The 115,343-nt window shown below is 41.3% G+C and carries 109 protein-coding genes and 3 tRNA genes (2 of these 112 running past the window's edge); 77 read left to right on the forward strand and 35 right to left on the reverse strand.

All coding sequences use genetic code 11. The features are described 5' to 3' along the window. The 6 genes in view from LEPBI_RS06440 to LEPBI_RS06465 are tightly spaced (at most 50 nt apart) and all read left to right on the forward strand, a layout consistent with a single transcriptional unit that may run on beyond the window. Positions 1 to 45, forward strand: the end of a protein-coding gene (locus LEPBI_RS06440; RefSeq protein ID WP_012388306.1) for an efflux RND transporter periplasmic adaptor subunit. Its footprint begins 1,137 nt before the window's first position; 45 of the gene's 1,182 nt are visible here — the last part of the coding sequence; its start codon lies off the left edge, out of view; it ends in the stop codon at positions 43 to 45. Positions 46 to 95: 50 nt separating this feature from the next. Beyond that, positions 96 to 704, forward strand: coding sequence for a transcriptional repressor LexA (gene lexA, locus LEPBI_RS06445; RefSeq protein WP_012388307.1), 609 nt, complete (start codon positions 96 to 98; stop codon positions 702 to 704). Positions 705 to 740: 36 nt separating this feature from the next. Further along, a complete protein-coding gene (locus LEPBI_RS06450) occupies positions 741 to 1,031 on the forward strand; it encodes an LA_1448 family UV-C exposure upregulated protein (protein WP_012388308.1) in 291 nt (96 codons plus the stop codon). After that, a complete protein-coding gene (locus LEPBI_RS06455) occupies positions 1,024 to 2,394 on the forward strand; it encodes a S41 family peptidase (RefSeq protein ID WP_012388309.1) in 1,371 nt (456 codons plus the stop codon). The genes LEPBI_RS06450 and LEPBI_RS06455 overlap by 8 nt, the downstream gene beginning before the upstream one ends. Further along, positions 2,395 to 3,420 carry a tRNA (adenosine(37)-N6)-threonylcarbamoyltransferase complex transferase subunit TsaD gene (gene tsaD, locus LEPBI_RS06460; RefSeq protein ID WP_012388310.1) on the forward strand — a complete coding sequence of 342 codons (1,026 nt, stop codon included), beginning with the start codon at positions 2,395 to 2,397 and terminating at the stop codon, positions 3,418 to 3,420. After that, on the forward strand, positions 3,417 to 4,172 hold the full coding sequence (locus tag LEPBI_RS06465) for a CDP-alcohol phosphatidyltransferase family protein (protein ID WP_012388311.1): 756 nt from the start codon (positions 3,417 to 3,419) through the stop codon (positions 4,170 to 4,172). The genes tsaD and LEPBI_RS06465 overlap by 4 nt, the downstream gene beginning before the upstream one ends. A gap of 1 nt (position 4,173) precedes the next feature. Here LEPBI_RS06465 and LEPBI_RS06470 read toward each other — a convergent pair whose 3' ends face one another. After that, on the reverse strand, positions 4,174 to 4,482 hold the full coding sequence (locus tag LEPBI_RS06470; RefSeq protein WP_012388312.1) for an STAS domain-containing protein: 309 nt from the start codon (positions 4,480 to 4,482) through the stop codon (positions 4,174 to 4,176). A gap of 85 nt (positions 4,483 to 4,567) precedes the next feature. On the opposite strand from LEPBI_RS06470, the gene LEPBI_RS06475 reads away from it, so the two are divergent. Together LEPBI_RS06475 and glpK are read left to right on the forward strand one after the other, a co-directional pair. After that, complete coding sequence (locus LEPBI_RS06475; RefSeq protein ID WP_012388313.1) at positions 4,568 to 5,524, forward strand: MBL fold metallo-hydrolase; 957 nt, start codon at positions 4,568 to 4,570, stop codon at positions 5,522 to 5,524. A gap of 1 nt (position 5,525) precedes the next feature. Then, a complete protein-coding gene (gene glpK / locus LEPBI_RS06480; RefSeq protein ID WP_012388314.1) occupies positions 5,526 to 7,022 on the forward strand; it encodes a glycerol kinase GlpK in 1,497 nt (498 codons plus the stop codon). Positions 7,023 to 7,032: 10 nt separating this feature from the next. Here the strand turns inward: glpK and LEPBI_RS06485 are convergent, their stop codons facing one another. The 6 genes from LEPBI_RS06485 to LEPBI_RS06510 all read right to left on the reverse strand — a co-directional run bounded on the left by LEPBI_RS06485 (position 7,033) and on the right by LEPBI_RS06510 (position 11,510). Then, on the reverse strand, positions 7,033 to 8,211 hold the full coding sequence (locus LEPBI_RS06485; protein WP_012388315.1) for a hypothetical protein: 1,179 nt from the start codon (positions 8,209 to 8,211) through the stop codon (positions 7,033 to 7,035). Further along, a complete protein-coding gene (locus LEPBI_RS06490) occupies positions 8,208 to 8,453 on the reverse strand; it encodes a hypothetical protein (protein WP_012388316.1) in 246 nt (81 codons plus the stop codon). The genes LEPBI_RS06485 and LEPBI_RS06490 overlap by 4 nt, the downstream gene beginning before the upstream one ends. A gap of 7 nt (positions 8,454 to 8,460) precedes the next feature. Then, the gene (locus tag LEPBI_RS06495) at positions 8,461 to 9,627 is read right to left on the reverse strand and encodes an iron-containing alcohol dehydrogenase (RefSeq protein ID WP_012388317.1); all 1,167 of its coding nucleotides are present in this window, start codon (positions 9,625 to 9,627) and stop codon (positions 8,461 to 8,463) included. 83 nt (positions 9,628 to 9,710) lie between these two features. Beyond that, entirely contained in the window at positions 9,711 to 10,037 is a 327-nt protein-coding gene (locus LEPBI_RS06500; protein ID WP_012388318.1) for a flagellar biosynthesis anti-sigma factor FlgM, read from the reverse strand. Positions 10,038 to 10,057: 20 nt separating this feature from the next. Beyond that, on the reverse strand, positions 10,058 to 10,780 hold the full coding sequence (gene rsmI / locus LEPBI_RS06505; RefSeq protein WP_012388319.1) for a 16S rRNA (cytidine(1402)-2'-O)-methyltransferase: 723 nt from the start codon (positions 10,778 to 10,780) through the stop codon (positions 10,058 to 10,060). After that, positions 10,770 to 11,510 carry an LIC11073 family putative lipoprotein gene (locus LEPBI_RS06510; protein ID WP_012388320.1) on the reverse strand — a complete coding sequence of 247 codons (741 nt, stop codon included), beginning with the start codon at positions 11,508 to 11,510 and terminating at the stop codon, positions 10,770 to 10,772. The genes rsmI and LEPBI_RS06510 overlap by 11 nt, the downstream gene beginning before the upstream one ends. Before the next feature lie 42 nt (positions 11,511 to 11,552). Between LEPBI_RS06510 and LEPBI_RS06515 the strand changes: the two genes are divergently transcribed. Next, entirely contained in the window at positions 11,553 to 12,248 is a 696-nt protein-coding gene (locus LEPBI_RS06515; protein WP_012388321.1) for an LIC_20245 family lipoprotein, read from the forward strand. Here LEPBI_RS06515 and nadE read toward each other — a convergent pair. From nadE to LEPBI_RS06530, 3 genes are read right to left on the reverse strand one after another with little or no spacing between them, the layout of a single operon-like run. Beyond that, a complete protein-coding gene (nadE, locus tag LEPBI_RS06520) occupies positions 12,245 to 14,185 on the reverse strand; it encodes an NAD(+) synthase (RefSeq protein WP_012388322.1) in 1,941 nt (646 codons plus the stop codon). The two genes, LEPBI_RS06515 and nadE, sit on opposite strands and share 4 nt — an antisense overlap. Further along, the gene (locus LEPBI_RS06525; protein WP_012388323.1) at positions 14,172 to 15,449 is read right to left on the reverse strand and encodes a 3-deoxy-D-manno-octulosonic acid transferase; all 1,278 of its coding nucleotides are present in this window, start codon (positions 15,447 to 15,449) and stop codon (positions 14,172 to 14,174) included. Before LEPBI_RS06525 ends, nadE begins: the two co-directional genes overlap by 14 nt. Continuing rightward, positions 15,450 to 16,199: a flagellar filament outer layer protein FlaA gene (locus LEPBI_RS06530; RefSeq protein ID WP_187148085.1), complete on the reverse strand. Its 750-nt coding sequence runs from the start codon at positions 16,197 to 16,199 to the stop codon at positions 15,450 to 15,452. A gap of 69 nt (positions 16,200 to 16,268) precedes the next feature. Here LEPBI_RS06530 and LEPBI_RS06535 point away from each other — a divergent pair, with 69 nt between their 5' ends. The 3 genes from LEPBI_RS06535 to proC are packed head-to-tail and all read left to right on the forward strand — an operon-like array spanning position 16,269 to position 18,554. Next, positions 16,269 to 17,081: a hypothetical protein gene (locus LEPBI_RS06535; RefSeq protein ID WP_012388325.1), complete on the forward strand. Its 813-nt coding sequence runs from the start codon at positions 16,269 to 16,271 to the stop codon at positions 17,079 to 17,081. Positions 17,082 to 17,083: 2 nt separating this feature from the next. Further along, positions 17,084 to 17,782, forward strand: coding sequence for a YggS family pyridoxal phosphate-dependent enzyme (locus LEPBI_RS06540; RefSeq protein ID WP_012388326.1), 699 nt, complete (start codon positions 17,084 to 17,086; stop codon positions 17,780 to 17,782). Then, positions 17,763 to 18,554: a pyrroline-5-carboxylate reductase gene (proC, locus tag LEPBI_RS06545; RefSeq protein ID WP_012476228.1), complete on the forward strand. Its 792-nt coding sequence runs from the start codon at positions 17,763 to 17,765 to the stop codon at positions 18,552 to 18,554. The genes LEPBI_RS06540 and proC overlap by 20 nt, the downstream gene beginning before the upstream one ends. A gap of 6 nt (positions 18,555 to 18,560) precedes the next feature. Here the strand turns inward: proC and LEPBI_RS06550 are convergent. After that, a tRNA-Met gene (locus tag LEPBI_RS06550) sits at positions 18,561 to 18,633 on the reverse strand. A 167-nt stretch (positions 18,634 to 18,800) separates the two neighbouring features. On the opposite strand from LEPBI_RS06550, the gene LEPBI_RS06555 reads away from it, so the two are divergent. From LEPBI_RS06555 to mpl17, 9 genes are all read left to right on the forward strand, one after another. Continuing rightward, a complete protein-coding gene (locus LEPBI_RS06555) occupies positions 18,801 to 19,862 on the forward strand; it encodes a sensor domain-containing diguanylate cyclase (protein WP_012388328.1) in 1,062 nt (353 codons plus the stop codon). A gap of 22 nt (positions 19,863 to 19,884) precedes the next feature. After that, on the forward strand, positions 19,885 to 20,112 hold the full coding sequence (locus LEPBI_RS06560; RefSeq protein WP_012388329.1) for a hypothetical protein: 228 nt from the start codon (positions 19,885 to 19,887) through the stop codon (positions 20,110 to 20,112). After that, the gene (locus tag LEPBI_RS06565) at positions 20,076 to 20,987 is read left to right on the forward strand and encodes a hypothetical protein (protein WP_041769750.1); all 912 of its coding nucleotides are present in this window, start codon (positions 20,076 to 20,078) and stop codon (positions 20,985 to 20,987) included. Before LEPBI_RS06560 ends, LEPBI_RS06565 begins: the two co-directional genes overlap by 37 nt. A gap of 1 nt (position 20,988) precedes the next feature. Beyond that, the gene (gene mnmA / locus LEPBI_RS06570; RefSeq protein ID WP_012388331.1) at positions 20,989 to 22,131 is read left to right on the forward strand and encodes a tRNA 2-thiouridine(34) synthase MnmA; all 1,143 of its coding nucleotides are present in this window, start codon (positions 20,989 to 20,991) and stop codon (positions 22,129 to 22,131) included. Continuing rightward, complete coding sequence (locus LEPBI_RS06575; RefSeq protein WP_012388332.1) at positions 22,128 to 24,380, forward strand: alpha-hydroxy-acid oxidizing protein; 2,253 nt, start codon at positions 22,128 to 22,130, stop codon at positions 24,378 to 24,380. The genes mnmA and LEPBI_RS06575 overlap by 4 nt, the downstream gene beginning before the upstream one ends. 2 nt (positions 24,381 to 24,382) lie before the next feature. Next, positions 24,383 to 25,645 (forward strand): PilZ domain-containing protein, encoded by a 1,263-nt coding sequence (locus LEPBI_RS06580; RefSeq protein WP_012476230.1) that lies wholly within the window; start codon positions 24,383 to 24,385, stop codon positions 25,643 to 25,645. Then, on the forward strand, positions 25,646 to 26,608 hold the full coding sequence (locus tag LEPBI_RS06585) for an RluA family pseudouridine synthase (RefSeq protein WP_012388334.1): 963 nt from the start codon (positions 25,646 to 25,648) through the stop codon (positions 26,606 to 26,608). Positions 26,609 to 26,684: 76 nt separating this feature from the next. Continuing rightward, positions 26,685 to 27,842, forward strand: coding sequence for a DNA methyltransferase (locus tag LEPBI_RS06590; RefSeq protein ID WP_012388335.1), 1,158 nt, complete (start codon positions 26,685 to 26,687; stop codon positions 27,840 to 27,842). Positions 27,843 to 27,853: 11 nt separating this feature from the next. Then, complete coding sequence (gene mpl17, locus LEPBI_RS06595) at positions 27,854 to 28,282, forward strand: cell surface protein MPL17 (protein WP_012388336.1); 429 nt, start codon at positions 27,854 to 27,856, stop codon at positions 28,280 to 28,282. A 4-nt stretch (positions 28,283 to 28,286) separates the two neighbouring features. Here the strand turns inward: mpl17 and LEPBI_RS06600 are convergent, their stop codons facing one another. Beyond that, a complete protein-coding gene (locus LEPBI_RS06600) occupies positions 28,287 to 28,733 on the reverse strand; it encodes a lipoprotein (protein WP_012388337.1) in 447 nt (148 codons plus the stop codon). Next, positions 28,734 to 29,408, reverse strand: coding sequence for a hypothetical protein (locus tag LEPBI_RS06605; RefSeq protein ID WP_012476231.1), 675 nt, complete (start codon positions 29,406 to 29,408; stop codon positions 28,734 to 28,736). Between the two features lie 21 nt (positions 29,409 to 29,429). Between LEPBI_RS06605 and LEPBI_RS06610 the strand changes: the two genes are divergently transcribed. The 7 genes from LEPBI_RS06610 (at position 29,430) to LEPBI_RS06640 (ending at position 36,861) form a co-directional block, all read left to right on the forward strand. Then, complete coding sequence (locus tag LEPBI_RS06610) at positions 29,430 to 30,974, forward strand: M16 family metallopeptidase (RefSeq protein ID WP_012388339.1); 1,545 nt, start codon at positions 29,430 to 29,432, stop codon at positions 30,972 to 30,974. Positions 30,975 to 30,976: 2 nt separating this feature from the next. Further along, positions 30,977 to 32,374 carry a M16 family metallopeptidase gene (locus LEPBI_RS06615; RefSeq protein WP_012388340.1) on the forward strand — a complete coding sequence of 466 codons (1,398 nt, stop codon included), beginning with the start codon at positions 30,977 to 30,979 and terminating at the stop codon, positions 32,372 to 32,374. Then, the gene (locus LEPBI_RS06620; protein ID WP_012388341.1) at positions 32,374 to 33,213 is read left to right on the forward strand and encodes an MBL fold metallo-hydrolase; all 840 of its coding nucleotides are present in this window, start codon (positions 32,374 to 32,376) and stop codon (positions 33,211 to 33,213) included. Before LEPBI_RS06615 ends, LEPBI_RS06620 begins: the two co-directional genes overlap by 1 nt. Further along, positions 33,210 to 33,857, forward strand: coding sequence for an O-methyltransferase (locus LEPBI_RS06625; protein ID WP_012388342.1), 648 nt, complete (start codon positions 33,210 to 33,212; stop codon positions 33,855 to 33,857). The genes LEPBI_RS06620 and LEPBI_RS06625 overlap by 4 nt, the downstream gene beginning before the upstream one ends. Before the next feature lie 66 nt (positions 33,858 to 33,923). Beyond that, positions 33,924 to 34,676 carry a hypothetical protein gene (locus tag LEPBI_RS06630; protein WP_012476232.1) on the forward strand — a complete coding sequence of 251 codons (753 nt, stop codon included), beginning with the start codon at positions 33,924 to 33,926 and terminating at the stop codon, positions 34,674 to 34,676. 54 nt (positions 34,677 to 34,730) lie between these two features. Further along, positions 34,731 to 36,074 carry an N-acetylmuramoyl-L-alanine amidase CwlD gene (locus LEPBI_RS06635; protein WP_012476233.1) on the forward strand — a complete coding sequence of 448 codons (1,344 nt, stop codon included), beginning with the start codon at positions 34,731 to 34,733 and terminating at the stop codon, positions 36,072 to 36,074. Between the two features lie 10 nt (positions 36,075 to 36,084). After that, positions 36,085 to 36,861 carry a hypothetical protein gene (locus LEPBI_RS06640; RefSeq protein ID WP_012388345.1) on the forward strand — a complete coding sequence of 259 codons (777 nt, stop codon included), beginning with the start codon at positions 36,085 to 36,087 and terminating at the stop codon, positions 36,859 to 36,861. 4 nt (positions 36,862 to 36,865) lie between these two features. On the opposite strand, the gene LEPBI_RS06645 is transcribed toward LEPBI_RS06640, so the two are convergent. After that, positions 36,866 to 36,952, reverse strand: a tRNA-Leu gene (locus LEPBI_RS06645). A 4-nt stretch (positions 36,953 to 36,956) separates the two neighbouring features. Next, the gene (locus LEPBI_RS06650; protein WP_002973585.1) at positions 36,957 to 37,361 is read right to left on the reverse strand and encodes a PaaI family thioesterase; all 405 of its coding nucleotides are present in this window, start codon (positions 37,359 to 37,361) and stop codon (positions 36,957 to 36,959) included. A gap of 162 nt (positions 37,362 to 37,523) precedes the next feature. Between LEPBI_RS06650 and LEPBI_RS06655 the strand changes: the two genes are divergently transcribed. The 4 genes from LEPBI_RS06655 to sufB all read left to right on the forward strand — a co-directional run bounded on the left by LEPBI_RS06655 (position 37,524) and on the right by sufB (position 43,832). Next, entirely contained in the window at positions 37,524 to 40,019 is a 2,496-nt protein-coding gene (locus tag LEPBI_RS06655; protein WP_012388346.1) for a hypothetical protein, read from the forward strand. A 244-nt stretch (positions 40,020 to 40,263) separates the two neighbouring features. After that, on the forward strand, positions 40,264 to 41,772 hold the full coding sequence (locus tag LEPBI_RS06660; protein WP_012388347.1) for an ATP-binding cassette domain-containing protein: 1,509 nt from the start codon (positions 40,264 to 40,266) through the stop codon (positions 41,770 to 41,772). A 35-nt stretch (positions 41,773 to 41,807) separates the two neighbouring features. Further along, positions 41,808 to 42,401, forward strand: coding sequence for a peroxiredoxin (locus LEPBI_RS06665; RefSeq protein ID WP_012388348.1), 594 nt, complete (start codon positions 41,808 to 41,810; stop codon positions 42,399 to 42,401). A gap of 36 nt (positions 42,402 to 42,437) precedes the next feature. Then, a complete protein-coding gene (gene sufB / locus LEPBI_RS06670; RefSeq protein ID WP_012388349.1) occupies positions 42,438 to 43,832 on the forward strand; it encodes a Fe-S cluster assembly protein SufB in 1,395 nt (464 codons plus the stop codon). A 17-nt stretch (positions 43,833 to 43,849) separates the two neighbouring features. Here sufB and LEPBI_RS06675 read toward each other — a convergent pair whose 3' ends face one another. After that, complete coding sequence (locus tag LEPBI_RS06675) at positions 43,850 to 44,152, reverse strand: transmembrane 220 family protein (protein WP_012476234.1); 303 nt, start codon at positions 44,150 to 44,152, stop codon at positions 43,850 to 43,852. Between the two features lie 70 nt (positions 44,153 to 44,222). Between LEPBI_RS06675 and LEPBI_RS06680 the strand changes: the two genes are divergently transcribed. Together LEPBI_RS06680 and LEPBI_RS06685 are read left to right on the forward strand one after the other, a co-directional pair. Further along, entirely contained in the window at positions 44,223 to 45,473 is a 1,251-nt protein-coding gene (locus LEPBI_RS06680; protein ID WP_012476235.1) for a PQQ-dependent sugar dehydrogenase, read from the forward strand. Positions 45,474 to 45,541: 68 nt separating this feature from the next. Next, positions 45,542 to 47,536, forward strand: a complete 1,995-nt coding sequence (locus LEPBI_RS06685) for an LTA synthase family protein (protein WP_012388352.1) — start codon at positions 45,542 to 45,544, stop codon at positions 47,534 to 47,536. A 92-nt stretch (positions 47,537 to 47,628) separates the two neighbouring features. On the opposite strand, the gene LEPBI_RS06690 is transcribed toward LEPBI_RS06685, so the two are convergent. Beyond that, complete coding sequence (locus LEPBI_RS06690; RefSeq protein ID WP_012388353.1) at positions 47,629 to 48,840, reverse strand: sterol desaturase family protein; 1,212 nt, start codon at positions 48,838 to 48,840, stop codon at positions 47,629 to 47,631. A 213-nt stretch (positions 48,841 to 49,053) separates the two neighbouring features. Between LEPBI_RS06690 and rlmN the strand changes: the two genes are divergently transcribed. The 10 genes from rlmN (at position 49,054) to LEPBI_RS06740 (ending at position 60,416) form a co-directional block, all read left to right on the forward strand. Beyond that, positions 49,054 to 50,115, forward strand: coding sequence for a 23S rRNA (adenine(2503)-C(2))-methyltransferase RlmN (gene rlmN / locus LEPBI_RS06695; RefSeq protein ID WP_012388354.1), 1,062 nt, complete (start codon positions 49,054 to 49,056; stop codon positions 50,113 to 50,115). Further along, positions 50,099 to 50,386 (forward strand): Cys-rich protein, encoded by a 288-nt coding sequence (locus tag LEPBI_RS06700; protein ID WP_012476236.1) that lies wholly within the window; start codon positions 50,099 to 50,101, stop codon positions 50,384 to 50,386. Before rlmN ends, LEPBI_RS06700 begins: the two co-directional genes overlap by 17 nt. Beyond that, entirely contained in the window at positions 50,383 to 52,089 is a 1,707-nt protein-coding gene (locus LEPBI_RS06705) for an ArnT family glycosyltransferase (protein ID WP_012388356.1), read from the forward strand. The genes LEPBI_RS06700 and LEPBI_RS06705 overlap by 4 nt, the downstream gene beginning before the upstream one ends. A gap of 334 nt (positions 52,090 to 52,423) precedes the next feature. After that, a complete protein-coding gene (locus LEPBI_RS06710; RefSeq protein WP_012388357.1) occupies positions 52,424 to 52,936 on the forward strand; it encodes a cytochrome c3 family protein in 513 nt (170 codons plus the stop codon). A gap of 24 nt (positions 52,937 to 52,960) precedes the next feature. After that, on the forward strand, positions 52,961 to 56,086 hold the full coding sequence (locus LEPBI_RS06715; RefSeq protein WP_041769987.1) for a TAT-variant-translocated molybdopterin oxidoreductase: 3,126 nt from the start codon (positions 52,961 to 52,963) through the stop codon (positions 56,084 to 56,086). Positions 56,087 to 56,105: 19 nt separating this feature from the next. Next, positions 56,106 to 57,479 (forward strand): NrfD/PsrC family molybdoenzyme membrane anchor subunit, encoded by a 1,374-nt coding sequence (gene nrfD / locus LEPBI_RS06720; RefSeq protein ID WP_012388359.1) that lies wholly within the window; start codon positions 56,106 to 56,108, stop codon positions 57,477 to 57,479. 1 nt (position 57,480) lies between these two features. Beyond that, a complete protein-coding gene (locus tag LEPBI_RS06725; RefSeq protein WP_012388360.1) occupies positions 57,481 to 58,047 on the forward strand; it encodes a DUF3341 domain-containing protein in 567 nt (188 codons plus the stop codon). Then, positions 58,044 to 58,631: a c-type cytochrome gene (locus tag LEPBI_RS06730; RefSeq protein WP_012388361.1), complete on the forward strand. Its 588-nt coding sequence runs from the start codon at positions 58,044 to 58,046 to the stop codon at positions 58,629 to 58,631. Before LEPBI_RS06725 ends, LEPBI_RS06730 begins: the two co-directional genes overlap by 4 nt. 8 nt (positions 58,632 to 58,639) lie before the next feature. Continuing rightward, the gene (locus LEPBI_RS06735; protein ID WP_012388362.1) at positions 58,640 to 59,890 is read left to right on the forward strand and encodes a hypothetical protein; all 1,251 of its coding nucleotides are present in this window, start codon (positions 58,640 to 58,642) and stop codon (positions 59,888 to 59,890) included. Between the two features lie 10 nt (positions 59,891 to 59,900). Continuing rightward, positions 59,901 to 60,416 carry an Lsa16 family lipoprotein adhesin gene (locus LEPBI_RS06740; protein ID WP_012388363.1) on the forward strand — a complete coding sequence of 172 codons (516 nt, stop codon included), beginning with the start codon at positions 59,901 to 59,903 and terminating at the stop codon, positions 60,414 to 60,416. A 127-nt stretch (positions 60,417 to 60,543) separates the two neighbouring features. On the opposite strand, the gene LEPBI_RS06745 is transcribed toward LEPBI_RS06740, so the two are convergent. Next, the gene (locus LEPBI_RS06745) at positions 60,544 to 60,954 is read right to left on the reverse strand and encodes a hypothetical protein (protein ID WP_226992899.1); all 411 of its coding nucleotides are present in this window, start codon (positions 60,952 to 60,954) and stop codon (positions 60,544 to 60,546) included. A 369-nt stretch (positions 60,955 to 61,323) separates the two neighbouring features. Here LEPBI_RS06745 and LEPBI_RS06750 point away from each other — a divergent pair, with 369 nt between their 5' ends. The 3 genes from LEPBI_RS06750 to LEPBI_RS06760 all read left to right on the forward strand — a co-directional run bounded on the left by LEPBI_RS06750 (position 61,324) and on the right by LEPBI_RS06760 (position 63,173). After that, entirely contained in the window at positions 61,324 to 61,779 is a 456-nt protein-coding gene (locus LEPBI_RS06750; protein WP_226992900.1) for a MarR family winged helix-turn-helix transcriptional regulator, read from the forward strand. Next, positions 61,776 to 62,345 carry a hypothetical protein gene (locus LEPBI_RS06755; protein WP_012388366.1) on the forward strand — a complete coding sequence of 190 codons (570 nt, stop codon included), beginning with the start codon at positions 61,776 to 61,778 and terminating at the stop codon, positions 62,343 to 62,345. The genes LEPBI_RS06750 and LEPBI_RS06755 overlap by 4 nt, the downstream gene beginning before the upstream one ends. 174 nt (positions 62,346 to 62,519) lie before the next feature. Then, positions 62,520 to 63,173, forward strand: a complete 654-nt coding sequence (locus LEPBI_RS06760; RefSeq protein ID WP_041769988.1) for an adenylate/guanylate cyclase domain-containing protein — start codon at positions 62,520 to 62,522, stop codon at positions 63,171 to 63,173. Between the two features lie 48 nt (positions 63,174 to 63,221). Here the strand turns inward: LEPBI_RS06760 and LEPBI_RS06765 are convergent, their stop codons facing one another. Together LEPBI_RS06765 and LEPBI_RS06770 are read right to left on the reverse strand one after the other, a co-directional pair. Further along, positions 63,222 to 65,048, reverse strand: coding sequence for an AAA domain-containing protein (locus LEPBI_RS06765; protein WP_012476237.1), 1,827 nt, complete (start codon positions 65,046 to 65,048; stop codon positions 63,222 to 63,224). Continuing rightward, complete coding sequence (locus LEPBI_RS06770) at positions 65,033 to 65,884, reverse strand: tetratricopeptide repeat protein (protein WP_012388369.1); 852 nt, start codon at positions 65,882 to 65,884, stop codon at positions 65,033 to 65,035. Before LEPBI_RS06770 ends, LEPBI_RS06765 begins: the two co-directional genes overlap by 16 nt. Before the next feature lie 79 nt (positions 65,885 to 65,963). Here LEPBI_RS06770 and LEPBI_RS19120 point away from each other — a divergent pair, with 79 nt between their 5' ends. Beyond that, positions 65,964 to 66,119: a hypothetical protein gene (locus LEPBI_RS19120; RefSeq protein ID WP_012388370.1), complete on the forward strand. Its 156-nt coding sequence runs from the start codon at positions 65,964 to 65,966 to the stop codon at positions 66,117 to 66,119. 11 nt (positions 66,120 to 66,130) lie between these two features. Here the strand turns inward: LEPBI_RS19120 and LEPBI_RS06775 are convergent, their stop codons facing one another. Together LEPBI_RS06775 and LEPBI_RS06780 are read right to left on the reverse strand one after the other, a co-directional pair. Continuing rightward, a complete protein-coding gene (locus tag LEPBI_RS06775) occupies positions 66,131 to 66,964 on the reverse strand; it encodes a crotonase/enoyl-CoA hydratase family protein (protein ID WP_012388371.1) in 834 nt (277 codons plus the stop codon). Next, entirely contained in the window at positions 66,961 to 67,887 is a 927-nt protein-coding gene (locus LEPBI_RS06780; RefSeq protein WP_012388372.1) for a prolipoprotein diacylglyceryl transferase, read from the reverse strand. Before LEPBI_RS06780 ends, LEPBI_RS06775 begins: the two co-directional genes overlap by 4 nt. 150 nt (positions 67,888 to 68,037) lie before the next feature. Between LEPBI_RS06780 and LEPBI_RS06785 the strand changes: the two genes are divergently transcribed. Continuing rightward, the gene (locus LEPBI_RS06785) at positions 68,038 to 68,484 is read left to right on the forward strand and encodes a DoxX family protein (protein WP_012388373.1); all 447 of its coding nucleotides are present in this window, start codon (positions 68,038 to 68,040) and stop codon (positions 68,482 to 68,484) included. Between the two features lie 185 nt (positions 68,485 to 68,669). Here LEPBI_RS06785 and LEPBI_RS06790 read toward each other — a convergent pair whose 3' ends face one another. Further along, a complete protein-coding gene (locus tag LEPBI_RS06790; protein ID WP_012388374.1) occupies positions 68,670 to 69,671 on the reverse strand; it encodes a M23 family metallopeptidase in 1,002 nt (333 codons plus the stop codon). 67 nt (positions 69,672 to 69,738) lie between these two features. Between LEPBI_RS06790 and pcnB the strand changes: the two genes are divergently transcribed. Continuing rightward, on the forward strand, positions 69,739 to 71,217 hold the full coding sequence (gene pcnB / locus LEPBI_RS06795; protein WP_012476238.1) for a polynucleotide adenylyltransferase PcnB: 1,479 nt from the start codon (positions 69,739 to 69,741) through the stop codon (positions 71,215 to 71,217). Positions 71,218 to 71,371: 154 nt separating this feature from the next. Here the strand turns inward: pcnB and thiL are convergent, their stop codons facing one another. Then, complete coding sequence (gene thiL, locus LEPBI_RS06800; protein WP_012388376.1) at positions 71,372 to 72,280, reverse strand: thiamine-phosphate kinase; 909 nt, start codon at positions 72,278 to 72,280, stop codon at positions 71,372 to 71,374. 78 nt (positions 72,281 to 72,358) lie between these two features. Here thiL and rplM point away from each other — a divergent pair, with 78 nt between their 5' ends. The 17 genes from rplM (at position 72,359) to LEPBI_RS06885 (ending at position 91,623) form a co-directional block, all read left to right on the forward strand. Then, on the forward strand, positions 72,359 to 72,811 hold the full coding sequence (rplM, locus tag LEPBI_RS06805; RefSeq protein WP_012388377.1) for a 50S ribosomal protein L13: 453 nt from the start codon (positions 72,359 to 72,361) through the stop codon (positions 72,809 to 72,811). 1 nt (position 72,812) lies between these two features. Continuing rightward, positions 72,813 to 73,208, forward strand: coding sequence for a 30S ribosomal protein S9 (gene rpsI / locus LEPBI_RS06810; protein WP_012388378.1), 396 nt, complete (start codon positions 72,813 to 72,815; stop codon positions 73,206 to 73,208). A gap of 82 nt (positions 73,209 to 73,290) precedes the next feature. Continuing rightward, the gene (locus tag LEPBI_RS06815; RefSeq protein ID WP_012388379.1) at positions 73,291 to 74,478 is read left to right on the forward strand and encodes an MFS transporter; all 1,188 of its coding nucleotides are present in this window, start codon (positions 73,291 to 73,293) and stop codon (positions 74,476 to 74,478) included. A 49-nt stretch (positions 74,479 to 74,527) separates the two neighbouring features. After that, on the forward strand, positions 74,528 to 77,287 hold the full coding sequence (gene alaS, locus LEPBI_RS06820) for an alanine--tRNA ligase (RefSeq protein ID WP_012388380.1): 2,760 nt from the start codon (positions 74,528 to 74,530) through the stop codon (positions 77,285 to 77,287). Positions 77,288 to 77,323: 36 nt separating this feature from the next. Beyond that, positions 77,324 to 77,821: a YajQ family cyclic di-GMP-binding protein gene (locus LEPBI_RS06825; protein ID WP_012388381.1), complete on the forward strand. Its 498-nt coding sequence runs from the start codon at positions 77,324 to 77,326 to the stop codon at positions 77,819 to 77,821. A 77-nt stretch (positions 77,822 to 77,898) separates the two neighbouring features. Further along, positions 77,899 to 80,883, forward strand: coding sequence for a DNA translocase FtsK (locus LEPBI_RS06830; RefSeq protein ID WP_012388382.1), 2,985 nt, complete (start codon positions 77,899 to 77,901; stop codon positions 80,881 to 80,883). 40 nt (positions 80,884 to 80,923) lie between these two features. Next, on the forward strand, positions 80,924 to 81,625 hold the full coding sequence (locus LEPBI_RS06835) for a LolA family protein (protein WP_012388383.1): 702 nt from the start codon (positions 80,924 to 80,926) through the stop codon (positions 81,623 to 81,625). Positions 81,626 to 81,644: 19 nt separating this feature from the next. After that, positions 81,645 to 82,745 carry a helix-turn-helix domain-containing protein gene (locus tag LEPBI_RS06840; RefSeq protein ID WP_012388384.1) on the forward strand — a complete coding sequence of 367 codons (1,101 nt, stop codon included), beginning with the start codon at positions 81,645 to 81,647 and terminating at the stop codon, positions 82,743 to 82,745. Continuing rightward, positions 82,745 to 84,091, forward strand: a complete 1,347-nt coding sequence (locus LEPBI_RS06845) for a MiaB/RimO family radical SAM methylthiotransferase (protein ID WP_012388385.1) — start codon at positions 82,745 to 82,747, stop codon at positions 84,089 to 84,091. The genes LEPBI_RS06840 and LEPBI_RS06845 overlap by 1 nt, the downstream gene beginning before the upstream one ends. Beyond that, positions 84,091 to 84,837, forward strand: a complete 747-nt coding sequence (gene pgsA / locus LEPBI_RS06850; protein ID WP_012388386.1) for a CDP-diacylglycerol--glycerol-3-phosphate 3-phosphatidyltransferase — start codon at positions 84,091 to 84,093, stop codon at positions 84,835 to 84,837. Before LEPBI_RS06845 ends, pgsA begins: the two co-directional genes overlap by 1 nt. Continuing rightward, positions 84,818 to 85,846 (forward strand): anthranilate phosphoribosyltransferase, encoded by a 1,029-nt coding sequence (gene trpD / locus LEPBI_RS06855; protein WP_012476239.1) that lies wholly within the window; start codon positions 84,818 to 84,820, stop codon positions 85,844 to 85,846. Before pgsA ends, trpD begins: the two co-directional genes overlap by 20 nt. A 26-nt stretch (positions 85,847 to 85,872) precedes the next feature. Further along, entirely contained in the window at positions 85,873 to 86,196 is a 324-nt protein-coding gene (gene yajC / locus LEPBI_RS06860) for a preprotein translocase subunit YajC (RefSeq protein WP_012388388.1), read from the forward strand. A 1-nt stretch (position 86,197) separates the two neighbouring features. After that, positions 86,198 to 86,827 (forward strand): SRP-less Sec system protein, encoded by a 630-nt coding sequence (locus LEPBI_RS06865; RefSeq protein ID WP_012388389.1) that lies wholly within the window; start codon positions 86,198 to 86,200, stop codon positions 86,825 to 86,827. Between the two features lie 21 nt (positions 86,828 to 86,848). Continuing rightward, positions 86,849 to 88,783 (forward strand): protein translocase subunit SecD, encoded by a 1,935-nt coding sequence (gene secD / locus LEPBI_RS06870; RefSeq protein WP_012388390.1) that lies wholly within the window; start codon positions 86,849 to 86,851, stop codon positions 88,781 to 88,783. Then, on the forward strand, positions 88,776 to 89,714 hold the full coding sequence (gene secF, locus LEPBI_RS06875) for a protein translocase subunit SecF (protein WP_012388391.1): 939 nt from the start codon (positions 88,776 to 88,778) through the stop codon (positions 89,712 to 89,714). The genes secD and secF overlap by 8 nt, the downstream gene beginning before the upstream one ends. A gap of 10 nt (positions 89,715 to 89,724) precedes the next feature. Next, positions 89,725 to 91,017, forward strand: coding sequence for a bifunctional diaminohydroxyphosphoribosylaminopyrimidine deaminase/5-amino-6-(5-phosphoribosylamino)uracil reductase RibD (locus tag LEPBI_RS06880; protein WP_012388392.1), 1,293 nt, complete (start codon positions 89,725 to 89,727; stop codon positions 91,015 to 91,017). A gap of 3 nt (positions 91,018 to 91,020) precedes the next feature. Then, positions 91,021 to 91,623, forward strand: coding sequence for a riboflavin synthase (locus LEPBI_RS06885; RefSeq protein WP_012388393.1), 603 nt, complete (start codon positions 91,021 to 91,023; stop codon positions 91,621 to 91,623). Positions 91,624 to 91,635: 12 nt separating this feature from the next. On the opposite strand, the gene LEPBI_RS06890 is transcribed toward LEPBI_RS06885, so the two are convergent. Beyond that, entirely contained in the window at positions 91,636 to 92,013 is a 378-nt protein-coding gene (locus LEPBI_RS06890; protein WP_012388394.1) for an STAS domain-containing protein, read from the reverse strand. Positions 92,014 to 92,131: 118 nt separating this feature from the next. Here LEPBI_RS06890 and LEPBI_RS06895 point away from each other — a divergent pair, with 118 nt between their 5' ends. Further along, positions 92,132 to 93,340 (forward strand): bifunctional 3,4-dihydroxy-2-butanone-4-phosphate synthase/GTP cyclohydrolase II, encoded by a 1,209-nt coding sequence (locus LEPBI_RS06895; protein WP_012388395.1) that lies wholly within the window; start codon positions 92,132 to 92,134, stop codon positions 93,338 to 93,340. A gap of 64 nt (positions 93,341 to 93,404) precedes the next feature. On the opposite strand, the gene pdxH is transcribed toward LEPBI_RS06895, so the two are convergent. From pdxH to LEPBI_RS06910, 3 genes are read right to left on the reverse strand one after another with little or no spacing between them, the layout of a single operon-like run. Then, the gene (pdxH, locus tag LEPBI_RS06900) at positions 93,405 to 94,043 is read right to left on the reverse strand and encodes a pyridoxamine 5'-phosphate oxidase (RefSeq protein WP_012388396.1); all 639 of its coding nucleotides are present in this window, start codon (positions 94,041 to 94,043) and stop codon (positions 93,405 to 93,407) included. Further along, on the reverse strand, positions 94,036 to 94,893 hold the full coding sequence (locus tag LEPBI_RS06905; RefSeq protein WP_012388397.1) for a prepilin peptidase: 858 nt from the start codon (positions 94,891 to 94,893) through the stop codon (positions 94,036 to 94,038). Before LEPBI_RS06905 ends, pdxH begins: the two co-directional genes overlap by 8 nt. A gap of 18 nt (positions 94,894 to 94,911) precedes the next feature. Further along, positions 94,912 to 96,018, reverse strand: coding sequence for a pyridoxal phosphate-dependent aminotransferase (locus tag LEPBI_RS06910; protein WP_187148086.1), 1,107 nt, complete (start codon positions 96,016 to 96,018; stop codon positions 94,912 to 94,914). Positions 96,019 to 96,099: 81 nt separating this feature from the next. Between LEPBI_RS06910 and LEPBI_RS06915 the strand changes: the two genes are divergently transcribed. The 5 genes from LEPBI_RS06915 to LEPBI_RS06935 are packed head-to-tail and all read left to right on the forward strand — an operon-like array spanning position 96,100 to position 102,196. After that, positions 96,100 to 99,117, forward strand: a complete 3,018-nt coding sequence (locus tag LEPBI_RS06915) for an AAA family ATPase (protein ID WP_012388399.1) — start codon at positions 96,100 to 96,102, stop codon at positions 99,115 to 99,117. A 5-nt stretch (positions 99,118 to 99,122) separates the two neighbouring features. Then, positions 99,123 to 99,611 carry an SsrA-binding protein SmpB gene (gene smpB, locus LEPBI_RS06920; protein ID WP_002974168.1) on the forward strand — a complete coding sequence of 163 codons (489 nt, stop codon included), beginning with the start codon at positions 99,123 to 99,125 and terminating at the stop codon, positions 99,609 to 99,611. Beyond that, positions 99,608 to 100,960, forward strand: coding sequence for a ribosome biogenesis GTPase Der (gene der, locus LEPBI_RS06925; RefSeq protein ID WP_012388400.1), 1,353 nt, complete (start codon positions 99,608 to 99,610; stop codon positions 100,958 to 100,960). Before smpB ends, der begins: the two co-directional genes overlap by 4 nt. Then, positions 100,957 to 101,577 carry a glycerol-3-phosphate 1-O-acyltransferase PlsY gene (gene plsY / locus LEPBI_RS06930; RefSeq protein ID WP_012388401.1) on the forward strand — a complete coding sequence of 207 codons (621 nt, stop codon included), beginning with the start codon at positions 100,957 to 100,959 and terminating at the stop codon, positions 101,575 to 101,577. The genes der and plsY overlap by 4 nt, the downstream gene beginning before the upstream one ends. After that, positions 101,567 to 102,196, forward strand: a complete 630-nt coding sequence (locus tag LEPBI_RS06935) for a hypothetical protein (protein WP_012388402.1) — start codon at positions 101,567 to 101,569, stop codon at positions 102,194 to 102,196. The genes plsY and LEPBI_RS06935 overlap by 11 nt, the downstream gene beginning before the upstream one ends. Here LEPBI_RS06935 and LEPBI_RS06940 read toward each other — a convergent pair. Beyond that, positions 102,160 to 104,061, reverse strand: a complete 1,902-nt coding sequence (locus LEPBI_RS06940) for a motility associated factor glycosyltransferase family protein (protein WP_012388403.1) — start codon at positions 104,059 to 104,061, stop codon at positions 102,160 to 102,162. The genes LEPBI_RS06935 and LEPBI_RS06940 overlap by 37 nt on opposite strands. 78 nt (positions 104,062 to 104,139) lie before the next feature. Here LEPBI_RS06940 and LEPBI_RS06945 point away from each other — a divergent pair, with 78 nt between their 5' ends. Beyond that, complete coding sequence (locus LEPBI_RS06945; RefSeq protein WP_012388404.1) at positions 104,140 to 106,923, forward strand: chromosome segregation SMC family protein; 2,784 nt, start codon at positions 104,140 to 104,142, stop codon at positions 106,921 to 106,923. Between the two features lie 132 nt (positions 106,924 to 107,055). On the opposite strand, the gene LEPBI_RS06950 is transcribed toward LEPBI_RS06945, so the two are convergent. The 3 genes from LEPBI_RS06950 to glnA all read right to left on the reverse strand — a co-directional run bounded on the left by LEPBI_RS06950 (position 107,056) and on the right by glnA (position 109,016). Next, the gene (locus LEPBI_RS06950; RefSeq protein ID WP_012388405.1) at positions 107,056 to 107,346 is read right to left on the reverse strand and encodes a Cys-rich protein; all 291 of its coding nucleotides are present in this window, start codon (positions 107,344 to 107,346) and stop codon (positions 107,056 to 107,058) included. A 19-nt stretch (positions 107,347 to 107,365) separates the two neighbouring features. After that, positions 107,366 to 107,442, reverse strand: a tRNA-Met gene (locus LEPBI_RS06955). Between the two features lie 113 nt (positions 107,443 to 107,555). Beyond that, positions 107,556 to 109,016, reverse strand: a complete 1,461-nt coding sequence (gene glnA / locus LEPBI_RS06960; protein WP_012388406.1) for a type I glutamate--ammonia ligase — start codon at positions 109,014 to 109,016, stop codon at positions 107,556 to 107,558. Between the two features lie 361 nt (positions 109,017 to 109,377). Between glnA and LEPBI_RS06965 the strand changes: the two genes are divergently transcribed. Beyond that, complete coding sequence (locus LEPBI_RS06965) at positions 109,378 to 111,114, forward strand: GAF domain-containing SpoIIE family protein phosphatase (protein WP_012388407.1); 1,737 nt, start codon at positions 109,378 to 109,380, stop codon at positions 111,112 to 111,114. 52 nt (positions 111,115 to 111,166) lie between these two features. Here the strand turns inward: LEPBI_RS06965 and LEPBI_RS06970 are convergent, their stop codons facing one another. Genes LEPBI_RS06970 through LEPBI_RS06980 form a run of 3 tightly spaced genes read right to left on the reverse strand, consistent with a single transcriptional unit; the run spans position 111,167 to position 113,484 of the window. Next, entirely contained in the window at positions 111,167 to 111,892 is a 726-nt protein-coding gene (locus LEPBI_RS06970) for a hypothetical protein (RefSeq protein WP_012388408.1), read from the reverse strand. Positions 111,893 to 111,940: 48 nt separating this feature from the next. Continuing rightward, positions 111,941 to 112,624 (reverse strand): response regulator transcription factor, encoded by a 684-nt coding sequence (locus LEPBI_RS06975; RefSeq protein ID WP_012388409.1) that lies wholly within the window; start codon positions 112,622 to 112,624, stop codon positions 111,941 to 111,943. Further along, positions 112,621 to 113,484: a sensor histidine kinase gene (locus LEPBI_RS06980; protein ID WP_041769990.1), complete on the reverse strand. Its 864-nt coding sequence runs from the start codon at positions 113,482 to 113,484 to the stop codon at positions 112,621 to 112,623. Before LEPBI_RS06980 ends, LEPBI_RS06975 begins: the two co-directional genes overlap by 4 nt. Positions 113,485 to 113,612: 128 nt before the next feature. On the opposite strand from LEPBI_RS06980, the gene LEPBI_RS06985 reads away from it, so the two are divergent. After that, positions 113,613 to 114,677, forward strand: coding sequence for a class I fructose-bisphosphate aldolase (locus tag LEPBI_RS06985; protein ID WP_012388411.1), 1,065 nt, complete (start codon positions 113,613 to 113,615; stop codon positions 114,675 to 114,677). 9 nt (positions 114,678 to 114,686) lie between these two features. After that, on the forward strand, positions 114,687 to 115,343 hold the 5' portion of the coding sequence (locus tag LEPBI_RS06990) for a 4-alpha-glucanotransferase (protein WP_012388412.1). It continues 1,065 nt past the right edge of the window; 657 of the gene's 1,722 nt are visible here — the first part of the coding sequence; it begins with the start codon at positions 114,687 to 114,689; the stop codon falls past the right edge of the window.

Here is a 115,343-nt window from a genome sequence, read left to right on the forward strand (position 1 = left end):
GAAGAAGGAAGTTTTGTCTTAAAAAGTGAATATTTAAAACTATAACAACTAGTTTTTTGTTGACATAACGCCCATTTCCTATTTATCTGTTTAGTATGAAAGACCTCACGGAAAAACAAGAATTTGTTTTACAATACATCTCGGACACAGTACGAGAAAAGGGATTTCCACCCACGATCCGTGAGATTGGAGACCAATTTGGGATCACTGCCAAAGGGGCCTATGACCACCTCAAGGCCATCGAAAAAAAAGGATACATCCGCACCTCTAAAAACCAGAGCCGTGCCATCGAACTCCTGAAAGGGAATGCCGATGAGGCACTCCTGGTTCGTGCTTCCGGGATTCCTCTCCTCGGACAGGTGGCAGCGGGAGCTCCCATCTTGGCAGAAGAAAATATTGAAGAATACATCGCCGTTCCTGATGATCTGGCAACAAAACCGGGAACCTTTGCCCTCCGCGTCAAAGGGGATTCCATGGTGGAAGCCGGGATCAGTGATGGAGACATTGCCATCATCCAAAAGAAAGATACTGCTCGTAATGGTGAAATTGTAGTGGCGCTGATTGAAAATGAAGCCACCCTCAAGGTTTTTTTTAAGGAACCAGACATGATCCGTTTGGAACCAAGAAATGCAAAACTCAAACCCATTCGCACAAAGAAAGCGACGATTATCGGAAAACTGATCGGTCTCTATCGCATTTACTGATTGACCAAGAGTAGGTTTCCTTCGATCTTAGAAGGGATGTCGAAACATCTCTTCCTTTCAGTCTGTCTCGGATTCACTATTTTCCTCGTTAGTTGTGCTCCCAAAAAACAAGAAATCAATGCCTATGATTTGAAGCGCGTCCTGGAACGGTTTGCACAAAACCGAATCCAAACAGGTCTTATGGCTGACACAAAAAGGCCCACACCTTCCGATATCCAACTCTTCGAAGAGGCTTGTGACGTTTACCGTCTGTCGATCCCTGAAGCAAAAGAAATGTTAAAAAAAGACAACAAAGCATTGTTTGAGTCAATATATGGAAATGAATAAAGTCAAATTCTCCGAACGCTTCCTTTGGATCAGCGTCACCTTATCTTTGCTTGGTTTGGTTTTTGTTCTAAGCATTGAAAAAGTAAAAGCAATCTCTTCCGATGGAGAAAAATACCTTCAAATTTTACATGAAGTGGTCGCTTATATTGAAAACGACTTTGTCGAACCACAAGAAGAAAAAAAGATTTATATCGGAGCGATCCAAGGTGCCTTACAAAGTTTAGGTGATCCGCATACTCGTTTCATTGATGTTGATGAATACAAAGAACTACAAAATGAAACGAAAGGTAGTTTTGGTGGCATTGGAGTAGAACTCAATTACCAAGAAAATGCATTTGTCATCGTTGCTCCCATTGAAGGGACTCCCGCCTGGAAAGCAGGCCTTTTGCCTCAGGACAAAATCATTGAAATCAATGGAAAACCAGTCAAATCACTATCGCAAGCAGAATCGTTTGCGATGATGCGCGGTGATGTGGGAACATCCATTTCGATGAAAATCGAACGAAAGGGCACAAAAGAACCTTTTATTGTCAACTTAGTCAGAGAACTCATTCAAATTCGGTTCCTCCGATCGTTTTACCTTTCTGAAAAAGAAACCGGATATATCAAACTGGTTCAGTTTATGGGAAAGGATACGGGCAAAGAATTTGCCACTGCGGTCAAAAACCTAAAAGACTCTGGAGCAAAAAAGCTCATTATCGATTTAAGAATGAATCCAGGTGGTTTACTTGATTTAGCCATTGAACTTGCTGATTTATTTCTCCCACCTAACTCAGACATTGTGTCTGTTAAGGGGAGAGGGGGAGTTCTCATCAAAAGTTTTAAATCAGAATCAAAAGAGCTTAAGTATTTGGATTTACCTGTGGCGATTTTAGTCAATGGAGGTTCTGCAAGTGCTTCTGAAATTTTAGCTGGTGCCCTAAAAGATCACAAACGAGCGATAATCGTCGGTACACAAAGTTTTGGAAAAGGTAGTGTACAATCGATCATTCCACTTTCGTTTGGAGCAGGTGTTGCCATCACAATTCAAAAGTATTACACTCCTTCAGGAATTTCTATTCATGGGAAAGGAATCACTCCGGATCATGTGATTAATCCCGTATCTGCAAATGAAGATGAGAAATATGCATTGGAAAAACTATTTAAGAAAAATTTGATTCGTCCGTTTTTAGAATCACACTCGGAATTTGATGAAGATTCGATTTCTGATTTTAAAACTTTACTCAAAAAAGAAAACTTAAAGATATCCGATTCTGTCGTGAAGATTTTTTTATTCAATGAAATGAGAATGGGTACTTCCCAAACCAAACCTAGACTAGATTTGGACATCCAGTTATCCGAGGCTATCAACCTCTTAAAATAAATGGTCTACGGATTAGGCATTGAATCCAGTTGCGATGAAACATCCATTGCCATTGTTAGAGATGGCAATGAAGTTGTATCATTAAAAGTGTATAGCCAAATTGAAACCCATTCCCCTTACAGGGGGGTGGTTCCAGAAATTGCCTCACGTGCCCATTTGGAAAAAATCAATTCTCTTCTTGCTGTTTGTATGGAAGAAGCAAAGATCCAATTTTTGGAACTCAAATACATTGCAGTTACGGGATACCCAGGGCTTGTAGGTTCACTGATGATTGGTGCACAATTGGCTAGATGTATCTCACTTGTACACTCCATTCCCATTGTTCTCGTGAACCACTTGGAAGCGCACCTAACTGTGATAGGACTCGAAAATGAATTGCCCGCATTTCCTTGGTTAGGCGTTCTTTTGTCTGGGGGAAACTCTTCGATTTATATTTACAAAGGATTTGGAGATTTGCAGTTACTTGCAGACACAAATGATGATTCTTTAGGGGAAGCATTTGATAAAGTCAGCGCTGTCCTAGGTTTACCGTATCCGGGAGGTCCCTACATTGAAAAAGAAGCTTTGGAGTACAAACGACCAAAGGGAGAGAAAAACCCATTTCCCAAATTACTCAAAGAGGATGGGCCAGAAAAAATCCGATTTTCGTATAGTGGTTTAAAAACTGCCGTTCTTTATTACTTAAAATCCCTAACAGAACCACCTCCCATTCAGAAAATCTCCTTTTACTTTCAACAAACTGCCTTTGAGCTCGTTGTCCGAAATATCAAAAAGGCGATTCAAAAAACCAATATCAAAACAGTCGTGGCCGCTGGGGGAGTGCTTGCCAACGAAACACTTCGATCTGTACTTTTGGCTGAATCGAAAACTGCTCCTTTCCAACTGTATTACCCGCAAAAAAAAATTTACTGCACAGATAACGGAGCGATGGTGGCATGTCTTGGATACCATCTTTGGAAAGAAAAAAAATTTGTAGGACTCGATTTTAAAGTGAGTCCGAAACGAAACTTTGAACAAATAATATGAAACTAAAATTAACTTGGATCCCGAACACATTAACACTTGGAAACCTCACTTTAGGGTTTGTTTCCATGCTCCTTGTTGCAGAAACAAATCCTTCCCAACCCAATTCGCACGAGTTGTATTCGCTTGCAGGAGTGTTTATCATCTTGGCTGCGTTATTCGATGGTTTTGATGGAATGGCCGCGCGTGCTCTCAATTGTACAAGTGAATTGGGAGCCGATTTGGACAGTTTAGCCGACCTAACTACTTTCGGGATCGCACCTGGTTTTTTATCATACAAAATGTTCTTTTTTGATATCAAATTGGATCTATTAGACAAACCAGATTATTTCCCTTTAGGTATGTTCATTGCAGCCTTGTATCCAATTTGTGCCGCTTACCGATTGGCTCGATTTAATGTGGCACATGATCCCAAATCCTTCAATGGCCTTCCATCTCCGGTTGCGGGTGTGGTGATTGGAATTTTCCCTTTGGTTTTTTCTGTATCCCAAGTTCCCTTATGGACTGCGGTTACATTTTTTGTGATCACGGCATTACTGATGGTTTCCACCCTTCGGTATAGCAAACCGCAAGTGGCAATGCGTGGACTTTTTTCTTGGAAAAAATTGGGATTCAGCCTTCTTGGTTTGGGACTGATTTTATTTGCGATCGGATTCTATCGATGGCCGTATGTGATGTATGGAGCAGTTGGATTTTATGTGTTTTCCGGGATCGTTTCTTTTCTCATCCAAACCATCCAGGACTACCGAGTTTAGTTCACTCTATTTCAAACATTTCTAAAAGGTTTGCGACACTAAAAATGGTTTTGATCTCATTTGAGACATGAACCATTTTTACTTTTTTGTTTTTCTCTTTTGTCCAACTATATGTATGCAGAAGGATTCCAATCCCCGAGGAATCCAAATATGATAAGTATTTGAAGTCTAAAACCAATTCCTTGATCGAATCAGAATCGATGAGTTCCTTGATTTCGGTTTTTAATTTGGGAGTGTCCCGAAGTGACAGGGAACCATTCAAAATGATGATAACCTTTTCATTCTCTCGTTTGACTTCGTACTGAAACATAACTTTAGTTATGACAACATCTGAAAGAGGTAAATACAATCAAAAAACGTTTGATTTTTCTGAAAATGACTCTAGAAAAAGAGCAATGAAAATTAAGTTTTGGGGTGTACGAGGATCCATTGGTTCACCCATTCGGCCAGAAAATGTAAAACATAAAATCGAAAAAATCCTCACTTTGGCAAGTCCTACAGACATCCAAAACGAACAAAGTATTATCAGTTTTTTAAATTCCTTAAGTTTCTCATCTTCCTCAACTTACGGAGGTAATACGACCTGTGTTGAGATTCGTGATAAAGAAGGAAATTTGATCATCATCGATGGTGGGACGGGACTTCGGGAGTTAGGGAACCAAATCATGGCAACTGATTTTGGAAAAGGGGCGGGACACGCGTATTGGATCCTCACTCACACGCATTGGGACCATATCCAAGGGATTCCTTTTTTCATTCCATTGTTTTTACCTGGCAATCATTTTGAGTTCATCTCGTCCATGAGTGACGCAGAAAAAAGACTCGAGCACCAATTTGTGTTTACTCATTTCCCTGTTTCCTTTGACCATTATGCGGCCAAAAAAACCTTCCAATTCATAGAAGAAGGGGAAGTGGTATCCCTCGGTCCTCATATCCAAGCATTCAGCAAAGCAGTGCGCCACCCAGGTGGAAGTTTTTCGTATCGATTCACAGAAGAAGGGAAATCCATTATCTTTGCCTCCGATGCGGAATTCAATTTAGAAGAGATGGAAAATATTGATACCTATATTGATTACTTTCGAGATGCAGATGTTCTGGTCTTTGATACTCAATATACATTTGAAGAATCTTTGCAAAAAATTGATTGGGGCCATAGTTCTGCTTCTATTGCCACAGACATTGCACTTCGGGCAAAGGTCAAAAAACTTGTCATGTTCCACCATGACCCATCTTACGATGACGAAAAATTAGATTTGGTATACTTACGAGCGTTAAAGTACAAAGAGATGTTTGATCCTCATGGAAAATTAGAAATCATTATGGCGTATGAAGGTTTGGAAATAGAGGTATAATATGGCAAAAAAAAATTACATCATTGGAATTGATGCAGGTACAACTGGGATTCGTACATTTTGTTTTAATGACAAAGGGAAAGTGATCTCCTCGGCTTACCAAGAGTTCAAACAATACTATCCAAAACCAGGTTGGGTGGAACATGACCCAGAAGAGATTTGGGTAAAAACACAAAAGCTCATCACACTTGCCATTAAAAATGGAAAGTTAAATCCCAAAGATGCCGTGGCCATTGGGATCACAAACCAAAGGGAAACTTCGGTTGTTTGGGATAAAAAAACAGGAAAACCTGTTTATAATGCCATCGTTTGGCAATGCCGACGTACTTCTGATATTTGTAAGGACTTAAAAAAACAAAGCCTAGATTCCAATTTTCGAAATAAAACAGGGCTAGTCCTAGATGCTTATTTTTCAGGTACCAAAATCCAATGGATCTTAGACAATGTGAAAGGGGCAAGGGATCGGGCAGAACGTGGTGACCTTCTTTTTGGAACCATTGATACCTGGTTATTGTACAAACTCACAGGCCATAAAGAACATAAAACCGATCATACCAATGCATCTCGAACCTTACTTTTTAATATCCAAACCAAAGAATGGGATGAAGAACTATGTAAGATTTTAAGAGTTCCCATGTCCATGTTACCGAAGGCATTTAACTCCAAAAATCTCTTTGGGTTTACTTCTAATGTCAAATCCATCCCAGATGGAATCCCAATTTCTTCGTTAGTTGGTGACCAACAAGGGGCACTCTTTGGACAACTTTGTACAGAACCAGGGGAAGCCAAAAATACCTATGGAACGGGTTGTTTTTTACTATTCAATGTGGGGGATGAATTCCGGATTTCGAACCAAGGTCTCATCACCACATTGGCCCTCGGTCCAGAAGGGAAAACTGTGTACTGTTTGGAAGGATCTGTTTTTATCGGGGGTGCTGTGGTCCAATTCCTCCGAGACAATTTGGAATTTTTTAAATACTCAAAAGACTCGGAAAAACTCGTGAAGTCGATCAAAACAAAAGATGATATTGTGTTTGTTCCTGCCTTTGCAGGTCTTGGTGCCCCGCATTGGGACCAAGAAGCACGTGGTGCCATCTTTGGACTCTCTCGTGACACAACGCCTGCCCAAATCACAAGAGCCGCTCTCAAAGCCATTGCCTTACAATCCTATGAACTTGCCAATGCAATGGAAAAGGAAACGGGAAAACCATTGAAATTTTTACGAGTGGATGGTGGTGCCACTTCCAACGCATGGCTCATGCAATTCCAAGCTGACATCTTAGGAACAAAAGTGATCCGACCACAAAACGTGGATACGACGGTGCTGGGTGCGGCATACTTGGCAGGACTCGAACGTGGATTTTTTAAATCAGTGGCTCACCTTCGAAAAGAAGAAACCAAAACCACACAATTCACACCGAAGATGAAAGAATCCGAACGGAAAGAAGAAATTGATAAGTGGAATTTAGCCATTTCTCGTGTGAAAACGGAAACCTAATCCATTCCCTTCAATAGTCGAACCATAGGAGAGACGATTCAAAGGTTTGTTTTTGTTTGGTAATCCCTCCACCAACAAGAAACAAACCAGTTTCATAAAAGGGAATTTCCAAAATCAGATCTTTGGGAAGCCGATGGAATTCACTGGTTTCCAGTTCTTTCCGAGTGAGAAACAAATCAAAACGAACTGTATCCATCCATTCATTGGTCTTAAAAAAAAGTTTCGTTTTGGTTTTCCCGTAAAAGCTTAAGGACTCACCACTCACACAAAAATCAAATTTTTCTGAATTTTCAAACGGTATGGTTTCTATTTGGCTCTCGTCACCCTCATCACGGTAAGAAAAAATACTACCTTCTTCATAATAGAGATTCCGTGCAAACCGTCTGTAGAGCTCGGCTTCAATGAGTGATACTAAATCTTCTCCAGCGGGTGGTTTTAGGGCAGGGGCCAATTCAATTTGTTTCATTTTGTTTTTCGAGATGGATTTACGAATCACTTGTAAAACGGGAGGGGAAAGTTTTGGCAAAATATAATGAAAATACCTTTCATCATGGCTACGTAAGATCTCTTGTAAAAAGATTCCATGGATGAGGGGGATGAGTTCCACCGTGAACATTTGTTGGCTTAAGAATTGTGCAAACTCTGTTTCAAATCGAAAGAGATTGGTTATGATTTTAATTTCTTCTTCCTTTGTCCCAGAGTATAAAATTGCCACCAAACGATTGAGATAAAGTTTACTTTTGGTATCCACATACAACGAGTCTATTTTCTCTAACACCATCCTTTCATTGAACTCAGGATTCACGATGTCTCTTAGAGATAGATACCTAGTTTGTTTGAACTTGTCCCGTTTGCTTCGGTATAATTCAGATGGTGATTGTTTGAGTCCACCAATCGTTCGTTTGGTGTTTGAAAAACCTGGTTTTGGATTTTGGAACCAATCTGTTTTTTGGTCGGGACTACGGTAGTAAGGAGGATTGGTAATCGGTTTTGGTTGAAAACTTTGGCGGTTGTACTGGAGTGAATATAAAAACTGTGGGAATAAAATGGGATCTGTAGAAACGGAAGGCAAATCGGGAATCTTTTTGATTGGAATCGGGTAAAAGGGATCGGGAGCCGAGACAAAACGGGCGACCGAATCCATATCGGCCAAAAAAAAATGGTAATTGTATCCTTGTCTGTAAATCAAACGGGTGGGGATTTTTTTAATTTCTTTTGGATGCGGATACGAAAGTGTTCCCAGTTATAATCTTGTTTCAAAATCTCCAATTCATGGTCCACACCAAACCTCATAAAGTCGAAGATCTCTTCGTGATCCATACCCACAATGATGGATAAATCTTGGATCACTCGTTGCAATCGTCTGGCATCCCTGTCACTTAAGGAAAATGTTTCTAAGAGTTTTTGTTCAAATTCGGTGAGTTGGATCAAGTTTATCCTAAAACGCAGCCACTAAGATGGTTTCGATTTCATTTTTCGGTAGTTCTCTTGGAAGACAATCAAGAAATGAATACGTAGCTGCAAGAGTTGCAATTCCAGGTAGGTCGATTTTTTTCACTTCATACTCGGAGAGGCGTTGTGGGATACGTAGTTCTAAGTAAATTTTACGAATCCCTTCCACGGCTTTGATCGCCGCTTCAATGACGGAGATATTGGTTACGTCCTCATCAAGGGCTCTTGCTATCATTACATACTTACCGGCAGAGGAAGTGAGATTGTATTCCATCACGTGAGGGAGAAGGATCGACATACTTTGGAAAATATCTAAGTTGGTAACCGTTGTTACAGCAAGGGACAATGCATAACAAAGCCCTAGGCTACTTGTGGATTGGGCAATGCCTGCCAGTAAACTTGCCGCATAAATGGAGTTTTTTGGTCCTAAGTTACGTGGTTCTCGGATGGCAGGAACAATGTTTTTAGAAATAAGTTCAATGGAACGTAATGCAGTAGAAGAAGTGATCTCGTTGGCATATTTGGAAAGAATACTATCCACTGCTGCTGATAATATAGAAATACCTGTTTTTGCTGTTTCAGAGCTCGACATACCAGCTCCAATTTTTGGATCGGATACGATGAGTTCCGGAAATGCCCATTCATGAGCGAAATACTTTCTATTTTTGTCTTTGTCATCGACGATGGAAAAAAATGGAGAACATTCATTGCCGAGTAGAGGTTTTGTCGGAACAACCACAAGCGGTAATCCCTTTTTTTTCGGTTGTTTCCTTCCAACGAGGAGTTCTTCCGCAAACATATCATTGGTGGCGAGAAGGGAAGCCGCCTTACCTGCGTTCATTGATTCAAAAGAACCATATGCCACAACACAGTCAGCATTCGAAATTCGTAAAAAATGAGCACAAGTATCCAAATCTTTGAAATGCACACGGTCTACAATGTCATCGTAAATGATGACACCTTCCGCGTGTTTTTCTAAACTCGTTTTGATGATGGAGAGTTCTTCTGAATTTTCTAATTCTTTTTGGGTTGTGATGAGTACAACTCGAGATCCAATGTTTTTGACAAAGGATCCAAGTTTATATCCACAATCGATTTCGAAATGTATCTTGGGAGGAAATTGAAAATTAATCCATTCGGGGAGAACTGGCATACGATCCCCTAACTATGAATGTACGAAGCGTGAGAAATCCTCGGAGAGGACAATAACAAAGGATCCCTCACCACCTGTCCTTATTACTGTTGTCCGAGGAAAGACGTTGCAATTTGGTCGGAAATTTTATCTAACATCTCTGGTGAAAGAGTGTCATAGTCTCCGTTTTTCAATCGTTCTTTGATCGCTTTGAGTTTTTCCGTGCGATCCTCTTCTGGAGGAGCTTGAACGATTTGTTTTGCAATTTGTTTTACTTCTGCCTGTAATTTTGCTTCAGATGCAATTTTTTTGGCTGCATCAGAGATGGAAATTGTATCCACCGGCGCTTGTGATTCTGATTCTTTTGGTCCTTGTGGTTTTTTTGGTTCATAACCGTATCCACCAACACGACCTACTTTATCGATATTCATATTCTAGTCCTCTTCCTACATCACATATCGGTGGAATCTGAATTTCCCTTAAGTGATTTTTTTCGATGATTCAAGAGAAATACAAATTCACCCTTGGCATTGGGAGGATTATTCGCCAATTCCCTAGGATTTGCGTAATAAACTACCTCTTCGAAGGCCTTTGTCAACTCCCTTCCCATTAACACTTCTGTTTCCGGAAACAATTCCTCTAAGATTGGATACAACCTGGGGAGTTTGTGGACGGATTCATAAAACACGATGAGTCCTTCGATTTCCCTTGCTCTCTCTAATTCTCGGCGTTTTTTACTCGGTTTTTCAGAGAGAAATCCTAAAAAATACGTGGGGTTCACTTGGAATCCAGAAACAGAAAGGAGAGCGGTGAGAGCGGAAGCTCCGGGCACTGGGACAATGGAGATGCCATTCTCTCTTGCGGTGCGAACCATTTGGCTTCCCGGGTCCGACACACCCGGTGTTCCCGCATCGGAGACAAGGGCCATCGACTTCCCTTGTTTCAATTGTTCGAGGACATTGGCAAAGGGAGTTTCGGAGTGGTCTTTGTAAAGGGCAAGCACAGGTGTACTGATTCCCAGTTTGTGAAAGAGGGATTTGGTTTCTTTTGCAGATTCACAGAGTACGAGATCCACTTCTTTTAAAACGTCAATGGCGCGCAGAGTGATGTCTCCCATATTGCCAATGGGAGTGGCCACGACATACAGTAGTCCTTTTTCTCGTTTATAAGCCAACGGATTGGCACCCAGGTGGGGTTTGTCCCGCAGGACAGGTGCAACCTAATTCATTATTTCCCTTTGTACAAGGGTTACAGGCCGTCCCTAAGGCACAGGCAGTGGGCGTGCCACATGAAGGATTGGAGCAGGTGGATGTATTACACCCAACTCCCACAGCACAAAATGTTTGGATGTCGTTCACTCGGTTTGGAATGGCACAGGTACTCACGGCAGTCGATGGGTTCGAGATGAGGCCTCCTGTGAGCATGGAACGGATCGTAAAATTATAAATTTGGCATTTTTGGAAAAATTCTGTCCCTGGTGGTGGGACCGCAAAACGAATCCGTTTGGTGATGACTCGGGCCGATGAAGTGGATGCTTCATAAGGCAAATGGGGAAAACTCGGTTGGACACCGTCTTCTAACCATTCCCCTTGGATGGTTTGGATGATGCCAGGGAAGGCGGTTGTCACATATAAATTATATCCGACAAACTGTGGTTCCCTGTTGGTCACATAGTACTTGAGGATGAATTCAGGTCTTGGGTCAGCATTATAATTAAAGACATCCGTTTGGAAGTCATTTGTGATATTGCTATTCACTGCCACAACCGAGAGGATCTGTGGGACTCCCGGTGGAACCAAAAACACAAAGGGTGCCACGGGCGTGTCTGTGTTCACTCCACATTGAAAAAAAGAGAGAAAAGATATGCAGAGATAGGAAATTGGGTGTATAGAAGGAAAACGCATTCTGTTTCTCGTTTCCCTTCCAAGTTTTCAGGAATTCAATCTATGGGAATCCAAAAAAAATTACTCTTTGTCTCCATTTCGCTAATTGGTCTTTTTTTTCTCATCTTGCTTATGCTCGGAGGGGACGACGAAGACGAAGCCCGTCGTAAAAAAGAAAAAGGGGCCGTTGCACTTTCTTTTTTAGGGGGAGGGCCAAGTAACCCGAAAGGCACCAATCGACTTGGTGTGCGTGGGGAAGATGCAGGTTCCATCTTTGATTCGGACTATTACAATGCGGGGGGGATGAAATATGAAGACGATCCGAATATTGCTTCTGGCGAATCGGGCGAAATCCCCATCAACCCACAAACAGGGAAACCATACCCACCTGAGGCCATGCAAGCCTTTGAGGATTTGCGGGAACAATTTCCAGACAATGATCTCATCCCCAAACGGATGACGGCCGAGGATAAAAAGAAACAATCTGAGTTCAACCAAAAGCTCACACGGGCCACAAACTCCGTATTTGGTGGAAGTCCAAACGCAACGGACCTTACAACATATTATGGTCATGTGCGAAAACAAGGAAAGGACAGGCTTGAGATCATCAATTACCTCATTGAATCCCAAGGCGGGGATGATCCTGAGATGGATAAAAAATTCCAGGAAATCTTAAAGAACATCCAATTCCAAAACGAACAAATCGAAAAGGAAGCTGCCAATGCCTTTACAAAGGCAGGACTCCAACCACCTCCTTAGGTTTCGTTGGAAAGGATGGGAAAACGGTAACTCGATTTTGGATCGAGTCCGTATTCGTCCAAATGGAACGAGGGAGGAAGCCTCTCTCGTTTCCATTGTGAGATTCTAAATAGTGTTTTAAATTTTTGCAAATAACCAAACAGTTGTTCCTTGGACTCCCAAGGGTATTCTTTTTTGAGTTCTTCTAATACTTCCGACTCATTCATTGTTAGGTAGACAAGTTTCCGTTCAATGGAATTGAGAATGGGATAAGGCATTAGATCCTTCTCATCTTCCTGGTGTTCGGTGAGGGGTTTTAGTTCTGCGGTTGGTTTTGTATTCCGTAACATTTGAATGGATTGTTTGGGTGAAATATAACGATTGTTTCCCTTTTGGATGTCATCTAACCATTCTAATAAAAATTCTTTACTCACACCAGCGAGTGGCGCAATGGAACCTGAGGAATCTCCATCCATTGTGGTGTATCCCACAGCGGCCTCACTACGATTCCCTGTGGATAATAAAAGGTGACCATTCAGATTGGCAAGTAACCAAATGAGGGGAGAGCGAACCCGGGCTTGGATGTTTTGTAAGGCAAGGTCGTGTTCTTTCCAATTGAGTTTAGTTCCCTTCACCGATTCAATGAGGGAAACCGAAGACGAAACCATTTCATCAATGGAGATGGAATGGAATTCACAATCCAATTCTTCACTTAAGGTTTTTGCAATTTCTTCCGTGATGGGAGAATTGTTGGATGTTTTTTGGTACAGTGTGACAAGAAGGTTTTTTTCATTCCAACCTAGTTTGGTGAGATGATCGTCCCCGTTTTCTTTTTTGGCGATTGTCACGAATGTGGAGACAAGGATGGCACAGGTAGCACTGTCTGCTCCCCCAGAGAGTGAAAGTGTATACCCTTTGGTTTTGGACTTTCTCAAGTAATCAAAGAGACCAAGGCTTACGGCTTTTGTGAATTCTTCAAAGGGACTTAAGTTTTCCGTAGGATCTGCGTTTGGGGAGATGGATTCATCCCGTTTGTCTAAAACCAAAAATGGACTGGTTTTCGCCTCTTCAGGATTAAGTGGCGAAAGATTGATTTTGGGAATGAGGGTTGTTTTTGGCTCAGGGAGTGGTTCTCGGAAATGACGAGCTTTTGCAGATCGGATTTCATCGAGATGGAAGGAGTGGGAAGTGATGGCAAAGGGAGTGAAATGTAACCTTGGCCCTTCCTTTACGAGTCTGCCACAGGAAGCAAAGAAGGCACCACCTTCAAAGATGATCCTTCCTGATTCATTCCCACAAAGGTTTGTGAATACTTGTAAATTGTTTTGGCTCCGACTGGTTTCCGTAAAGATTTGCCTTCGGATGTTTTGTTTGCCCATCGCAAAATGAGAGGCACCTGGAGAGAGTAAAACATCGGCACCCGCAAGATTGTAAACTTGAGAAGGTTTGAAAGAGGACCAACTGTCCTCACAGATCTCAATGGCAAAATGTAAATCCTTCCATGAAAAAAGAAAATGACCAAATGGTATTTCCATTCCACCAATGGTTACGGATTGGTTGAGAAACGTTTTGGGAGAATGGAACCATCTTCGTTCATAGTGTACGCCCGTATTTGCCAAATTGAGTTTAGGAACAATGGCTTGGATCTTTCCATGCAAAAGGACAGCCATACAATTGTAGAGAAAGGAATCAATAAAGATGGGAAGACCCACAATCACAACTTGGTTTGGGGAAATGGTTTTGATTTTGTCCAAAACTTCTTTTCCTTTTTCCCAGAGACTTGGCCTGAAAAATGCATCCTCACATCCATAACCAGAAATACAAAGTTCGGGAAAAAGGATGAGATCGGCATCCCTTGTTTCCTTGGAAAGGATCGCAGATTGAATGGTTTCAAAATTGCCTAAAAAATCAAGAGGAGTGGTATTTAAAGAAACGGCGGCAATTTTATATTTTGTCATACGGAAAAACTCGGTTATAAATCTTTTCCGATGCACCTCTATTTTCTACAACAAAGTTTCGATTCGTATTTCCCATCTTTTCCCGTAGTTCTTTGTTTTTGACGAGAGATTGGAAGCGAGTGACAAAATGAGCTTCATTTTCTGTTTTAAAAAGACCACCTAATCCTTGCATAACGATCGCTTCGGGGGCGTTTTGGATCTTTGGTCCCGTGATGATGGCAAGGCCTAGGGCAGCCGGTTCGATGGTATTGTGGATACGGTGATGGAAAGCCCCACCTACATAAGCAAAACTTCCATACTGGTAAGCAAAGGCAAGGATTCCCAAAACATCAAAGAGTAAAAATTTAGGAAGTGGATCACCTTCCTTTAACTCGGAAAAAACGGCGGCAGAACCGAAAGTCTCAAGTTTGGATTTCATATCCAACATCCTTTCCTTCTCCCATTTGTGCGGAAAGATCCAATAGGAACATTCATCCTGATTTGATTCTAAATAGCTTAAAAAATAAGATTCGCAAATGGGGTAGGTGGATCCAAGGATCACAGGTCGATGTTTTGCCAAAAATTTTTTTTGGTGCAAAACAAATTCAGTAAACTTTGGATTCGGGGATTTGGTTTCCAATTTGTTCCATACCGATTCAAACCTTGTGTCTCCGAGTACAAGAAAATCGGTTCCCTCCGAAACAAACCCTTCAAATTCTTTGGCCATCAATGGATGGCTTGGATAAATTCCTGAAAGGTACTGGAAGGAAGATTTTGTGAGAAGTCGTACCAGTAGATTTTTACGGGTAGACGCAGAGGACAAACTGGCACAACAAAGGTAGGATTTGGTTCCAAACTTGGATGCATTTTTTAGCAGATTGGGCCAGGTGTCCCAAGCCATGATGAATAAAAACTTTGGTTTAAAAAACCGAAAGAGTTTCTCATAGGCAAAAGGAAGATCAAAGGGTAAGTAAAAATAAAGATCAGCTAAGGGATCAGAGAATGCCCCTTCTTTCACTGAGGATGAAAATACCGATTGGATGATGAAGAGATCGGGTCTATGCCTTCGCACTGTTTCTTGGAGAGCCTTTGCTTGGTCGAGTTCTCCTACACTTGCAGAATGGAACCAGATGACAGATTTTCCATTTGGGGATTTCAAAAATATTTGTTTGTAAGATTGTTTCCGTTTATGGAGTTCTTGACGTATTTGTTTCGAAAAGAGGGAAACAAGTTTGAGGAAAATCCATATCGTACAGATGAGTAGGTTATAAAAAAAATATACCATTTAGCGTTTGTTACCCCAAGTGTCATTCACTTCTGAACCAGGGTAACTGAAAGTACGTTTATCAATCACAAAACATAAATTATCAAAGTACAAATGAAACTCACCTTTTTTTTGAGAGGCGAGACTTTTTAGACGAAACGATGCGAAGGAAATCGGAAAGGACATGGATTGGATGAGCCTTGTGTTTTCTCTCGGTAAATTGATTCTAAATTCCAACCTGCGCCATCCCACAAAATTCAATGTCCCCAAATCAAAATATAAGTCTTTGGATTTTTTTTGGGAAAGGCCCATACTCAAATTGATATGATGGCCTTCGGAATACACCCAAAGGATTCCTTGGATGGGCATTCCGAGTGGGAGCAGGATGGGTTCTTTGGGTCGGATTTCCCAATGGTCAAGTCTTGGATTTTCCACATAACTTTGCAGAAGGAAACTGGTTTGGTTTTCTAGGTTCGGATAACCTGACTCTCGGATCAGTTTTGTTTCTTCTTGGAAGGCTTCTGATTTTGCGATGGAGGCGGCAAATTGGGTTTGGGCCAAAAAGGAATCCACACGATAAAAATCCCATGGCCTTTCCCCTTCAAAATCTTCCACTAAGTAGAGGAGGTAGTGGTTGTCCATGGCAAGAGCGGAACGTAAAATTTGAACACTGCCCAATTCGTCTGGGTTATGGGGTCTCGGAAGAGACAAAAGACTGGAAAAACTCAGGATGAAACCGAGGCAGATTGTGATTTTTTTTAGGTTCAATATGATTTCTCACTTTGCGAAAGCGCAAAAACGTGTACTCTATCCGTATCAAAGGAAAGGAATCCGCACGTCATGGGCCGCCGCGACAATTTGAAAATACTCACAACTGCCATTCTAGTGGTCCTACTTCTTTCATCGTTCATTTTCGCATTTATCTATAGAAACGAAATTTACCAAAAGCTCCAAACCATCGGAAAAAACAAAGATGTGGAGGTGTTTGACCGAGAAATCGCCAAATCCCCCGAGACGATTCCCCCTCCGAAGGAAAATGTAGAAACTATGGCGGGACGTGACTCCGTTGATGATCGGACGAAATTACCAGAACTCCCCAGTTTGGACGATATGGAGCCAGATGCGGAAAGACCAAGGTCTGTCTCTGTTGCTTCTTCTACGAAGGCAAAGGAAACAAAAGACAGTGGGTCTCGCCTAAAGGAAAAACTTGACCAAGTAGAAGAACAATTTTTACCAAAAGAAAAACTGAATTCTACCTCTCCATCGACATCCAAAGAGAGCATGAAAAAACAAACGGAGACAAAAACGGAATCGATTCCCAAAGAGAAAGTGGAATCCATTGTCGAAACAACAAAACCTCTTTCCAAAACCAAAAAACGAATAGTACAAAAAAAATCGTCAGCGGTGAGCTCAAAATCAAACTATCAAAATGTGAAAACTTCTTTCAGCTCCAAATCTAAAACGAAAGCGGATTCCAAAGATACAAGTATGCGTCAGAAATCGACACAGAAACAAAACGGATCCAATTCCCATTTAGAAGTTCGTATGAATGAAGTAGAACAAAAACTAAACTCACAAAATGATCGGAATGAAAAACGATTTTTGGAAATCGAACGACGCATTGATAGTTTAGAAAAAGTTTTAGCAAAGTAATCGTGTCAGATTACATTTCTGTATACCAATCCCTCCAAAACGAACTGAATTCCCTCTCGAAAGGGATACCACCAACACTCATTGCAGTCTCCAAAACAAAACCATACCAAGTGGTAAGAGATGCATACATGCAAGGCATCCGTGAATTCGGTGAAAACTATCTTCCAGAAGCCATTGAAAAATTTACAAAATTAAGAGAAGAGTTTCCTGAATCTGTAAATACAGTGAATTTACATCACATTGGACCTGTACAATCCGGAACCTTACGAAAGTTATTTGGTATCTTTTCTTACACTCATGGTGTGGGAACGTTTTCAAGTCTCACCGAATTACAAAAACGTGCCGAAAAAGAAAAAAAAACAATCCGGTATTTTTTACAAACAAACCTGACGGCCGAAAGCACCAAACATGGATTCAGTTTGGAGACCCTATTGGAAAAAAAAGAGGAATTATCTCTTTACCAAAATGAATTTTGTATTTGGGAAGGGTTTATGGGAATGGGACCATCTTCGGGAGACCTTCTCCAAACAAAGGAAGTATTTTCTAAATTAACTTCTTTTCGTGATACACATTTTCCCAATTTAAAACTTTCTATGGGAATGAGCGGAGATTATCAATTAGCAGCAGAACTTGGATCCAACTTTGTTCGGATCGGATCAAAAATTTTTGGAGATAGGGATTATGGCACACACTCCGTTTAAAACAGTGGGAATGGTAGGACTTGGGAAAATGGGAGGTGCTGTGGCAAAGGCGCTGGTAAACCAAGGAACAAAAGTGTTTGCCTTTGATCCAAACCTGAAAGTATCACCGGTGGAAGGAGTGACTCTTGTATCCACCTTGGAACGATTGGAAGAGGAAGCGGGTCTTTTTGTCATCGCCGTAAAACCAAACCTGGTAGGACCAGTACTCTCTGAATTCAAAAAACCATCGATCTTTGTTTCGATTGCGGCGGGGATTACTTATGAACAATTACTTTCCTTTTCTCCCAAAGCTTCCACTTGTGTTCGGGTCATGCCAAACCTTCCTTTGGTTTCCAAACGTGGGGCCATGGGGTATTATTGTAACGATGAAGCTGTCTCTCACGTCGAACGTCTGTTTTATGGAATGGGGGAATGTGTAAGGATTTCCAAGGAATCTTTAATGGATGCGGTCACTGGGTTATCGGGTTCTGGCCCTGCTTATGTACTCACGTTTTTACAAGCAATGGCGGAAGCTGGGTTACAAGAGGGACTCGGTTATGAGGAATCTTTGGCTCTCTCTCTTGAGACCATCGAAGGAACTCTTGTGTATTTCAGGGAATTGAGAACAAAAGACCACGCCATCCATCCAATGGAAGTGCGAAATTGGGTGACGTCTCCAGGTGGGACAACCATCCACGGACTTGATGCTTTGGAACGTGGTGGGTTTTCCACCGCGGTGCGGGATGCCGTGAAGCGGGCAACCGAGAGAAGTAAGGAATTGGGAAAGGGATGATAACGGTTGCGCGGACAGGATTCGAACCTGTGGCCTTTGGGTTATGAGCCCAACGAGCTACCAGCTGCTCCACCGCGCGGTATAAGACCATTGTTTTTAAGATTGGTTTATTGTCAACACAATGAAAGAAGAAACTTTCGAATCTCGCACTCATCTGAAATTTATCGATTTCCATCAAAATCTTACTTTACAGGTGTCAAATAGAGCGAATGATTCCTATCTTATATAGAATTCTGGCGGTGCGTTTTGTCTTTTAAAGAAAACACTGATATCGTTTTTGAGCATTACGAAAAAAAAATCTACGACCAAAAACAACTACTGGAAATCTCCCGTGCATTAAATTCCACGTTAGACTATAAGTATTTAATCGATGCAATCCTTAATATCTGTTTGGCGCAGTTGCAGACCCTTCATGCGGCAATGTACCTGGAACCAGAAATTGACTTGGGGCTTTTTAAATTGGAACCCCAGTCCATCAAAGGATTTGAGCTAAGCCCTGAAGAACAAAATTACGAAATCAAAATTGATAGCCCTCTCATCCATTATTTTGAGGAAAAACCAAAGGCCATCACCATGGACCAAATCCTGCAGATGGAAGTTTTGAACCAAATCCCAGATATAGTATACCTTCGCAAAATGGGAGCCGAGATCCTTGTGCCCCTGAATGCAAAGGGGAAGGTGAATGGGTTACTTGTCCTTGGGGACAAAATGACTTCCGAAGAATTTTTGGAAGATGAAAAAGAATTTATGACCACTCTTGCAAACCTGGCAGGGATTGCTGTGGACAATGCAAGGTTGTATGAACTTGCCACGGTGGATATGATGACGGGGCTCAAGATCCATCATTACTTCCAAACCAAATTGAAAGAGGAGATGGAACGTTGCCGAAAAAAAGGAACAAAACTATCATTACTCTTCACTGATGTGGACAAATTCAAAACCTTCAATGATACCTATGGACACCAAGCGGGGGACGTCGTCCTCATTGAAGTCGCAAAACAACTCATCCAAAAAGCACAACGGCACCATATCCCCGCTCGCTACGGTGGAGAAGAGTTTTGCCTTGTGATGCCAGGCGCTTCCGAAGAAGAAGCCATTGCCAAAGGGGAAGAGATCCGTAAGGCTGTGGAAGAGATGGTAGTCAAAAATCCGAATGATGATTCTGATTTAAAAGTGACACTTTCCGTGGGAGTTTCCAGTTTTCGACCAACGGACAGAAACAACAAAGATCTCATCGAACGCGCGGACAAAGCCCTTTACCAGGCGAAACATTCCGGCCGAAACCGCACAATTTGTTATAAAGATTAGGAAAATTGCCGATGGGTAGAGTATGGCAGAACCTGCATACCTACTCAAAGACCTTTCGCCATCGGTTCCCTCTGATGTCTATGAATCGATTCGAAACAGAGCCCTTGGACTTTCTTCCTTTAATTTCCAACCTTACTCTTGTTTCATTGAATACAAAACAAAAGATGCGAACACTGGGATTGAATACAGAGATTGTACGGTAGATTATTCCAGATGCCCACATTCTCGTTGTATCAAAAAATTGGTTTAGTTTTCCTCTGCCTCAGTGTTGGGATGTGTGTTCCAAACCCAACACGAAACCAATCACCACTTTCTCCTTCTTCCCCCACAAACCATTCCTCCTTTCCTGTTTCCCATTTGATCCAAAGATCACTTCCCCCCCATACGAAAATTCAAGTCTTCGATACAGGGATTTCGCTTATGTTACTTGGATTCCGTTCGGGAGAGGAATCGGTTTCCTTTTTATGGGATACGGGTTCTGAGATCAGTTTTTATGAAGGGAAGGATCGTTTGTATTCCAAGGAATTCCAGATTGGTGAGAGAAAACTCCAAATCCGAAGGGGAGAGGGAATTTTACCTGAAGGCATCCAAGGCCTCATGGGGCTCGACAGCTTTCGCGGCACTTGCCTATTGTATGACCAAAACACAATCTATTGGTTTATCGGTGATTCTCCCTTTTGTGTCCACCCAGATGCCTACCTTGGCACCCAGTTGAAATTTTTAACCACAAAACAAAAAGGAGACCACAGCTTTGTCCTTTTTGAATACCCAAAATCCTTTGTATCCTACGCGCATTTGGACACAGGCGCTTCCTTATCCATTTTACCCAAAGGAGAAGGGGAGACCTTTCTTGGGGAAAAAAGAGTGTTTCGTCCAGGAAATACCATCCTCACCCTAAACCATTGGCAATCGAAGGAACCACTCACACTCATCTCCCAATCGGGATTTCGGGAAGAATACCCACAGGTTCAGTTTCTAACAGGAATTTCACTTGAGAATTTCCTTTTATCGGGGGACAAGGATAAGGAAGAGGTTTGGGTGATCGGACTTGATGTGTTAAGGACTCGTCCACTGTTTTGGGATTTTTCCCGGAAACGGATCGGCATCATCCACCAAGAGAACTAAGGTGAAAGAAAAAGAAAAAATCATAGTGGCGATGAGTGGTGGAGTGGACAGTGCGGTGGCTGCGGGACTTCTCATGGAAGCGGGTTACGATGTCATTGGTGTGAACCTTAGGACTTGGGAATACGAAGCTCCCGCCTGTGATACCACAAAAAAATCCTGTTGTTCTCCAGAAGACATACGTGATGCCCGTGATGTAGGACTCTCGCTTAACATTCCTTTTTATGTGATCAAAATGGAAAAGGTGTTTGGGGAGAGAGTGATTGATCGTTTTATCAGTGATTATAAAGACGGAAGGACGCCGAACCCTTGCGTGGAGTGTAACACCTTCGTTAAGTTTGGTGCACTCTTCGAACAGGCAAAAAAATTAGGCATTGATAAAATTGCCACAGGTCATTATGCAAGGGTCATCGAAGTGGATGGTCGTTATGCCATTCGGAATGCTGTTGATATGAAAAAAAACCAAACGTACTATTTGTACGGTCTCAGCCAAGACAATATCAAAAATACAGTTTTCCCTTTAGGAGAAATGGACAAGTCTGAAGTGAGAGAAATTGCCAAACGAATGGGACTTCCTGTCGCAGAAAAACCAGAATCGCAAGAGATTTGTTTCATCCCTGAAAATGATTATAGGTCGTTTCTTAAAAAAAAGGGGATGGAGTTCACACCAGGATTTTTTAAGTTAGCTTCCGGCCAAATCATTGGCAAACACCAAGGAAAAGAAGGATTTACCATCGGACAAAGAAAAGGTCTCGGCATTGCTTGGAAAAATCCATTGTATGTGCTCTCCATTGAAGATGATGGAACGGTTGTACTTGGCGAAGAAGAAGAAACGGTATCAGAGTCATTTGTTTTAGAAGAAATCACTTACCAAGCCTTGGCACCATTGGCACTTGGCCAATCCATGGAGATGAAAGTCCAAATCCGATACCGAAGCGCACCTGTGCATTGTAAGGTGACATCTCTTGGTGAAACTTGGAAGGTTAACTTTTTAGAAGATGTTAAGAGTGTAACACCAGGTCAATCGGCAACCTTTTATCCGACAAACGGAGATTATCTCTTCGCGGGTGGAATCATCCAAAAAGGTTCCATCACTCGTAAAATCAAATCAAACGTGGAAGTTCAAAGGGAGAGTGTTCCCATTTGAAATCAGTTGAAGGAAAAACAATCCTCATCATCGGCGGAGGGTTGTTACAAGTTCCCATCATCCAAACAGCAAAAACCATGCGACTGCATACCGTGGTTGCTGATATGAATCCCACTTCCATTGGCTTCCAAATTGCCGATGAAACCATCCTCATGTCCACAAAAGACGTGGAAGGTATGGTGCGTGAGGCAAAAAAGTTTTCACAGAAGACAACGATCCATGGAGTGATCACCGCAGGGACTGACGCCAGTATGACAGTGGCGGCTGTTGCTTCGGCATTACAGCTCCCAGGGATTCGGTTTGTGGATGCAGAAGCGGCTTCCAATAAAGTGAAGATGCGAAAACGCCTAAAAGAATTTGGCCTTCCCATCCCTCGTTTTGCACCTGTTTGGTCCATGCAAGATGCAAAAGATGCGTTAGATGAGTTAACTTTCCCACTTGTGATGAAACCGGCCGACAATATGGGGGCTCGCGGTGTGATCAAGGTCACAAACCGTGACGACTTACAAGTTGCTTTTCGCCATGCCAAACGATTCTGTCCTACGGGTGAATTGATATTAGAAGAATATATGGAAGGACCAGAACTATCCGTGGATGCCCTTGCTTTCCAAGGCCAAATCCGCATGACAGGGATTGCTGACAGGATCATCGAAAGGGAACCATACTTCATTGAAGTTGGGCATAATATGCCCTCTAGTTTACCGAAAGATGTTTTGGATGAAGTGGAACGTGTGATGGCAGGAGGCATGAGAGCCCTTGGCATTCATTTGGGTGCGGGAAAAGGAGATATCAAAGTCACAAAAGACGGAGTGAAAATTGGTGAAATTGCCGCTAGACTTTCAGGTGGTTTTATGTCGGCTTTCACCTATCCCTTATCAACCGGTGTGAATCTCAATCGTGCCGCACTCCTCATTTCCCTTGGGGAAACTCCAGACAATTTAGAACCCGTATTCCATCGAGTTTCCATTGAACGATCGTTATTATCCAAACCAGGAAAACTCATCTGCATTAGTGGTGTCGAAGAAATCAAAAAAATTGATGGTGTTGCGGAAGTATTCCTTCAATCCAAACCAGGGGACATTATCAAGGAACCGACAAATAACATTGATAAGTCGGGTCACGTCATCATCGTCTCAGACAGTTTAAAAGAAGCCGAACAAGTGTTTGCAAAAGTCAAACAAACCATTCGATTTGAAGTGGATGAACAATTTTCCATTACTGAAAAAGAAATTGCTGACCAAGCAAGGATTCGTTTTGGAAAAGATATCTGTTGGGTTTGTAAGGTCTGTGATGGGAAAAATTGTGCCTCAGGGATTCCTGGTATGGGTGGAGTGGGCCTTATGGAAACTTTCCAAGACAACCATGAAGCTCTCGCAGAGTATAAAATTTTGCCAGGTTACATCCGTGATCACGTGTCACCCAATATCCAATCTCAATTTTTAGGTTATGATTTAAAAACGCCGATCATGGCGGCCCCCATGACAGGTGTTGGCACCAATATGAACTTTGTCATGACAGATGCTGATTATGCCCTTACAGTAGTTCGTTCTTTTTCTCAAAATGGAAGTCTAGCTTGGCTTGGTGATGGTGCCTCACCTGAAAAATACAAAATCATGCTCGATGCCTTAAAAAAAGTAAATGGAAAAGGGATTCTCATTTGTAAACCAAGGTTAGATGAGTCACTGCTTCTAGATCGATTTTTACAAGCGGAAGCGGACGGAGTGTTCGCCATCGGAATGGACATCGATGCTGTTAATTTTAGAACCATGGTGCAAAAGAATCTTTCCAGCGTGACACGTCCACTGGATGCTCTCATCAAACTAAAAGGAAAAACAAAACTCCCTTTCATCTTAAAAGGCATTATGAACCCAGAAGATGCAAAACTGGCAGTGGATGGTGGATTTTCCGCCATCGTGGTGTCAAACCATGGAGGTCGGGTCCTTGATGGGATGCCAGGGACGGCAAGGGTGCTACCAAAGATTGCCGAAGTGGTAAAAGGGAAAATCCCAATCCTTGTGGATGGGGGAGTTCGATCCGGTATGGATGTATTTAAGATGATTGCCCTCGGAGCAGATGCAGTGCTTGTGGGAAGGCCCGTTGCGATTTCGCTCGTGGGAGGTGAAGATGCCGGGATTCGATTTCTTTTACAAAAATATTCGGAAGAACTAAAACAGTCTATGAGTGTGACAGGTGCGAAAACTTTGGTAGACATCAAGCGTTCCATGTTACTTCATAAACAACACGGTTGAGTATGGACAAAGAAATCAAAGACCCTGAAGGTATTTTGAAGGTAATTACCGCCTTATTTGGAAAATTACCGGCATACATCGTCAACTCAGAGAAAGAATTCCCTGTCAAAATCATTGCACTCAAAAACAAAGCCCTCATCATCAGCACCAAATTAAAATTCCCTAACCGGGATCGTGTGCTTACCGTTGTTCATAATGGAAGCAAATTCTTTGCTCACTTCAACCTGGCTGGTGGAGATGGGAACGGGGTTGAGATTCTAACTCCTGTTAAGATTCAGATCGCTGCTGCTTCCAGACAAGGAGCTCGGGTAGAAGCAAGTCAAATCCAAACTGGGATGGTGGTGAACAATATCATCAACGTCAATGATGTATCGAAGGCCATTGGCTTTGATGATAAAAAAGTGGACGCGATTCTACTTGCATATCGTGCCAAACTCGCAAAGGCCTTCCCATTATCTTCTATCTTTTTTGCAGGTAGGATGGACAACCGCCTGCGACTCATGCACCATTATGATAAAGATATCTTTATTGTGGATCGTAAAGAAAAGGCCACGGCTTCCCCTGAATTTTTCCCGTTTGATGAATACCTTCGAATTTTCGACAATTCTAAAATCCCGGACAACTACATTTCCGAAATTTGTGTTCCCATCAAATATAAAGGTTATGTTCACCTTGGGTATGTACAAGTGTTAGCCGAAAAGCCACTTGATTTTGAAGTGTACAAACAAATCCAAACCTTTGCTTCAGCAGTGAGTCGAGATATCATCAATACGGGAGTGTTCCAAGAGTCGCGCGACGTCTGCCAAGTAATGGACCTAAGTATGGGCGGGATTAGTTTCATCCATGCACCATCTCGGTCCTTTTCACGTTCTGTCACACTCAATGGAACCATCCTTTTTGATCTCAATTTGGAAGCAGGGAAAAAAGTCACCATCCGTGGGATCATCAAAAACATTCGAAACCAAGAAACGAACTTTCGAGTGGGTTGCCAATTCTACAACCTAACAGAAAAAGACACAGAAATTTTGGAAGATTTTTTAAATGTAGGCAAAGAAGAAGAAACTCCCGAAGCAGTCACGTCCACTTCTTCTGAAGATGAAACTCCAATTCCAGAGACAAACGAGGAAGACCAAGATAGTGAAGAATCTTCGTCAATCGAAGAAGAAAATTTTTCCGAAGGACCGGCAGAAGAAAGTTCCACCGAAGATCCATTTGCCAATCAAATGGACGAAGAGTTTACGGATTCTCCCGAAGAACCAAAGTAAATGGTTGGTTATCAGTCTGTCATTCGCCCCCCCTTTGTGGGAAAAACGGTGATTGAATATCTTACAGGAAAATTTCCTTACCATAGTCTCGAGGAATGGACCTTTCTCGTCGAAGAAGGACGAATCACTGTCTCAGGGAATTTGGCCTCGATGCACAAACCCTTACTTGATGGCGAAGTTATCGAATACAACCCCATTCCTGGTAGGATCAAAGAACCAGAAGTGGATACAAACTATTCCATTTTAAAGGAAACAGAAGATTTTCTTTTTGTTGAGAAACCGGGAAACCTCCCCATGCACCCAGCGGGGAGATACAGAACCAAAACCCTTCTTAGTTTTTTGGAAACCAAATATCCGAAAATCATTCCAGTCCACAGGCTCGACCGCGAAACTTCAGGTATCGTGATCTTTGCCAAATCAGAAGAGAGTCGGAAATGGCTGCAAAAAAAATTTGAAACGAGGGTAGTTTACAAAGAATACTTTGCCATCGTTTTAGGAAAATTCACAAAAGAACAAAAGTTAGATGGATTTATCGGTAGAGACATCCATTCTGTGATCAGAAAAAAAATGATTTTTTCTCCAGTTGAATTTCCAGATTCTAAATCTTGCGCCACTCATTTTGTCCCTATTCTTTACAATGAAGACAAAAAAATCAGCCTAGTGCTTGTGAAACCAATCACGGGAAGGATTCACCAAATACGTGCTAGTTTGTTATATTTGGGATTCCCAATTATTGGAGATAAAATGTATGGACTTCGTGAATCGATTTTTTTAGATTTTGTGAATTTTGGTATGACAGACTCTTTAAAAGAAGAGTTGGGATTTGAAAGACAGTTGTTACATGCATATAGCATTCGTTATTTGGATGATCGGGGGATTGAAAACCAAATGGTTCACATCCATTCAAAGTCATTTGATGAAATGGATCTTTACTTCCCGAATTGGAAAAACTATGTCCCATAGATTTTAATAAAAATCCAATGTAAGAATCACCTTTCCTCCGATCTTTTAAGAAAGAAAGAGGAGGCTTTTGCAAAGGATGGCAGGAGCAGGCAGATTACTTAAGGATTCGGATAAGATCGTATTTGGAGAATTTTGGACGGCGAAACAAAGACAAGGCCACCCAATCCATCATACCGTTAGTTATAGAGCATCATTCAAACCAGAACTTCCTTCTTTTTTTATGAAGGAATTTTTAAAAAAGAAAAATCGTGTCGTATATGATCCGTTTGGTGGCCGTGGTACAACTGCGATCCAAGCAAATATTGAAGGTCATGCAGCGATTCACAATGACATCCATCCTCTATCTATTTTTTTGGCGAGTGCGAGGCAATATGTTCCCAAACTCGTTGATTTAGAGAAAAAATTAAATTCACTTGATTTGGATAAGGAAGTGGAAGAGGACCCTTTTGATATATACTTATATCCTTTTTTCCATCCAAGGACTTTGAAGGAGATAAAAAATCTAAAAAAATATATGGTTATGGATGATTCTGTGGAGATGAAATTCATTTCCCTTATCGCCTTGTCTAGGTTACATGGCCATAGCACTGGATTTTTTTCTGTTTATACCTTTCCTCAAGTTTCTATCCCATCGGAAGCACAGGCTAAGAATAATGCCAAAAAAGGGATAACGCCTGAGTATCGGCCAATCAAACCTCGAATCTTCCAAAAGATGAAACGTGATTTGGCTTTGCCCATCCCACCGTTCTACCATGAATTTTCTAAGAACAATATTTATTCTTTGAATTCTGCTAATTCCGTTCCAAACGTAGATTCGGAGTCTGTGGATCTCATTGTGACATCTCCTCCATTTTTGGATAAGGTGGATTACGAAGGTGATAATTGGCTTCGCCATTGGTTTTTGGACATTCAAAAATCCAAAGACCGTAAACTCAGTATCTTTAGTAACATCAATGATTGGAATGAATTCATTCGATCCACTCTGAAGGAATCCGCGCGTGTTTTAAAAAAAGGTGCGTACATGGTAATGGAAGTGGGGGAAGTGAAAAAAGGAAATTCCATCCTGTATTTGGATGAAGACGTGGTTCGTATGGCAGAAGGAACTGGTCTCGTATGGAATAAAACCTATGTCCATACCCAAAGTTTCACGAAACTTTCTAATTGTTGGCAGGTTTCCAATAATGAAAAAGGGACAAATTCGAATCGATGTGTGGTTCTTCGAAAGGTAAACTAAGTCTAAACCATATGAGACTATTTTTCATTTTATTTCTTTTTTCTGCCGTGCTTGGTTTTGGGTTTTTCAGTTGTAATGAATCGAAGGAAATCCAAGCCGAAGAATCGTTTCCCACTCATCCGATTGAAGTGAACATCAAAGAGAAAGGTGCGGGAAAGTATGAAATGGAATTGTATTTACCAAAAGACTTTGGATTCCAAATAGAGGCACCACATCGGATTTTTTTGTCTGGCTCAGAGGGACTGAAGGTGACAAGTGCGGAATTGAAACTAACGGGTCCTACGCACCCCAAAAAACCAGAATACTTTGAATATGTAAAACCCTTAACCTTTCAAGTGGAAGGGAAGGGTAAATTACAAATGGAAGGAAAACTATTTTACTGTAACTTCCTAAAGAATATTTGTATTCCAGCAAAAGTCACCAAAACGTTTACGATTTAAGAAACTACTCTAGGTCTTTTGTCACAAGGCGTTTCAAGTTGGGTCTTTGGATTTGGTAGAGAAAAAAATACCGTCCACCAACAGAAACGTTTTTGTTCAGAATTTTTCCTTCTTTTGAAATCTCTCTCAGTTCTTTTTTCCCTTTATCAGATAAATTAGGGATTGTATATGTTTTCAATAGATTGAGGGATTTTTGTTCTGCAATGGACTTTGCTTCTTCTTCCCTTTCCTTTTCCGTAGGTAACACACTCGACACGGCAACTTGGAATAAACTTTCCGAAATGAATCCTTCTTTGGCCTTTGTGAATTCAATCACAAGTTCTGTTTCTTCTGGTTTGGTTTCGATCGTTTCTTTCACCTCTTTGGTTTCTTTTGTTTCCTTAGATTTACATTGGAATACAAGAAGCGAAAGTGAGAGTGATAAGATTGCAATGGTTAGGTGTTTTGTCATCTATGGTTTCCTAGGCTCCGAAATTGGTGTTTTTTCCACACGTTCCATTAATTTAGGTTGGATATTCCGAAATAGGAAAGCACATTTTGTTGGATCAGAGTAATCTTCTTTGTACAAAACCAAACCTTCAAAAAACCAAGCAAAATTGTGGAGATTTTCATGACCCTTCTCTTTTTGGGGATTCCCCCTAACTTCGTCTAGGTTCTGTTTTGGCTTGGGCAAGGCATTAGGGTCATTCGTTGTTTGATTTGTGCTCATTCCAAGTGGAGATTGTGAGGATGTGCTTTGTGTTGTGGTTGTTCCCATACCTGTCGTTGCAGGAAACTGAGGAGCATTGTTGACAAGCCTTGTTTGTCTGTCTTTGCCTTCTAGGGAAAGTGAATAGGAATCGATCCCTTCACCAAACCTGTGCTTTTGTCTTTGGATCTTGAGGAGGTGGGGAAGGGCAAACATTTCCCTTTCCACAAAAGCTCTTTTTTTACAATCTTCCCTTCTTTCTCGTCCAGAAATCTCACGATAGGTGACGGGGATTTCGACTTTGATTTGGAAGAACTCTCTGGAAATGAATCCTTCGTCTGTTTCGTTTTGTAAGGCGCGTTCCACATAATTTGGGTCTGCAATGGTGAAGAAGCGGCAGGAAGAAAAGAGAGTTAAAATTAGAAGTTTACGAACCATTTCCAACTTCAAGACTAGTAGATGATGTCGAAATTACGAATCTTTTTCCTTTGTTTCTTCCTACAATTTTTACCACTATTTTCAGAAGATGCTTTTTTTGGGACCTCTGAGTCCCAATTTCGCGAAAAAATCAAAACCATCCAATTGGAAAATGGTCTGAAAGTTGTGATGATGAAACGGGGTACCTCACCCACAGTCGCACTCTATATCAAATTTTTGGTGGGTGCTGTGGATGAAACTCCCGAAGAAGCAGGCACGGCCCACCTCTTAGAGCATATGTTATTTAAAGGAACCCAATCAGTGGGAACTTTAGATTACAAAAAAGAAGAAAAATACCAAAAACAAATCGAAGTTTGGGGAACGGAACTTGATGATTTGAAATTACAACGTAGGGATTTGATCACTCGAGGGGAGAACGTTCCGAAAACCTTAGAGGAAAAGATTGAAACCTTAAACCGTAGGTTATTGAATTTAATCCAATTACAAGATGAGTTCATTGTAAAAAACGAAGATTCTTATATTTATGAACAAAATGGTGAAATGGGATTTAATGCCTATACATCCCAAGATGTCACCAATTACCAAATCCAACTTCCTAATAACCGAATGGAAATCTGGGCAAAAATTGAATCAGATCGTTTGAAACATCCCATTTTACGTGAGTATTACACCGAACGAGATGTGGTCATCGAAGAACGAAGGATGAGAACCGATGACGTAGGTGGGGCAGTGTTACGCGAAAAGTTTTTTTCCTTAGCCTTTGAAAGCCACCCATATAGAAAACCTATCATCGGTTATTCGGCAGAAATTCCGTATTTGAAAATTGAAGAAACAAAGGCATTTTTTGAAAAACATTATACACCCAATCGTATGGTAATTTCCATTGTTGGGCAATTTGATATGGTAGAAACAGAGAGTATCGTTCGTAAGTATTTTTCTGATTTAAAACCTGGAAAGCCGAGACCATCCTATAAAATTGAAGAAAAATCATTTCCTGGTGAAAAACGTTTCAAAGTCCTCCATCCATCCGCAAGTCAAATGATGATGGGATGGATCAAACCTCCCTACCCACACAAAGATAATTCTAGTTTTGATGTATTGTCTAGCATTCTAACTTCAGGAACAGGTTCTAGGCTTTATAAACGTTTGGTTTTGGAAGAAAAATTGGTTTTAAACATTGGGGCTGCCAATGGTTATCCTGGGGAACGATACAAAAATGCATTTGTATTTTTTATTAGTCCCAACGAAGGTGTGGATCCTAAAAAAATTGAAGCCATCATTTGGGAAGAGCTCAATCGCATCAAAGAACAAGGGATACCTAATGAAGAATTGGAAAAAATCAAAAATCAAATGGTTTCTGATTTTATGAAAACTTTGGATCAAAATGGAGCCATTGCTGATTTACTCAGTTACTATCAATTGTTATACGGAGATTGGGCAGGGCTTTTCCAACAATACCAAACGATTATGAATACCTCAAGTAGTGATATTCAGGCATTAATTCCAAAATACCTCACGAAAGATTTGGTGATAGTCGGTGTCCTCGAAGACGGAAGGAAAAAATAAACATGAAACGGATTCTATTATTACTGTTACTTTGTGTAAGTCCGATGTTTGCTCGTGAGATGGGTGAATTCGTAAAAGACATCCAATTCAAACCATTGGAATTTGAAGTGCCGAGTATCACTTCGATGACAAATGCGAGTGGGGTGGAAATATTCTCTTTAAAAAATGCAGAGTTCCCTATTGTTTATGCAGATATTCTCATTTATCATGGTAAAAAGAATTTGGGAAAACGCCCAACAGAAATTGGTCGTTTGCTTGAAGATAGTTGGGAACTTTCTGGATCCACTTCCTATCCGAAGGAAAAGTTTTTGGAAACCTTGGAATTTTACGGTGCTTCGTTTTCAGTTTCTGTTGATTATGAAAAAACAGTTTTTACGATCGCATACTTAAAAAAAACGGAATCCGTTGTTTTGCCTATCATCCAATCATTTTTTGAAGCTCCCAACTTAGATGAAGGTCTCATCTCCATAACCAGGGGAAAACTCGCTGAAGAGATCAATCGTCGTAGTGATAATGTAACTTCCCTTGCCAAAAGGAAAATCAAAGAAGCCATGTTCCAAGGTACCATTGCCGGCACATCCATGAAAAAATCAAATTTGGATGTCATTCAAAAAGAAGACCTTCTCAGATTCCAAAAAGAAATTCTTTCTGCATCCAAACGGCGTCTACTCATCACAGGGGATTTTGATCTCAAAGCTTGGGAAACCTTTTTTCCAACACTAACCAAAAACGAATCCTTCGAAGCAGAAATAATCACACCATCCTTATTGAGTGCCAATGTTTCGAAAGAAAACAAATGGATCCGACTTGTGACCAAAGATGTCACACAATCTTATATCTCCCTTTCTGGTGTGTTGCCGGAACACAATCATCCGGATTTTTATGCCATCCAAGTTTTGAATTATATCATCGGTGGTGGAGGATTTAACTCATATTATATGAGAGAAATTCGAAACAATCGAGGTTTAGCCTATACAGCGGGAAGTTTCACTGAATTTCAGGAAACTTATGGCACCGTCCAATTTTACGCCATGACCAAAACGGAGTCGGCTAAAGAAGTTTTGGATTTGATGAAGGAACTCATCCAACCCAAACTCATCAATTCCTTAACGGAGGAAGAGTTGGTCCGAGCCAAAACTGCCATCATCAATACCTTTGTATTCCAGTTTGAAGATGATAAACGGACACTTGCCAGTGAAGTGAGAAGGCGTGATCACAAAATGCCTGAAGGTTATTTACAAAATTTTCGCCGTGAAATTGAAAAGGTGACATTGGCCGATTTGCAACGAGTCGGAAAACTCTATTTTCAATCGGATAAAATGATCACAACCATCGTTGGTCCAAAATCATTAGAAAGTTTTTGGAAAGGTTCTGTGAAACTCCTGCAACCGGAAGATTGATGTTAACAGCAAGTTTCGAATACAAAGGAACCAAATTTGAAGGGATATCAGAAGGGGGGATTCGTACATCCATCATCTGCCCTTCCCTTGATTTTATGTTTGATTTTGGATTCATCAATCCTGATAAAATTCACATTGGAAAAATCCTTCTTTCTCATGCACACCTAGACCATTCATGTGGGATTCCATATTATGTGTCTCAACGGAGTTTACGAAAACTTCCCAAACCAAAAATTTATGTGCCAAAGGCACTCGAACCAAAACTCTCTCAAATCTTAAAACTTTATTCTGAAATTGAAGACTTTGATTATGACTGTGATCTGATTGGACTCGAATATGGGGAACGAGTCGAACTCAAACCAGGGTATTTTTTTAAACCTTTACCAAGTTTTCACCGGGTACCTTCGCAAGGGTATACGGTTTATGAAACCAAACGGAAGTTAAAGAAAGAATTTTCTTCCATGAGTTCTGATGAAATTCGTAAATCAAAAGAAAATGGTTTGGATCCAACTGAAGAAGTTGCAGCTCCCTTTGTTTCCTTTTCAGGTGATTCCAAAATTGAATACATTCTGGAAAATGAAGATGTCAGAAAGAGTAAAATTCTGTTTATGGAATGTACATATTATTGTGAGAAACGGGATGTGAGCCGCGCAAGGGAATGGGGCCATACCCATTTTGATGAAATTATCGAACATGCTTCTTCCTTCGAAAACGAAGCCATTGTCCTCATCCATCCATCGAAACGCTACAGCTATCGAGAGTTAAACGATTTACTTCGAAAAAAAGTCCCTTCTGTTTTAAAAGATAGAATCTCTTTATTTTTACCACCAAAAACATGAAACCACGGCCTAGCATTTATATCGATGGGCTTGAGACATTCATCGATTCGGAACTTGTTTACAAACCGAATTCAGTTTTTTCTGAAATGGAAGGATATGCCAAAGAGAAAAATATTCCGATTGTGACAGCGGCCACTGGGGCTGTTTTATCCCACTTGGTATCCTTTTTGGTTCCGACATCCATTTTAGAATTAGGGACAGGGATCGGCTATTCCACACTTTGGATGGTGCAAGGTTCACGTTCTTCCAAGATCATCACTGTTGACCGGCACGAAGAGCAGGCGAAGTTATTGGACGAGTATGCAAATAAAATGGGACTCGAGGACCAAATGGATGTTACTCGGGTAACGGACTCCGTTTTGGAATATCTAAAAGATGAGAATTTGTGGAGAGAGGTTGATTTCTTTTTTGTGGATTGTGATAAAATTACCTACCCATCTATCTTTCGTACCCTTTGGCCAAAAGCCAAGAAGGGGGCATGTTTTGTATTTGATAATGTCCTTTGGCATGGCCGAGTTTTACATCCTGATCCGAAAAAACCTTCCGATATGGCGGTCATGGAACTTTGGAATGAGGTGAAATCCCAAGTTTTGGAGTATACCTTATTTCCTGTGGGCGATGGATTACTCTTTTTTCGGAAGTAGAAAAAATAGTAGTCAAACCTAGTTCTTTTGTTGTATTCTGCTCCTTGGTTTAAGGAGAAACGTTTCGTGTTAAAAAAAAGTCTTTTGATTCTTTCCATTTGTATGTTCTGTCTATCGATCACGGCACAAGAATCAGGTGCTCCTGAAAAAGGAAAGGAGTCCTTTGAAGAATTAGACAAATTGGACCAAGGTACCAATTTAGAACGCAAACAATACAAAAATATTTCCGAAAACAACAAAGACCGTGTCATCAATTCCATTAAACTTTTAACCATTGTGACAGCAAATTTCGGAGAGGATGTCCCTGATTCAAAGTCCGCTTTGGAAAAAATCAAAAAAGATTACCAAATTGTCCTTCGTTACTACTACCGTCGGGCCTACATTGCTTCCGGGAAAGCAATGGTCGCACTTGAAAAAGACATCACGACTCTCCTTGGTAAATTTGCAAAAAGTTACGATTCCAAAACACAAAACTTACTTGCTGAATGTGCGGATACGATCACTGGGCAAGAACAAGCGCAACTTGTCGATACATCGACGGAAGGTGCAAAACCAGTTGTGCCTTACCGTGAGATTGCAGAAGCACAACAAAAATTACGCATTGCTTATGGACAATTGGGTCTTGCCACTGACATGACAAGAGATGATCGTTTTTATGATGCCATTGTCCATTACCGCATCGCAAAAGATTATGGAATCAAAATCCTCACTGATTTCAAAGAACAGGAAGCCGATAAAAAAACGATCACGGATAAATACGCAAAAGATTTGGTGGATAACAAAAATCAAATCGCTGGCACTAGCCAAAACACAAAATAACTTTTCGAAACTTTTCTTTTCTCCGCTCGTATGAGAGCGGAGGATGGCAAAAGGATGTTATCAGTTCCCAACCTTTCTTCCAAAGATTTTTTCCTTTCTGTTTTTATATTTTTTTCGTTTATCGTTTCGTTATCTTCAGAACCAACATACCGCATCGTGATCGATCCAGGCCATGGGGGAGTGGCAAAAGATCCCAAATCCCTTCATGGAGATAAGTACGACAGCGTCACACAAACTTTCTTGGAAACCTACAAACAAGGAACTGAACACGGGAGTTATACGGAACGAAAGGTGGTACTTGATCTTGCAAAAGAAGTCCATAAGATCTTAAAGTTAACAGAAACCGAAACAGGATGGAAAGAATTCGAAGGTTATCTCAAACTTTTTTCCAAAAAAAATGATTTCACACGAGTGAAATTAGTGAGCCACCTAACTAGAGAAACATCTTTTGATGATGATGTGAGTTCTGATGATCCAAATGCCGCCTATCGATTGTATGATTATCCAGATTCAAAAACGGCTGTGAGAAAAAAAGGTCGTCTTTCCAAAATCAATGAAATCAAACCTCAACTCGTTTTATCGCTCCACCTAAATCCAGCAGGTAAGGGCCAGAAAGGGGGCATGGCTGCGGTTCTCACACCTGGTTACAAAACCTTTTCCCTTTTGAAAAAAATTTCGAACAAAGAAAAATCCCCCAATTCCTTTTTGAAAGGACCCTGGTCTGACTGGCTTGTCTTCCAATCGGGTTGGAGTAAATTGGAAAATGCAACTGCGGATACCTGGATTTACTTTCATGGGTATTGGTCCAAAAAAAATGGGAAGGATACGGATCTCACTAAGTTTGAAGGATACCGCCAAAACATGATTAGTTGGAAATATGCCGACGATCCAAATTGGGAAAAAAACATCGGAAAAAAAGGACCCTATGCAAAATCCCACGAAGAATTTTTGGAAACAGGTAGGTTTTGGGAAAGGGAGATGGGAAAAAAAGAAGAATGGAGGAGAGAAGGAGGAAAAGAAGGATTTGGTGGGGATAATCATTACGTCACGAAAGAACTCATGCGTTTTGTCCAATACGGACTTCCCATCCAACTAAAAAAGTTAGATACTCCTTACCCGGAACTTGGTCCCATCCAAAAACCATACATCTCCACATATAGTTTACCCACCTATACCAATGCACTCTGTGCTTTCATTGAAATTGGGTATGTGAATCGAAGTCGAGATATCAAATACCTCACTCAAAATAAAAAAGAAACTGCCATTTCTCTCGCAGTTGGCATTTATTCGTTGTTTGTTGGACTGGATGTCAAAAAAAAATTGAATTTACCGTATCATCCCAAAGGGAAAAAAGTCAATTGGGAACGGTATGAAACCTATTTCGATGAAGTGTTATAGGAAACTTTCCATGAAACCAAAAAAAGAATCCTCAAAAGTATTACACCATCCTTTATTCCCTGCCTTTATCAGTTTGTACCAAAAGTCACTCGTCTTTCGTTATTCAAAAGAAAACTTAAAACAATACCCTGAGTTTCTTTCCATTCCTGAAGAGAAGATTCAAGAATTACTTCATTTTTTTTTGGAGTATCTATACCCAACCTATGAAAAAAGAATCAAACTAGACGCCGCCTTTGATGCGTTATCTGGTTTTGTAAACCACCCCACAAAAATATGGGGGATCCTTGGTAATTTGGCCATGTCCATTTTTCGGTTTGGAAAACATTTTCCTATGGCTTTGAAAGCAGGACTTTCTGCCCTCCATTCCTATGTCACAGCACATAGTTTTGAAGAGGAACTGGTTTTGTCATTGGATAAACAAACGGATCCTAAAGCATTTTTGGATGCAGCGGATGCGATGGAAAAATTGCTTTCGACCGTAGAACAAACGAAAGCCGATGCTTTCCGAAAGGATGTCGGAGCATTGTTTGGAATTTTTTTGGATCGAGAACTCGTTCGTAAGATCATTCTCATCATGGAAGATATTCTTGTGAAGATGGAATCGAAGTCTTCAGTGTATACAGTCGATGATAAAAATGGAATTTCTTTGGGGATCTCGATTTTAAAAGAGGGAAGGAAAATTTTTGATTTGATGACAAAGGAAGAAATGTCCCTCGTCTTACAAGCCATTGATAAAATTGAAGAAGGGTTTTATCAAAAAGCTTGCGAGAGGTTTCGAACTAAATGACTTTTGGTACCGATGGCCGGAATCGAACCGGCATGATGTTACCATCGGTGGATTTTGAATCCACTGCGTCTACCAATTCCACCACATCGGCATAATCAGTCTTCAGCTTCGATATATTTACCTTTTCCGCGGGCCACTATTTTGCCGATCTCATTTTCAATTTCAGCACGGTTTTCGATGATTTTTTTGTTCTTTTTCACAAACCATCCGCGTAAGTGGAGGGGTTCATTCACCTTTGCAGGTTGTAGGAAACGAATGGTCAGTTCCCCAGTTGTGGTTTCGAAATTCATCGCTTCGTTGATCTTGACCATGATCTCATCTAGGATAGTAGAAATAATCCCTGGGTGGATTTGGTCTGGCAAACCCTGGTATTTTTCGGGGCAGGTGTAATCACCGAAGGCCGTTTTTGTGTCTTCGTCAAATGTGATTTTTAACTGCAACCCGTCTGCATTGTCCGGTGAGGAGGCAAAGCTGAGATTTTTTTTCGCAACGGATTTCATGCCACCATGGAACGCAAGAATTTCTCTTGTGTCAAGCAGAAAAAGAACTTGCAGTCAGTTTGGCTTGAAAAGCCTCGTAAAATACTTGGAAATGCAATATAATTTGCGAATTTCTTAAGTTATGGTCCTCTAAACCTCGAAAATAAAGAGTAGAACCCTTCTATGTTAACCACCCTTATGATGTTACTCGGTCTTTCTGGAACCGGTGCTGATCTTGAAGAGATTAGCCGCCGTGAAGGGAGTGGTGGGCCATCATCGGATTTAAGTCCTAGGCAAAAACGTAGACTCAAACAAAGACAAGGTGATGAAGAGCCGAAAGCTCCCACAAAAAAAACTGGTGGAGGCCGAGGTTCAAGTGATCCAAGTCCCAAAAAAGGAAGAGGAGAAGAACTTGGTTTCCAAACAGAGCCAAAGACATCCAAACCAAAGGCAAAATCATTATCTGATAAACTTTCAGAACTTCCCGATTTGTTGGAAGAAAACGACGAAGAAGAGTTAGGTGATTCTGAACCGAAAAAAAGCCCACGTAGGAAACGGGAAAAAGAAAAACCACCCAAGTCGTTAAGTGAGCTTCCGTTAGGTGATTTTGGGGAAGAAGACCCATCCCAAGAAAGTGCATCCGAAAGGCCAAGAAGGGAAAGCCCAGAGATCAGCTTTTCAGCAGATGACATCATCTCAAAAAATTCGAAGTATTCGTTTCATAGAAGGCCACTTCTCAATGCGGAAGCACTTGTGGAAGCAGAACAAGTGGAAGAGGCTATTGAGATATTTGAACGTACGGGAAATCGTATCCCCGATCCCGCGATCAAAGAAAAAATCAAAAAGAACATCCAGGATTTAGAAGAATTTTTAGAAGACAATCCTCCCCAAAGTCCAGGTGATCCTTCCAAAGAAACAAAACCCCAAGGAAAGGATCAAAAACCCAAACCAAAACCACCTGGGAATTTGGAAAAATCAGATAAAGATTTAAGTGATTTGGTGCATGCACTAAAAGAAGTTTCTGAATTGTTTGCCGAATCCATTGCGCGTGCCATTCAATTTGCCCAAAACTCGCCACCACCTAACTTTCCGAATGCACAGAAAGATCCACAATTTTCCCCACCACAGAATTTAGCTGAGTTTCCGCCACCTCCGTTGCCTGGAAGGGAAACTCCGCAAAGCGGAGGACCTCAAATCAACCAAACTGTGGAAGGTGGGAACCAATTAGTTCACCCGATTGTATATCAGTTTTTACAATCAAGTCCCCCCTCACCAAGTTTAAATCCATCACTCACACAAAACCAAGACCAACTTTTACAATCATTGAACGAAGGTTTGACGCAAGGAGGATTGACACCTTCTGCCCCAGGGTATCCTTTGGCACCGAGTGGTTCGGGAATTGTAGGTCCATTTTTTGTTCCACCTGAAAGTAAACAAAGAACAGAAGAAGAAAGGAAACCATTCGACATACAAGAGTTAGCGGAGCGGATTTCAAAAAAAGATGTCTCCGAACTAGATTTACCAGAAGATACATTTTTTTCCAACGATTGGAAGCAGTTCAAAGACCTTCCCCTCGTGGACAGAAGGTCTGGAGAGGAACGGAGGAAAAGTCCTGACCGAAGAAACAATTTAGTTGGAAGGAAAGATAGACGGTCTGGTGACGATCGAAGGAAACGGGACCGGTTCAAAGAACGTGAAGAGTTCTTAAAAAACCAAGCCCTCCAAAAATTAGAAAAAAAAGCAAAGGAATTGGAAGCAAAAGGGGAAGAGGCATCCTTAAACGATTTACTCAAACCCTATTTTCCTGAACAACCTAACTTAAAATTACCAGAATCCTGGGACTTGGAACCCATCGGACTTCCCGATCCAAGTGACCTCCGTCGTGATGAAAAGGAACCTCTCCTCCATCCTGATGAAAGGAAACCTTCCGAAGAAGAACCAAATTGGTTCCAAGAGGCAACTGATTCTTTACGTAAGGAATTAGAACTCCCCGATCCAGTGGATCCACAAACCGATGAACTCATTTCTTCGAAAGTAGAACTCCCGGAAGCAGTTGATCCTAACAAACATAAGTCGGAAACAATCATTGAAACCGATATGCCAATCCAAGTCGAGCTGACAAATAGACCACTTGTCGCTGATGACATTAAAATTGGACTTCCAGATGCGGATGAAGTATTTCGGGATCGGAAATCAAAGGAAGGGGCGGGGGAAACAGAAGGTCCTTCCTTTGATGATGTCGACGGCCCCGATATCGAAATTGTGGATGGGGATTTGGGAGAGATTGCAGAAGAAGAATCTCCCATGCCACTCGATGAGATGGCAGAAAAAGCCACAGAAGATGAACCAGAAAAAATCATCCATGGGGTTTTGGAATTAAAACCTCCTGAAGCGGATGATGCACCCTTTCTCACTCTTACCTATGATTTTGGAAAAATCCCACATGCCTTCCGTTTGTCGAAGAACTATTCCATTATGGAATATTCCTATTATAAATACAAACCGATGCTCATGAAGGCACAAGAGTTTGCTCGTCGGAAGATGTTAAAGAATGCTCTCAATTATTACCGAGTCATCAAATCACAAAATATCCCACCAGAACTTCGTAAGATGATCAACCGTAACATCCGTGACATCACCGAGTTCATGGAAAAATTCCTAATGGCGAAGGGAAACTGATTCATATACAGGAAACGATAACATTCGTTTGGACGGACTAAGACGCTTTACAAAATCAACTTATCCTTGACAACAGTTGTATTGATTTCAGTCTAACAGGGAAGGTCGAGGGCACTCCGATGAGAATGACAAATCCTAACTAGGTAAGCAAAAAAAAACAAACCAACATTTCCACTTCTCCTGAATCAAATTAGGACAAGACTTGCTTACCGTTTTCAATTGGAAACTTTTAGGAGCATGTTTTATGTCCAAAACCCTTCGCATTCATAACGGAACCTTTCGTTACGAAACCCACTCTTCACCCATCTTTGAAAACTTGAATGTCCACTTTTCATCGGGTTGGACCGGACTTATTGGCAAAAATGGAAGTGGTAAGTCAACTCTTGCCAAAATCATTTCACGTGAACTTACGTTAGACGAAGGATCGATCATCGGTTCGCACCATGTATTGTATCTTTCTCAAGGAACTGAAATGGAGTTAGAAGAGTTGAGAGAGTTTTTCTACGATGATTCCAAAGAGACTGGATTTTGGAAAAGCCTATTGCAAATCAAAATCCAACAAGCCGAGGATTATGAAACTCTAAGTTTTGGTGAAAAACGAAAACTTCTCCTTTCTCAAATTCTATCAAAAAAACCAGAGGTTCTCATCCTTGATGAACCAACGAACCATTTGGATTTGAAAAGCCAAATGATCCTGCGTGAAGCCATGCGGGCATATAATGGGATTGGGATTTTGATTAGCCACGACAGGTCATTGTTAGATGAGGTGACTTCGTCGTGTATCTTTCTTGAAAAAAACTTTTTGGAGCAAAGGCCCGGAAATTATTCGGAAGGCAAACGCGAAAGAGACAAAGAGGCAAAGGCCAGGATCCACCAATGGCAAACCGCCAAAGTAGAACGGAAAAAATTGGAGAAGGAATGGAAACGGAGAAGGGAAGAAGCAAACCTTTCCCACAACAAAAGGTCCAAAAAAGGATTGGATCTCCATGACCATGATGGGAGGGCTAAAAAAGATTTAGTTCGAGTTTCTGGTAAAGATGGACAGGCAGGCCGATTAAAAAACCAAATCGAACGTAGGACAGAGATAAGCGCCGAAAGGGAAAAACAAATTTGGGAAACTTTGCCAGAAAAAGAAACGATTGGCATCGAGTGGCAGAATCTTCAAACAAAACGGAACCATTTGTTTTTGTATGAAGGTGAAAGGTTAGTCCTTCCTTTTCTCTCTTTGGAATTAGAGTTCCATTTATCGATTCGATCCCAATCGAGGATTGCAGTCACAGGTGCGAATGGTTCGGGTAAATCGAGTTTGTTAAGGCATCTTATCGAAGATTTTAAGGAAAGAAAAATTGCAACCGTTTACCTCCCTCAAGAATTTTCAAAACAGGAACTTACGGTTTTACTCCAAACCTTTCAATCCTCAAATGATTCGAAACAGGCAGACATACTTTCCATTGTCCATCGATTGGGAGGTGATCCCAAACGATTTTTGGAATCGGAGGCTTTGAGCCCAGGTGAAGGAAAAAAACTTTTCCTGGCACTCCATCTCGATACGTATCCAGAGGTGCTTGTCTTAGACGAACCAACCAACCATTTGGATTTAAAATCGATTGAAGCATTGGAAACATCCTTACAAGAATGGAAGGGGACACTCATCCTTGTGAGCCATGACCAGAGGTTTCTCCAAACCTTGGCAAGTGAGGAGTGGGATTTGGAAAACTTCCGGCTCAGACAAAAACATCTAGACAGAATCTAAGCATTGTACTTAGAATAATTCTAAGGAGTGACATTATGCCACAAGTGACATCACATGCCCCTGATTTTAAAGCAACCGCAGTGATCGGGGACAGTTTCAAAGAAATCAAATTATCTGATTACAAGGGAAAATGGGTGGTACTCTTTTTCTATCCACTTGATTTTACATTTGTATGTCCAACAGAGATCATTGAATACGATGCAAAACTAGAAGATTTTAAAAAGATCGGAGCTGAAGTTTTGGGTGTATCTGTTGATAGCGAATTTTCACACTTAGCTTGGAAAAAAACGCCTAAAAAAGAAGGTGGTATTGGAGAGATCAAATACCCACTCATCGCAGACAAAACAAAAGAAATTGCAAAGTCTTTTGGTGTTCTCATTGAGTCAGGTCCTGATGCAGGAGTTGCTTTACGCGGAACTTTCATCATCGACCCACAAGGTATCATCCGCCAAGCAACTGTTAACGACCTTCCAGTAGGACGTAACATTGAAGAAGCACTCAGACTCATCAAGGCTTTCCAATTCGTGGAAAAACATGGTGAAGTTTGTCCTGCAAACTGGGATGAAGGGAAAAAAACGATGAAAGCAGATCCTACAGGGTCCAAAGCTTACTTCGCTTCTGTAAATTAATTTCAATTTCTCTATCAGTAGAGAATGGGAGAAACAATGGAATCTACAACAAACACGGACAAGACGAATGTTCAATTTTACCAAGCGGACAATTTTCCAAAAGGTTTGACGCGTAAGGTTGTAGAGTCCATCTCCCATATCAAAAATGAACCTAGTTGGCTCGCTGAATTCCGTCTCAAAGCATTTGAGGTGTATGAACAAAAGCCAATGCCAACCTGGGGTTTTATCCCGCAGTTTCATATCAATATTGATGACTATGTCCATTATGTTGGATCCAACCAAAAGAAAAAAAAATCTTGGGATGAAGTAGATCCTGAAATCCTTCGTAGTTTTGAAAAACTAGGAATCCCCGAACACGAAAGAAAGTATTTGGCTGGGATCGAAACCATGAACGATTCCGAAACAATTTATGCCAATGTCAAAAAGGAACTCACTGATTTAGGAATCATTTTCTGTGATATCGACACTGCCATCCGCGAATACCCGGAACTTGTCCGTGAGTATTTGGGAACAGTTGTCACGATTGGTGATAATAAATTCTCTGCTCTCAATTCATGTGTTTTCAGTGGAGGCTCTTTTGCCTACATCCCGAAAGGGATAAAGACTCCTATGCCACTCCAAGCCTATTTTAAAGTAACTGCTGCTAGTTCCGGACAATATGAACGTACGCTTCTCATCGCCGATGAAGGGGCACACTTGGAATACAGCGAAGGTTGTACCTCTGTCCAAGACAAAGGCACTAATTTCCACACAGCCGTTGTGGAACTTGTCGCCAAAAAGAATTCGAAAATTTTTTATACCACCATCCAAAACTGGAAAAAGAATATGTATAATTGGACCGTCAAACGCGGTATCTGCGAAGAAGCGGCCCACATCACTTGGACGGATTGTAATATTGGTGCCAATACCATCAAATACCCTGGGATCATTCTACAAGGGGACCACTCGACTGGGGATGTATTGTCCCTTGCCTTTGCGGGCAGTGGACAGGTGCAAGATACAGGAGCGCGGATCATCCACGTTGGTAAAAACACACGTTCTAATATCTTAGCAAAAGGTGTAGCACTTGATGGTGGGATCAATTCCTACCGAGGCCTAGTCAAGTTTGAACCTTCCAGCAAAGGATCTTATAGCCATATCAAATGTGATGGTCTGATGATGGACAACCGTTCCCAGTCACACGCCTATCCGTATAACGATGTATCAGGCGAAGAGGGAACTCTCAATTACGAAGCCACTGTTTCCAAAATTGACGATGACCAATTGTTTTACTTACAATCACGGGGTATGTCGGAAGACGATGCGAAACTACTCATCATCAATGGATTCTGTGAAGGTGTCACCAAACATCTCGATGTGGAGTATTCTGTGGAGATGACAAAACTCATTCGTATGATCTTAGAAGACGGAAAAGTCATCGCCGAAACGTAAAATCAAATTTTTGGTTTTTATTTTTTAAACACGAATACCCAAACAGCGCCTGCGGCGATGAGAAGTCCCAATGACTCTCGCACTTCTTCCACCTCCATTCCAAAATAGGGAGCCTCTGTAGCATAGTAGACCGATAAAACTAGATACAGGGGGATGATTCCATACCCAATCCATTTCGGTAATCTTCGAAACATTCGAATACCAGCAAAGATCCCTACAATCGCATAAATCGGAAACCATACATAGGGATCGGGATCGTTCAGTTGTAAATAGGCGAATAAAAAGAAAATGGGAACACAGAGAAGAGAAAAAAGTTTCATCACAGTTTCCAAAGTTTTTTGATTGCGGATACAAATCCAAGCGAATTATCCTATGACAAGTAACAGTTGTATGAAAAACCAAATCATAATCATTCTATCCCTTCTTTCCGTTTCCCTTTCCTCCCTTGCCTGTGATGATTTGGGTCGAAAGATCTTAAAAACATTCAGCAAAAAATATGAAACCGATGGAAAGGTTTTGGGTGGCAAACCGATTTTTATTGGACCCGATGCCCAAAGAAAACAACTTTCAATTTCACTACAGGAAGTCGTCAAAGTAAAGGAACCAACCGACATCCAATTCCCACCAGGGGACAGTCCCTTTTTATTCGTTTTGGAAAAAGCAGGGGATCTCATTTTATTTGATCGCGATAAAAAAAACAAACGAGTGTTAAAGTCTTTTCAAGTGATCACTGATAGCGAAGAAGGTCTTCTTGGTTTTACCTTCCATCCAAAGTATCCCAAAGAACCAAAGGTATACACTCATACTGTGATCAGTTCAGCAAACCGTGATATGACGGTGATTGCAGAATGGGAAGTGGAAAATCCAAATTCCTTTGAAACGATGGCTTTAAAAAACGAACGAGTCTTACTTGAGGTGGAACAACCATACCCGAATCACAATGGGGGGCAAATCACATTTGGTCCCGATGGACATCTGTACATTGGTCTTGGGGATGGTGGCTGGCGGGCTGATCCAAAAAATAACGGACAAAATCCGAACACCTTACTTGGCTCCATCCTACGAATCTCGCCCGTTCCCGATCCGATTGGAAAAAAACCTTATTCCATTCCGAAAGACAATCCTTTTATCGGAAAACAAGGTTTCCTTCCTGAAATCTTTGCTTACGGGATTCGGAATCCATGGAAGATGAGTTTTTCGCCTGACGGACGTTTGATTGCCGCAGATGTGGGACAAGATGCCTATGAAGAAGTGGATATCATCCTTTCAGGGAAAAATTACGGATGGAACCAAACAGAAGGGTTCCATTGTTTTACGGATGGATGTAATCCTTCTCTTTACCAATCTCCGTTCTATGAATACGGAAGGGAAGAAGGGCAATCCATCACAGGTGGGTATGTGTATTTTGGAACTTCCATCCCTGAGTTAAAAGGCAAATATGTGTTTGGTGATTTTATCCAAGGGAAAATTTGGGCTGTTGGCATTCCAAAACCTGGTGAAAATACCAAAATGACGGAAACAATCGCTCTTGGAAAATGGAATATCCTCATCCCAACATTTGGCCAAGACAGCGAAGGAGAAATCTTTGTTGCCGACTACCAAACAGGAACCATATACAAAATTGTGAAACAGATTCCGTAATCCCAAGATGACCCTTGAAACAAGTATCGCTTAATTCAATTTAGTAGAGACCAAAGAAACCGTTTGATATGAAAAAATTCTTTTCCCATATTCCATTTTATATTCGATTCCATCTCCTGCTTGCAGGGCTTGGAATTGTATTTTTAACCATTTACCGCATCGCTTTTTTTCTTATGTATTCCTACCGAATGAATGATAAATCGGTTTGGATCATTTTAAAGGCATTTTTAAAAGGAGCTAGATTTGATATCTCCGTTTTATGCGTGTTACTTGGGTTTAGTCTTTTGTATTCCACATTGCATTTTTTGAATCGCAATCGGATTTACAGAGCGGTTTGGCGGACACTTCCTGTTGTATTCATCATCCTTCTCCTTTTTTTACTCATTGCTGATTTGATTTATTATGAGAATGGAAACAAACACTTAGGATACGAAGCGTTTGCCTACCTTGGGTTTGAAATGTTGCCCCTTGTTGGTTCAGCCTTTTCGCAAAATCCATTTTTGTTTTTACTTGGGATCGTTGTCATTGGGGGCATTGGGTTTGGCATTTATAAGATCCAATCTAAGTTTCCGTATTCCCATGTGAATTTGCATTACAAATGGGCCGGGCTTCAATTTTTACTGGTCTTAAGCTTACTCATTCTTGGTATCAGGGGAGGGATCCAAACAAGCCCACTTCGAACAAGTGATGCCATCATCACAAAGGAGACCATTACCAATGATTTGGTTTTGAATCCTGGTTTTACTGTCATCACCGATCTCAAAATGACAAAGGTGGATGACCGCCATTATATGAAATTATCGGATGCCACATCATTTGTGCGAAAAGAAGTGGCATATCCCGGTGCCGAATTTGTGAGTGAGGAATACCCGCTACTTCGTAAAACTACTGTCAGTTCCAAAAAACAACTCCCTCATATCGTTGTGGTTGTGCTTGAGGGTTGGACAGGGAAGTTCATTGATATCATTGGGACTGGAAAAGTGGAAGGGAAGGTTGTCACCCCTTACTTCAACCAACTCATCCGCCAAGGAATGTTCTTTAAACATTTTTTTGCGAGTGGGGGTCGAACCACGAATGGTCTTATGGCGCTTATGGGTGGGATCCCTGACAGACCTGGTCTGACTGCCGTTCGTACGCCCCAAATCCTCAACCGGTTTTCGGGGCTTGGGAATATTGCAAAAACCATCGGTTATGAAACCCTTTTTGTCACAGGGACGGATTTGAGTTTTAATAACAAAGGGAGTATCATGTACCACTGGGGGTTTGATACCCTTGTCGGCAAACAAGACCTAGAAAAAAATCCAGACTATAAAACTGGACCTTGGAGTTACTTAGACGAATCGTCGCTTGACGCCATGCACAAACGTCTGTTAAACGTGAGTCCAGAAAAACCAATCGTCTCTGTGATCCATACAGGGACAACTCACTACCCATACAAAGTTCCAGATGAAAAATACCGTTTGTTTGGAAAGGACACACAAGATAGTGAATACCTAAATGTTTTACATTACGCAGACTTTGCCCTATATGAATATTTGGAAAAGGCAAAAAAGGCACCTTACTTTAAGGATACGATTTTCTTTTTTGTCTCCGACCATAGCCACCATAGGTTTCTCAATTATTATGAAGATCGAAATGTACCACTACTCATTTATGCCCCAGGGAAAATCAAACCAGAGATCCGGGAAGATTTTACGTCCCAACTTGATCTCATTCCGACCATCCTTGGGTTTATGGAAAGGGAAATGTATTTCAGCGTCATGGGCCGTGACCTAAGGAAGGTCAAAGGTTCTTCTGCGTATTTTGCGTATGGAAATATTTTTGGTTGGATCGAAGATGATTTTTTGTATTACCAATCGGTCACAGGTGGGCAAGGGGAAACCAAAACCATCAAGGAACCATTTGTGGACCTTGGACTCTGTTACCAAAACTTAAATTTATGCAAAAATCATGCAGAGAAAACAAAAGCGTATTTGAACTTAGGAGACGAACTTCTGAAGTCGAACAAATTGTTCCCTTCAGAGTCCGTCCTAAAAGAAATAAAATCTAATACCAAGTATTAGAAATATTACTCAAATCAAAAAAAGTTTTTCGTTTGAGGATGATCCAAACTAAGGATACAAACGAAAGGCCAATGAGTGGGATGGCAAAAATTTCAATATTGGGGGATATTGGAATAAACAAGTGCCAGAACAAAAGCAACTATAAAGAGCATATTCCGCACCACTTCTGTCCGGCGTGACCAACGTTTCATTTCCATTGTTCGATCAATGGAAAACAAACTAAAAATGATCACTAAGGATAAGATCCCAAGGCTTGTCATATCTTGTTCTAAATTGATTTTGGCAACTTTCCAAATCACAAGTCCCACTGCCATAAGGACAGCCGCTTGCAGTGCCACATAGACCATCACACCCATAGGAGGTTTTGGATCATACTTTTCCGTGTAAGCTGGTTCTTTGAAGGCATCCTCAGGCGTTTGTAAGTAGGTTGGTTTCCAACCGGGAGGTCCAAAAATAGTTTTGAAAATATCTCCCATCGACTTACATTTGAAGATTTGAAAGAACATATCCTTAAACACGTGTAAGTTGACTGTGATGGGATTAAATGAGTTCACTGGTTTTGTCAAACCATAGATTGGTTCATCTGTTTCCCACTCAAAGGATCCAAACAAACGGTCCCAAATGATAAAGATCCCACCGTGGTTACGATCGAGATACTTCCTTTGGGTTCCGTGGTGGACTCTATGGTTAGAAGGAGTCACCATAAATTCTTCCAAAAATCCAAGTTTGCCAATGAAACGGGTGTGGACCACAAATTGGTATACTTTTAAGATCCGGTGGCTCAATAAAAACATCGCCCATGGGATTCCAAGGAGTGCCATCGCAAGGAAGTACGTATATTCAAAAATCCTTTGTAAGCCGTTCCCACGAAACGCCACCGATAGGTTCATTTCTTGAGTGGAATGGTGGGTGACATGGGTTGCCCAAAACAAATTGATTTCATGGCAATGCCTGTGAAACCAGTAGTAGATAAAATCAGCAAATACCACAGAGAAAGTCCAAGCACCAAGGGCCTGCCAATTCACAACAAAACTAGGTGAAAATTGGAAGGGACTTATCAGAGGGAAAAAATGATAACCAAGTGCAGACAAAGAGTAATTCTTTTCGACGATATCATAAACATAAAGGGCACCAAGTAAGATGACCACTCCCACAAGTGCAAAGATGACACCTGTGCTAACATCAGCTATGAGAACATTCAAACGGTAAAATTGTTTGCCCTTCATATAAGAAACAAAAATTTCAATACCGATCAGTGCGACCATGACGATAAAGGCGTATTCCATAAAGGCATCGCTATTCATGCGTGTATTTTCCTCACTAGAGACTAGGCTTTTGAATCACGTCCACTAAGTCAATGTCCATTTCTTTCCAATAAACTACATAGATTGTGACGTTTCTATGAATTTAAACTTGTTCCAGCGGGCTTTTTGGGGTAAGACTTTTAGAAAGAATGTAATTTCTTGTCCCGTAAGGTGGCAAAGAAAAGATTGGCTAATGGTGAAAGGACCTACACAATGAAAGAGGAAATACCTGTTCTCAAAGGGAAAACCAAAAAAGAACTAGAAGAGATATGTGTTTCCTTGGGTCTTGAAAAATACCGAGCGGCACAAATTTACACGGGAATTTATAAGAGTCGTTATACGACAATTGATCAGTTTACTACCCTCTCCAAAGAGGTTCGGGAAAAGTTAAAAGAGCACACCCAATACCCTGAAATTGAAATCGGCCGCGATTTGGTTTCCAAAGAAGATGGCACTCGTAAATTTACCTTTTATGTGGGTGAAAACAAAGAGATCGAAGCGGTTTGGATTCCCTCAGGGGATGGGGGCCGAAAAACCATTTGTATTTCCTCTCAAATTGGATGTACCCTCAATTGTAAATTTTGTGCCACAGGCCTTTTGGAATACAAAGGCAATTTACAAACCTGGCAAATCCTCGACCAAGTTTTGCAAGTAGAGCGTCTTGTGGGAGACCGAGCGACAAACATTGTATTTATGGGAATGGGTGAGCCCATGCACAATTATTTTTCAGTGATGAAAGCAGCCCACATTTTACGTGACAAGGATGCCTTTGGACTCGGTGCCCTTCGGATTACGATTTCCACAGCTGGAGTGACAACAGGGATCAATCGTTTCATTGAAAATAAAGAACCTTTTAATTTTGCCATCTCTCTGAACCACCCAAACCCGAACGCACGTTCTTCTGTCATGGACGTAAACGACAAACATCCATTAGAAAAACTCATTGATTCTGCCAAACGATTCACAAAGGAACTCGATCGTGCCATCACTTTTGAATATGTGATGATTCCCGATGTGAACATGGGCCGGGACAATGCAGAACGGCTCGCAAAAATTGCAAGGTCTGTGAACAAATGTAAGATCAATGTGATCCCCCTCAATACAGATTTTACGGGATGGCGTAGACCCACTGATGATGAGGTCAAAGATTTTGTCATGCATCTCAAAGCAAAAACAACAGCTCCCATTCTCAATCGCCGAAGTCCTGGTCGGGACATCAATGGCGCTTGTGGAATGTTAGCTCTCAAAGGAATTCGTAGTGAAACGACAAAGTAAGTGGATTTTGATTTTGTGTTTGGCTCTTAATGTTTCCAACTGCCAAGACATCGTGGAACAAAAATGCCAAATGGCATGTGAAAAATTTGTTTCTTGTACAGAAGAGGAACTCAAACTCACACTCTCTCCTGATGTGAAACGAACAGGGCGAATCCAATGTATGGATGGATGTACCACACATAATAGTGATATATTACAATGTTTTGACCAAGAACCAAACTCTTGCAAGGGGTTTGGACAATGCCTTGTCCAAATTGGTACATTTGAATGAAAGAATCTCTCTCCGCATCGGAACGTATTTTTTATCGAATTTTACTCCTAATGGCGTCTTTGCCAATCCTTTTCACATTGCCACTTGATGTGATTGACATTGACAGTGCCCAATATGCAGGCATTAGCCGAGAACTTGTCCTTTCGAATGATTTTTTTACTCTCATCGACAATGGACGTCGCTATTTAGATAAACCCATCCTAACATTTTGGACGATAGCCACATCTTTTTTCTTTTTTGGAATCAATAACATTGCCTTTCGAATTCCAGCCATTTTCCTAAGTTTGCTTTCTGTTTATTCCATCTACCGCATCACGATTTTGACAGGTGGAAAAGAAAGACAAGGATACCTTGCGTCACTTGCGTATTTACTGGCACCAGGTGTGTATGCCATGATTGTCGATCCCAAAATCGATGTATATCTTACCGCCTATTTGGTGTTTACCTATCATTTTTACTATTTGGGTAGAAAACAAAATCCAAATTATTTTTATCTGATGTATCTCATGATGTCGATGGGCTTTATCACAAAGGGTCCCATTTCTGTTGTGATCCCTGCCATTTCCATTGGAGGAGACATCTTATTTCGCAGAGATTGGAAGTTGCTTTTTTCCATGAAAGTTCCGACAGGGATTTTTGTTTTAATTTCGTTACCGGCACTTTGGTGTTACTTCTTATACCAAAACTTCAATTCCTATGGTCCCGTTTTCTTTTTGTGGATCCAGTCTTTCGGTCGTTTTTACCGAGAAATGTATGATATCAAGTTTGATCCTTTTTATTTTTATAAATCCTTTTCTTGGGCATTCTTTAGCGGGCTTGTGCCCATGGTCATCTATCTTGTTTTCCATTCCTACCAATACACCAAATCACTTGGATGGAAAGAGATCCTAAGAAAGATTCGTGCCAATGAATACAAAGAAGTGGATTATGTGATTCCCTTTTGGGTCTTTCTCTTTTTGTTTCTCATATCTTTTTCCCGATACCCACTGCCTCAGTATACCTATTGGGTACTTCCTGCGGCTGCTCTCTACTTTGGAAAGATCATGGAAGAGAGTCTGTTTCAGTCCAATGTCGCAAGACTCAGGCCATCCTTTCTCATCGCTGGTCTCGTGTATCTAGTTGGGTATTTTTTAATCCCCGTGTTTGTATCGGATGTTGGGATCTTGTACTATGTTTTCGGTGCGATTGGGATTGTTTTCATTTTGCTTTCGGCACAACTCATCCCTCTTGAAATTCTCATCACACTTGTGGGTGCGACTCTGTTTTTCTCTGCGATCAGTTTGCAGTTTTATCCTCTCCTTACAAGTTACCAACCTTCGAAAGAATTTGGAGCAAAAATAAAGGAATTAGAACCAGAAGAACCTGTCGTTTATACATTTTGGATGTCCAATTCCAAACGATCCTATGGGTTTTATGCGGAACGAAATTTTCGTAATATCTATGATCGAGAGAAATTGGATAAACTTTGGTCCGAAAAACCGGAACGACTGATGATTTTACCATCTGAAAAATTGGACCAATTGCGAGAGATGGTAGGATCTAGTTACGAAATCATCCCAGTTTTAGAGAAAGATGCCTTCAAAGTGGCCACACCTACCATCACTTTCCTCAAGAAAGAGACAAGAAACCTTGTCACAAAGAAAATTTCTTTGGTTTGGGTGAAAAAAATGCAGGGGAAATCTTCTAAAAACTCGAAAGTATAACTAGGCTAAATTGTGTAAGTCTGGTTTTTAGGGCCCTTCGATGTCAAAGTCAGGGCCTTTTTTTTGCACAGGCCTTAGGATCGATCCGAATTCCTTCCCTCCCTTCATTGGATTCCCATCCTATCCACCCAATTGTATCTCTTTTTTAACATTTGTTTGGTGGCATTTTTTGGTTTTATTGAGACTAAGTTTCAACTAAGAAAGTTCTGAAAAAAAATTCGATTATGTCTCTTTTAATGTTTTTTCGCATCCAAAACCCTTACATACTTGCTTTTTTTCGGATTTTACCTTTCCTTGTCAGAAGACAGTGTAAACGGATTCAGGAAATCTGCGAATGAATATAAAAATACTCAAGATCTCTGTGCCCATCGTTGCAGTTGCAGCGCTTGCATATTTGATTTTTTCACCTAGCCGTTATGTGGGCTATTCACCCGACCAGCCCATCCCCTTCAACCACAAGATACATGCGGGCGATAATAAAATCGACTGTAAGTATTGCCATACAGGCGTTGAAAACTCGGCCCATGCCACAGTTCCCCCAAGTTCCACTTGTATGAACTGCCATGGAGCAGGTAACGTAGCGGGAAACCAAGAACATGTTAAGTGGCTCAAAGCTCAATACGAAAGCAACACTCCAGTTTCCTGGGTGAAGGTCCATGACCAACCAGACTTCGTATACTTCAACCACTCACGACACGTGCAACGCGGCGTTGATTGTTCCACATGTCATGGCAACATGGCAGAGATGGTAAAGGTTAAACAGTCCAAGTCCCTCAATATGGGATTTTGTGTCGATTGCCATAGAGAGAACAATGCTCCTAACGATTGTTCTACGTGCCACAGATAATCGGGAGACAAGTAATAATTTATGATGAAAGACGATAGTTTCCAAAAAGAAAAAAAGTCGCTTTGGCAGTCTTATGAACTTCGCGGTACTTCTCGCGAAAAAGAACTCCAAAAACAAGAGTTCTACAAATCACCAGATCCTTTGATTGCAAAAATCAAAAAAGGTGACTTTGATAGAAAAACATTCCTAAAGTTTATGGGTGCATCCGTTGTGATGACGACGGTTGGTTGTATCCAAAAACCAGCTGAAAAAATTGTTCCTTATGTGAACCTCACCATTAAAAATCCAGACAATAACGAAGTAGAACAATACGACTTCGTAAAACATGGACACTCTTATCACTATGCTTCGGTTTGTGGTGGATGTTCAGTTGGTTGTGGGATACTCGTAAAAGCAAAAGATGGCCGTCCTTTGAAACTCGAAGGAAATCCAAACCATCCAATTTCAGAAGGTGCATTATGTGCTTCTGGACAAGCTTCTATTTTTGATCTTTATGATGCAGACCGTGCCAAAGAACCACAACAAATTGTGAATGGTGTCGCTAAGTCCAGTGACTGGTTTGTTTTAGATAAAGACGTAAAAGAAAAATTACAAGCAAACAAAGGAAAGACGGTCATTGTCACAAAACCTCTTTCTTCTCCTGCAACTAAAGAATTTGTTTCTGAATTTTTACGATCTGTTGGTGGTGGAAAACACTTAGAAGTGGCTTTTGCTTCTTCTGATGATGCGATCACCATTGCACAAGAAAAATCATACGGAAAGGCAGTTCTTCCAAACTACCACTTTGATAAAGCAAAAGTGATCCTTTCCATCGATAGTGACTTCTTAAACCAAGTCAACTATCACAACGATTTTTCAAAACGAAGAGACTTACAAAGAAATTCTAAGTCGATGAATGTTTTCATCGCAGCAGAATCTCACCCGTCCATGGCAGGTTCGAATGCTGACCAAAGAGTTCCCATCAAACCTGGTGACCAAAGAAAGTTTGCCCTCTTAATTGCAAAGGCACTCTCTGATTTGGGAGTAGGCGGCGCCACTGGTGTCTCCGGAATCAACGTTGATACGACTGCTTCTGAACTTGGTATTTCCAAAGAAGTTGTGGTTCGCACAGCGAAGGCTCTCGCTTCTGCTAAGGGTGAATCCCTTGTGGTTTCTGGTGGATCGAACACACTCACTGAAGATGCAGTGGATTTGCAAATCGCAGTCAATATGTTAAACAGCATGCTTGGTAACGATGGAAAAACCATCGATGCGGGAAATCCTTTGAAAGAAGGAAAATCCAACTACGCTGAAAACTTAAAATCTCTCGCAAAAGACTTAAAGGAAAGAAAGGCCGGAGTGGTCATTCTTTTTGGTGTGAACCCTGTGTATGAAGCACCGAACGGTGATGAGTGGAAAAAACTCCTTCATGAAGCAGCGCAAGTGGTACAAGTTTCTGACCGTGCGGATGAAACAGCCCTTGCTTCCAACTGGCTTGCTCCTGTATCACACTTCCTTGAGTCTTGGGGTGATAACGAATCCGTGGCAGGAATTGTATCGGTTCAACAACCAACCATCCGACCTCTTTTCCAATCCAAAGCATTTGAAGATATGCTCATTGGTTGGGCTGGTGGAAAGTTACTTGGTTCCGAGTCTCTCTACGAATACCTCAAAACAAAATACTCGAAAAAAACCAATTGGGAAGACTTACTTCGCAAAGGTGTCCTTGTTTCCGGAAATCCAAAAGCTGACAAAGCAGGGCGCTCTTTCCGAGGAACCATCGCACCTCTCGCACCTTCCAAATCTGGTTTAACAGTTTCCCTATACGAAAGCACAGCTCTCGGAACAGGAGAAAGAGCCAACAACTCCCAACTCCAAGAACTTCCAGATCCAGTTTCTAAAGTCACTTGGGACAATTATGTGGCGATCAGCCCACAATACTCACGTTCGTCGGGAATCAAACTAAACGACGTGGTGACTGTGACGGTAAACGGAAAGTCATTTGAACTTCCAGCCCTTGTCCAACCAGGACTTCACCCGGAAGCGGTGGGAATTGCTCTTGGTTACGGAAGGACTAATGTGGGTGAGATCGGTAATGGTGTGGGTAAAAATGCAAGCCTCCTTGCAGCGGAAGTCAACGGAACAACGGTTTACTCTGGTTTATCCATCACTCTTTCCCCTACAGGAAAAAAATACAAACTCGCTACCACGCAAGACCATCATATGATGAGCCCTGGTGTGATGATGGGTGTGGAATGGAAAGAAAGACCTCTTATCATTTCCGCAAAACTACAAGACTATTCTAAGAATCCAAGTGCAGGGATCCCTGAGCCTGAGATTCCTAAAATCTTAATCGATGGAAAATTACAAAGAGCACAAGGGGCAAACGCTCCTTCCGACCAACCAGGAAGCCAATTCGCTTACCCTGGATACAAATGGGGGATGGCAGTCGACCTAACTTCTTGTTCTGGTTGTGGTGCTTGTGTCGTTGCATGTAATATTGAAAACAACGTGCCAATGGTAGGACGTGACGAAGTGAGAATGGGTCGTGAGATGCATTGGCTTCGTATCGACCGTTACTACATTGGTGATCCTGAAAAACCAGAATCACTCGAAATCGCACACCAACCACTCATGTGCCAACATTGTGATAACGCTCCTTGTGAGACAGTTTGTCCAGTGGCAGCCACCGTTCACAGTTCGGAAGGAACCAATGATATGGTTTACAACCGTTGTGTGGGAACTCGTTACTGCTCGAACAACTGCCCTTACAAAGTGCGTCGTTTTAACTGGTTAGAACATTGGAATGAACATAGTTTGCTTGGGGATGCAATGCCAACGTTTAAGGCACGCCCTCCAAGAAACCTTGGCCTAAACCCAGATGTCACCGTTCGTTCTCGTGGGGTCATGGAAAAATGTAACTTCTGTGCTTCTCGTGTTGCTGAGAAAAAAATCGCAGCGAAAAACGAAGGGCGCACTCTGAAAGATGGGGAAGTGAAAGCCGCTTGTGAACAAACTTGTGCCTCCGGTGCCATTGTGTTCGGTAACGTAAACGATCCTGAATCAAAAGTAGCGAAGCTCTTGAAAGACCCTAGGTCTTACAAACTTCTGGAATACCTAAACATCGGACCTGCCGTCAGTTATTTGACCCGAGTTCGAAACGAAGTTTAACAGGGAGAACACAAAGGGAATGTCATTAACACAAGCAGTTAGAGATAAATTAGATATCCCCGACCTGGTCACAGGCGGGAAATCGCTAAAAGATGTAACCGTTGATATCGCAAAACCAAACGAAGATTTCCCTACCAAACTTTGGTGGAATACCTTCCTATTGGTTTTGACAATCACCCTGATCGACGTAGCCATTATCGGTTATTTGTTTTACGAAGGCCTTTACTTACTTGGGATCAACAACCCAGTGGGTTGGGGGTTTTTCGTCGTCAACTTCGTATTTTGGATTGGTATCGGTCACGCAGGGACATTGATCTCTGCGGTATTATACCTTTTTCGCCAAGGATGGAGAACAGGGATCAACCGTGCCGCGGAAGCGATGACCATCTTTGCCGTACTCGTTGCGGTATCAAACCTCATCCTCCACGTAGGTCGTCCATGGCTTGGATTTTGGCTTTTCCCATATCCAAACGAAAGGGGACCACTTTGGGTGAACTTCCGTTCCCCACTGATTTGGGACACATTTGCGGTATCTACCTACCTTTCCATTTCCATGGTGTTCTGGTATTTGGGTCTTATCCCTGACCTTGCGACCCTTCGGGATCGTGCAACGGAAACTTGGAGAAAGAACTTATACAACGTCCTAGCCTTTGGTTGGGTTGGTTCGGCAAGAGCTTGGTCTCATTTGGAAATCGTTTCCATGATTTTGGCCGCTCTTTCCACACCACTTGTACTTTCGGTTCACACCATCGTATCCTTCGACTTCGCGGTTTCCATCCTTCCAGGTTGGCACACGACCATCTTCCCTCCATACTTCGTTGCCGGTGCGATTTTCTCCGGATTTGCGATGGTGGTAACCCTTATGGTCATTGCTCGTGAAGTGTTCAACTTAAAGAACTACATCACAATGAAACACTTGGACAACATGAATAAAATCATGATGGTGACAGGTCTTATTGTGGGTCTTGCTTACGGAACAGAATTTTTCATCGCTTGGTATTCTGGGAACGAATACGAAGTGTTCGCATTCTGGAATAGAGCATTTGGTCCTTATGGTTGGGCTTACTTTATCATGATTTCTTGTAACGTATTGTCACCACAGGTGTTCTGGTTCCGCAAACTCCGTTACAACATCCCCGTGATGTTTGTTGCTTCCCTTGTGGTGAACGTGGGTATGTGGTTTGAACGATTTGTGATCATGATGACACTAAACCGTGACTTTTTACCATCCAGTTGGGCTATGTATACGCCATCTCTTTTCGACTACGCGATGTTAATCGGAACGTTTGGTATCTTCTTCACTCTCTTCCTTCTCTGGTGCCGAATCATGCCAGTGATTGCGATTGCAGAAGTAAAAACAGTGATGCCACAAAAAGAAGGAGCACACCACTAGTATGTATCTTCCAAAATTAGAACAGTTTCATAAATACAAAGAAATGGACGAAGGTGTGCTCGGAATATTCGACACTCCTGAAGCCATCATGCATGCGGCAGAAAAAACAAAGGAAAAGGAATACACTGGTTTTGATTGTATCCTTCCTTACCCAGTGCACGGGATTGACGAAGCCATGGGAACTCCTAGATCAGGACTCCCTTGGGTCACTTTCTTTGCGGGGATTTTTGGATGCACCATTGGAATTTCATTCCAATACTTAACGCATGCACATGACTGGCCTCTCAATATCTCGGGAAAAGCTCTCAATGCATGGTTTGCCTATGTGCCAATCATCTTTGAATTAACCGTTTTTGCTGCTGGGATTTACACAGTAGCAGCTTTATGTTTTTTAAGCGGGATTCCCAAAGCAACTCGTCGGATCCTACATCCGGATTTGACGTCTCATAAATTCGGTCTTTGGATTCCAAAGTCTGCTAAAGGGTATAACGAATCCGATGTGGTTTCGTTTGTGAAAAGCCTTGGTGGATCCGAAGTAACCGTTGTGAAACCGGAGAACCAAAAATGAAACAAAACATCTTTCGTGTTTTCGCACTCGTGGCATTAGTTTTTCTCGCAAATTGCGATTATAAAACTCCTGTTTATGAATACTTTCCGAATATGTATGACTCTCCTGCAAGAGAGTCCCAAGAGGATGATTCCTTTGCATCGAATGGATCGGCATCTCGCATTCCACCAAAGGGTGCCATCCCAGTGGGATACTTTCCATACCCTTATGCGGCAGAAGCAACTCCGGACACACTTCCTGGTGCCGATAAAGGATTAAAAAATCCGATTGGTAAGGCAAGTTTAGGGGATCTCATGATCGGAGAAAAACGTTACCAAACCTACTGCACACCATGCCATGGTGTCCAAGGTTTAGGAAACGGATCAGTTGTGGGACCGGCTCCAAAGTTCCAACAACCACCTCCATCAGTTGTTTCTGAAAGAATACGTAGTTGGTCCGATGGACAAATCTACCACATCATCACGATGGGTCGGGGTCTTATGGGAAGTTATGCTTACCAAATCGAACCAGAAGACAGATGGAAGCTCATCGCTTACATCCGCAAACTTCAAGAATATGAAGTGAAAAATAAAAAGGCGAACTAGGGGAAATTATGAGCTCTACAAAAGCAGCGAAACTAGACGAAACATTATTGCAGTTCAAACTGCCAGTGTCCGTTCGTAATGCACTCATTGCCATGATCGGAGTGGGAGTGGTGAGTTTTCTCATCGCCTTTTTTGGATTTGGTCATGAGACGTCTCGCCATATGGACGAGGCAGGTCATTTCCACCATACGAATTTAGGATACCATATCTTACTCATTGGCGCATACTTCGTGATTGGACTTGCCATCACAGGGATTTTCTTTACAGCAATCCAACACCTAACTGGTTCTCAGTGGTCTGTGACAGTTCGTAGGATTTTTGAAACCTACGGATTATTTGCACCCATTGCTGGACTTCTCCTTGTGGGAGTGATCTTTGGAATGCATGACCTCTATGAGTGGGCAGATGCGACTGTTCGTGAAAACGACCACCTCATCCACCACAAATCAGGTTACTTAAATCCAACATCCTTTATCATTCGCTGTGTGCTTTTCATTGGAGTTTGGTCTGTCTTTGCTTACATCTTCCACGGGAAGTCAGTTGGCCAAGACAAAGACAAAGTTGTGGATACCACAAAGACCCTTGCTAAGATTTCCGGAGGATTCATCCTTTTCTTCGCAGTGTCCTGGTGCCTTATGTCCTTTGACCTTCTCATGTCACTTTCTCCGCATTGGTTCTCCACTATGTTTGGAGTGTATGCCTTTGCCGGTGCCTTCCAAACATCCCTTGCTTCTTACTTAATCGTCATTGCGATTCTAAAGAAAAATGGATACTTGGGTGAAGCAGTGAATGAAAACCACTACCACGACATCGCCAAGTTTTTACTAGGGATGACAACGTTTTGGGCCTACGTGGGTTTCTCACAATTCATGCTCATTTGGTATGCAAACATCCCTGAGGAAACATTTTTCTATGAAATGCGTATGACAGGCGGTTGGGGTTATACAACTCTCCTCCTTCCTTTCGTGAAGTTTGTGATTCCGTTCTTACTTTTACTGAATCGTCCTAACAAACGAGACATCGACTTCCTTTGGAAATTGTCGGTATGGATCTTAGCAGTTCAGTTCTTTGAACTTTTCTGGTTGGTCTTCCCAGCAAACTTTGAAAAATTCTCAATCCTTCACTTTGTTTTAGCTTTCGGCGGCACTGTAGGAGTGGTTGGTCTTTTTGGTTTCTTTGTCTTCAAAAAGTTCGAAAAACATAGTTTAGTTCCGGTTGGTGACCCTCGTTTGAACGAGTGCCTTCACCACCACCAATAGGAGAATTGTTTTGAAACTGAAATTAGTATTACTTGTGATCATAGGAATGAGCGTTACCGCTTGTTCCAAAAACGCAGAAGTGACTTGGCATAAAAATTGTGATGCCAAAACCAACAAAGCAAGTTTGGATTTTACTGTACCATTGTATTCAGAACCAGATTCGAATTCGAAGGTGGTAGAATTTGTTCCAGTTGGAACTGTGGTAAAGGTATTCGATGCTCGTAACCACAACGTTTGGGCACCTAAGTATTTTATCAAAATCCAAACGGCGAAAAACGAAGGTTATATGAGCCCTAAGTGTTTTGTGGTTGGTCAAGATCCGGCAAATAGCGTTTGGAGATATTCCAAAGGACTCGTAACCGATTCAAAACCGTTTTATGATCCAGCTGACAAAGCCCATTACCCAAGAGGAACAGAGTATTCTAACCTAAAAGACCTTCCCAAAGAAAAAATCCCTCTTTCGGAACTCACAAAAGGTTTGGAAGAAGAGATATACGTGAACAAAAACATGTTAAAACAAAATTAAGATGTTTATGTAAAAAAGTGTAAGAGTGTAAGAGGAATTTTCTCTTACACTTCACTAAAAAGACCCAAGGGAAACCAAGGGTCTTTTTTTTTGGAGAATTGTCGTTTGTTGGATACTTTTCGGTTCCTTAAGCTTTTAGACTCTCTTCTGATTTTGTAAGAATGAATCCCTCATAGGCAACGATTGCCAAAATTACTATTTTTTCCCATATAAAATAAACGGCACCCAGTGGCTGTAATACAATCCAATTCTGGAAAAGAAAGTACATAGAGAAACCACAGTAGGTTAGGTTACCTAGGATCACTCCGAAAAGGAACCATTTCCAATGTTTTGGTTTTTGCATAAAACAAGTATTGGAATAAAAGAACATAATGCCTGCCAAGATCCCGAGTTTTTGTAATACTTCAAGGGGCATGCCAAAATAGGGTTGGAAAGGGACAATGACAGCAAATAACACCAGTAAGGATAGAGAAGCTCCCAATGCATCCAGTAAAAATATAGTATAAGGTTGGGATTGTTTCAAAAGTTTTAGTAACATCAACTGATTCCTTTTTGTTTTTACTTCCGATTTAAGTAGCAGTGGTGTCTCCATTGCCTCTCATTATCCGAAGTTTTTTAAATGAGTGTATCCCCATTCCTCAATTTTGAAATTTATTTGTAATCTATTAATTATGGCAAATATCAAATTTTGAATTCTGGAAACTTCTGGATAAACCCATACAAAATAGAATATCCAATTCAATTTACAGTAAAGACCGAACTACGAATAGAAAATTCTTCAAAAATTAGAGTTTTAGGATTTACATTTCATATATGTCTTAGAAGCTAAGATATATATGAAACAAGATATATTAAGAATAAGATATCTAATAAATAAGATAAATAGAGGCAAAGAGAAATGGATCCAATGAAAATAGAAATTTTCAAACAAACAACACGTCAGTATTTTGAAACAGCTCTTCTGATGCACGAAACCATTGCATCACATGTTGGTCTTTCGGGGACAGACCATAAATATTTGGGATATCTCATTGAAAACGGTGAGATGACAGCGGGGGAACTCGCAAAATTATCAGGGCTGACAACCGGTGCTATCACTGGTGTCATTGATCGTTTAGAAAAAAATAAATTGGTGAAAAGGAAATTTTTACAATCGGATCGAAGGAAAGTGATCATTGTGCCAAATTTAGAAAAAGCAAACCAACTTTTTTCACCAATCTTTAAGAAATTACAAAAAGAAACAGACCTTTTGATTTCAAGTTTTACAAGTCGAGAATTGGAAGTGGTTCATCGGTATTTTGAGTCTGCGATCGGAATCATGGATAAAATGTCTAAAAATTTAAAGGAATGGAATGATATATGAATGGAAATTTAGAAAATTGTTTCGGATTTGCGTTAACGATTGGGATTCCCGATTTAAACATTTTTGTTTCAAACCATTCTGTATCCATTGCTAAGTTTTCTTTGGTTTTAAATTTATTGATTTATTTTATGATGAATGGAGCACAGATATTTGAAACATTCGTTTTTATACCACGTTGGGCGAGTGGCAATGAGCCAAATTTGGGAATTCTAAGTACTGAGTTTAAGTCTGCTGATTTAAAATACTTCTGGATTCTGTTTCACTCAATTCACGAAATCATATTTTTAGTATCACTTTTCTTCTGTTATCAAATAGAAGGGATCGGGAACTATTTGTGTTTTCTTTTTATCTTTCATATGGGTGTGAGAGCTTGGACAATCATTTATTTTGCAAACAAAATCATATGGTTCCAATCATTGGCAAGTTCAATCAAGAAAAATTCACCTAAAGTTATCAATGAAATTAGGAAATGGATTTTTTGGAATTATTTCCGAGTTAGCATCTATCTTGGAATTTCAATTTGTATGATACCTCTTGCCATTAGAATTCTAACAGTGAATGGGTAAGGAATTTTATAGATAGGAATTGGTTGTTCTGTATTAGTCGAGCATTAGCAAATCGGCAGAACGGTTGGTCCAAGAAATTTGGTTTTGATCTACATCTTTTCGCAGAGGCAATGTTTTTTAGCTTTTGTGATTACCTTTCTTGACATTTTACTTTTTTTTGTTATATTCCCTATCATGGGACAAAAACGCACCATTGCCACCTCCGCCTCCGAAGAACGATTGGAAAAACTTTTGGAGGAAAGACTCACCGAAGGTTCCAATCACGAGATCATCGACAAACGGATTTGGGATTTATTTGGTGAGACTTGGTGTGTGATGTTTACGGACCTTTCTGGATTTTCAAGAGGGGTTGCTAAATTTGGGATCATACATTTTTTACAAACGATTTACGAATCCCAACGAATCCTCATTCCCGTCTTAGATGAGTTTGATGGGATCCTGATGAAGGACGAAGGCGATAGTTTGATGGTCCTTTTTCGTAATACCAATAAAGCCATCCAATGTGCCATCCAAATGCAAAAAGCCTGCAAACGTTACAATGAGGGAAGAATTGCTGAAGAACAGATCCTTCTTTGTGTGGGTCTCGGTTATGGAAAAATATTAAAAATTGGGGATACCGATGTGTTTGGAGCCGAAGTCAATGCCGCATCCAAGTTAGGGGAAGATACGGCCAAAGCTTGGGAGATCCTTGTGACAAGTGCTGTCAAAGAAAATGCAGACGAAACTACGGATTTTGATTTTGAACCCATTGCAGAAATTCCACCTGGATCCGATGGTGCGTTTAAACTTCTGTACACACTGGATGAACCAAAGTGGGTTGTTTTATAAATTGTAAACTGAACTTGGAAGTTACAATTTAAAACCGAAAATCTTCTTTCAGTCTAGAAATTCATAAATGGAACGAATTTCTCCATTGGATTCGATGTAATTGTACAAATCCTGGAACTCTTTATGACGACACAAGGTAGATGAGTCTCCGATCAATATGAGGTGGGACTTGGCACGGGTGAGGGCCACATTCAAACGTTTGGGATTCATTAAAAAACCAATTTCTCCATCAGGATTTGATCGGACCAAACTTAAGATCACAATTTCAGATTCCCGGCCTTGGAAGGAATCAATGGTTTGACCAATCCAACGCCCATCTGCTCTTAGGTTTAATTTGTCCACCTGCCCTCTGTAAGGTGATACTACAGCTGTTGTTTCTTTTGGTAACCCTCTTTCAAAAAAAGTTTCAATGAGACCAATTTCTGTTTCATTGAAAAAACTCATCTCTTCACCTTCTGTTTCTTCGGAAGTATCACTGCCCGCTGTATCAACCCATAAGATTGGGGTATCGGATCCGAAGATTTCAGAAAACGGGGGAGAAGTTAAAAATGTGAGATTGGGATGAGTGAATACTTTGTTTTCGTAATAGGTCAGATTGGGAAAACCGAGGATCTCGGGTTTCATGCGGAATTGTTTTTCTAAAAAGATGGTTCGTTCCCCCGAATCCAAATCGATCACTTTTTCCAAAAAACTAGCAACAGTTTTGTGGTCTGGATGGGAATAGTTCACTCCGAGTTGTTTGGGATCTCCAAAAAAGAAAGTTTTTTTCCCTGAAAACATTGCCATATAACAGCCAGGGTCTACACTTTGTGTGGCTTCATCTACGAATGTATAATCAAATTTCCTACCTTTTTTAAATTCATTACCAAAACCTGCAAACGTAGAAACAATTAGTTCACTTGTGTCTAAGAGTTTGGTTCTGATTGTGGATTCTTGTTCGCGTATGGTATGGACTAGAAACTTTGCTTCTTTTCGCAGATTGTTACGTTCTTCTCGTTCTTCCTTGCCAAAATTGCGTTTCCAGGAATTGATTTTTTTTTGGATCACTTTCAATTCGGTTTGCCAATTTTGGATTTGTTTTTGATCGGGATGGGTTTGGATGAGGTGGTCTAGGTGATAAGGTAATACTTCTTCTTTGATTTTTGTGGAGTTACCCAATCGGATCACACGAATTCCCTTTTGGATCGCAAGCTCTACAATGTAATCGCAAGCAAAGTTTGTGGGACAAAGTGTAAGCACTGATTCCTTTTGTTGTGTGATCTGTGAAACAGCTTGCATGAGTAAGGTGGTTTTTCCGGTTCCTGGTGGTCCAAAGACCATTCCAAAATCGGAAATGGAAAAAATCCGTTCCAAAGCGGTGAGTTCCATCGTTTTTTTGGGAGGGGAGGGTTTATCACCCAGTCCATAACCGAGGGCCCATTTTAGTTTTTTGTAGGAATCAGTTTCTTTTTCAGCTCTTACTTTTCCGATGATTTCATTGTACAAATCATAAGTGGATTCGGGGAACCATTTGGAGATAGAGTATGTTTCCGCGTCCCATTCATAATCTCCGCGCACTTGGATCACAAGTTTTGGTTCATTCCATTGGAATATGTTTCCATAAATGGATTCGTTTTGGTTTTGTAAAAGGACTGGTACTCCTTTTTTTAACCAACGTTTGGATTTGAGGGAAACATTTGCTACAAATTCGGCTCTCCAAGTATTTCCCACCACGAATCGAAGGTCTACAAGTTCAGCGGATTTGATGGATTGGGTTTCCGATTCTTTTTCTAAAAATAGATTTCGTTCCTCTTCCCGTTCTTTGGACAATATAGAAGTAATATAATCCAATTCTTCTTCTAATGAACCAAACGTTTGTTTTATGGTTCTTCCCATTCGATGTTCTCCAAGGTAGTAAAAAATCCATTCCTGAGGAGTGGTGCAAAATCGATAAAATCAGCGGCTTTCAGATACAAAGAATCTTCTATTGAATAGGCTTGGATTAAATTATTGGCAGCTTCGTCTACTTTTCCCAATCGGCAATGTGCCCTTGCCAAAATGATGAGAGTTTCGGGATCAATTTCTTTACAATATTCAATATGAGTTCGGATTGCACTCAGTGCATTTTCTGGATCTTCTGCTTCCAGGTAACAGAGTGCCAGCAAATCATAATGGAGGAATTCTTCTGGAGCCACCATTTTGAGTGATTTTTTTAAGGAAGCAAGAGCCGAGTTAAAATCTCCTCTGGAAAAATACAAAGACCCAAGTTCCGCCCAAATGTCTTTACGGTCGATGCCTCGACCATTACTCAGATGTTCTTGGGAGAGTGCTTTTTTTAAAACTTCAATTGCTTCTTCGGATCGTTCCATGTCTTTTAATAATGAAGCAAGTAGTAAGTAGTTTTCTAAGTAAGAAGGGAACTGTAAGATACTTTTTTGGAGTAGGACTTTTGCTGATTTGAATTTCTTTAGTTTGATGAGATATCGCGAGTATACCGTGATACTCAAAGGGTGAGATGGATAGTTTTGTACAATATCTTGGAATAAACTTTCGGTTTCTTTTGGATTGCCAACCGAATACAAACACCATGCTTTTTTGGCTTTGATTTTGATCAGGGCCGATTCGTCTTTCGTGTATGCTTCACTTTGTGCATACAAATTGAATGCCCGAGTGAAATCCTTTTCTTCTTCCAATTGTTTTGCTTCACGGATCAGAGAAAAAAAAGGTTTCATCGATCTTTTTTACTTCAGGAAATCACTGATTCGCCGATGGGTAGAATAGGGAGTAAAGATTGTAAAAGGAGGTCCTATCATGGTTCCATCTACACCTATTAACCCAATTGTCAATTTGCCAAAGGAAATTTTCCAGGCACAAAACCAACTGACTGAAAAACTGATGAAGTTGGCAGTGGAAGAAAAACTGGGTCCTGTGGCAAAAAGCGAAAGGTTACTCGACATTTATTGTTAAACGATTGGGTCTCAATCGTCCACTCGGGTTTCTGGATTGAAGACAGGTCGTTTTCGTTCCATAAACCCACCGATGGCACTTCGGAAATCTTTGGAATCGAGCATACTTGCATTCCAAACCGCCACGTAGTCCAAACCTTCTTCAATGGTTTTTCCTACTCCATGATTTAGCACTTGTTTGACGCCTCGGATTACAATTGTTGGATTTTCAGCTATTTCATTCGCCGTTTTGAGACCTTCTACCAATAAAGAATCAAAGTCTTTTGTGACCTTTGTCACAAGTCCCATTTGAAAGGCTTCATTTGCCGTAACGTCTTTTCCCGTGAGGGCAAGCTCTCTTGTATGTGCATTTCCAATCAAATGGGGGAGTCTTTGTAAGGATCCCATGTCGGCAACGATGGCGACTTTGGATTCACGTAAGGAAAATACAGCGTCGTCAGATGCATACCGAATGTCACAGGCTGATACCAAATCCAGTCCTCCACCGATACAATGTTTTTGAACTAGTGCAATCGATGGTTTTTTGGAATTGTAAACAGCGTTGATTCCTTTTTGCATCGTGAGAATGAGTTGGTAAAGTTTTTCTCGACCATCTGCGAATTCCCCTTGGACGACGGGTTTGAAGTCTTGGAAAAATTCCTCCAAATCAAGTCCTGTCGAAAAAGATTTTCCTTTGCCTGCGATCACAAATGCATGGATTTTCGGATCAGCATCAATCTCTGCCACCATATCCGGAAGGTCACGCCAAAAAGGCCAGTTCATGGCATTTCGTTTTTCAGGACGATTCAACCAAAGGATGGCGACGTTTTTTCTTCTTTCGATGGTAAAAAATGGAGATGGATTCATACCTTTCCCTCTTCCTTTAACCAAAGTTTTTTGGAGACCATCAAATAAACACCAAAGAGTATGAGAGCAATGGAGATGTACTGTGATTGTGAAAATCCATGCCAGTAGTATCCAGTAAGAAAGGTTGGGTTTCCATTCGCATCAGGAATGTTCACAAGAGTTGGCGGATCCATAAACGGAATCACTGCTTTGTTCACTCGTAAAAATTCGATGATAAGACGCGCAAAACCATGGATGATGAGAAACTGCGCACCAATGCTCCACTTACGAAAGTTTTGGTATCTAGCCCAAAATTGAAAATAGGAAAAATAAGCAAATGCCATAATGGATTCCATCACGGGTGTATTCCATACTGGAACTCCTGATGGATGAGCTCCGTGGAATTCAAAGACAAAAAAAGGAATCCGTTCGTCAGTGGCAAAACCGTAACAACCATCCCCACTCACAAAACAACCTAACCTTCCAATCGCATAACCCATGCTAATTGCAGGAATGACGGCATCGTAATAAGCACCGACATCGAGTTTATGGTAACGGAAGTATAAAGTGATGAATAACCAACCAAAGAGAAGGCCTCCAAAAAATACGAGTCCACCTCCACTGAAGAGAGAAGACCAAAGGCCTGGGTGGCCAGGGAATCCGTTCCAATGTGTAAGGGGGTAAGTATACTTTCCATCATACCCAGGGACATCGATGAACACTTGGTCCCAAATTTCAAAGATAAAGAATATTTTTGCCCCAATGAGTGTGCCTAAAATCCCAAGGAAAATCAACCAGTCGGAATGGCTTGGGTCTAGTTTTTTACGCTCCAATTCTTTGGGAAGGAGGTAAGAACCAACAAGAAAGGCTAACATCATAAGAAGGCTGAAAGTGGACAGACCCTCCCAGCCAAAGGGATTGGGAATCGGAATTCGATCTAACATAGGGGAAAGGGTAAATTCTCCGCTCACAGGGGAAAGGAGAATTTCAATACCAAAAAGGGAGAAAAATGGAGGAAAAAATAGGTCGGAATTGTCTTGACACTAGATGGTTTAATATTAAACTAACCAATATTGATCTAAGGAGATTTCACTATGTTTGATTTTTTATTTTCCACTTCCGGGGACATCATCCCTCTCATCCTACGCATCACGGCCTTTGTTGTGATTTTCCCTCACGGCGCCCAAAAACTACTCGGTTGGTTTGGAGGATACGGATTCAAGGGAACTTATGGTTTTTTCACAGGTACCATGAAATTCCCAGGCATCCTAGCCGTTCTCATCATCCTTGGTGAGTCCTTTGGATCTGTATTGTTGCTCGTTGGTTTTTTCACAAAATTTGCCGCACTATCGATCGCCATCATCATGATTGGTGCTGCGTTCCTTGCCCATAGACAAAACGGATTTTTCATCAATTGGAATGGAAACCAAAAAGGGGAAGGGTATGAGTTTCACATTTTGGCTGTTGGACTCTTACTTGCCCTTATCGTCGGGGGAGCCGGTGTGTATTCAGTCGATTTTAACCTAATCGGCAAGTTCTAACTACAATTCAATTGAGAGTTTGTTTGCTCTAAACCGGGTAAACAAAAAACATTTGGAACCAATACCAACCTTTTCCAAGAGTCATCTAGGAAGGTTGGTTTTTTATATGAGTGTCGCTAGAATTTTGCCTACTTGTGATTGAAAACAGTAAATCATTGTTATGCGAATTTGGCTTTCTGCTTCATTCAATCTAAGTTGATGTATTCTTCAGGATCAAGCGGGGCATCGAGTCCAATCCGCACTTCGTAGTGGACGTGAGCACCCGTTGCCTTACCCGTTTGGCCGACAAGGGCAATTTTATCTCCCCGTTTCACGCGGTCACCTGGGTTCACGAGGATTTGAGAGCAGTGCCCATACAAGGTAAAGAATCCATTTTCATGGTTGATGCGAACCGATTTTCCAAGCCCACCCACAGCAGTATCCACGGCGATGATCCCAGGGCCTGTGGCATAAATGGGTGTTCCTTCTCCCGCTGCAAAGTCAATCCCAGAATGGTATTCCCCCACAGGCAAGATTCCAAATGGATCACTGCGGTATCCAAAAGTAGAAGTGACAACTCCCACACCAGGTTTTAGGGGCCGACCCCTAGGCATGGAATAAAAAATACTTTCCCGCATGGACAAATAATCGATGGCATTTTGAAAATTAGGAACGAGGTTACCGAGTCTCACACCAAACTGTGTGTAGGTGGTGACCACTTGTTGGAAGAGTAAAAGATTGGAATCGAGTTCACTTGCATCCTTACGAAACTCTTCTTTTAAGAGGTAGTCTTGTGTGATCATTTCCTTTTCGGGGATTTCCTCCCAAGCAAGTAAATTGAGTGATTCCGTCATGGATTCCAATTCTTCCACAGATTCCCGAAGGTCTTTGGAAAGAAGGTCATAGAACAAAAACGATACTAGTTGGGTTTCTGTTTTTTTCTCTAAGGAAAGATTTCGTTCAAAGAAAAAGGAAAAATAAAGGAGGAGGCCAAAAGACAATAAAACAAGGGAAAGAGAAAGGCCAAAAAGAAACCCAAGCATCCCGACAGAAATTTCGATTTGGGCGAGGGGTTTTTCATCATTGGGGATGAGGACAAAACTCACCTTCTCACGGCTTCGGGAAATCCACTTTTGTAAGCGTTTTCGCCACCGTAAATGCGCAATTTGGAGCCTTTCGTAGGCGGTTGTGACGTAAGTTTCTGCCAATGTTCGTTATCCAGCCAATTTTTTCCTTGCCCATGCCATTTTTCAGGGGAAAGTGGATGAATCCAATATGTTTAAATTTCTCACTTCTCTTTTCAGAAAGAAAGCCGACTCTGTCGATTCCTTTTTGATGTACCCCGAGGGAAAGAGATACTATCGAGAAACTCACTCCATACGCAGGGCCAATATCGATGAAGATGCCATCAAAATCATCAATCGATTGAACAAGTTTCGTTACAAGGCCTATTTAGTCGGTGGAGGAGTCAGAGATCTGCTGATGGGCAAACGCCCAAAAGATTTTGACATTGTCACAAGTGCGACACCAAACCAAATCAAAAGGGTCTTCAATAACTGCCGAATCATCGGTAAACGATTTAAAATTGTACACATCATTTTTAAAGGTAAAATTATTGAAGTCTCCACGTTCCGATCATTACCGGAACATCGTTTGGAAAAACACAAAGCAGAAAACGATTATCTCATCAAGCGGGACAACTCCTTCGGTACAGCAAAGGAAGACGCGGCAAGACGCGACTTTACCATCAATTCACTGTTCTACGATCCTAAAAACGATTCCATTTTGGATTACGTTGGCGGATTTGAAGACATCCAAAAGAAAATCGTAAGGGTCATTGGTGATCCTGATATTTCCTTTAAAGAAGATCCAGTTCGTATGTTACGAGCGGTTAAGTTTTCCGTTTTACTCGGTCTCGACATCGAGAAAAAAACCAAACTTGCCATCAAAAAGAACCGACTGGAACTCGAAAAGTCTTCTACTGCGAGACTTCTTGAAGAATACAACAAGATGTTTCGTACATGGAAAACTTCCATCATCTTTGAAGGTTTGGCGGAAAACCATCTCCTTGATGTATTGTACAAAGAACCAACTGATAAGTTAAAGAAAACGGATCCGGAATGGCGTGAACATTTTATGGACACTCCACTTGGGAAAAGACTCGCTGTGACTGACAAACTCCTCTCGGCCAGAGAAGAGATGACTCCTGCGATATTTTATTCGTTAATCTTTTACGATATCGTCAAAGATCTTTATGAAAATGATCGTGGCCACTTAGCGCATAACATCAAAGAAAGTTTACAACCAGTTTTCGAACGTATGGGTATCCCCAAACGTGAACAAGATAACTTGGTGAAAATTTTTATCAGCCAACCTCGTTTTCAAGTCACTGACGATGAAAAAGAAAGGCAAAATACTTTCTTCAAAAAGAAAGATTATTTTTACGATGCGTTTATGGTGTATAAAATTGTCGCCATTTCCGAAAACAATGAAGCCGCCGTACAAAGTGCCTTCTTTTGGGAAATTTCACTCAGACAAAGACCAAAACCGGACAGCCATCAGTTTGGCCAACAGAATCGTAAAAAAGAAGGGAATAAAAAACGCCCACCAAGGAAAAAACACAGGGATCGAAGGGGTGGAAATCCAAACCAAAGAGACCAAGATTCCCAAGGGAACCATTCGAACCAATCTGGAAAAGAGGATTCAAATGAAGGTCGTAATTCTTCATTCGAACACCAAGATTCGGAAGAATAAAAACCTGTCGATTCGTATCCTGTAGAATCTCTCCATAACTCTCGTCAAATGATCTTGGGAGTTATGGAAGGATCACCCAATATAAGATTTTAATTGTCGAAGACGATCCCACCACAGCCGTAGAACCAAAAGTAGAATTTAAAGTGACTCTTCCTTATTCCTCTTCCGCAAAATGAAGGAATCCTCGTTCGGATGGAAGGTAGGGTTTTCCGGCCTTCGAGAATTGGACACCAGGTTTTCCCGCATCCAATTGGCCGATCATGGTAACGGGAATCGAATGGATTTCATTTGGTAGGATTTGGGGAGATAAAAATAAAAGTTCCAATTCTTCGCCCGACCCAAGACAGACATCGAGTCCTAATTTTTCTACGGCAAACGGGTGTAAGGGGATGGACTCTACTTGGATTTTCAGTTTTCCTTTCGAAGCAAGAGCCAATCTCTCTGCGTCTTGGATGAGACCATCCGTGATGTCCATACAGGCATGGATCCGATAGCGAGAAAGTGGTGTTTGTAAGACCTGTCTCGACTTTGGCAATAGATGCCTTTGGATCGCATCTTGGTAGCGGCGGTCTTTCCAATTATTTTTGAGGCACTGGTAACCAAGTTGGCTTTGGCCCAAATCTCCCGTGACATAGAGGAAATCACCTGGTTTTCCTCCAGAACGAAGCCATGGTTTTGTGACCGTTCCCACCACTGTGAGGGTGAGTTGGGTTGTGGGAGAGGAAAAGGTGTCGCCACCAGCCAGTTTCATCCCGTAATGGAGGAGGGACTTTCGGAAGGCCTTGGAAAAGGTTTGGACCCATTTTTTTTGGCGAGAATGAGGGGAGAGGCCTAGATTTAAAAAGCACTCTTTTGGAACACCACCAGAAGCTGTGATGTCGGATACATTCACTTCCACAAGTTTTCCTGCAAGGACTGCCGGACTTGACCACTCATGAAGGAAATGGGTTCCCTCCGAGAGAGAGTCGGTTGTCACAAGGCGGTTTGGTGCCAAAAAGTAACAGTCGTCCTCGGGGGGAGGCGTTTTACCGAATAAACTACGTATGATTTCTGATTCTTTCAAAGCTTGGTTTCCAATAAATTTGTTTGACCCGGTGTGAAAACCGAAAATCCTGACATAAAAGAGGAAAATCTCGTACTTATGGAACTATTGTCTAAAGCCCACAAGACCCCTTCTATCGCAAAAGAAGCCGTACAAAAACAGTGGTTTGTTGTGGACGCAACTGATAAGACTCTCGGAAGATTGGCAAGTCAAGTCGCTTCCCGACTTCGCGGAAAACACAAATCTACATTCACACCGAACCAAGATTGTGGAGATAACATCATCATCGTTAATGCTTCGAAAGTTGCGGTCACTGGTCGCAAAAGAGAACAAAAAATTTACTACCACCACTCAAGATACCCAGGTGGTATGACTGCCATTGCGTTCCACAAACTCATCCAAGAGAACCCAGAACGTGTGATCATGGAAGCAGTCAAAGGGATGTTGCCTAAATCAAAATTAGGTGACCAAATGTTAAGAAATTGCCGCGTGTTTGCTGGTAATGACCACAACCTAGGTGCACAAAAGCCCCTAAAACTGGAGTTGAATTAATATGGCGCAAAAAGCAGTTTGGGCAGTTGGCCGACGCAAAACATCTGTTGCACGAGCAAAAATCGCATCGGGAACAGGAAAAATCACAGTCAATCATAAAGATGTAAAAGATTATATCAAAAACGGAGACCATTTGGTTCGCCGTGCTCTTGAGCCTCTATTTGTTTTAGATGCTCGTGACAAATACGACATCGCTCTCAATGTAAGTGGTGGTGGAGTGGTTGGACAAGTAGGAGCGATTCGTCACGCTGTGGCTCGCGCACTTGTTGCTTTCAACGAATCTCTCAAACCTACTTTGAAAAAAGAAGGTTTCCTCACTCGAGATAGCCGTATGGTGGAACGTAAAAAATACGGTCTACACAAAGCTCGCCGGGGAACTCAGTTCTCAAAACGTTAATCGGAAAATTCCTCTTTTTTCCGATACGCGAAGCCTCCTTCGGGAGGCTTTTTTTTTCTCACTCGTCTAACACTTACCATCTATGAACCAAATCATCTTTTACCTTGCTTTTGCTTTTGGAACGTTTGCCAGCAGTTGTTTTTTATATTCCATCATAATTTTTACTCAAACCCTAACGGTTGTAAAAGGGTATTCTGGGCTTGTGTTTTTTTTCCTGTTTTTACCATTTCCAATCTTCTTTTTGTACACAGGTTATCTTCTCGATCATTATTCAAAAAAATGGGTTGTGGTGAGTTTTCAGTTTTTTTTGTTTTTATCAGCTTTACTCCTTGGTTCTGCCACTTGGATCTTTGAATCATATCCCTATTTGTTATTACCTTTGGCTTTCCTGAATGGAATTGGAATGACTACCGTTTTGCCAGGAAGGATGGCACTACTTCGGGAAGTGATGGAATCACATAGGCTTGTGTTTCATACCATCGCTGGAAATTTACTTCTGATTGTTTCCTTTGGTATGAGTCCGCTTGCGGTGGGGTATTATCGAGAATCCGAATCTTATACCAAATTGTTTCTTGTTTTGGCGGCCTTCCATGCAGTCTCAATGTTCGCCTTTACTTTGTTAAAGACAAAACGAACTGAGAAACCAAATCTGTCCCCATCAGAAATCCCTTCTTTGACAAACCACCTCAAATTGGTTTTAGGTTTTTTAAAAGCGGATCCCGTCTCCAAACAAGTGATGTGGATTGCGGTATTTAGTATGCTTGCGCTTGGTCCCATCCAAGTGGTGCTCCCCAAGTATGTGAAGTTAGAACTCGGACTGGGAGAGTTGGCACGTGGGTCCGTTCTTGTCTTCCTTGGGCCCGGATTGTTTTTAGGTGGGATCCTAACGATTTTTTTCCACCACTTGGAACGAAAAGGTTTCGTTTTGCTTCTCGTATTTGCACTCTCGTCCGTTTTCTTTTTGGGATTTGTTCCCTTTTATGAAGCAAAGGCCACTTCGTTGTTCCTCTTTTGTTTTGGTGTCACAGGTGGAATCCTTTCCAGCCTGATGCCTGCCATTTTACAAAAACGAGCCGAGGATGGACTCCGAGGGAGGATCCTCTCTTTGTATACGGTTTGTTTTCAGTTCACTCCAGCTGTCTCTGGATTTTTTGCCAGTGTCGTTTCGGATCACTTGGGAAGTTTTTGGACATTCAGTGGACTTGGGCTTTGTTTCCTTGTGATTTCTTTCTTTTCTTTCCTTCGGTATACGGAATTACGGCAAAGTTAATTTCGAATTTCCTTGCCCTAGGAGGCAAATCCGATTTCCGTGTAAGTGTATGAAGTTCAAAACGGTCCAAGAAATCGCTAGGTTGTACACGAATTACTTCCAAGATAAAGGGCACACCATTGTGCCATCTTCTAGCCTCATCCCCAAAGGGGATCCCACACTTTTATTCACAACCGCAGGTATGGTGCAATTCAAACCACTCTTTACAGGAGCGGTTGAGTTACCTTACACAAGGGCCGCCTCCGTTCAAAAATGTGTGCGTACGACCGACTTGGAAGTGGTGGGGAAAACAGAAAGGCATTGTACCTTTTTTGAAATGTTAGGAAATTTTTCCTTTGGGGATTATTTCAAAAAAGAAGCCATCGAATACGCGTTAGATTTTTCTCTCAACCATTTAGAAATTCCAAAAGATAAAATTTGGGTCACGATTTACTTAGATGATGATGAAGCCAAAAAGTTTTGGATGGATCTCGGGATTCCTGAAGAACGAATTGTACGTCTTGGCAAAAAAGATAATTTTTGGGGTCCAGCTGGTGACAGTGGAGCCTGTGGTCCATGTTCTGAATTGTATTTGGATAGAGGTCCCGAAAAAGGTGGCCCAACTTGCGGAAACAATCCAAACTGCAAACCTGGTTGTGACTGTGATCGTTATTTAGAATATTGGAACTTGGTTTTTAACCAGTTCAACCAAACAGTCTCAGGCGAACTTTTACCACTCAAACAAACAGGCATTGATACAGGGTCTGGACTGGAACGAGTGGCCATGTTATTACAAGAAGTGGACTCGGTGTACGATACCGATGAATTAAAATCCATCATCAAACAAATTGAAATCCTTTCTGGTTATAAATATGACGAAACCACAAAACAATCATTTCGTGTGATCACAGACCATTCACGGTCTGTCTTTTTTTCACTTGGTGATGGAATTTACCCTGACCGCACAGGTCGTGGTTATGTGATTCGTAGATTAATCCGCCGTGCCTCACTATTTGCAAGGAAACTGGGAATCCACGAACCATTTTTATACAAACTCGTTTCGACATTAAAAGATTTATATTCCCTTCGTTACCCAGAACTAAAAGACAAAGCCAAAGACATCGAATCCATACTCAAAAAGGAAGAAGAATTATTTCTTCATACTTTAGAAGTGGGCCTCGAGGAATTGGAAACCGTTTTAGAACATCTAAAAAAAGAGAAACAAACCGTTGTTACAGGAAAAGAAGGATTTCGATTGTATTCCACTTATGGGTTCCCAAGAGAGATGACAAAGGAACTTGTCGAAGAGAGAGGATTTTCCTTCGATGACAAAGGATTTGAAGAGGAATTGGAAAAAGACCGTTATTTGTCGCGGGCTAGTTGGAAAGGAAAAAAAATCCAATACCTCACAGGGTTTTCTGCATCCCCTGAGTTAAAAACAGAGTTTTTAGGTTATACCGAAACAAAAGCCAAGTCAAGAGTACTTCATTTATTTGTGGATGGAAAATCGGTCACTTCCACCAAACAAGGGGAAGAGGCAGTGATCGTTCTCGATAAAACTCCTTTTTATGCGGAAGGCGGTGGACAAATTGGAGATACTGGATACTTAAAAAAAGAAGGGTTCCAGTTCCAAGTCCAGGACACACAAAAAGAAAATGATACCTTCCTTCACATGGGAATGATTTTGAAAGGGAATCTTTCTGTGGGTGATGTGGTAGATTCTGAGATTGAAGTGGAACGCAGGCAAAATCTGGCAAACCACCACTCCGGCACACACTTGTTAAATGGTGCTCTGCGAAGAATTCTTGGATCTCATGTAACACAAAAAGGTTCCATTGTATCTGCTGATTACCTACGTTTTGATTTTTCTCATCCCAAAGCTCTCTCCAAAGAAGAAATCATTCAAATTGAAACCGATGTGAATGAGGCAGTGAGTGCGAACATTCCTGTCAAAACGGAAGTTTTAGAAATTGGACAAGCCAAAGAGTCTGGTGCCCTTTCTATGTTTGATGAAAAGTATGGAAGTGTTGTCCGTGTGATTTCGATGGGAGATAAATCCAAAGAATTTTGTGGGGGGACACATGTTTCCAACACCAAAGAAATTGGATTTTTTGCCATCGTAAAAGAAGGCAGCCCTGGGGCGGGAAATCGTCGGATAGAAGCCATTTGTGGTGAGTCGGTTGTGAATTATTTTTTACACCAATTCCAAACCTTGGCATCTAAAATTGAGACTCATAATTTGTCCGCCAAGGAAACGTTTGGTGACCTGAAAGAGTTTGGGATTACAAAAGAGGTTCCTTCTCCCGAAATCTTACAAACTATGTTCCACCAAGATGGAAAGGAAGTGGTAACACGACTTCGTAAACTTCGGGAAGAATTGGAAATTGAATTAGAAGAGAAATCGAGTGCTCTTTTCAAAGCCAAAAAGAAAAGGGAACAAAAAGAATTCCAAATGAATCCAGAGCTTGTGGATGGATTATTACAAAAGGCCCATCACTTTCCGAAAGGAAAGGTAGTGACAGAAGTGTTTCCATCGGTTGATGCCAAGTCCCTCAAAGATTTAGCCGATTCACTCAAAGCCAAAGAACCAGAAATTTTATGTTTGTTTGGAACAACGGAAGGGGAATCATCTACTCTTGTCTTTATGTGCAATAAGGTTCTGAATGAAAGAGGGATCCATTGTGGAGACATCTTAAAGGAAACCTTGGTGATGTTAGATGGAAAAGGGGGAGGTCGACCCGACATGGCGCAAGGTGGTGGTAAAAAACCAGAATCTGTAGCAAAGTCCTTAGAGTTTGCCTTATCTCTTGCAAAAATAAAATTATCGTAAAATCTTTTTTATAAGAAAAACAATTAGGAGAAACCAATGGCACAAGATCCATCCTTTGATATCGTATCGAAACTCGAACGGCCTGAATTACAAAATGCGGTCTCACAAGCAATGACGGAGATCCAAACACGTTTTGATTTTAAAGGATCCAATTCCGAAATCAAAATCACCGATGACCAATTGGTTTTGACTTCTGAAAACGAAATCAAATTGAAACAAGTGATCGATGTCCTCACCACCAAGATGGCAAAACGGGGGATTGGCCTGAAGGCCTTTGACTTTGATTCCAAGGTCGAATCAGCGACAGGACAAACGGTTCGGATGAAGGTAAAAATCCAAAATGGTTTGGACAAAGAACAAACCAAACAGATCACAACCCTCATCAAAGACCAAAAACTAAAAGTGCAAGCAACGATCCAAGGGGATTCGGTGCGAGTGGTTGGCAAAAAGAAGGACGATTTGCAGGAAGTGATGGCCGCCATCCGCAATGCCAATTTCAATTTTGATGCGAATTTTACGAACTTTAAGGGATAATTTCTAACGAATAAAGAAAGCCTTTTGGCTTCCAAAATTTTTCTGTCTATGTCTCGAAACCGTCCGATATTTCCCGTATGGACCCTAAACAATCCGTATGGGGATGGAATCTGCCTAGAAAGGACTTCCTCCCGTATTTATTTGTATTTTCTGGTGTATTTTTACTATTATCCCTTTTTTCTTTCCAAGAAGGTGAGGATGGTTCGCTCTTCAATTGGTTTGGAAGGCTTGGGCATTACATCGCCCTCACACTCTTTTATTTACTCGGAAAATCTTCCTTTTTACTTGCTGGATTTGTTTTACTCTTAGGTGTCCTTTCCCTTAGAAACCCTGAATTTGACAGCCTCAGTAAGGCATTATTTTTTCCCATTTTTCTCATCGCAACCACTGTCAGTCTGAACCTTCTGGAAACTCCCTTGGGTCATGTGGGAGATAGCGGTGGGATCCTTGGGCAATTTTTTTCATGGATCTTTTCCTATCTTTTTGGGGAAACGGGGCGAGTCCTTGTGGTTTTCTTTTTGTACTTATACTTTGCCGTGATTTGGCTCGAAGATGGGGCCTGGTCCTATACCTTCTCCACCATCCATTCCGTTTCCGAAAAACTATACCACCTCATGGGTGGTAGAAAAGAATTCCCACATTTGAAATTACCCTCCTTTTTGGAATCGGCCATTTCCACTCGCCGTGCTCCGGCATCAGAACTGAGACAAAAAGATTGGTTCCAAGTGAAAACGGAAGGGGAATCCAAGGAAGACCTCGCCGATCATTTTTGGAATGTGGTTGCAAGTGAAACTGGTCCATCTCCCATGCAGAGGACAAATCCTGGGAGATCAAACGGACTTTGGGCCAAAGATTCGTTAGGATCATCTCAAGAAGAATCGCCTGAGTCTGGAAAGGGAAACCAAACGACCGTTCGATTCCAGAATACAAAACATTTTGGTGGTTTTTTTGATGCTTCTGGAAACGTGTTTCGTTTCCAAAAACAAAACGTAAGCCCTTCTTCCCATGCGAAACTCACAATGGAATCCAAAACTCGCATTGCGCTCACAGACAAACGCCGAGAGGAAGAAACGGGTGCCGATGGATTCGATGATTTCCAGGAAGGAAGTTTCGAATCCAAAATCCGATTCCAATTTCCTGAAGCCAAATGGAAACCTAAATTGGAAATAGGAGCCACACTCGACAATGTAGAACTTCCTAAATTAGATCCCATCAAACAAACATTTGGTGATGTTGGTTCCTTGTCCCAAACTCGAAGTTTGACAAGTGTTTCCGATTTAGAGGAAGAGGAGAACTGGGACGACTCCGATTCATTGGATGGCGACGACGAAGAAGTCAATCCAGTTGAAAACCAAACACTCACCATCCCGATCCCAGAATCGGTTCGTTTGTCCCTTGTGGAAGAAACTGGTTTTGAAACAGAGAAATTTGATGGAACCACTGATGAGGAAACTGACTCCATTTCTTCTGAAGAGGAGGAAGGGGATTTTGAGGAAGAAACCTTAGAAACTCTCGCAGTGGAAGAATCTTCTCCACTGGTTCGCTCCAATTTGAGCGCTGGAAACTTCGGTAAGAAAAAACCGATTCCCAAGGAAACAAAAACAGAACAGGAACTTATGTTTGGTTCCATGGTTCCCAAACCCAAATTGAAAAAAGGGAAGTATTATATCTCACCCAGGTTACTTGCTTCCCACCAAGTCCCTGTTGCCAATATTTTAAAAAATGATTCGGAACTGGATCTCATTGCCAAAAAAATCGAAGAGTCCACTGGCCACTTCGGAATTGAATCGAAAGTCATCACGAAGGAACGAGGACCCATCATCACCCGTTACGAGATCACCATTCCCAATGGGATCAAACTAAATCGGATTGTATCCTTATCGGATGAGATCAGAGCCTACCTCGAAGTGAAAAACATTCGGATTGTGGCACCTATCCCTGGTAAGGCGTCGATTGGGATTGAAGTTCCTAACCGCATCCGGGAAGATGTGTTTTTGTCCGAGATCTTAAAAGACACCATCCTCCAACAGAAAGCAAAAGACCTTTCGATTTGTATTGGTAAGGACATTTCCGGGAAACTTGTGATGATTGATATCGCCAAACTCCCTCACTTACTGGTCGCAGGAACCACAGGGTCTGGAAAGTCAGTGAGTATCAATGCGATGATCACAAGCCTGATCTGCACCCGTTCCCCAGAAGAAGTGCGATTCATTATGATCGATCCAAAGATGGTGGAGATGACTTTGTATGAAGGGATCCCACATCTACTGATGCCCGTCATCACTGATCCGAAAAAAGCAACAAAGGCATTGTCTTGGGCCATCCAAGAAATGGAGAGTCGTTACCAAATGATCTCCCAATTGAAAAGTAGGGACTTTAAAAGTTTCAATGAGAAGGTGGACGAGTATGCCCATGCCAAGGGTTTCCAGAAACTCCCATACATTGTGATCTTCATCGATGAGTTAGCAGACCTCATGATGGTTTCGGGTAAAGACTTAGAGGAACAAATCCAAAGGATTTCCCAAAAAGCAAGAGCGGTGGGAATCCACTTGGTCATGGCCACCCAAAGGCCTTCGGTGGATGTGATCACAGGGGTCATCAAAGCCAACTGCCCTGCTCGTGTGGCCTTCCAAGTGGCACAAAAAACAGACTCGCGCACGATTCTTGATACGAGTGGGGCAGAAACACTCCTCGGAAAAGGGGACTTTTTGTACCGCTCGCCGACCTCCAGTGACCTCATGCGAATCCAGGCTCCCTACATTGAAGAGAAAGAAATTGATTCCATTGTGGAAGAAGCCAAAAAACAAGGGGCTCCCGCGTATGTGGAAATGAACTGGGAGGATGAGACAAATATGGAAATGGCTTCTGATGAAGACGAAGAACTCTTCGATGAGGCTTGGAACATTGTTGTCACGGAAAAAAAAGCCAGTGCCAGTTACTTGCAACGACGGATGAGGATTGGGTACAACAAAGCGGCAAGGCTTATGGAACTTATGGAAATGCGAGGGTATGTATCTCCGCAAATCGGGGCCAAACCTCGAGAAATCTTACGTTCAGCGTAAATCATCGACAAGAGAAGTTTGTCTGAAAAACTGGGAATCTATGAAAGTATGGATCGGATTTTTGTTACTTGTTTTGGGAGTTTCTTTGGAGGCCCAAACAAGTCCGGCTCACAATTGGCATTCCCCTTCGGAAGTGGTCAAAAAGATCAAAAAAAACTTCAGCGAAATCAATTCGTATTCTGCTGATTTTCTCATCAAAACGGAAGACAACAAAAAAGAAAAACAAATGCGTGGGAAATGTTTCTACAAACGTCCCGGAAAAATCAGATACAATTTTTCAGAACCAGACGGGGACGAAATTGTATCTGATGGAAAAACACTCCATATCTTTATCAAACGATTGGGTGCTGTTGGCAAACAAGACCTGACCCTTGATCGCAAAAATTCTTCAGGCCCCATCTTTACCACAAACAGTCCCGATGGTTTAAACCGTCTCTTTCGCAAATACCATTATAAATTTGATACCATCGAACAACCACGTTCGATGGGAGACAGTGCCAAATACTTTGTTCTCGATCTGGACCAAAGGGAAAAAATTGGTGGGTTCGAAAAGATGAAACTCTTTGTGGATTCTGAATCTTACTTAATCAAAAAAGCGGTCGCAACAGATGGCCGTGGCAAGGTCACAACGATTTCATTTTCAAACATTAATTTTTCGGAAGAAATCCAAGATGGAGTTTTCAATTTTCATATGAGCGGGAACGCGAAAATTGTCAACAACCCACTTGTCTCTGAGAACTAAACTTAAAGAGGAGTTCATTTTGAATACAAAACGAGTTGGTCAGATCCTAAGAGAAGCAAGAGAAGACAAAAAACTTTCTGTGAAAGATGTCGCAAAAGAAACAAACATAGCGGCAAAATACATCATCGCCTTAGAAACAGAAGATTATTCTCAGTTCCCAGCAGAAACCTTTGCCCTTGGTTTTTTAAAAAACTATGCCAGTTATTTAAAACTCGATACAGCCATGTTGCTCAATTTGTATCGCGGGGAACAAATCGAAGAATCACAAGCACCACTCGAAGAACTCACTCGTCCCACAACCACTCCCTTTAGTTTAGACCGCAATAAAATCATAAGCCTCGTCTCCCTATTTTTATTTGTGATTTCCGCTTACATCATCTACATCAGTTTTGAAGACTCTGGATCCGTTTCTATGGATGAGGACAACACAGAAGTCAGCCAAAATGTGGAACAAACAAACAGTTCTGACATTCCTTCTGGTATCAATTTTGTCTCCCAAAGTGTTCCGGAAAATGCAAGTGTTCCCTTTATCCTCACAGAAGACCGTGGTGTGAGTTTTAGTGTGAACAACCAACAATGTAAAATGTTCATCAAAGGTGTTTCCAATGGAAAGGCCAATCTTGGTTTCAATATCTTCCCTGAAAAAAATGTATATTTTTTCCAAACAGCAGAGGGCGAAGAAACCATCCTTTCTTATAAAATTGAAGAATTGGCATCCCTACGTCGTGATATCCGAGTGGTGACCCAAGCTGTCACAGAGAAATCGGCAAAAGTCCTTGTGACCTTAAAAGAAGAAAGGGAAGGTGTGGCTGTGAAATCTCCTGTAGGAGATGTTCCGATCCAAGTCACATTGTTTTTTTCCAAACCAAGTTATGTTGAATTTGTATTGGATGGCCAAATGGGTGAGAGAGGTCTCGTTTCTGCAGGTGAAGTGAAACACTTAGAAGCACGTGACCGTCTTGAAATCAAAGTGGGAGACGGGGGAGCTGTGGAGATGGTCCAAAATGGAAAAGAACGAGTGGTTCTTGGAAAACCAGGAAAACTTGTGAAAAAAATCTTCATCCGCAAACCAAACCCATATGATTCCACACAATCCATCATTGGAGAGTTAGGCGAATAATGCCGAAGTCTTTGGAAAACACAAACGAAACACCCAAGTCGTTTTTCATTACAACACTTGGATGCCCAAAAAACACTGTGGATTCAATGGCCATGCACCAGTCCTTATTAAAAGAAGGACTACTTCCGGCAGCAGGCCCCGAAGCAAGTGATTTTCATTTAGTGAATACATGTACCTTTATCCAAGATGCTACCAAAGAAACCATCCAAACCATTCTCGATTCCATTGACATTAAAAAACAAAATAAACAAAAGTTAGTTGTTGTTGGATGTTTTGCAGAACGTGCGGGAAAAGAAATTTCTGACGATCTACCAGAGGTGGATCTCCATTTCGGAACAGGAAAATACGACAAAGCAGGGGAAATTTTACGAAAAAATTTCCCTCTAGAATTCAAAGACTTAACCGAATTCAACGAAGACCTTCTCGAAAGGCTTACGACAAGTAAAGGAATTGAAAACTATTCCAAACCATATTCGTATGTGAAAATTTCAGATGGTTGCAATCGGGGTTGTCATTTTTGTATCATACCGAATTTACGAGGGAAATACAGAGACACAGATTCGAATGATGTCTTAGAACAAACAAAACTGGCGGTAAAAGCCGGTTCCAAAGAAATTTGCCTCGTCTCCCAAGACACTGTATTTTATGGCAAAGACACTGACAAACTGATGGATTTGGTTCGTTCTGTTGCCGCTGTGGAAGGGCTTGAAATCTTACGACTCCTCTATTTGTATCCTGATAAAAAAACAGAAAAGTTACTCGATTTGTACAGAGAAATTCCTAAAATTGCTCCGTATTTGGAAAGTCCCTTGCAACACGTTTCTAAATCTGTTTTAAAATCCATGAACCGCACTGGTGATTATGAATTCTTTAAATCCCTATTCCAAAAAGCAAGGGACATCCGTCCTGATTTAGAAATCCGCACTTCGTTCATCCTTGGATTTCCTGGGGAAACCATGGAAGATGTCGAAGAGATCATTCGATTTGTGGAAGATGTGAAACCTGAGAAAGTCAATTTGTTTCCCTACTCTCCCCAAGAGGGAACAAAGGGTGCTACGATGGACGGCCAATTGAAGGACAAAGAGATTGCACGCCGCGTGAACCTTGTAAGGGAAGCCTATCTTGGAACCTTAAAGACCATCCACCAAAACCGAATTGGCAAAATTTACCCTTGTGTCGTAGATGAAGTGTTAGACGATGGAGCCATTGTCCGCCGCCTCCAAGATGCACCTGAAATCGATGAGGTTGTCTATGTCGAAACGAAGGATTTAAAACTGGGCCAATTTGGAAAGGTCAGAGTGGATTCGTTTTATGAACTGGATATGTCAGGGACTTGGGTGGATTAGTGGAAGATTGGAAAACCATTGCCAATATCCCAAACCTACTCACGGTTCTTAGGGTTCTTGCCTTACCGTTTTTTATCTTTGCCTTATTCCAAAAAGAATGGGAATACCAAATTTTTGCCTTTGTGATATTTGCACTCGCTTCCCTTACCGATTTAGTCGATGGGTATTTGGCACGGAAATGGAACCAACAAACCGAATTCGGAAAATTCCTCGACCCACTCGCCGATAAGTTTTTGGTCATTGGATGTTTTGTTACCTTTTTATTCATCCACGAACCGATTGAAGTTTGGATTGTAGTTCTCATCGTCGGCCGGGATATGCTCATCACCTTCCTTCGTTACATTGCCGTTCGCTCAGGCAATAGCCTACGTACTACCATGATGGGAAAAGTCAAAACGGCTTTCCAGATGGGAGCCATTCTCATCATCCTTGTTGTGTTTATGCTCATCTCAGGAAAACGCCGTGCCATGATCAATGAAACCTATGCCTTGGGAAAACTCGCTGGTCTTTCGACTTTGGAGGTGGCTTCCCAAAATGTGTATGAGTTTTATACTTTAGTGAAAACGTCTGAGACTTTGAGTTTCAAAGATTTTTTTGATTCCATTGCTTCTTTTGTTCCTTATTTTGGAATGTTTTTTACCACTTTCATCACTGTGATTTCTGGCCTTCGTTATATCGTGACCAATTACCAACTATTAACCTTTTCCAATCTCAAAAGGATTTTTTATGACCGCTCCCACAATTAAAGAAATCCTCCACCAAGTGGTGGCGGGACACCATTTGGTGGAAACGCACGCCGAATTCTTTTTGAATGAAGTAATGGATGGAAACGTCGCAGAACCCGTGCTTGCTTCTTTTCTCACAGCGATGAAAATGAAAGGGGAAACGACGGACGAATTGTACGGCTTTGTCCGTGCGATGCGTCATCATGCGATCAAACCAAAAAGCAGTTTCGGTTTTGATTTTTTGGATACCTGTGGGACGGGGGGAGATGGAAAGGGGACTTTGAATGTGTCCACTCTTTCGGCTCTGACTCTTGCCAGTCTTGGCCACAAGGTTGCCAAACATGGAAACCGGTCAGTTTCTTCTCTTTCGGGAAGTTCTGACATCCTTTCGGGACTCGGATACCCTTTGGAACGAACCCATGAGGAATCTGAATCAGAATTTGTCAAAACGGGATTTGTGTTTTTATTTGCACCGTCTTGGCACCCTGCGATGAAGTATGCGGGACCTGTTCGGGCTGCCCTCGGTTTTCGCACTTTTTTTAATTTGATCGGACCACTTTCCAACCCATTTGCACCCACCCACCAAATTGTGGGGGTCTATGACCGCTCCCTTTGTTTGCCAATGGCAGAGATTTTAGGGAAATTGGGTTTGAAACAAGCCATCGTTTGCCATTCAGAAGATGGTTTGGATGAGTTTTCCATTTTTGAACCGACAAACTACGCCCATTTTGACGGAAAGACCACTAAAGAACTGCGATTTGATCCGAAGGGACTGAATTTGGCCCCCCGGGAACTCGATCGAAATACAGTGTTCTCTTCTTCGAAAGAAGGAGCCGAGGCACTGTTTCGGGCCGTTCTGGAACCGAGTGAACCGACGGGTGGCACGGCGATGGTTGCTCTGAACGCGGGTGTGTCTCTGTTTTTACTCGGTGCGGTGAAAGACATTCCTTCCGGGTATGAAATCGCCAAAGAAGCTCTACTTACGAAAAAAGTTCTCCGATTCGTTCGTGAAACATTGAATTTAAGATAAGGCCTGCAAACATTGGATAAATAGCTATGCTCAATTTAGAATTTTTAACTTCACAATTCCTAATCCTTGCCCAAGAAGAGGGTGCAAAGTCCTCTCTTCAGTCACTCATCATCATTCCGATCATGCTTGTCGCAATGTACTTTCTTGTGATCCTTCCGAACAAAAAAGAAGAGAAAAAAAGAAAAGAAATGATCGGTAACTTACAAAAGGGTGATACCGTCGTTACGAGTAGTGGCCTTCACGGTAAAATTGTCGAATTCAAAGACAATAACGAAACCGTAGTACTCAGTGTATCTGCCAATACGAATGTAACTTTTGATACAAGTGCCATTCTAAAGAAAAAAGTCTAAGATGAAACATTTCTTCTTTTTACTTCTGATTGTTTTGTTTTCGACCTCCCTCTTTGCGCAAGAGGGTTTGGATTTTTTGGACAAGGTGAATGATAAACCAAAATCCACCACCAAACCCAAAGAAGACACGGTTCAATCTCCCACCAAAAAACAAAACAATGTAGTATCGACAACTGGTACCACATCTGGTAAAAAGAAGAGATCCAAAAAGAAATCAAAACAGAACCAACTCACGACAGAAACTCTCCCACAAAACAACAATTTTGTGAACGCACAAAATGTGAATCCAGTAGTGAACGATAAATCTCTGAATCTTGTGGATAAACAACCCGTGCTAGTGGAAGAAGAGGAAGTGGTTTCGAATGCGTTCTGGATGGATTCACAGGTCACTGCTGAACCCGTAGGCCTTCCTGGTTTTAGTGGAGACTTAAAAATTGGGAACAAAGAAATTTCTAACCCTGGATCGGAAACTAATGTTTCCAAAGATTCAGGAAAATCATTCTTTAGTTTTTCTGATTTTTTTGCTAAATACAAAAAAGCGATGATGATCCTCGGTATCATCATCCTCTTTGCTTTTTACAGACTTAGATCCGCACGTCCTGGCTCTAGCAGCCGTTCTTATAGAAGATAAAATTTTTAGGAGCAAACCAACTTGCAATCGTATCGACTCTTACTTCTACCATTTTTCATATTAGTGGTATCCTTTACCATTTTGTATCCTAATTTTGCCGACCGAACTTTAAAAGTAGTCGTGAGAGAGGATGTATATTCCCTACCCGAAGCGGAACAAAAAACAGTCGTAGGTGGACTCTTTGAACGTTGGGAAAACGATTATGGAAAAAGTTCAGGTTGGACCATCGAACCAAAAGGTACGCTCCCTCCGAAAGAAAATCCATTTTATACTGTGAAGGGAAGGTTCATCACTTCTGCTAAAATCAACCAAATTTCTCAAGAGAACCAAAGTTTGGTGAATGAAGGCAAAAACAAATTGGAGCCAACTTGGATCGAAGATATGATCCGTGGTGGTAAGTCCTTGTCCATCAAACTGGGTCTCGACCTACAAGGTGGAATGCGAGTGGTGCTCAAAGGTGATTTCGAAGATTACACTGCCAAACTCCGAGACCTGTATGCAAAAGAAATCGCAGAACTCAATTTAACTTTGAACAATCCATTGGCAAAACCAGAAGAGAAGGAAAAAGCACAAAATCGTCTTTCGGAAATCGAATCCAGTTTTGACCTTTCACCAATGCGTAAGATTGTTGAGTTAGAAAAGGCAAAGATGATTATCGACAATCGTCTTACGACTCAAAACCTTACAGAGCCTCAGGTGAGAATCCAAAAGGAACAAGATGCTATCGAAGTCTCGCTCCCAGGTGTTTCCAACTCAGCGGCGATCTTAGAAATTTTACAAAATACAGAAACTGTCGAATACCGATTAGAAGAACCAAATTCTTTTACTTATAAAAAAATCATAAGCGATAGTGAAAGTCGACTGATGGACCTTGGGCAAAGGGAAAAAACAGATATATTCCTCTTCCAAGAACTTGTGAAAAACAAAGCGGGGAAAAAAGCCCAAGATGAATTTTTAGCTGGGCTCGAAAAAAAATACAATATTCCCAAAGACTACAAAGTGTATGCAATGTGGGCCCGTGGTAATTCTGCCAAGTCAACCTTACTCCCTAGGAGTTTTGTTGTCCTCGAAAGAAAAATCGCTCTTTCAGGGAATGATATGACCAATGCACAACCATCTTATAATTCCAACTCATATGGATGGATGGTTAGTTTTACTTTAACTCCCAATGGTGCTGAGAAATTTTTTGATTTAACCTCAGAAAATCGAGGTCGTAACCTAGCCATTGTTTGGGGTGACAAAGTGATCTCCAATCCTGTGATCAATGACCCAATCGCTGGTGGTCGTGCCGAAATTTCAGGAAGTTTTTCTGAACAAGAAGCCATTCGTTTGGCAAACGTAATCTCAGAAGGTGCACTTCCCATTCCACTTTCGGTGCTCGAAATGCGTTTCATTGGACCTACTCTTGGGATTGAATCCATTGAAGTCGGTGTAAAGGCAGTGGCAATTGGATTTTTTCTCGTGATGGTTTATATGATCCTATACTACCGGTTAGGTGGTTTGATTGCAGACTTATCCTTACTTGTAAACATCATCATTTTGGCAGCACTTCTCACTTTGATGGATTTTACTCTGACCTTACCAGGGATTGCGGGGATTATCTTAACTGCTGGTATGGCAGTTGATGCGAACGTCATCATTTACGAAAGGATCAGAGAGGAAATTGAAGAAGGGCGCGCTTTGTCCATTGCTGTCACGAGAGGTTTTGAAAATGCATTCTGGACAATTATGGATGCAAACGTCACAACACTCATCGCAGGGATTTTAATGATCCGACTTGGAAACGGACCAATCAAAGGTTTTGCGATCACTCTTTGTTGGGGGATTGTGACGACTCTTTTCACTTCCTTATTTTTGTCTCGTTTGTTTATGGAACTGACTGTAAACCGATTCGGAGTCCACCATTTGAACCTAAGACCTTTTTTCTTTGGTAAAAAAGAGGGTAAACATGTATAATATCAACTTCACTAAGTATAAATACTTCACGTTAAGCATTTCCTTTTTGGTAATTGTTTTTGGATTTGTTGTCACATTTTCCAAGTATGGTGGGTTTGCTCACTCATTGGATTTTAACGGTGGCCTTCGAACCGTAGTAGAACTTCCGAAAGACAAATCACGCACTGACTTAGAATCTTATTTCCAATCGAAAAAAATTGAAGCAGTTGTCATCTTACTAGAAAAAGAGAAAAACATTTTTCAATTGGATGTGGGGCTTGGTTCTCTTTCCACGATAGAAACACTCTACAAAGAAATCCCAGAAGAAAAAAGGGAAACTTCTACATCTGCCATTGACAGGTTTGTACAATTGCTTCGTTTTGAATTCAGTCTTCCAAAAGAAAAAGTCCTTTCGGCAGACCAAGTGGGAGCTGTTGTTGGTGGGGAACTCACAGAAGTAGGGATCACACTTCTACTCACAACACTTGGAATCATTCTTTTGTATCTAAGCATTCGGTCTCAGTTTAAATTTGCGCTCGCATCCGCTATCGCACTCGTGCATGATATTTTGATGACACTTGCATTGATCGGATTTTTACAAATCAAACCAAGTGTTCCCATCATTGCCGCTCTTCTTACTTTGCTTGGGTATTCGATTAATGATAAAATTGTGGTATTTGATCGGATTCGGGAAAATGCTCATGGAAAAGACAACCTTGCCCTTTCCAATATCATCAATGTTTCGATTTCACAAACTTTGGGAAGGACCATCAATACTTCCTTCACTACCATGATTTCTGTTGTGGCAATCATTGTGGGTGGAGCGGCGGAATTGTATGACTTTGCGTTCATTTTGCTCTTTGGTGTCATTGTCGGAACCTATTCTTCCATTTACATTGCAGCACCTATTTCTGAGATCTACGACCGACTCAGGAAAAAAAGATTCGCATAACGAAAATTTGATGGATGTAGAGAAAAGGAAGGAACTTTATTCTCTGCATTCCCTTCTTGGGTTTCTTGCCATGGGTAAAACTGGCGGGAACCCACCTGTTTCTGCTGTTCTTACAAACTCCATTGGAGAGCCAATCGAAAAGGCCCACACCCAAGGTTATGGCGGAAATCATGCCGAAAGGGAATTGTATTCGTTAGTCGAACAAAAACATTCCCATTCCCAAATCCAAACTGACGAAAATTCCCTTTCCGATACCATTCTATCGGTGAGTCTCGAGCCCTGTACCCATTTTGGGAAAACACCACCTTGCCGTGATTTGGTGCTCCAACACAAACCAAAAGAACTCCTACTCGGTTGGAAAGATCCGAATCCCATGGTCCAATCGGGAGACTGGAAACTGTATTTGGAACAGGGAACCAAGGTAAGGTTGGATCCAATGCTTGCAAATACCTCACTTCCATATTTGCAAGGGTTTTTGAAACGAATGCAAACAGGGAAACCATGGGTTTGGATCAAATCAGCGACTAGCACAGAAGGAAATTACGTTTCCAAATCCTTCACAAAAGAAAGGGTGAGTTCTATAGAAATGGATTTGTATTTGCAATTGCTTCGCGCAAAATTTGATGCCGTTGCCGTTGGACCCAATACAACAAAAGTCGATGAACCTTCCTTACACTTTCGGATCACAGAAGAGATGATCCAATCCGTAGCACCTTGCAAAAGAGAAACGGAGCTGGTCCCTTTTTTTGAGGCGGCAACCAATCTCTTTTCTTCCCTTTGTCGATGGACAAAAGAGAGTGTTACGATCCATCAATTGGAAGAGGAACGATACCAACCCTACCGGGTTTTTGTTTTGGATCCGAATCGAATGCCAAGTGATCATTTTTTTACCAAACAAAGGGAACTGAATGAACGATTGGGAAAAAAACTTTGTCTTTTTTTTCTCCTTACCAATTCCATAAAAAAGAAAGACAACTTGTTTGGGATCTCTAGTCAAATGAAGGAAACATTGGAATCACTTTCGAACACTCACCTGATCTCAGTCAACCAGGATGAAGGGGATTTGTTTCTGAAGACACTTGGTAAATTGGGGATCAATACCTTGTTATGTGAGGCGGGAAGTTTTTTCCCAAATTTTCTAAAAGAAAGTTTCACTGACGAAGATTGTACTTTAGAGATTCGTAATCATAAAAAATCCATTCCTGACGGAATCCCTTTTGATTTCATTCATGAACCAATTGTTTCGGAATTTAGGGTTGGTTCCAATTCTGTATTTTTTCGAAAAACAAATAGGAGAGGTTAATCTATGTTCACTGGTCTTGTGGAAACACTTGGAAAAGTTGTCCAAATTGAACCGATTGACTCGGGAATCCAATTTACCATCCAAACGGAATGGGAAAATCCAGATTTGAAACTTGGTGACTCCATTGCCATCAACGGTGCCTGTATGACTGTTACCAAATTTTCCGATTTAGGGAATATATTCCAATTTTATGCATCTTTTAAGTCATTGGAACTTACCAACTTGTCTCGGTTAGGGGAGGGAACTCTTGTGAACTTAGAACGTGCTATGGCACTAGGGCAAAGGTTTGGTGGTCATATGGTCCAAGGCCATGTGGATGGAATGGCAAAAGTGGTCAGCCGTAAACAAATTGAAAATGAAGTAGAAGAGTTTTGGGTGGAAGTCCCAGAGGAACTTCGGAGATTTTTTGTCAAAAAAGGATCTGTGACCTTGGATGGAATTAGCCTCACCGTTGTTGACGTGAAGGACGGTAACATCCAACTCATCCTCATTCCAGAAACGATGCAAAAAACAAATGCAAATACTTGGAAGAAAGACCAACGACTGAATGTGGAAGTTGATGTCCTTGCCAAATACATAGAAAATTATTTAGCAGCGAGATCGTGAGGCAAAACCTACTTAATTTCGTTTTAACAGATCATCGATGTCGGAATCAGAATCTGCATCAACGTATTTGGATTGGAAATCGGAGGCATTCATAATCTCAAAAAACATATCCAATTTTGCTAATTTAAACACATTTTGGATCATGGGTTTCATACCCACAAGGAGGAGTTTTCCTTTTTTGTTTTTTAAGGAATTGAGGCTTTTGATCAGAGACCCAATCCCTGAGGAATCAATGTAATCAAGGCGACTCATTTCGATGGATACGAGGTTTGGGCTAGATTCAATGAGTTTGTTGAAAATGGACTCAAATTCTTCGGTGGATTCGATATCAAATTTTCCAGCGATTTCAATGGATTTGATCTTTCCTGTTGTGTTTAATTTCAGCTCCACATGCCCTCCGATCCGGAACATTTAGACAAAAGAAAAGGGAAAAATCAATGAATTTCTTTGGGAATCTTCTTTAATTCGGAACGGCTTTCAGAGTTTTAGTATATAGAGGCCTTTCCCTATGATACGTCCGATCGAAGAAGCAATCGAAGAAATCCGCCAAGGCAAAATGATCATCCTCGTCGACTCCGAAGATAGAGAAAACGAAGGCGATTTGGTCTGTGCCTCCCAATTTGCGGACAAAGACAAAATCAATTTTATGGCAACCCATGGCAGGGGGCTCATTTGTGTTCCTATGGAAAGAGACAGGCTTCAAAGTTTAGGCCTCGGGAAGATGGTAGATGACTTATCTCTTGGCGATAAACACGGAACTGCTTTTACCATATCAGTGGATGCAAAATTTGGTACCTCCACTGGCATTTCGGCGCATGACAGAGCCAAAACTGTCGAAGTACTACTCGATCCTAATACCAAACCAGATGACCTCATGCGACCTGGACATTTATTTCCCTTGCAAGCGGTAACAGGTGGTGTGTTACGAAGGGCAGGGCATACGGAAGCAGCAGTTGACTTATCAAAGTTAGCTGGTCTTTATCCGAGTGGTGTTATTTGTGAAATTATGAACGACGATGGTTCCATGGCAAGGATTCCTGATTTGGAAAAATTTGCAAAAACACATGGACTGAATATTTATACAATTGAAGACCTCATTCGATACCGCAGGCATAAAGAAAAACTCATCCACTTAGAAGTAGAAGCAAACCTTCCGACTGAGTTTGGTGATTTTAAAATCAAAGCATACTCTACCCAAATTGATGACAAAATCCATATGGCACTTGTAAAGGGAGACATCAATCCCGACAAACCAGTGCTTGTTCGTGTTCATAGTGAATGTTTGACGGGAGATATTTTTTCCTCTCAACGTTGTGATTGCGGACCACAACTCCACAATGCTCTTCGCATGATTGAAAAAGAAGGGAATGGTGTACTTTTGTACATGCGACAAGAAGGGCGTGGGATTGGGATCATCAACAAACTCAAAGCCTATTCATTACAAGAAGGTGGCCTTGATACAGTGGAGGCCAATGAAAAACTAGGATTTGCGCCTGACTTACGGGAGTATGGGATTGGAGCTCAAATCCTTCGTGACATAGGTGTGAAACAAATGAAACTCATCACAAATAACCCACGTAAGATTGTAGGCCTTGAAGGATACAACCTCCATGTGACCGAACGGGTTCCCATTGAAATTGATCCAATCGAAGAGAACTCAAAATACTTACAGACCAAAAAAACAAAACTGGGACATCTTTTGAACTTACACGGTTAAACGTTTTTCTGCGTTAAATTCCAATGTTCGAATTTGAGTAAATGTTTTCAAAAGAGACATTCATTTAAGGCGATAGTCTCGACCGAATCCAATTTTCGTTTTTCCGTTCGAATACAATTCGGTCATGGAGTCTACCCGCTCTACCTTGCCAAAATTCAATTTTGTTAGGAGATACCGAATACCCTCCCCAAGATTCCGGCATGGGTATCTCTTTCCCTTCCCATTCTTTCTCGAGAGTTTGAAACTTGGTTTCCAATTCTTCTCTAGAAACCACCACCGAACTTTGGTTTGATGTGAGGGCTCCTAGTTGTGATTCTCTTGGTCGGATTTTAAAGTAGGCTTCGGATTCTTCTTTTGGTATTTTTGTTACTGTTCCTTCGATACGAATTTGGCGTTCCATTTTGGGCCAAAAAAAAGTGAGTGCCACGTTCCGATTTTGTTCGATGTCCTTTCCTTTGTGGGAACTGTAGTTAGTGAAAAATTGAAACTCGTTTCGGATAAGGCCTTTGAGGAGTACAATTCGGACAGATGGTTTGCCATCCGTGTTCACTGTGGAAAGGCTCATGGCATTGGGTTCTAACTCTCCTTCTTCTTTGGCCTCAGAAAACCATAACGAAAAAAGTGCCAATGGATCAAAACCAGCTGTCTCTTCCGAAAGGACAGAACGTACGTAATTTGTGCGCATATGCGCTAAATCATTCAATGTTTCCATAATTTAAGAACCCCTCCCATTCATAATAATGGACGATTAGTTTGAAAAAAAAAGTAAAAAAGATTCCTAATGAAAAATAGAGTCCCATCGGAACTTTTTTCCCTTTGAGTGTTTCTCCTTTTTTTCGGAGGATCAAACTGAAGCCAACCGCAAGTAAGTATGCAGAATTGAAATACACGATCCAAAAAGGATTACCTGCGATGGAGGCAAAGATTGGAGAAAAGAGAACATCTCCTAGTCCCGTTCCACCACGTAACAAAAGATAAATGAGAAGGTAAAAAATTAAAAATCCCAAATACACATATAGATGCGAGAGCCCAATGGTTTCTTCGAATAAAAAATAATTGGAACCAAAACCAAATCCAATAAGGAAGGGTAGGTTTTCATAATCAAGGGAAAGTTTTTTCGAATCAGTCAACATTGCAATCAGTAGGTGACCAAAAAAAAACAAAAGGCAAAATGTCCCAAGTAATGATTCCGAAACATAAAATACAAAGATAGCTGTGAGTCCGAATAAAAACTCAGTGAGTGGATAAAGTTTTGGTATCTCCACTTTGCAATTGTTACATTTTCCTTTTGTGAAAAACCATCCGAAAATCGGAACCAAATACAACTTTGTTACATTTGTTTGGCAACTAGGGCAGTGGCTTGGTTTGGAAAAGATTACCTTCCATCGTTCTATCCCTTGGAATGTTTTACGACCTTTCTCATAACAATAATACAAGATTCTGTCGCCGAGTGTGGTGTAAAAACTGGCAAGGGAAGTTGCAAAAAAAAATAGAATCACATAAGCTAGTCCGGTGGAAAGAAAATACCAGTTTGATTCTACCAGTGATTCCATGTTCTTTTCATTATTCTCCTAAAATGATTCACTTTCTTTCGAAAGTTCTTGTAAGGCCTTCATCCCTCGTTTCAAAGTTTCCCACTCGGTTGCAAAAGATAGTCGCACAAAATTTTTGGCATCACAGAAGATAAACCCTGGAACAAGGATGAGGTCTTTTTTGACAGCACGTTTGATGAACTCTTCATCATCGCAAGGCACTTGAAAAAAAGAATAAAAAGCACCACCTGATTTTTGGATGGGGTAGTAGTCTTTTAAGGATTCGTAAACAAAATCGCGTTTTTCTTTATAATCCTGGATATAAGCCGTCATGTCTGTTTTAAGTGCTTCGATCCCTGCCCATTGGGTGATGGAAGGGGCACATACGACAGTGTACTGTTGTAAGGTGGTGAGTGCTTGGATGACCTTTTCTTCTGCAAGGATTGTGGCAAGCCTAAGACCTGTCATATTGTATGTTTTCGAAAATCCAGTGAGAGTGATGGTTTTTTCATACTCACTTCCGATGGAAAAAAACTTCTCATCATAGTCAAAGAGTTCATAAATTTCATCACTGATCAGGTAGGCTCCTGTGGATTCTGCCAGGTTTGCCAAAGCACGGAGTTGTTCTTTCGAAAACACTTTGCCTGTTGGGTTCGATGGATTGGAGAAGATGATGAGTTTGAATTTTCTGTTTTTCAGAGTTTCCAAATCTTTGGCTTCAAAGTTTTCGGAAAGGGGAACCAACTTCCCTCCATAAAATTTGATCATGGCAGGATACATCAAAAAATAAGGTGAGATCACAAGGCATTCATCCCCTTCGTTGATGAGAGCATTGAATAATAAAAACAAAGCAGAGGAAATTCCAGAAGTCACAAGGATTCGATCCTCATGTGCATACTGCATCTGATTTTGGGAACGGTATTTTTCTGCCATCGCGGTTTTTAACTCAGGAATTCCCGCTGTGAGTGTGTAAGAGGTTTTCCCTTCCATGGCTGCCCGATTCATCGCTTCGATGATGTTAGGTGGGCAAGGGAAGTGGGGTTGCCCGATACTCAGATTGATGGGGTTTTGGATGCTACGTGCAAGTTCGAAGGCTTTTCGGATGGGAGAGGAGTCGATCCCATTCATTCTATTGGCAAATTCCATGGAATCATCATGGTTTTTTGGGGAGGTACGGGTCAATAGAATTTGGTTTACAACCTACAATTGAGTAGAAATCTGAAGGATATGGAATTTGTAACCATCGCCGGCGTGAAAGTGCCAGTCCTTCCGCACTCAGAAAAATTTCCCGTTTTCCCTTCTAGTCTTGTTGAAACTGACTCGGTGAAACAAACCCTACAAAAAATCCTCTACCCCATGCTCGAAGGGATGCCAGTCCTTCTTGTCGGTGATGCGGGAGTGGGAAAAAATGCTCTTATCTATTATATCAATTCCCTACGAAAACAACCCACGCTTCGCTTTAGTTTTAATGAAGACACTCTCCCAGAAGATTTGATTGGATCCTACCGCATCCTTCTCGATGGGAAAGGTTTCACTTGGTCGAACGGTCCACTGACGAATGCACTTTCCGAAGGTCTTAGTTTTGTTGCCGATGAAATGAATCTTTGTGCCCCAAACATCATCAAACGGTTTTCTTCCGTGTACGAATCCAATTACCTAGACCTCTTGGAAGGCAGTGGGGAACGAGTGAAAGGGAAAACCGGATTTTGGTTCATTGGAACCCAAAACCCGAGTGAAGGATTTGAAGGTCGTAAACCCCTCCCATTTGATATCACAAAACATTTTGCCGTTGTTTATGTGGATCCTTATTCTCCGGATGAGATGTTTTTTATTTTAAAGAAACTGTATCCCATGCTTACCGAAGATGTGTTAAAACAAATCATCCGTATTAATATCGAATCCGAAAAACGAATCAAGTCAGGTGAGATTGGAAAAGGGGACTTAGAAAAATACCATTTTAATTTACGAACCCTTCAAAAGTATTGCAACCGTTTGGTGTTGTTTGGTGCAGGAGACAAAACGGTTTCGGTAAGAGAAGCTTTATATCTTTTTGAAGAACCATTCCGCAAAAAAGAAGATAAAGAAAAACAACGAGAGCTCATCGAATCAGAGTTTGGTGGCTCGGTGAAACTGGTTCCTACTAAAGGTTATGTACAGAACTCTACCATCTTCTGGAATGACAAAGAGATCAAAACTTGGGACGAAACAAAAACCATCTCCCTTCTCTCCAAATACCCAACTCCTGAACCCATCCTCCATTTCCTTGACCAAGTGTTCACGGCCATCCAAGCCAAAGAAAACATTCTCATTGAATACCGTGAGGACCAGGACCCGCAAGAATTTTTGCCACTATTCACCGAACTCACAGGCATTGAATTGGAATCCGTGATGTTATCCAAAGGGATGCATACCTCCGATGTGGTCGGTGCCCTAAAACCTACCGAAGAAGGAAAAATTGAAAGTGTCAATTGGGTGGATGGTCCACTCACACGTGCCATTCGAAAAGGCCATATCATCCTCATCTCAGGCCTTGAATCAGCAGGAGCCGAGCTTGTTGAAAAAATGAATATGTTAACCGATGATGCTCGTTCCCTCACTCTCCCTCCAGAGTCAGGGGAATACCTTCCCATCAAACTCACAGAAACTTCTGTTGTCTTTGGGATGAAATCCTTCCGAGCTTCCAAGTCGGTCACTACGATTTCACGTGCCTTCCGTAACCGTTTCACTCCCATCCTTTTTCCTGAACTCGAAGATGCCAAAGTTTTAGAAGAAATTTTAGAATTCTTTTTACCAGAAGGTGTACTGCCTCGTTCCCTCGCTCGTTTCCACCTAAAGGCCAAAGAACTTTCGGAAAAACGTACCATTGGTTCGGCAAACCTGATGCCTTACCGTTTTGGGATCGCAAACCTTCTCAAATGGAAAAACCATATCTACCGCTACAACCAAAAGGACGTAAAAGATATTGCGATCCGTGGGGGACAAATCTATTACACAAACCAAATTGCCGATCCCAAGGAACGAAAAGAACTAGAACGCCTGTTAGAAGGTTATCTTTCAGGTGTGGAAGTGGTCTCAACACTCTTCGAGGAAATCGAAGAGAAAAAAAAAACATTTACCACTGAGTCAGGTCTGAATCGAAAAAACTGGTGGGACCCAGAACTCCATAAACGGGACCCTCTCACCGGTGTAGCCAATAAATTAAACGCAGGCGAGGAAACAAGGCGAGGGATTGAGATCAATACCCCTGAAACAGGCGGTAGGGTCAAAGAAGGCCCCGATGCTTGGTATGGGCAAGACACACAAGGGAACCAAGGCCAAGGGGAACCGCAGGGCGGTGGTGGTGCTTGGGGGTACCGGACCGAAGAATTGTATAAACAATTCTTAAAAAAACGACGTCTGCTTTGGGATTATTCCATCATGGTGGGGCTCACTGAATTTAAATCCGTGTTTGGAAAAGAACTGGAAGAAGTGGAACTCAATTTAGAACAACTCTTTGATCCTGAAATCGACATCCACCGGATGTACAAAAACGAAGGTTCAAGGGTGGATGCGCGCAAATACATCTCCTACAAAAGTGGAAGGGGTGATACCAAAATCTTTGATAAAACCACAATCGAAAAGAATGATGAAAAACTAAAAGGGGTCGAAGTCACCTTCCTTGTATCAAAGTGCCGAAGGATCTTTAACTTTGAATATTCAATTGCGATGTTATCGGCTCTCCTTGTCAGTTTGCACATCTTAAATGAACATGATATCAAAACCAGTGTCCATACTTTCTGTGACATCAAAAATTCAAAAGATACTGTGGACATTTTTCATCTCAAGTCGGCCGAAGAAGACTATACCCCAGAGAAAGAAGAAGAAGTCTTCAGTGCCCTTTGCAAAAATTGGCAAGGGGACAGTATCCCTGAATACCAAGTCCTTTCTAATTGTGAACGTTACTTCTCCCCGGATGCCCAAACCAAAATCATCGTCATCCTTTCTGACTTCCGAGGCCAGCGGGCAAAAACCTACATTGAAGACGAACTTGCCTCTTTTGATACGAGAAAAATGAAAGAAGCTGTACTGAAAAACGAAGAGAAAAATTATGTATTTTTAGGGGTAGGACTTGGTTCGCGTTACATTGCCGAACATGTCTTCCACGACTCACTCCAAATCACGGCGGATAATTTTTATTCGATGCCAAATCTCATTGGAGCTGAAATTGCGAGACTCGTGCAAATCCACCATTCCTTGAGACAGTAATCAGTATGGGCAAAACAAAAAAAGACGATAAACCCCGCGGAACTGATCCTTTGATCAATAAAAAGGCAAAGTTCAATTTCGAACTACTCGATTCGTTCGAGGCGGGAGTTGTACTCACAGGATCTGAGGTGAAATCCCTTCGTGAAAAAAAAGGAAACCTCACCGATTGTTTTGCCAAAGTGAGAAATGGGGAAGTATTTTTAGAAAATTTTCAAATCCCTCCTTACAAAAACGGAGGTTATGCGAACCACCCTGAAATTCGTCCAAGAAAACTCCTGCTCAAGGCAAAAGAAATTGAAAAAATAGATCGTTCGATAAAAGAGAAGGGACTTGTGCTTGTTGCCACTCGTTGTTTCTTTAAGAACAATCGTTTGGTGAAGATTGATGTCGCATTAGCCAAACCAAAAAAATTATACGACAAACGGGATGATATCCAAAAAAAGGAAGCCAAAATCGATATGGAAAGAGCCATGAAGGAACACTTACGCAAATGAAGGGACTTCCAGTGGTCACCATTGTTGGTAGACAAAATGTGGGAAAATCCACATTATTTAACGCCATTCTCCGAGCACAAAGTGCGATTACCGAAAACACAGCGGGTGTTACGCGGGATGTATTACAAAAAACTGTGGAACGAGCTGAATTTAAAATTCCGTTCACTTTGTCCGACACTCCAGGTCTTGACATTGAAAACATTGATGAAATCTCAAAAGAAATCATAGAGATTGCCTTTGAACATCTCCGCCATTCGGATCTCATCTTACATGTGATCGATCATAAAGACTTACGAAAGTATGACTACAAACTCATTGATTATTTCAAAAAAGATGAAATCTTAAAAGAGAAAAATGTCCTCACTCTCATCAACAAAGTGGATACAGAACAAGATGAGTATGATTTGGAGCCATTTTACACACTGGGGTTAAACGAACTCCTTCCAATCTCTGCCCTTGGTCGTAGGAATTTTGATTTACTTTACCAAAAAATTAATTTTTTTCTCCCCGATAAAATCAAAACCCAAGAAGATCCGTATTGTAAAATTGCGATCATTGGAAAACCTAACTCTGGTAAGTCGTCACTTCTCAATACCTTCCTTGGTTACAAACGAGCCGTTGTGAGTGAGGTGCCAGGTACCACTAGGGATTCCGTATCCGATCAGTTCTTTTTCCAAAACCATAAATTGGAAATCATCGATACAGCAGGGATTCGTAGGAAATCCAAAACGGGTGAGAGTTTGGAATTTTACTCCTACAAACGAACCCTCCATAGTTTGGGGGAAGCCGATGTCGTGGTCCTTCTCGTGGATGCCATGAAAGGACTTGGTGAATTTGACAAAAAGATCTTTGGGGAAATCCAAGAACTCGGAAAACCCATGATTGTGGCCGTGAACAAATGGGATTTGGTCCCGGAAAAAGAATCCAACTCTTGGAAGGATTACAAAGACAGAATGGAAGCAAAACTCTCCATCCTAAAAGAGAGACCTCTCCTTTCCCTTTCGGCCAAAGAGAAACTCCGCACCCACAAACTCTTGGAATCAGTGGTGGCCCTCTATGAAAAGTCCCAAAAAAAGCTAACGACCCGCCAATTAAATGACTGGTTAAGCAAGTGGGGGGGAAAAAATAAGGTACAGAAGGCATCGAACCGACCTCCGAAGGTGTATTACGCCACTCAGGTCTCGCAGATTCCTTTTAAAATATTGTTCTTCGTGAATGATACAAAACTCTTTCCCTCAAATATTTTGAGTTTCTACCGAAAGAGTATTGTAAAGGAATTTGGACTGGACGGACTTTCCGTTGAGATCGAACTCCGGAACAGAAACGAAGGAAAGGAGGGCAGGGAATGATTCTTGCCGCAATCCTATTCAGCTACCTTTTTGGTGGCATTCCGGTGGGGTACATCCTCACCAAACAAGTGCGAGGGATTGACATCCGCGAGCACGGCAGCCGTAATATTGGTGCCACAAATGTCGGCCGAGTGATTGGTTGGAAATATGGATTCATCGCACTCCTTCTGGATGCCTTAAAAGGAGCTGTGCCCGTCATCTCCGCCTCTTATATTGAATCTCCTTATTCTCTTGTCACAACAGAAATCCTACTTGGTTCCGTCGCCATCCTTGGCCATACTTTTACGCCCTTTCTCCATTTCAAAGGGGGAAAAGGTGTCGCCACTGCTCTTGGTGTATACATGACTCTTGTGCCTGTCGTCACAGTCTGTGCCATTGTGATCTTTTTTATTGTGTATAAAATCTCTGGATTTGTTTCCCTTGGTTCCATCCTAGCGACTTTATCCATGCCTCTTTGGTACTTTGGATCCTCGAAGGTAATCCCTAGTGCCGAATACCAACCAATCATCTTTTTTGTGTTAGTTGCTACTTTTTTCCTCATAACCTATTCGCACAGAGAGAACATTAGGCGCCTCGTATTAGGGAAAGAACTCCGAGCTTCCGAAGATGCAAAATGAAAGAGAATCCACACTCACGCAGAAAGAAAAACTCTTTCTCATTACCAAACTTGTAGAAGACCATCCCGAAGCAGAGATTCAGGATTTTTATAAGTGGTTGTACTACGGTGAGTTTGGAATGGAAGAATCCACACTGATTATGACAGGGAAACTTTCCATCCCTGAACTCCACTTAGTCCTAAGTGAAATCAAAAAAGAAGAAGAACAAAATGTTGAGTCCGAATTGGTTTGGGAACCTGTGGGTCTTGCGGCAAGGTATGTGAAAGTGTATCTCACCAAATACTACCACATGGATTGTCCTGTAAAACGGATCGTGAACCTACTCGAACGTTCCCCAGCCTTTCGTGGGGCCAGGATGAGTTTTAAACTGGATTGGAACTTATTAAAAGAAACAGTGCTTGAACTTCGTCCGGAACTCACTCGCCGTGATTTTATTAACTTTGAAGAACGAATCAATTTCCACCAATTACCAGCACTTCCACATACAGATGGTTATGTGGAAAAAAATCCCTTTGCTTATAGAGTGGTGTCTCAAAAATTATTTTTTGATTATTTTCCTGAGTTTGAAGACAATTCTGTGTTTCACCCTTTTTCTGGGAATGAATCAATCATTGGATAAAGGCTTCGTTTTAAATAACGGATTTCCTTTCGGATGGATTGGATCATGATTTGGTTTTTCCGAATTGTGTCCAAGTCCCTATGGCGTAATAAATAAATCTCTGTTTTGCGAATGAGCCGACGTAAATACGATTCACTCTGCATCCAAAGCCAAATTTCCGAATCTTGAAACGAAGAGGGTGATTTCAGTTCCCCTTCACTCTGCAAATTGTTGGCGTGATCAAATTCCTCCAGTTTGGATTCGATGAATCTAAGATCGGTTTGGATTTTTTGGAAGAGGTTTTTGCTACCATTTTGATGGGGAGAAAATTGTGGCGGAACTTGATTCGATGCCTTGTTTTGGTTTGGTCCATTCCCAGACCAAATCGATAAATCCCGCCAAGGGTAGTTGTGATTTCTGATCCCAGCTAACTTCTCTTTGGCAGCAGTTATGGATAAGGATGGGATCCCAACAATTTCGGCCCCGTCCTCGTTCACATTCCATAAAGTCATTTCTTTCACACTAGTAGCAGATTCTTCAAACCAGTGCCGATACAAATCCAACACATAATCCGTAAGAACAGACCCAGCGTTTGTAGATGGAACAAAACGAGTCTCTCGTTTGCGAATGATTACCTCATTAATTCGTTCCAGGCTGTTTTTGCGGTTCACTAGGGTTAGCCATTTTTCATTGTGATGGGTGCCTGTGGAATGGATCTCACGACCTGAATAGGCGAGGTCTTGGCCAAGAAAATAAACGGTTCCAAACCCCATATACCGTAACATATCAAAGGCGGTTGTGGCAACAGACCCTCCTGATTGGATGTCACCCACATCTTGGAACACTTGTTCGGCAAGTTCTCCCCCAGCTGTCACTTCCCGGACAAGTGAGCCTTCCGCATCCACTTGGTATTTGGCTGTAACAGAATGTACAACCGTTTGGAACATCGGTTCTCGTAACAAGGTAGGGGAACTGACAAGATCTGCAAAGAGTGGGATTAGAGTCAGAGACTCTCCCATAAAATGGAAAAAGGAATTGGTTTGGGCATCGAGTGTCACAACACCATCGGGTTGGATCCCTGCCTTTAAAAGGACCTTTAGTGAGGTATCACATGAGAAAACAAACAGTTTGTCACGGACTTCCTGTAACCAAGGTAAGTTTTTTCGTAAACTGGGGCCAGCTGACACGAGTACGGCGTTGAGACCTTGGAACTTGTCTCGTAACATCGAAATGGGAAACTTAACAGGTGGGAGGGTTTCGGCTTTGACAAGGTTAAAGATACTATTTTTGATCCATAACCTTTCAAATTCAAACTTGGTGAGTAAGTCACTCATTTTCGCCGAAAATACGTTTTGCGTTTTTTCTTCTAGTTCTTTATAAATTGGATTTCGATTTGTGTCTGTTGGGTTACGTATGACCTTTAGTCCACTCACCCTTTCGATCGGAAGTGATTCTAAGTAGTTAAAAAATAAGGGATAAAACATTTCTCCACTAAAGAGGTGACGACCAGGCACTTGTAAGATGGGTTTTAAAAACAAATCCCACAAAACAGGGGTTAAACTTTCATCTTCTCCGATCAGGATAAGGATTTGCCCGGGGGCCAATGCTTCACTGATAAGTGGTATAAGGTGCGGATTCCCTAAACCAAGTAAAATCACAACATCTGTTGGTCTTAACGAATACGAATCGACGAGTCGTTTTGCCTGTGTTAGGGGGGAAAAGGAAGAAGAGAGTGGATTTCCATCTAATGAGACATAATATTCCCCATTTTTCTTTGCGGGAGCTAGTTCCCATCGATTTTTTGAGAGGAAGTTTTTGAAATAATTTCGTAAGTAGGGCTTTCGTTCAAAAATTTCACTGGAAATCGGATCGATCATTTGGGACATAATACTATCTAAGGTTTTTTCTTATGTCTCTCAAGGACTGTCAACTGGGAAACAAAGGAATCAAACGGCAAAACAGATATGCATTTAAAAAGCCTAAACATTGTTGGATTCAAAACATTTGCAGATGAGACCGAGATCAATTTTGATCCGGGGTTTACCGCAGTCGTCGGACCTAATGGTTCTGGAAAATCAAATATTGTCGATTCCGTAAAATGGGTTTTTGGCGAAAAAAGTGCCAAAGGCCTCCGTGGGGAAAAGATGGACGATGTCATTTTCCATGGAACAGAGAGTAGGCGAGCCGCCGGTTTTTCGGAAGTTTCCATCCTGTTTGATAATGATGACCGGTTTTTTAATATCGATTACCCTTCTGTTAAAATCACTCGCCGGCTTTACCCGGATGGGGAAAACGAATACTACCTCAATGACATCCGCACCACAAGAAAGGACATCGAAAAAACCTTACTCGATACAGGGATTGGTAAATCCAGTTATAGCATTTTAGAACAAGGCCGTGTGGACCAAATCCTGAACTCCAAACCAGAAGAACGGCGAGCCATCTTTGAAGAAGCAGCAGGTGTGAGTCGATTCAAACTCGATCGCAAAGAAGCGAACAAAAAATTAGATGACACAAACCAAAACCTACTCCGCATCCAAGACATCATGAGTTCCATGCAAAAGGATTTGGAAGTCAAAGAAAAACAATCCGAAAAAGCAGAGCAGTATTTCAAACTCAAATCCGACTTAGATGAATCGGATAAAAATTTACGGTATCTGAAGTTAAGAGACTTCAAACGTAGAATGAAAAAATCGGATGAGGAACTACTCGAGATCCGAGAAAAAAACAAATCCATTTTATCTCTCATTCAAAATGAAACCAATTTGATTTCGGAAAAAGAAACCACAAAGGAAGCCAAAGAAAGAGAGATCGCAGAGATTGATAAAAAATTATTCGATCACCTTTCCAAAAGCCAAATCCAAAAAGAAAAAATCGCCAAAAACAAAACCTTTATCCAAGAATACGAGTTACGAATCGGAGAGATCCTTTCGTCCTTAGAATTGGAAAACCAAGCCACGATCAAACTCGAAGTGGAAAAAAAAGCAATCGAACTTGAAAACGAACGCCAAAGGGAAATCCAAACCACACTCCAAAAACAAATCACAGAGTTAGAATCCAAACGAGTTTCTTTGGAACTTTCCATCAAAGAAGAAGAAAAGTCCATTGAAGAAAAAGAAGTTCGTATTGGTGAAAATGAAAAACGCCATATCACTCTCCGCGAAAAACAAAAAACAGTGATTCTCGAACTCATCCAAGAGTTGGAAAATAAAAAAAGAGAGTCAAAAGAAGGGGAAGAGATTCGAAACCAAAACAAATGGGAACTCGTTTCCCTTGCAGAAGGTTTCCAATCCAAGTTACAATCTGCACTCTCATATTTAGAAGATTCTAAATTAGTGGAAGCAAAACACTCCCTCAATGAAATCCGATTGGATCAGTATTCTGAAAAATTGTCTGCATTTTTGAAAAAGGAAGATGACTTTCGAAATCTCCTTTTTGATAAAGATGGAATTTTATCCAAAAAAGAATCCATCGACCAAGAAATTGAAGACATCATATTAGAAAACGAAAACCTAACGCGTGGCATTCGAGACCACCAAAGTAATATCATCCTTCACCGAAACCATTGGGAAGATACAAGAACTCAGATTGTGGAATTAGAGAAAAAACTTCTCGAGTCCAATTCCCGTTTAGAAAACCAACAAAAAGAGATCTCCGTCCTGGAAGAACGAATTGGAGAGATTCTCTTCCGTATTTCAGGTGCCAAAGAGCAGGAGACTGTGATTCGGGAGAAAAAAGAAACCTTGGAAAGGGAAGTTGAGTTTTTAGAAAAGGAAATTGAAGAAGCCTACCAAGAATTCCTTTCCATGAGTCGTATTTTGGAATCCGAAAAAGAAACCTTGCAAACATTAGTTGAGGAAATTTCTGGTATCAAATCCAATATTTCTAAAAACCAAGAAGTATTCCAAAACCTTTTGCCACTTTTGTCAGAAAAGGAACGAACCAGTTCCGCACTGAAAGTCCAAATTGATTCACTCGTTGAAGAATTGTACAATGATTATTCACTCACAGACTCAGAACTGGAAACAGAACGGGGGGCTTTAGAACTCGACCAAAAAGCGGAAGAAAGACGACTTCGGTCAGCAAAATCCGAAATCCAACTCCTTGGTTCCATCAACCCACTCGCGATTGAAGAGTATCGCAATATCAAAGAAATCTTTGAACACAACCAAAAACAAAAACATGACATTGAAAGTTCCAAAAAGGACATCGAAGAAGTGTTAAAACGAATCAATGAAGAATCAGAGAAACTCTTCCAATTGACCTTTGACAAAATCAAAGAAAACTTTCAAGAAACCTTTTCCACCTTGTTCAATGGGGGACGTGCCACTCTGGAACTGACTGAAAAAGAAGACTCACTGAACTCTGGTGTCGAGATCATGGCAGAACCTCCTGGCAAACATGTACAAAACTTACGTTTGTTATCTGGTGGGGAAAAGTCACTCACTGCCATTGCACTTCTTTTCGCAATTTACATGGTGAAACCGAGCCCATTTTGCTTTTTGGATGAGATTGATGCGGCCCTCGATGAGGCAAACAAACTTCGGTTCTGCCAAATCCTAGACCGATTCAAAGACAAAACCCAGTTCATCGTGGTTTCCCACGCACAATCGACCATCTCAAGGGCCAATGCGATTTTTGGAGTCACGAACGAAGAGCCAGGGATTTCGAAGATTCTCTCCTTACGACTCGATGAAGCAAAATCCTTCTCAAAACAAATTTCACAAAAGACTGGAACAGAGAATTAACTCGTACTCCGAGAGAAGAGGGGAAGGGCGGTCTGACGAAAAAGGAAATCGCCTTAACAATAAAAAAACCTAGGAGAGACATCCCCTAGGTTTTTTCTTTCGTTTCGATTTTTAAGTCGTGTTACAGAAGTGTTATTTGTTTGCTTGCATCTCTTTCATAATGCATGTAGAGAATGCTTTGCAGGTGTCCCCTGCTGTTAGGCAACTTGCAATTTTGTTGTAGTATTTGGGACGATTACAATTGAATTCACAACCTCTGCGAAGAGTCGATTTTTGTTCTTCTGTTGCATTCGGATTCACTTGAATCGAACAATTGTAAAACTTGTCACAAGCTTCTTTACACTTTGGAAAATCAGCTGCTTGGATGGAACCAGTGAAAAGCACTAGAACCAAAATTGAAAACAAACGGTTTGTTTTTTTCATACCTTGTCCTCTCGATCTTTGGTAGCGAAGACGGGAGTCGAACCCGTGACCTCAGGGTTATGAATCCTGTGCTCTAACCATCTGAGCTACCTCGCCCTATCACCTTAGATCGTTTGGTTGAACTAAATCTTTAGTTCTTTTGTCATTTTTTGAATGGTTAGGGAATGGTAAACAAAAAAAAGCCCCGACAGTTGCCGGGGCGATTTCTCTTAGCAAGAGTAAGTTGTGAGGAATTCGTATGGGTGAGGGCGACCTTCCCATGGCCAAATTTCTGTTTCAAACTTATAGTGTTGGTATGTTTGGAGAAAGTTTTCTGTGAAAACATCTCCTTGTTTGAAGATTTCTCTTTGTGCGAGCATCTCTTCCATTGCTTCACGGAGTGTGTGAGGCATTTGTCGGATTCCTTTTTCACGGATTTCATCCAATGAAAGCTCAAATAAATCTTCTTCACGTGCAGGACCTGGATCGATTTTTTCAGCGACACCAGCCATACCAGCCATTAAAAGAGAAGCGAACGCCAAATAAGGGTTAGCTGTTGAATCAGGGAATCTGAATTCCACACGTTTTGCTTTTTCGCCACTGACAAAAGGAATTCGGCAAGAAGCAGAACGGTTTTGTGCAGAATATGCTAAAATGGAAGGTGCTTCAAATCCAGGAATGAGTCGTTTGTAAGAGTTAGTGGATGCATTTGTAAATGCTGCACAAGCTCTCGCATACTTTAACACCCCACCAACATAGTTGAATGCAAAATCAGACAATCCTTGGTATTTATCTCCAGCAAAAAGGTTTTTTCCACCTTTCCAAAGAGAGATATGTACGTGCATACCGTTACCATTATCACCAAAAAGTGGTTTTGGCATAAAAGTAGCTGTTTTTCCGTGTTTATGAGCAACCATCTTAACGATGTATTTTAACTTTTGAACATTATCAGCAGCTTCAATCAAAGTTCCGAATTTAATTCCGATTTCACCTTGCGCTTGGGCAACTTCGTGGTGGACCACAAACGTTTCCATTCCAATCGCTTCCAAAGTTTTTACAAATTCAGCGCGAAGGTCAACTTGTGAGTCAATAGGAGCCACTGGGAAATAACCACCTTTCGTTCCAGGACGGTGTCCCGAGTTAAAGTTGATTTTACCTGTGTTATTGGAGCCTGGAATTTCAGAGTGAGTGTTCCAGATCCCTTCGTTTGAATCCAATTCGTAGTATTGGCAGTTGATTTCATCACGTACTTTCAAACTATCAAAAACGAAAAATTCATTTTCTGGACCAAAGTATGCTGTGTCCGCAATACCCGATTTGTTCATGAATTCTAATGCTTTTTTCGCAATGGATCTTGGGCATTTTTCGTAGTATTGGTTTTTATAGATGTCCCAAACGTCACAAAACATAACGATTGTTTTGTCAGCTGTGAACGGATCTAAAAATGCCGTAGAAATTTCTGGATGTAATTGCATGTCGGAAGCATTGATTGGCTGCCAACGAGCAATCGAAGATCCATCAAAAGGAATTCCTTTGAATGTATCTTCATTAACGGAATTCACATAATACGAAACGTGGTGCCACATTCCTTTGATATCCGTAAATCGGAAGTCAAAGAAAAGGACTCCATTTTTTTTGGCATACTCAACCACTTCCTTTCCGGAAGTAAATTTTGGGGTTGCGAACTGCATTTGATTCTCCTTCGTTCAGAGGTCGGTCTGATTGTTGTAATCTTTTACCATTTTCAATGCAAGATTTATACCAAGGCATTTCGACCGAAATATAAGGGTTTCGTGGAGTTTCTAAGCAGATTGTATTCAATCTGGTGTTTATTCACGAGACATTATGCTATTAAAAAATGATAAATGCTTAAAATACATGCATAACACATGGTATCTAAGCCTCCGCCATTCCGATGTATGATAGGAAATAGCCTTTCTTTGGTCAATGGAATCAGAAAATTTTTGATTCAAAATTGGAAATTTTTCAAAAACCTTTCAATGTATGTTTTTTTTGTGGCAATCAAGGGAACAAAAGAAACTGTAGAAGGAGATGAGCTCTCGTAAACCAGACTTTGGTCGTTACCAACATTTAGAGAGTTTTATCCATCTGTCAAAAGATGCCATTTGGTGTTATGAATTGGACGTTCCCATGCCCATTTCCCTCTCCAAAGAAGAACAGATGGAATACATTTGGAATCATTCTGTTGTGAAGGAATGTAATTTGGCCATGGTCAAGTTGTATGGTTTCCATTCCTTGGAACAAGTGTATGGAAAATACTTAAAAGAAATTGTGAATATGGAGAGTGTCTATCTCCTTCGGAAATTCATAGAAAATTCCTATCTATTAGAAGACTTCGAATACAAACAACTCAACACACTTGTCCCAAAAGTTTTCCTCCTCAATTCACATGGGCAAGTGGTAGATGGTCACCTCGTTCGGATTTGGGGACAACAAATTGAGATTTCCAGTATCAGAGAATCGGAGTCAAAACTTTCTGAGTTACTTCAGTTTTCGCAAATTGTCACTGAAGTTTCCAAGATGTTTGTGCATACCAAAGCAGAATTTGTATCCGATGCCATTCAATTTGCTTTAGAAGAATTAGGAAAGTATTCCAAAGCAGACAGGGTATTTGTTGCCGAAATTTCATCTGATAAACAATTTTTATCCACAAGCCATGAATGGTTGAATGGTGATGTCCCATCTTTATTTGAAGTCGGCACAAAACTCCCAATTTCCAAAATGAACCCAGAACGATTGGGGGTTCTTGCCGGCGATGGAGTCATCTTCATTCCAGATACAACAGCTTTAAGAGAAGAGTCATGGCACCTTCAATTATTCAAAACCGCCGAAGTTCGTTCCATACTTGTCATTGGATTAAGGGATGAAGGAAACTTGATTGGAATCCTAGGTGTCACAACATACCAATCATTAGGCGAATGGAACGATGAGACCAAACAGATGTTAGGTCTCGTTGCGAGATTTGTTTCGCAAGGTTTGGTTCGTGCCAAAAACGAAATCAAACTGATGAAAAAAGAAAAAATCCTACAACGGTTCTATTCGGATATTAAGGAAGATATGGCTCTCGCGAAGATGACCCAAGAGGCTTGGGTTGCCAAAGATTTTGGAGCCATTCCCAATCTCAAGATTGAATCTCGATTTTTACCATACGATGATATTGGTGGAGATTTGATTTTATATGAAAAACCAAATCCCAATTGTATTGATATATTTTTTGGAGATATTTCGGGTCATGGCATTTCCTCTGCACTTGTCTCAGGGATTGCCGCTGTTTCCTTTAAAAAACATTCCTTATTAGAATCCTCGCCTTCTGCCATCTTGGAAGCCATGCATTTGGATTTAAAAACCATTATCTTCAAACACCATATCTCGGCATGTGTGATGAGGATTTATCCTTTGGAACGTCGGATTGAGTTTAGTTTTGCAGGCCATCCACCCGTTGTCTTTTGGAATGAGAATGACCGGGTGATGAAATTTGTAAAAGATGAAATGTATCCCATTTTACTCCTGGATGTTTGGAAAGGAAAAAATATATCGAAAACCTTTTCCAAAGGAGATCGGCTATTACTCTATTCCGATGGGATTTATGAATTGGAAGAAGAGGCGGGAGGATACATTGGTCTCGATGTATTTTTGCAAGAGTTATCGGAAATGATTTCCGTTTCCGATGACACAGATAGTCTCATCAAAAAGATGATTGCCAATTGCCTTGTGGAAAAAGACAGAATCATCCATGATGATATTGCTGTTTTGTTTTTAGAATTTTAATTCAATTCGTATGAAATTGTCTGTTTTGTTTTCCCTTTCGGGAACAATTCATTTAGCGGTCGATTAAATCGAGGGCTTTCGCATCAGCTTCTGGGTACTTTGCCAAATACTCCGAAACAATTTTCTTTTTTCCATCCAATCGATCCAAATGGGTTTCGATGATTTGGCCAAAGTCTAGTTTCCCAGTCACAATTTGGTACCTTTCGGTTTCGATGGTTCCTAAATCCAAGTCCACCGGGACTTCGTTTGCTTTGTCTGCATATTCTTTTGCTTTTTCCCAATAGGGAATGGCTTCCTTATAAAAACTTTCAGCCACTCCAAAACTTTCCTTTAGTTCATGGGCAAAGTCGAGATTATAAAAATACACATGCCGTTTGTCAAATTTGGAAGCAATCCGCATATAAGACCGCATGATTTGGATATTGATGTGCATAAACATCAAGTTTCGGTATTTGTAGTATTCTTGTTCCGTTTTTGTTTCACATAATGCATGTTTGGGGTGTCGGAAACGTTTGTTTAATGCAATTTTTAGCCAATAGATATTTTTACGAAGTTCGTTATCATTGTAATGTTGTTTTAAATTGTACAATTCATAAAAATCTTCTAAGTATTTGGGTTCCCATTTGTGTAATTTGTAAGGAACCCAATCTGAAAATTTGGTATAAGGGCCATTTTTTTCATATTCATAATTGTAATCGATGTCTGTTTCCCAAGCACCGAGAGAAACCGAAAACAAGGATCCCAAAAATAATAAACTATAGAGAATTCCTTGTTTCATCCCTTAGAGTATCGGTGGATTTTCCGAATTCCATAAGGCGGAAGTTGGTCATACCAAGGGTTGAAGAGGGCCTATCCATTGGTAACCCACACCCCTTACATTTCGGATGGATCCTTCCCCCAGGGCATCTCGCAGGCGCACAATGGCATTGTCGATGGTCCGTTCCGTTGGGAAACTGTCTTCCCCTACGATAAAATCCAAAATTTCCGAGCGGCTAAATACTTTTGCGGGATCTGTGAGGAGGAGGGCAAGTAGGGAACAATCTCGTTTGGAGAGAAGGGTGCTCGTTCCATCCTCGTTTTTAATCAGAAAGGAGTCCAAATGGATTTCTTTTGTATCCATTTTCCATTTTTGGCCATAATGCGGGCGGGTGAGGGAGATCACACGTTCCAAACGAATCAGGAATTCTTTTAAGTGAAAGGGTTTGGGAATGAATTCAGCAGCACCTAACTCAAAGCCGCGGAGTCGTTCCTGTGCCCCTGCTTGGGCTGTGAGGAATAAAAAAGGAAGGTCCTTTTCCTTTTTGACAATCATTTCCGCTAAATCAAATCCATTCCCATCAGGTAACCGTAAGTCGAGAACGACCAAATCAAAGGCATTTGGTCGGTAGAGGTTTTCAGCCTCGGAAATTGTTTTGGCCCACTCTACACGGTATTTGTCTTGTTCCAAACGTTCTTTTAAGGTTTCCCCGAGGCCCTCATCATCTTCTACGAGTAAAATTCTTGGTTTCATGTGACCTCGTTCAAACTCAGTTTGACTTGAAATCCGTACGAACTGTTCGGAAATTCTAATTTCCCTTTCATCTTTTCCATCAATTTTTTCACAATATAAAGTCCAATTCCGCTCCCACTGGTCTTTGAATGGCGTAAGAAAGGTAAGGTTAAGTGTTTTTTGTTACCTTGAAACCCGGACCCATTGTCTTCGAGTAAAAAACAAATTTGGTTTTTTACCTGGAAGATGGAAAGTTTGATTTGGTTTGCTTTTCCATGTCGTTTCGCATTGTCTGTTAAATTCTTTAACATCGCAAAAAATGCTTTTCTGTCGAGGTGTACTTTTTTTTGTAATGGGATCGAAACATCCCAAATCAGGTCTGGCTCATGATGGGAATAGGATTCCTTTAATTCTTGTAAACTTAGAGTTTCTAGATATAAAGACTCACCTTGCATGAGGCTTGCTAGGTAAAAAGCATTCCCCATTTGGGATTCTATCCTTTGGTTTTCCTTCCAAATTTTTTCTAGTTTTCGTTTGAGTTCAGGATTTGTTGTGGCTTCCAATAATACTTCGATTTGCAGCTGTAAGCTGGCGATAGGAGTTTTCATCTCGTGAGTGACGGTGGAAAAAAAATCAGCAATGAGTTTGGAACGTTTGTGGTCTCTATACGAAAGTACGGCTAGTGTCACTCCACCAAGTGTTAACATCGAAAGGAAAAACGATCCTTCCAGTTGCAACATCCGGTTCACACGATTCAGTTCCAATTGCCTTTCCTGGCTGATTGAAATTTCTGAAATGGTTTTGGCTTGGCGAAACCCTAAAATCCACCACCAGACTCCGAGTGACAGAGTGAGGGAAAGCCATGCCAAAGAAAAAAACATACGAAATTGTGCAGATCCTCTCAATTTTGCCTCTCAAAACAAGATCAGGGTATGGGGGAAGACGACGAGCAAAAAAAGATGTTGTCACCTCGGGGGAACACGAGAATTTATTTTTAAGGAGAACAACTTTGAACTTCGACGAAATCTCGAAACATCTTGGAAACGACGCGGAATCCCTCCTTGGATTCAAATCACCAAAAATAGCAAAAGAACTCATTCACGTACCTGGTAGCGACTGGGTAGACCGAATTTTTGCACCCACAGACAGGTCCATCCCTGTTCTCAGAAGCATTCAAACTTTACTTGGCCATGGCCGACTCGGGGGAACTGGGTATGTATCCATTCTCCCAGTAGACCAAGGAATCGAACACTCCGCTGGAGCTTCGTTTGCAAAAAACCCAATTTACTTTGATGGCGAAAACATCATCAAACTGGCTATGGAAGGTGGTTGTAATGGTGTGGCAACGACACTCGGAGTACTCGGATCTGTGGCACGTAAGTATGCTCACAAAATCCCTTTCATTTTGAAGATCAACCACAACGAACTTCTCACATACCCGAACAAAAGTGAACAAATCCTCTTTGCGACGGTAAAACAAGCACATGACCAAGGTTGTGTGGCAATTGGAGCAACGATTTATTTTGGTTCTGCTGATGCGGGTCGTGAGATCGTTGAGATTTCAAAAGTTTTCCAAATGGCACATGAACTAGGAATGGCAACCATCCTTTGGTGTTACATCAGAAACAATGCGTTCAAAAAAGACAAAGACTACCATGTTTCTGCTGACCTCACTGGGCAAGCCAACCATTTAGGTGTCACCATCCAAGCGGATATCATCAAACAAAAGTTACCTGAAAACAATGGTGGATACAATGTATTAAACCAAGAGTCTTCTTATGGTAAAACAGACAAACGAATCTACTCTGATTTGACTTCTGACCATCCGATTGACCTCACTCGTTACCAAGTAGCAAATTGTTACATGGGAAGAGCTGGACTAATCAATTCAGGTGGAGCTTCGGGTGAAAATGATTTACAAGATGCATTGAAAACAGCTGTCATCAACAAACGTGCTGGCGGAATGGGTCTCATTTCAGGAAGGAAAGCATTCCAAAAACCAATGAAAGATGGTGTGTCTTTACTTCACGCCATCCAAGACGTTTACCTATCAAAAGAAATCACAGTGGCTTAAACAAAAGCATTGGGATCTTTGATTCGTGTCAAACAAAGAAGGGCAGGGGTACTTGTATCTCTGCCCTCAATTGTTTCAGAGCATTCCTTTGAATGTGGGGACATTTATAGTTTATACCCACTCTGCGATTGGGCAAAAGACGTTGGCTTTAGCATCATCCAATTATTACCATTAAACGATACAGGATTCGGATACTCACCCTATAGTGCCATCTCTGCTTTTGCGATCGACCCTCTTTACATTTCCTTATACAAAATGGGACAAACGACCAGGTCTCGTAAAAAGGAAATCAAAACATTACACAACCATCCGAATCGCATTCGAAATGAAAAAATCAAAATCATTCGTGCCCATTATGAATCGCATCAAAAGGAAGCTCAAAAAGAAGCATTACAATTTTTAGAAACACAAACTTGGTGTTATTCCTATGTGACCTTCCGCGTTTTGTATGAAACGTTTGAAGGTAAAAATTGGTGGGAATGGCCAAGTGAGTTTCAAAACCTTTCCTCTGCAAAAGATTATATCTTTAATGAAAAAAGAGAGGAAGCTCTCTTTTGGGTATACCTACAAAAAATCGCCTATGATCAGTTATGTGGGGTAAAGTTGTATTGTGAAGATGTGGGAATATTTTTGAAAGGGGATATGCCGATTCTCACCTCCCGGAAT

It is taken from the genome of Leptospira biflexa serovar Patoc strain 'Patoc 1 (Paris)' (assembly GCF_000017685.1).
Lineage (GTDB): Bacteria > Spirochaetota > Leptospiria > Leptospirales > Leptospiraceae > Leptospira_A > Leptospira_A biflexa.

Bases quoted from the DNA above. Each gene is read 5' to 3' on its own strand.
- LEPBI_RS06755 (WP_012388366.1), top strand. From the start codon at position 61,776: ATGAATGGAAATTTAGAAAATTGTTTCGGATTTGCGTTAACGATTGGG.
- LEPBI_RS19120 (WP_012388370.1), top strand. From the start codon at position 65,964: ATGGTTCCATCTACACCTATTAACCCAATTGTCAATTTGCCAAAGGAA.
- LEPBI_RS06580 (WP_012476230.1), top strand. From the start codon at position 24,383: ATGGACAAAGAAATCAAAGACCCTGAAGGTATTTTGAAGGTAATTACC.
- LEPBI_RS06750 (WP_226992900.1), top strand. From the start codon at position 61,324: ATGAAAATAGAAATTTTCAAACAAACAACACGTCAGTATTTTGAAACA.
- LEPBI_RS06475 (WP_012388313.1), top strand. From the start codon at position 4,568: ATGAAAATTAAGTTTTGGGGTGTACGAGGATCCATTGGTTCACCCATT.
- LEPBI_RS06735 (WP_012388362.1), top strand. From the start codon at position 58,640: ATGAGCTCTACAAAAGCAGCGAAACTAGACGAAACATTATTGCAGTTC.
- rlmN (WP_012388354.1), top strand. From the start codon at position 49,054: ATGAAAGAGGAAATACCTGTTCTCAAAGGGAAAACCAAAAAAGAACTA.
- yajC (WP_012388388.1), top strand. From the start codon at position 85,873: ATGCTCAATTTAGAATTTTTAACTTCACAATTCCTAATCCTTGCCCAA.
- LEPBI_RS06965 (WP_012388407.1), top strand. From the start codon at position 109,378: ATGAGCTCTCGTAAACCAGACTTTGGTCGTTACCAACATTTAGAGAGT.
- LEPBI_RS06835 (WP_012388383.1), top strand. From the start codon at position 80,924: ATGAAAGTATGGATCGGATTTTTGTTACTTGTTTTGGGAGTTTCTTTG.
- LEPBI_RS06495 (WP_012388317.1), bottom strand. From the start codon at position 9,627: ATGCCAGTTCTCCCCGAATGGATTAATTTTCAATTTCCTCCCAAGATA.
- LEPBI_RS06760 (WP_041769988.1), top strand. From the start codon at position 62,520: ATGGGACAAAAACGCACCATTGCCACCTCCGCCTCCGAAGAACGATTG.
- proC (WP_012476228.1), top strand. From the start codon at position 17,763: ATGGCACACACTCCGTTTAAAACAGTGGGAATGGTAGGACTTGGGAAA.
- alaS (WP_012388380.1), top strand. From the start codon at position 74,528: ATGAAGTTCAAAACGGTCCAAGAAATCGCTAGGTTGTACACGAATTAC.
- LEPBI_RS06915 (WP_012388399.1), top strand. From the start codon at position 96,100: ATGGAATTTGTAACCATCGCCGGCGTGAAAGTGCCAGTCCTTCCGCAC.
- LEPBI_RS06515 (WP_012388321.1), top strand. From the start codon at position 11,553: ATGGGAATCCAAAAAAAATTACTCTTTGTCTCCATTTCGCTAATTGGT.
- LEPBI_RS06585 (WP_012388334.1), top strand. From the start codon at position 25,646: ATGGTTGGTTATCAGTCTGTCATTCGCCCCCCCTTTGTGGGAAAAACG.
- secF (WP_012388391.1), top strand. From the start codon at position 88,776: ATGTATAATATCAACTTCACTAAGTATAAATACTTCACGTTAAGCATT.
- LEPBI_RS06500 (WP_012388318.1), bottom strand. From the start codon at position 10,037: ATGAATATCGATAAAGTAGGTCGTGTTGGTGGATACGGTTATGAACCA.
- LEPBI_RS06655 (WP_012388346.1), top strand. From the start codon at position 37,524: ATGTTAACCACCCTTATGATGTTACTCGGTCTTTCTGGAACCGGTGCT.
- LEPBI_RS06710 (WP_012388357.1), top strand. From the start codon at position 52,424: ATGAATATAAAAATACTCAAGATCTCTGTGCCCATCGTTGCAGTTGCA.
- LEPBI_RS06980 (WP_041769990.1), bottom strand. From the start codon at position 113,484: ATGTTTTTTTCTTTGGCATGGCTTTCCCTCACTCTGTCACTCGGAGTC.
- mpl17 (WP_012388336.1), top strand. From the start codon at position 27,854: ATGAGACTATTTTTCATTTTATTTCTTTTTTCTGCCGTGCTTGGTTTT.
- LEPBI_RS06940 (WP_012388403.1), bottom strand. From the start codon at position 104,061: ATGTCCCAAATGATCGATCCGATTTCCAGTGAAATTTTTGAACGAAAG.
- rplM (WP_012388377.1), top strand. From the start codon at position 72,359: ATGGAACTATTGTCTAAAGCCCACAAGACCCCTTCTATCGCAAAAGAA.
- LEPBI_RS06715 (WP_041769987.1), top strand. From the start codon at position 52,961: ATGAAAGACGATAGTTTCCAAAAAGAAAAAAAGTCGCTTTGGCAGTCT.
- LEPBI_RS06675 (WP_012476234.1), bottom strand. From the start codon at position 44,152: ATGAAACTTTTTTCTCTTCTCTGTGTTCCCATTTTCTTTTTATTCGCC.
- LEPBI_RS06815 (WP_012388379.1), top strand. From the start codon at position 73,291: ATGAACCAAATCATCTTTTACCTTGCTTTTGCTTTTGGAACGTTTGCC.
- LEPBI_RS06775 (WP_012388371.1), bottom strand. From the start codon at position 66,964: ATGAATCCATCTCCATTTTTTACCATCGAAAGAAGAAAAAACGTCGCC.
- LEPBI_RS06465 (WP_012388311.1), top strand. From the start codon at position 3,417: ATGAAACTAAAATTAACTTGGATCCCGAACACATTAACACTTGGAAAC.
- LEPBI_RS06785 (WP_012388373.1), top strand. From the start codon at position 68,038: ATGTTTGATTTTTTATTTTCCACTTCCGGGGACATCATCCCTCTCATC.
- LEPBI_RS06680 (WP_012476235.1), top strand. From the start codon at position 44,223: ATGAAAAACCAAATCATAATCATTCTATCCCTTCTTTCCGTTTCCCTT.
- LEPBI_RS06605 (WP_012476231.1), bottom strand. From the start codon at position 29,408: ATGGTTCGTAAACTTCTAATTTTAACTCTCTTTTCTTCCTGCCGCTTC.
- LEPBI_RS06950 (WP_012388405.1), bottom strand. From the start codon at position 107,346: ATGAAAAAAACAAACCGTTTGTTTTCAATTTTGGTTCTAGTGCTTTTC.
- LEPBI_RS06635 (WP_012476233.1), top strand. From the start codon at position 34,731: ATGTTATCAGTTCCCAACCTTTCTTCCAAAGATTTTTTCCTTTCTGTT.
- nrfD (WP_012388359.1), top strand. From the start codon at position 56,106: ATGTCATTAACACAAGCAGTTAGAGATAAATTAGATATCCCCGACCTG.
- LEPBI_RS06665 (WP_012388348.1), top strand. From the start codon at position 41,808: ATGCCACAAGTGACATCACATGCCCCTGATTTTAAAGCAACCGCAGTG.
- glnA (WP_012388406.1), bottom strand. From the start codon at position 109,016: ATGCAGTTCGCAACCCCAAAATTTACTTCCGGAAAGGAAGTGGTTGAG.
- der (WP_012388400.1), top strand. From the start codon at position 99,608: ATGAAGGGACTTCCAGTGGTCACCATTGTTGGTAGACAAAATGTGGGA.
- LEPBI_RS06770 (WP_012388369.1), bottom strand. From the start codon at position 65,884: ATGAAACCTTTTTTTTCTCTGATCCGTGAAGCAAAACAATTGGAAGAA.
- LEPBI_RS06705 (WP_012388356.1), top strand. From the start codon at position 50,383: ATGAAAGAATCTCTCTCCGCATCGGAACGTATTTTTTATCGAATTTTA.
- LEPBI_RS06885 (WP_012388393.1), top strand. From the start codon at position 91,021: ATGTTCACTGGTCTTGTGGAAACACTTGGAAAAGTTGTCCAAATTGAA.
- glpK (WP_012388314.1), top strand. From the start codon at position 5,526: ATGGCAAAAAAAAATTACATCATTGGAATTGATGCAGGTACAACTGGG.
- LEPBI_RS06455 (WP_012388309.1), top strand. From the start codon at position 1,024: ATGAATAAAGTCAAATTCTCCGAACGCTTCCTTTGGATCAGCGTCACC.
- LEPBI_RS06905 (WP_012388397.1), bottom strand. From the start codon at position 94,893: ATGGAATCACTGGTAGAATCAAACTGGTATTTTCTTTCCACCGGACTA.
- LEPBI_RS06825 (WP_012388381.1), top strand. From the start codon at position 77,324: ATGGCACAAGATCCATCCTTTGATATCGTATCGAAACTCGAACGGCCT.
- LEPBI_RS06970 (WP_012388408.1), bottom strand. From the start codon at position 111,892: ATGAAACAAGGAATTCTCTATAGTTTATTATTTTTGGGATCCTTGTTT.
- LEPBI_RS06690 (WP_012388353.1), bottom strand. From the start codon at position 48,840: ATGAATAGCGATGCCTTTATGGAATACGCCTTTATCGTCATGGTCGCA.
- LEPBI_RS06600 (WP_012388337.1), bottom strand. From the start codon at position 28,733: ATGACAAAACACCTAACCATTGCAATCTTATCACTCTCACTTTCGCTT.
- smpB (WP_002974168.1), top strand. From the start codon at position 99,123: ATGGGCAAAACAAAAAAAGACGATAAACCCCGCGGAACTGATCCTTTG.
- LEPBI_RS06830 (WP_012388382.1), top strand. From the start codon at position 77,899: ATGGACCCTAAACAATCCGTATGGGGATGGAATCTGCCTAGAAAGGAC.
- LEPBI_RS06895 (WP_012388395.1), top strand. From the start codon at position 92,132: ATGATACGTCCGATCGAAGAAGCAATCGAAGAAATCCGCCAAGGCAAA.
- LEPBI_RS06650 (WP_002973585.1), bottom strand. From the start codon at position 37,361: ATGAAATCCGTTGCGAAAAAAAATCTCAGCTTTGCCTCCTCACCGGAC.
- LEPBI_RS06590 (WP_012388335.1), top strand. From the start codon at position 26,685: ATGGCAGGAGCAGGCAGATTACTTAAGGATTCGGATAAGATCGTATTT.
- LEPBI_RS06565 (WP_041769750.1), top strand. From the start codon at position 20,076: ATGCCCACATTCTCGTTGTATCAAAAAATTGGTTTAGTTTTCCTCTGC.
- tsaD (WP_012388310.1), top strand. From the start codon at position 2,395: ATGGTCTACGGATTAGGCATTGAATCCAGTTGCGATGAAACATCCATT.
- LEPBI_RS06730 (WP_012388361.1), top strand. From the start codon at position 58,044: ATGAAACAAAACATCTTTCGTGTTTTCGCACTCGTGGCATTAGTTTTT.
- LEPBI_RS06615 (WP_012388340.1), top strand. From the start codon at position 30,977: ATGAAACGGATTCTATTATTACTGTTACTTTGTGTAAGTCCGATGTTT.
- LEPBI_RS06525 (WP_012388323.1), bottom strand. From the start codon at position 15,449: ATGGTATATTTTTTTTATAACCTACTCATCTGTACGATATGGATTTTC.
- LEPBI_RS06640 (WP_012388345.1), top strand. From the start codon at position 36,085: ATGAAACCAAAAAAAGAATCCTCAAAAGTATTACACCATCCTTTATTC.
- trpD (WP_012476239.1), top strand. From the start codon at position 84,818: ATGACCGCTCCCACAATTAAAGAAATCCTCCACCAAGTGGTGGCGGGA.
- nadE (WP_012388322.1), bottom strand. From the start codon at position 14,185: ATGACAAAATATAAAATTGCCGCCGTTTCTTTAAATACCACTCCTCTT.
- LEPBI_RS06910 (WP_187148086.1), bottom strand. From the start codon at position 96,018: ATGGAATTTGCCAATAGAATGAATGGGATCGACTCCTCTCCCATCCGA.
- LEPBI_RS06845 (WP_012388385.1), top strand. From the start codon at position 82,745: ATGCCGAAGTCTTTGGAAAACACAAACGAAACACCCAAGTCGTTTTTC.
- LEPBI_RS06510 (WP_012388320.1), bottom strand. From the start codon at position 11,510: ATGCGTTTTCCTTCTATACACCCAATTTCCTATCTCTGCATATCTTTT.
- LEPBI_RS06450 (WP_012388308.1), top strand. From the start codon at position 741: ATGTCGAAACATCTCTTCCTTTCAGTCTGTCTCGGATTCACTATTTTC.
- LEPBI_RS06560 (WP_012388329.1), top strand. From the start codon at position 19,885: ATGGCAGAACCTGCATACCTACTCAAAGACCTTTCGCCATCGGTTCCC.
- plsY (WP_012388401.1), top strand. From the start codon at position 100,957: ATGATTCTTGCCGCAATCCTATTCAGCTACCTTTTTGGTGGCATTCCG.
- lexA (WP_012388307.1), top strand. From the start codon at position 96: ATGAAAGACCTCACGGAAAAACAAGAATTTGTTTTACAATACATCTCG.
- LEPBI_RS06880 (WP_012388392.1), top strand. From the start codon at position 89,725: ATGGATGTAGAGAAAAGGAAGGAACTTTATTCTCTGCATTCCCTTCTT.
- LEPBI_RS06610 (WP_012388339.1), top strand. From the start codon at position 29,430: ATGATGTCGAAATTACGAATCTTTTTCCTTTGTTTCTTCCTACAATTT.
- LEPBI_RS06765 (WP_012476237.1), bottom strand. From the start codon at position 65,048: ATGGGAAGAACCATAAAACAAACGTTTGGTTCATTAGAAGAAGAATTG.
- LEPBI_RS06945 (WP_012388404.1), top strand. From the start codon at position 104,140: ATGCATTTAAAAAGCCTAAACATTGTTGGATTCAAAACATTTGCAGAT.
- LEPBI_RS06780 (WP_012388372.1), bottom strand. From the start codon at position 67,887: ATGTTAGATCGAATTCCGATTCCCAATCCCTTTGGCTGGGAGGGTCTG.
- LEPBI_RS06935 (WP_012388402.1), top strand. From the start codon at position 101,567: ATGCAAAATGAAAGAGAATCCACACTCACGCAGAAAGAAAAACTCTTT.
- LEPBI_RS06625 (WP_012388342.1), top strand. From the start codon at position 33,210: ATGAAACCACGGCCTAGCATTTATATCGATGGGCTTGAGACATTCATC.
- LEPBI_RS06660 (WP_012388347.1), top strand. From the start codon at position 40,264: ATGTCCAAAACCCTTCGCATTCATAACGGAACCTTTCGTTACGAAACC.
- LEPBI_RS06865 (WP_012388389.1), top strand. From the start codon at position 86,198: ATGAAACATTTCTTCTTTTTACTTCTGATTGTTTTGTTTTCGACCTCC.
- LEPBI_RS06470 (WP_012388312.1), bottom strand. From the start codon at position 4,482: ATGTTTCAGTACGAAGTCAAACGAGAGAATGAAAAGGTTATCATCATT.
- LEPBI_RS06725 (WP_012388360.1), top strand. From the start codon at position 57,481: ATGTATCTTCCAAAATTAGAACAGTTTCATAAATACAAAGAAATGGAC.
- LEPBI_RS06535 (WP_012388325.1), top strand. From the start codon at position 16,269: ATGGGCCGCCGCGACAATTTGAAAATACTCACAACTGCCATTCTAGTG.
- LEPBI_RS06685 (WP_012388352.1), top strand. From the start codon at position 45,542: ATGAAAAAATTCTTTTCCCATATTCCATTTTATATTCGATTCCATCTC.
- sufB (WP_012388349.1), top strand. From the start codon at position 42,438: ATGGAATCTACAACAAACACGGACAAGACGAATGTTCAATTTTACCAA.
- LEPBI_RS06620 (WP_012388341.1), top strand. From the start codon at position 32,374: ATGTTAACAGCAAGTTTCGAATACAAAGGAACCAAATTTGAAGGGATA.
- pcnB (WP_012476238.1), top strand. From the start codon at position 69,739: ATGTTTAAATTTCTCACTTCTCTTTTCAGAAAGAAAGCCGACTCTGTC.
- LEPBI_RS06975 (WP_012388409.1), bottom strand. From the start codon at position 112,624: ATGAAACCAAGAATTTTACTCGTAGAAGATGATGAGGGCCTCGGGGAA.
- LEPBI_RS06745 (WP_226992899.1), bottom strand. From the start codon at position 60,954: ATGTTACTAAAACTTTTGAAACAATCCCAACCTTATACTATATTTTTA.
- rpsI (WP_012388378.1), top strand. From the start codon at position 72,813: ATGGCGCAAAAAGCAGTTTGGGCAGTTGGCCGACGCAAAACATCTGTT.